Raw genomic sequence first — 115343 nt, forward strand, 5'->3', positions numbered from 1 at the left:
ATCAGCGCTACCGGCATACGAACGGCACCGGCCATCCGCAGACAGCCCCCGCTGCCGACTGAATTCCACGAAAGTCGCCGGGTTGGACATGACGGTGACACCGCCCGCCAACGCCAGGGAGCACTCACCGGACCGCAACGACTGCACCGCCCAGTGCAGCGCCACCAACGACGACGAACACGCCGTGTCCACCGTCACCGCGGGCCCCTCAAGCCCCAGCACATACGCCACCCGACCAGACAGGACTCCGCCGGATTTTCCCGTGGTCAAGTGTCCTTCGAGCTCTCCGGGGATCTGGTCGACCGTCGACGCATAATCGTGGTACATCAATCCAGCGAACACACCGGCACTGGTGCCACGGAGTGAACGTGGGTCCATCCCGGCCGACTCGATCGCTTCCCAGGATGTTTCCAGCAGCAACCGCTGCTGAGGGTCCATCGCCAACGCCTCATGCGGTGAGATGCCGAAAAAGCGCGGATCGAATTCCGCTGCTCCCTCCAGGAAACCTCCCCGCATGGTGTAGCTGGTACCTGCGTGATCGGGGTCCTTGTTGTAGAGAGTGGCTAAGTCCCACCCGCGATCGGTAGGAAATTCCGTGGTGGCATCCTTGCCGGCAGATATCAGATCCCATAGACCCTCGGCCGACCGCACGCCCCCGGGGTAGCGGCATGCCATCCCCACGATGGCGATGTGATCGCCAGCGGATACCTCACCCTCTCGCACGGGGAATTCTTGGAACGAGCGTGATCCGGCCGGAGGTTCCGTGGTCGCTTCATCGCCGAGCAGCGTGAAGAGATGCTCAGCCAAAGCCAGCGGGGTGGGGTGGTCGAAGACCACAGTGTCAGGCAACGAAAGGTTCGTGACGTCATTCAACCGGTTGCACAACTGAACGGCAGCGATTGAGTCGAACCCAGCGTCCTTGAATGACTGATCCACCTCGACCATGTCCGGCTGCAAATAAACGAGCACCTGAGCCACTTGGGCGCGAACCAGGTCGACTAGAGAGTTGAGATCCGGGAAGCGTCGCATGGCGGAGCAGTACTCGGTCGGGCTGGGAAAATTCTCATCCTGATTCACCTGAGCACCTCATCGAAAACATTGATTTCACCCCGACATTGCAGGGCGAGGATATATGCGGTCAAGGTGCGACGAGGCAGTGTGACTGTGATAGAAAGCCGAATTCGCTGAGCGGCCCCCGTCCCACCGCAACTTCGCCTTGACGAGCGCAATCTCCGCAAGGCCGCCGAAATTCGTCTCGAAGCCCAGATGCGCTGCTCGGGGTCGAGCATCGCCTCATCGTGACCGTAAGGCGTGTGCAGGTCGACACTGAGGCAGTGCGCGACGACACAGTCACCCGGCTTCCAGTCCGCCACACCCTCGCCGGTGCGCAGCACGACGCCGGCCAGGTCGGACCCGACTACGTGGTAGGGGAAGTCATGCCGCTTCGCTGCGACGCCGGTCCGCCCGTACCGGGCGAGAACTGGAAGGTGGGGATCGGCTCAAATATGGCGCTCCACACGGTGTTATGGTTTATGGAACTGGCCATCACAGCGACGAACGCCTGAAGAAATTCGCGCAGGTTGGCCTCTCCTCCGAGCTCATAAGTAACTTCACCGATGTCCGCAACACCAGTAACACCCCTGACCGGCCGAGCGCTTGGTGCGGTTCTCGGTGACAGCGGGGGATGTTGTCATATGCGACGCACGCTTTCGTCCGGTCCGAACGCGATGTGGCATCGACCCTAACCTTCCGGACCGAGTGGCGTCGTTGATCTGGAACCGGCTCTAGGAATATCCCCACCCCACAGGTGAACCGCCCCGGATCGGGTCGAGGTCCGCTTTCATGAAGGGTTCGAGCCATGGCACGACCCTCCCGTTACCCGCTTGAGCTCCGCCGTTGTGCGGTGCGTATGGTCGCCGAGGTCCGCGGTGGACGCCCTGTGGGGCGACGCCGACGCCCCGGACCCGCAGCACAGGGACATCGGCAAGCCGCCCCGCATCCGTCAGCGGAGTTCACGTCCTGGCTGCATGAGCTCGGGTCCGGCTCCCTCGAAGGCGTCGAGTGCGTCCTGCTCGGTGTCGGCAACCTCAACTGGGCCCGCCGCGTACCAGCACATCCCCACGTTTATCGACGAGCGGCTCACCGCCGCCGGAGCCACACCGCTGCTGGGACGCGGTGCCGCAGACGCCTCAGGGAACTTCGCGCGGGCGGCCGACCAGTGGACCGGTGACCTATGGGCGGCCCTGCTCGCCCGATACGGCGCCCCCGAGGGCGCGCCACGGCCCGGGCCGAGGCGCTGACGGATACCGGACGTGGAACCGCAGGACCCGTAACCCCAGGACCACGTCGCCGTGCTCGCGGAACACACCGCCTGCCCGCCCGAGCGCCGAGCCCTGAGCGAACTCCCCGGCACCGGCGAACGTCTTCCATGCCGTGGTCACCGAAGCCGGGCGCAGCAACGCGTCATCGCCGATAGGACCCAATGCTGGGAAGTCGGGAAGTCCATCGGCATATGAACCGACCCAAGTCCCCCGAAGACGTGCCGACATCGTCACCACCAGGCTTTCGCTCCGCGCGCGAGCCTGTTGGGCAGCCTTGACACTATCCCGTTGAAAGGTGGCGGCAATGCCGCTGGGCGGCAGGACCGCGTCCGCATACCGTCAAGGGCATTCCCCGCACGGGCCGGAGATACGCATTCCGAAGGAACCCACGCGGCGTCCATCCTGACGAAAGGCTACCCACATGTCCGATGAGAGCAATGGCGCAAGGAAATTCCCCCGGCGCACCATACTGCGGCACAGTGGCACCATCGCTGCGGTGGGGGCGATATCCGCGCTCTCCACCGCGGCGTCCCATCCGGCCGCTGCCGCTCCCGCCAGGGAGCCGAAGTTGCCCTCGACCGTGGCCGGAGTCCGCATCCCCAACAGCGGAGTGTGCAAGGAAGCGGTGAGGCTCGCACGAAGCGTGTGCCCCGAGCCGCTCTTCCATCACGTTATGCGGACGTATGTCTTCGGCTCTCTCCTGTTCGACCGGCGTGGTGTTCACTATGACCAAGAGCTGGTATTCATTGCCGCGATCTTGCATGACCTCGGACTGGTCGAATCGTTCCAGAGCAGGACCGAGCGCTTCGAAGTCGATGGCGCTGACGCCGCACAGCGTTTCCTGGAGGAACGGCAGGTGCCGGCTGAACGCGTGGAACTCGTCTGGGACGCCATTGCCCTGCACACCAGCGCCGGCATCGCGACGCGGAAGAGGCCGGAGATCGCCTTGATATCCGTCGGCTCCGGACTCGATTTCTCAGGAAACGGCCTTCAGCAGATCCCGTCCGACGATCTCGAAGAGGTGCTCACCGCCTTCCCCAGGAAAGGGTTCAAGCAGGATGCGCTCGATCGGATGATCTCGCTGTGCCGCACCAAGCCCGCTGCGGAGCTCATGCATCCCTTCGCCGAGGTCGGCCGCCGTCACATCCCGGACTTCTCGGTGCCCACGGTGGAGGATCTGCTGCTCGCGGCGCCGTTCGAGGAATGATGAGGGACGCGATCCGCGGGTACTGACGGCGGGGTCCAGCTGTTCCATAGATCATGGAACGAATCGTCCGCCATAGCGGAACGATCCTGTCCGCAATACGCGGGAGGCTGGACCCATGACCGACCAGATCTGGAACCCCCTGCTCCGAGACCAGCTCGCCTGGCACTGGACCCATCAGCTGCGTGACCGCCTCGACGGACTCACCGACGACGAGTACTTCCGGGAGCCGGCGCCCGGCTGCTGGAGCGTGCGTCCGCGTGGCACCGGGAGCGCACCGGTGCAGGCCGGGTCCGGCGCGATGACCATCGACTTCGCGATGCCGGAACCCGATCCGCCACCGTTCACGACGATCGCCTGGCGACTCGAGCATGTGATCGTCGGTGTGCTCGCGGTGCGCAGCGCCGCGCACTTCGGCCGCGCGCCCACCGACTACCAGTCGTTCGAGTACGCCGCGACCGCGTCCGCGGCGCTGGCCCAGCTCGACGCGGAGTACGCCACGTGGCTGGCCGGGGTCGAGTCCCTCGGCGAAACCGGCCTCACCCGCCCGTGCGGGGAGGCGGAGGGAGCGTACGCCGACCATCCGATGGCAGAGTTGGTGCTGCATATCAACCGCGAGCTGATCCACCATCTGTCCGAGGTGTGCCTGCTCCGCGACCTCCACCGGCACACCCGGCAACAGACCCGACAGGAGGCGAGCTGAGATGGCCCGCGACGTCCAGATCACTTTCGACTGCGCCGACCCGGCCGGACTGGCCGCGTTCTGGGCTGAGGCCATGAGCTACCGACTTCAGGATCCGCCCGAGGGGTTCGCGTCCTGGGAGGAGGCCCTGGAGGCGATGGGCGTGCCGCCCGAGCGGCGCAACGACGCGTCGGCGTTGCTCGATCCCGAAGGCTCCGGGCCGCGGCTGTTCTTCCAGCGGGTGCCGGAGGGCAAGCAGGCCAAGAACCGTGTGCACCTCGATGTGCGGGCCGCCCCGGGGCTCGTGGGCGACGCGCGGATGGCGGCCCTGGAGGCGGAGGCCGAGCGGCTCGTCGCGCTCGGCGCCACCCGGCTCGAGCGCCATGAGCCCGCTCCCCCGCTCGGCACCGGTCATATCGTGATGGCCGACCCCGAGGGCAATGAGTTCTGCCTCGACTGATCAACCGCGTGGCGGGCCAGCCCACTTGCGTTCACCCCCGTGTTCCGTTCGGGGTCAAGGGACCCTGAACGGGACACGGTTGCCATCTGCGGATGGCTCGCAGGGGCTGGTGAGGATGACGAGTTGCCGGGTCGCTCGGGTCATCGCGACATAGCGGTCGACCGCTCCTTCGATGCCCGTGCCGAACTCCTCCGGGTCGATGAGGACGACGAGGTCGAACTCGAGCCCCTTCGACAGCTCGGGGGTGAGCGAACGGACGCGGGACGTCGCCCGGAAGGTGGGATCGCCGATGACACAGGCGGTCCCCTCGGCATGTGCGGCGAGCCAGGTGTCGAGGATCGCGTCCAGATCCGCAGCGGATCCATGGACGACGGGGACATCGCCGCTGCGGATGGAGGTCGGCACATTGGCGTCCGGGAGCGCGGCCCGGATGACGGGCTCGGCTTCCGCCATGACCTCTTCCGGCGTCCGGTAGTTGATGCTCAGGGAGGCCACGTTGATCCGGTCGAGCCCGATCCGCTCGAGCCGTTCCTGCCATGACTCGGTGAACCCGTGCCGGGCCTGAGCGCGGTCCCCGACGATGGTGAAGCTCCGGGACGGACAGCGGAGCAGCAGCATCTGCCACTCCGCGTCGGTCAGTTCCTGAGCCTCGTCCACGACGATGTGCGCGAACGGACCGGCGAGCAGGTCCGGGTCGGCGCTGGGCAGTTCGGCCTCGTCGACCAGGCTGACCTGGGCGTCCTGGCCGCGCAACATCGTCACCAGCCCTTCGCCGTCGTCGCCGTCGGCCCCGGAGTCGGATGCGGCGTCGATCAGGTTGTCGACGACCTGCGCCATGCGCTCGCGCTGGGCGGCGAGGGCGGCAGCATGCCGGCGCTTGCGCCGTGCCGTCTCCGGGTCGCCGAGCCGCTGCCGTGCCGCGTCCAGGAGCGGCAGGTCGGACACCGTCCAGGCCTGGGGGTCCTTGCGTTGCAGCGTGGAGACGTCATCGGGGTCGAGCCAGGGAGCGCACATCCGTAGATAGGCGGGTACCGACCACAAGTCTCCGACGAGGTCGGCCGCTTCGAGCAGCGGCCATGCGCGGCTGAAGGTGGTGATCAGCTCCTCGTCGTGCAGCAGCGACCTCCGGAAGAGGTCGGGCGAGATGTCACCGTCGTACTTGTCCAGCAGGATGGTGACCAGTTCCGCCCAGATCTGCTCGCGCGCCTCGTTGTGCGGAGTACCTGGGTCCGCCGCCTCGAATGCCTCGGCCCAGTCGTCGGCGCTCAGCCAGATGTCGGACCAGTCGGTCGTGACCGTCATCCCCTTGGCGGGCGGCTCTTCATAGAACCTGACGGCCGTCTCGATCGCCTTCACCATGTCCGCGGACGACTTCAGGAGGGCCGCGTGCGGGTCGTCCTCGAGCGCCGCTCCGGCTCCCTCGGCGACGAGGTCCCGCAGCGTGCAGGTCTGTACGCCCTCTTCGCCGAGGCTGGGCAGGACGTCGGCGACGTAGGCCAGGTAGGGCTGGTGCGGACCGACGAACAGCACACCGCCGCGACGGTGACCGAGGCGAGGGTCGGAGTAGAGCAGGTACGCGGAGCGGTGCAGGGCGACGACGGTCTTCCCCGTACCCGGGCCGCCGTCGACCACAAGAGCGCCGCGGGAGCCCGCCCGGATGATGGCGTCCTGGTCGGTCTGGAGGGTGGCGAGCACGTCCCGCATCCGGGCTGACCGGCTGCTGCCCAGGCTTGCGATGAAGGCGGACTGGTCGTCGAGCGCGGCGTGCCGGTCGAGCCCGTTGGCGGTGAACACCTCGTCCCAGTAGTCGCTGATCCGGCCGCCGGTCCAGCGATACCTGCGGCGGCTCGCCAGCCCCATCGGGTTGGCGTGGGTCGCCGCGAAGAACGGCTCGGCCGCGGGGGAGCGCCAGTCGACCAGCAGCCGGCGCCCGGCGCTGTCGGTGAGGCCGAGTCGTCCGACGTACCGGGGCTCGGGGTCGTCCGCGGTGACGATGCGCCCGAGGCACAGGTCCAGGCCGAAACGGCGCAAGGCGCGCAGCCGGCCGGTCAGCCGGTGGACCTCGGTATCCCGGTCCATCGCTGCCCGGCCCACGCCGCCGGGTGCCTTGAGCACGGCGTCGAGGCGGTCGGACAGTTCGGCGATTGCCTGCTCGAGGCTCTCCGCGATGGCCGCGAAGTGCTTCTCGTCCTCGGCGATCAGTGTCGGGTCGGCCTTGGGAGCGAGGCGGTCGGGAAGGTCGAACGCGCTGGTGGTCAGGGAGGTCATGTCAGCGGCTCCGATCCGGGGTCGCGCCCGCGAGATCCAGCGGCGCGCACATCCGCACCTCGGCGTCAGCGCCTGGCTCAAAGACCGACAACAGCACACGCACTTCGTGAGTCCCCCATTTCCGCAGGTTCGGGCCTTGGCCAGCGATTTTGCGGCAGGGAGGGGGCCTTGCCGCAAGGCCCCCTGTGCGCTATACGTTGAGAGTGGCAAGGAGTGGGGATTCCCCCTTGCCACTCTCGCTCGCTCCGGACGACGGCGCCCCTACGGCCGACTCAGGCAGGCGCGTTGCGGAAGAGGCGGGCGCCGCCGAGCAGACACAGCGCCGCCAGAGCCAGGGTGACGGCCGCGCCGACGGCCACGGTGCCGTTCGCGTAGTGGCCCTGGAACACCTCGCGTATGGGGCGGTCCGCCCACGGCGGATCAGCCCTGCGCGCGTTGGTGGCGGGTGCGCCACAGCCATCCGATGTCGCGGGTGAAGGACCAGCTCAGCAGGGCCAGGGCCAGCAGCACTTCGGCCAGGGCCGCGGTGCGGGGAAGGATCGCGGCCCCGGCCACCAGCAGGGCGATGCCCTGGAGCGCGGCCACCGTCTTACGGGCCGTGCTCGGCGGGAGTTCACCGTGCAGCCAGGGCAGGAACCGGGACGCCACGACGAACGCGTAGCGCATACCGCCGATCAGCAGCACCCAGGGGCCGAGCGAGGTGGCCACATAGACGCTGAGCACCAGGATGAGGAACGCGTCCACTTCCATGTCGAAGCGGGCACCCAGCGGGGACGAGGTGCCGGTGCGGCGGGCCACCTTGCCGTCCACCGCGTCCAGGATCAGGGCCACCGTGGTGAGCGCGACCAGCACCGTGACCCGCGGCGGGCTCTGGAAGGAGTCGGCGACCAGCGCGGTCACCCCGCCGACCAGGGTGGCCCGGGCCAGGGTGACGCGGTTGGCCGCCCCGAACGAGCGCAGCCACGAACGGGACACGGCGCGGTTGAGCACCGCCCAGGTGGCGAGGGCGAAAGCCACCCCGGTCAGCCATCCCGCGGGACCGAGGCCGAGTGCCATGCCGAGCAGGGCGAGCAGGGCGAGCTGTGCTCCCGCACCCGCCGCGGTCTCCTGGCGCAACGGTTTGGTGTTGTACGTGTCATTCAGGGTTGCCACCGTGCACCCTCCGGCTGTGTGGCGGAGTCCATGAGTGCCGCGTACCGTGATCGCGGCTGGTTATCCGTACGTGTGCCGCCGCCCGATTGTTCAGCTGTTCAGCGCGATCCTTCTGGAGGACCTCGATGGAGCGCGTCGCCCGCGCCTTCTGGCTCCGCTCCCCCGGCCACGGCGAAATACGGGAGGTGGCGCTGCCCGCACCCGACGATAGCGAGGTGGTGGTGCGCACCCTGTGCTCCGGTGTGAGCCGGGGTACGGAGACCCTGGTGTTCCGGGGCGGGGTGCCGGAGAACCAGCACACCGCGATGCGGGCGCCGTTTCAGGAGGGCGCGTTTCCGGCGCCGGTGAAGTACGGCTATCTCAATGTGGGTGAGGTGGAGCAAGGGCCCCGGGAGCTGCTGGGGCGCACGGTGTTCTGTCTGTATCCGCATCAGACCCGTTATGTGGTTCCGGCGAACGCGGTGACCGTGGTGCCTGAGAACGTGCCCGCCGCACGGGCGGTGCTGGCCGGGACGGTGGAGACCGCGGTGAACGCCGTGTGGGACGCGGCACCGCTGCTCGGCGACCGGATCGCGGTGGTGGGGGCCGGGATGGTCGGGGCGAGCGTCGCCGCCGTACTGGCCCGTTTTCCGGCGGTACGGGTGCAGCTGGTGGACGCGGATCCGGCGCGCGCCGGTGTCGCGGCGGCGCTCGGGGTGGAGTTCGCGCTGCCGGAGGAGGCGGCGGACGGCTGCGATCTCGTGGTGCATGCCAGCGCCACCGAGGCCGGGCTCGCCCGCTCGCTGGAACTGCTCGCCCCGGAGGGCACCGTGGTGGAGCTGAGCTGGTACGGCGACCGGCGGATCAGTCTGCCGCTGGGTGAGGCGTTCCACTCGCGGCGGCTGACCGTGCGCAGCAGCCAGGTGGGCACGGTGTCGCCGAACCGTGGTCCCCGCCGCGGTTACGCCGAGCGGCTGGCGCTGGCGCTGGAGTTGCTGGCCGATTCCTCCTTCGACGCGCTGGTGAGCGGGGAGTGCGCCTTCGAGGAGCTGCCGGGGGTGTTGCCGAGGCTCGCCTCGGGTGAGCTTCCGGGACTGTGCCACCGTGTGCTGTACGGACCCTGAGGCCGCCGCAAAATCGGTCTGAACACGGGGAACGCATCGGCCGTACTACACGGCGTGCCCCGGCAGACGGGCCCGACGCGCGCACCTGGAGGGTCATCCGTTGTTCAGCATCACCGTCCGCGACCACATCATGATCGCCCACAGCTTCCGCGGTGAGGTCTTCGGACCCGCGCAGCGGTTGCACGGAGCGACGTTCCTCGTGGACGCCACGTTCCGCCGCACCGAGCTGGACGACGACAACATCGTCGTCGACATCGGGCTGGCCACCCGTGAACTCGGGCAGGTGACCGGAGCGCTGAGCTATCGCAATCTCGACGAGGAACCGGACTTCGCGGGCATCAACACCTCCACGGAGTTCCTGGCCAAGGTGATCGCCGACCGGCTGGCCGAGCGGGTGCACGCGGGAGCGCTGGGCGAGGGCGCCCGGGGCCTTGCGGGTCTGACCGTCACGCTGCACGAGTCGCATATCGCCTGGGCGAGTTATGAGCGTGCCCTGTGAGCGGCGGCGAACCGCGGGCGGTGCACATCGTGATGCCCGGCGATGTGCACGATCCCACCGCGCCGAGCGGCGGCAACGTCTACGACCTGCGGGTGTGCCGGGATCTGCCCGGTACCGGCTGGCAGGTGCACGAGCACGCGGTGGCCGGGGCCTGGCCCCAGCCGACCGCCGGGGCCCGCGCCGAACTGGCCCGGACCCTGGCGGAGCTGCCCGACGGCAGTGTGGTCCTCCTCGACGGTCTGGTGGCCTGCGCCGTGCCGTATCTCATCGTTCCCGAGGCGCCGCGGCTGCGGCTGGCGGTGCTGGTGCATCTGCCGCTGGGGGACGAGACCGGGCTGGCCCCGGGCCGGTCGGCGGATCTCCAGGCCCTGGAGGGCCGGACCCTGCGCGCGGTGGGCGCGGTGGTGGCCACCAGCGACTGGGCGGCGCGACGGCTGGTGGAGCTGCACGGGCTCGCCCCGGGGCAGGTGCATGTGGCCGCGCCCGGGGCCGATACGGGGCCGTCGGCGGAGGGCAGCGAGGACGGCACCCGGCTGCTGTGCGTGGCGTCGGTGACCCCGCGCAAGGGACAGCGCCGGCTGATCGAGGCGCTGGCCGGCATCGGCGATCTGCCGTGGGAGTGCACGTTCGTGGGCGGTCTCGACCGCCACCCCGGCTATGTGGACCGGGTGCGGGAGCTGATCGCGCGGGCGGGTCTGGAGGACCGGCTGCGGCTGGCCGGACCGCGCTCCGGCGCGGCGCTGGAGGCCAGTTACGCCGCCGCCGATCTGCTGGTGCTGCCCTCCCACGCCGAGACATACGGCATGGCGGTCACCGAGGCGCTGGCCCGCGGCATTCCGGTGCTCGCCACCGAGGTGGGCGGGGTGCCGGAGGCCGTGGGCAAGGCGCCGGACGGCAGTGTGCCGGGCATGCTCGTCGGTCCGGAGGACCCGGAGGCGCTCACCGCCGCGCTGCGCCGCTGGCTGGGTGAGCCCGCCACACGCCGGCGGCTGCGGGAGGCCGCGCGCGGACGGCGCACCGCCCTGGACGGGTGGGACACAACATCGCGGAGTCTGGCCACGGCGCTGGACCGGCTCCGCCGGGACACCGGGAGGGCCGCGTGACGGCGACCGACACACCGCACTACACCCCCGACTGGCTTCAGTTGCGCGAGGGTGCCGACGCGGCGGCCCGCGCACCGGAGCTGGTGGACTCGCTGCGAGCGCATCTCGCGGCGCGGCCGGGTCCCGACGGTCCGCTGGTGGTGCACGACCTGGGCTGCGGCACCGGGTCGATGGGCCGCTGGCTGGCGCCCCGGCTGCCCGCGCCGCAGCGCTGGGTGCTGCACGACCGGGATCCGCGGCTGCTCCAACGGGCCGTCGAACAGCCGCCGTGCGATGCCCAGGGCACTCCGGTGGCGGTCGGGACGCGGCGCGGCGATCTGGGACGGCTGACCGCCGACGATCTGGCCGGTGCCTCACTGGTGACCGCCTCGGCGCTGCTGGACGTGCTGACGCGCGAGGAGGTGGACCGGCTCGCCGCGCTGTGTGCGGAAGCCGGGTGTCCGGTGCTGCTGGCGCTGTCGGTGGTGGGACGGGTCGAGCTGACTCCGGCCGATCCGCTGGACGACGAGATCCTGGACGCGTTCAACGCCCATCAGCGCCGTGGTGAGCTGCTGGGTCCGGACGCGGTGACGGTGGCCACCGCGGCGTTCGAACGGCAGGGGGCGGTGGTCCGGACGCAGTGCAGCCCGTGGCGGCTGGGCCCGGAGGAGTCCGCGCTGACGGCCGAGTGGCTGCGGGGCTGGGTCGGTGCGGCCAAGGAGCAGCGGCCGGACCTCGGGGCGCGCGCCGAGGCGTATCTGCGGCGCCGTCTGGCGGTGTGCGAGGCGGGCGGGGTGGGGGCGGTGGTGCACCACCGCGATCTGCTGGCGCTGCCCGCAGCGGTGGAGGCGGCGGCATGAGCGGGGCGGTCCGGGCACGGCTCGGCGCGGTGGCCGGTGCGGCCATCCTCACGGTGCTGCTGTGGCGGCTGGGCACGGGCGCGTTTGTGGACGGGCTGCGCAGGATCGACGGGCCGACCCTGCTGGGCGCGCTCGGACTGGGCCTGCTCACGACGGTGTTCAGCGCATGGCGCTGGTGTCTGGTGGCTCGGGGCCTGCGGATCCGGCTGCCGCTGGGCCGGGCCGTGGCGGACTACTACCGCTCGCTGTTCCTCAACGCGGCGCTGCCCGGCGGAGTGCTGGGCGATGTGCACCGCGCCGTACGCCACGGGCGCACCGCCGGTGATGTCGGGCGGGGGGTGCGCGCGGTGGTCCTGGAGCGGGTCGCGGGCCAGGTGGTGCTGATCGCGGTGGGGATGGTGCTGCTGCTGGCGCATCCGGCCGTGGCGCTGGAGCAGACCCGCCGGGTGGCCGCGGCCCCGGGCGCCGTACCGGTCCTGGCCGTGGTGGCCGCGGGTCTGGTGGCGCTGGTGGTGCGGTCGCGGCGGCGCGGAGCGGCCGCCCCCTCCCGGGGGCGGCGGGCGCTCCGCGGCGCGCTGGCCGAGGCGCGCCGCGGGCTGCTGGCCCGCGGCAGCTGGCCGGGGGTGGCGGTGGCCTCGGCGGTGGTGCTGACCGGGCATGTGGCCATGTTCCTGCTGGCGGCGCGAGCCGCGGGGTCAACCGCGCCGGTCGCCGTGCTGGTGCCGCTGCTGGTGCTGGCCCTGATCGCGATGGCGCTGCCGCTGAACGTCGGCGGCTGGGGACCCCGGGAGGGTGTCACCGCCTGGGCCTTCGGCGCGGCGGGCCTCGGCGCGGGCCAGGGGCTGTCGGTCGCCGTGGTGTACGGAGTGCTCACCTTCGCGGCGAGCCTGCCCGGTATCGCGGTGCTCATCGGGCAGTGGATCGCCGGACTGCGGCATCCCCAGGTCGAGTTCGAAGAGGGTGTCCTCGCCGAGGACACCACGGCGCACGGGCGGTCGGAGCGCGTTCCGCAGTACCGGGGTACCGGCGAACCGGAGTCCGGGGACACCGTCGCCGATCAGGACCGGCGCCACGGTGACGTAGAGCCGGTGCAGCGCCCGCTCGTGCAGAAAGCGGGACACGGTCACCCCGCCGCCCTCGACCAGTATCCGGCCCAGGCCGCGCCGCGCGAGTGCGTCCACCAGGCGGTGGGGGGCGAACGCGTCGCGGTCCGGCAGCGTCAGCACCTCCACGCCGTCCGGGGCGGTCGGACGCTCGCTGTCGGCGGCCACCACCCACAGCGTCGGCGCTGAGCCGTCCGTGAACACCCGGCGAGTGAGGGGAACCCGGCCATGCGGATCGACAACCACACGCACCGGATGGTCACCGGCGCAGGCGCGGACGGTCAGTTGGGGGTCGTCTGCGGCGGCGGTCCCGGCGCCCACCAGCACCGCGTCGGTGAGCGCCCGCAGCCGGTGCAGATGGCGGCGGTCCTCCTCACCGGTGACGTAGTCGGCGTCGCCGGTGCTCGTGGCGATGAAACCGTCCAGGCTCTGGCCGAGCTGGGCCACCGCCAGACGCGGCCCGGCCAGGCACAGCGGGGCGTAGCGCGCGGCCAGCTCCCCGGCTTCCGGCGAAGCGGGCTGCCGCCACCGGTACGTACCGTCCGCGTCCCGGACCAGACCGGCCGCCCCGGCCTGCGCCCCGGTCCGGACCGTGCGCAGCAGATCCCATGCGCGCGCCGCGTCGAGCACGGCGGTGCGGTCCGTCATCGCGTCTCCTCCCGGGCGCCGAGCAAGGAGAGATACTCATCGAAGGAATCGACAAGACCGGCGAGAAGTTCCTTTCCCTTTTCGGCGGACGCCAGGGAGGGGCGGCCTATGACCCCGGACTCCGTATAGGCGGACATACCGAGGGTGAGCAGATGCTTCCGGTCATCCGCTATCCAGTCCGCCTTTTCCTGGCCGGGCCGGACGAGTTCCGGGCGGACCCGCAAGAGGATGGAAGTCTCCACTTCTCCCGCATGCATATCGCTGTTGGACGGCGTCTGCACTCCGGCCCGTTCTCGTGCGGCTGTCCAGTCGGCCGAGCCCGGGAAAAGTGCCATACGCATACCGGTGCCCACGGATTCCTGAACCACGTTCCGCAGCACATAATTCCCGCCGTGTCCGTTGACCACGGCGAGAGCGTGGACACCGGAAGCCCGCAGCGAATCGGCGATGTCCCGGACGACGGCGTGCAGCGTGGCGGCGGAAATGCTGACCGTGCCCGGCCAGCCGGCGTGCTCGTGCGAACAGGAGACGGTGATCGGGGGAAGCGCGAGCACCGGGTGGGCCGCGGCGATCTCACTGGCGATGGCGCAGGCCACGACCGTGTCGGTGATCAAGGGAAGCCCGGCGCCGTGCTGTTCGAAACTCCCGACGGGCAGGACGGCGACCCGGGCTCCCCGGGCCCTGACGTCCTCCGTCGTATCCACCGGCAGAAGATCCGGGACCTGTGGTCGCGTTCCGGAACTGCTCATGTTTTTCGGGCCTTTCGTTCGTCCACCGGGGCAACGTGTTGACACGTGCTCGCCATTTTCACCTACACCGCAGGCAGTTTGCCAGATAGGATCGGGACATGACAGTAAGTGATAGCGTGGTCGACTCCAGTGCTCGCACCGCGGGTGCCAAGCGCGTGGCGAATCTCCAACTGTCCACCGTGTACGGTGAATTCCGCGCGGTCGGCTACCTCGACCTCAATCGCGGGGATGAACAAATAGCCCTGGTATACGGTGATGTCGAGGGTGCGGACGTCCTTACCCGGCTGCATTCGGAGTGCCTGACCGGAGATGCCTTCGGCTCCAAGCACTGCGAGTGCGGAGATCAGCTCTCCGCCGCGCTGAACACCATCACCCGCGAGGGCCGCGGCATTCTGATCTACCTCCGGGGCCATGAGGGCCGGGGCATCGGACTGCTCTCCAAGTTGCAGGCGATGCAGCTCCAGGCGGAGGGCATGGACACCGTCGAGGCCAATCTCGCCCTCGGGCTGCCCGCCGACGCCCGCGACTACCAGGTGGCGGCGGAGATGCTGCACGACCTCCAGGTGCGGTCGGTGCGGCTGCTGTCCAACAACCCGCTCAAGCGGGAGGCGCTGCTGCGGCACGGCATCGACGTCAGTGAGCAGGTGCCGCTGCTGACCCCGCCGCGCGAGGAGAACATCACCTATCTGCGCACCAAGCGGGACCGGATGGACCACTACCTGCCGCATCTGGAGGTCGCGGCCGACCGCTCGTGAGGGCGGCCGGCCGGACCGGTGGTGGCCCAGGCCCTGTCCGGTGGGTCTTATCGGGCCCGCGACGCCTGGCACCGCACCTCGCCGCGTTGTCGGAGTCGCCCGAGTACGCCCAGTACGAGGGCGATCCTCCGCCTTGCGATCCTCCCCCAGCTACCGCTGGGAGGTGCCCCCTCACCAGACGCCGCGGGCTGATCCTCAAAGACCCACCGGACAGGGCCTAACGCACCCGCGGGCGGGGCGGGAATCCGGCGGCGCGGTAGCAGGCGTCGACCAGGGTCATGGTGGCCAGGGCGTCGTCCGCGTCGAGCGGCGGCGGAGTGCCGTGCCGTACGGCGTCGGCGAACGCCTCCAGCTGATAGGTGTACGAGGAGCGGCGGCCGAGTTCCTCGGTCCGCTCCCCCGCCCGGGTGCGCACCACGACGCGGTCGTCCAGATGCGGCTGGACGAAGTTCAGCGCGGTGGCCTCGCCGAGCGTGCCGGTGATCCGGCAGCTCATCCGCCACTCGCCTGCGGCCATATGGCATCGGGCGAGGCCGGTGGCGCCGCCGGGGAAGGCAAGTTCGGCGTCGACCCATTCGTCGACGTCCTCGGCGCCCGGCCGCTCCGCGCCCCGGGCGGCCACCAGCCGGGGCGCGCCACCGGCCCAGGGGGCGAGCACCCGCTGTGCGTGCAGGCTGTAGCAGCCCAGGTCCATCAGGGCGCCACCGGCCAGCGACAGCGACCAGCGCGGATCGCCGTCGGGCGGCGCGGGCATCGCCATGATGGTCTCGACATGCCGGAGCTCACCGAGTTCACCGGAGTCCAGCAACGTGTGCAGCCGCCGCGTGACCGGGTGGAACAGGTAGTGGAAACCCTCCATGAAGACGGTGCCCGCGGTGGCGGCGGCATCGCGGATCTCGGCGGCCTCCTCAGCGTTGCACGCCGAGGGCTTCTCGGTGAGCACATGCTTGCCCGCCGCGAGGGCGGCCAGGTTCCAGGGGCCGTGCAGACCGTTGGCGAGCGGGTTGTAGACGATGTCGACCTCGGGGTCGGCCACCAGCTCGGCGTAGCCGTCCACCACACGTTCCACCCCGTGCTCGGCGGCGAACCGCTCGGCGCGGCCGCGGTCGCGGGCGGCCACGGCCACCAGCCGGTGGCCGGTGGCGCGGGCCGGGGCGACGACGGCCAGCGCGGAGATACGGGCCGCGCCCAGCACGCCGATGCGCAGGGGTGCGGTGGATCCCGTCATCCGTGCCGGACCTCCTCGAGCGTCACCGCGCGGCGCTCGCGCAGCGACAGGGTGCACGCCTCGGCGATCCAGCCCGCCTCCAGGGCGTCCTCCACGGTGCACGGCGAGGGCCGCTGCCCCGCGACGACCTCGGTGAACGCGGTGAGTTCGGCGCGGTAGGCGGCGGCGAAGCGGTCCATGAAGAAGTCGTGCGGCACCCCGGCGGGGAAGGTCGCGCCGGGCTCGACCGAGCGCAGCGGCAGCTTGTCCTCAAGACCCACGGCGATGCTGTCCTGGAAGCCGTGCAGCTCCATACGGACGTCGTAACCGCGGGCGTTGTGACGGCTGTTGGAGACCAGCGCGAGGGTGCCGTCGTCCAGGGTGAGGACGGCGGCGGTGGTGTCGGCGTCGCCCGCTTCGGCGATGTAGGAGGCGCCACGGTTGCTGCCCCGTACGTACACCTCGGTCACCTCGTGGCCGGTGACCCAGCGGATGATGTCGAAGTCATGGACCGAGCAGTCGCGGAAGATGCCACCGGAGGCGGCGATGTACGCGGGCGGGGGCGGCGCGGGGTCCAGGGTGGTGGACCGCACGGTGTGCAGCGGGCCCAGCTCACCGCTCGCCACCGCGGCGCGGGCGGCGGCGAACCCGGTGTCGAAGCGGCGGTTGTAGCCGATCTGGATCGGCACCCCGCTGTCCTTCACCGCCTGCCGCACCTCGACGCCCTCCTTCATGGTCCCGGCGACGGGCTTTTCGCAGAACACCGGGACACCCGCCCGGACGGCGGCCTGGATCAGGCCGGGGTGGGCGTCGGTGGCGGCGGCGATGACCACACCGTCCACCCCGGCGGCGAGGACGGCTTCGGGTGAGTCGGCCACGGTGGCGCCGAGCCGTGCGGCGAGGGCCGAGGTGTCCGCGTAGGGGTCGGTGACGACGAGGGATTCCACGGCGTCCAGTCCGCCCAGGGTCTCGGCGTGGAAGGCGCCGATCCGGCCGAGTCCCATGATGCCGATGCGCATGGCTCGCTTCTCCTTCGTGGTGGTTCTGTGAGGTGGGGTGATGAGAGGGCGTCAGTCGAGCGCGCCGACGACGTTCTGGTCCCAGTCGATGACCGAGCCGGTGACCACACCGCTGCGGTCGGAGAGCAGCAGTACCGCGAAGTCGGCGATCTCGTCGGGCTGGCCCAGCTTGCCCATGGGCAGCGCCCGCGCGGCCTCCTCGCGCCAGTCGTCGCCCGCGCCGTGGAAGGTGCGCTGGGTGACGTCCTCGCCCTCGGTGGCGGTCCAGCCGATGTTCAGGCCGTTGATCCGGATGCGGTCCCAGCGGTGGGCGTGGGCGGCGTTGCGGGTGAGTCCGGCGAGTCCGGCCTTGGCGGTGGAGTACGCGGCGAGATGGGGCGGGCCGCCGTGGGCACAGTTGGAGATGACGTTGACGATGGTGCCGGGGGCCTTGCGCTCGACCATGTCCGCCACCGCGGCCTGCATGGCGAAGAACGGGGCGCGCAGATTGATCGCCATATGGGCGTCGAAGAGCTCCGGGGTGGTGTTCAGCAGCGAGCCGCGCGAGGTGAGCCCGGCGGAGTTGACCAGGCAGTCGATCCGGCCGTAGGCCGCCACCACCTTCTCCACCACACCCTTCGCCTCGGTGGCGTCGGACAGATCGGCGCGGAGGAAGGTGGCGGTGGCGCCGTCCGCGGTCAGTTCGGCCACCAGCTCCTCACCGGGGCCGGGGCGCCGTCCGCTGACGGCCACCTGGGCCCCCTCGCGGGCGGCCGCGCGGGCGATGGCCGCGCCGACGCCCTGGCTTCCGCCGTTGACCAGCAGGACCTTGTTCTCCAGGAGTCCCATGATGTGTTTCCTTGTCTCAGCTGTGTTGTCTCAGCCGTGGCGGCGGTCGGCGGCGCCCCGCAGGGCCTCGCCGAGCGCCTCCGACGTCCAGTTCCGGTCCAGGGCGCGGCGCAGCAGGTCCGCCTGGGTGGGTGGGGCGAGTCCGTCGACCGGCGGGTCCCGGTCGAGGTCGGTGGGGAAGGGGTAGCCGTCGGCGCAGGCGGCGATCACGGTGTGCAGCCACTCCGGCGTGGCGCCGTGCGCCTTGCGGTCGCGCAGCACCGGGAAGACGGCCTCTGTCATGGCCCGGCGGTCCACGGTTTCCATGGCGCGGCCGAAGGCGGAGGAGATCTGGAGCAGATTGGCCATCCGCCGCACCCCGGTGGTGCGGTTGGCGCCCGCGGCGTGGAAGAGCGCCGGGTTGAAGAACACGGCGTCGCCCTGGGTGAGCGGCAGCTGGATGTGGTGGTGTTCGAAGTACTCCTGGAAGCGCGGCAGCCGCCAGGCCAGATAACCGGGCTCGAAGGTCTGCGAGTACGGCAGGTAGAGCGTGGGTCCGGATGCCACGGGCATGTCGCCGTGGGCGACCGCGCCCTGGAGGGTGAGCGCCGGGGAGAGCCGGTGGACATGGGCGGGGTAGCCCGCCGCGGTGGCGTTGGACAGGAAGCCGAGGTGGTAGTCGCGGTGCGCGGTCTGTGCCGGGCCACCGGGATTGACCACGTTGATCTGTGAGGTGATCTGGTAGCCGGGGCCGAGCCACGCGGTGGACACCAGGGCGACGATGTCGTTGGCGTAGTAGTCGGCGAATGCCTCGGGGTCGCGGACGGCCATCTTCTCCAGGGCGTTCCACACCCGGTCATTGGTGCCCGGCGCGGCGAAGTGGTCTCCGGCGGCGGTCCCGGCCGCGCGCTGCTCGTCGATCAGGGCGTGGAACACCCCGGTGGCGCGGTCCATCACCGCGACGTCGGGGAAGGCGCGGCGGAACACGACCACACCGGCGCCGTCGGCGAGCGCGTGGACCAGTTCGGCCTGGACGGCGCGGCGGCCGTCCGGGGTGGCGGCGACGGTGCGCAGCCGGTCGCTGTCGTAGACCGGCACACCGTGCTCGATGCCGGAGGCATACGGACAGGTGGCCGGGTCGGTGGTGCGCTCGACCAGGACCCGGAAGGCGTCGAGATCGCAGTCCGCCTCGGACAGCCAGGTCCGGGCGGCCGCGGGGATCGCGGACATCGGCGTCCTTTCGGGGGTGGCGCGGCGGCGGTGCGATGTCATTCTTGTGACACCCGCACCCCTCGGGCAATCGGCAGAAGCCCATCAAAAACCCCTCAAGGAGCCGCCGTGCCGTCCCATCCGTTTCCGCTCCGGGAGATCGCCCGCCAGGCCGGGCTGAGCGAGGCCACCGTCGACCGGGTGATGAACCACCGGGGCGGGGTGCGGGAGAGCACCGCACGCGAGGTGCACCAGGCCATCACCGATCTGCACCGGCAGCGGGACCAGGTCCGGCTGGGCGGGCGTACCTTCATGATCGACATAGTGATGCAGGCGCCCGAGCGCTTCTCCACGGCCGTGCGGACGGCGCTGGAGGCCGAGCTGCCGTCGCTGCACCCGGCCGTGCTGCGCTCGCGTTTCCACTTCCGTGAGACGGGGCCGGTCGGCCGGCTGACCGCCACACTGGACCGGATCGCGAAGAAACGGCAGTCGCAGGGGGTGCTCCTCAAGGCCCCCGACGTCCCCGAGGTCACGGCGGCGGTCGCCCGGCTCGCCGAGGCCGGGATTCCCGTGGTCACCCTGGTGACGGACCTGCCGACCAGCGGGCGGATCGCCTATGTCGGTATCGACAACCGCGCGGCGGGCGCCACCGCCGCGTATCTCATCGGGCAGTGGCTGGGCGACCGCCCCGGCCATGTGCTCACCAGCCTCAGCAGAGGTTTCTTCCGCAATGAGGAGGAGCGCGAGATGGGGTTCCGGGGTGCCATGCGGGCACTGCGTCCGCAGCGCACCGTGGTGGAGATCTCCGAGGGCGACGGGCTGGACGCCGCCACCCAGCGCGAGCTGGCGCTCAACGCCCTCGCCCGGGATCCGGAGATCCGCGCCGTGTACTCGATCGGCGGCGGCAACATCGCCACGCTGGAGGCGTTCGAGGCGGCCGGGCGGGAGTGCGCGGTGTTCATCGCCCATGACCTCGACCACGACAACACCCGGCTGCTGCGGGAGGGGCGGCTCTCCGCGGTGCTCCACCACGATCTGCGGCAGGACATGCGCTACGCGTGCCGTCTGGTGATGCGGGCCCATGGCGCGCTGCCCGCGGACACCGCGCCGCTTCCGCCGTCCGCGATCCAGGTCGTCACCCCGTACAACATGCCGCCGGGAGAACCGCTGCCGGACGCGTCGCGCTGAGCGCCGAGGAACAACCGGCCGGACACATCGGTCATTCGACACCGCCGGAGACCGCCACCGCCGTTTCCACGCCCTCCAGATGGGCTTCGCACACCGCGAGGGCGGCGGCCATGATGGACAGCTGCGGATTGACCTCGGGACAGCTGGGCAGCACCGAGCCATCGGCGACCAGCACCCCCCGCACCCCGCGCAGCCGTCCCGCGGGGTCGGCGGGTGTCGCTTGCGGATCGGCGCCCGCCGCGGCCGTACCGGTGGGGTGGAACGCCGACAGATGCAGCTGACGCGCACTCACCTTGGCCATTGCGGCGTCGAGTTCGGTGAGGCTGTGCACCCTGGGCGTGGCCGGGATACCGGTGAGCACCTCCTCCGCGCCCGCCGCGAGGAGGAGTTCGCCCATGGCACGTACCGCCCGCACCAGTCGGTCCGCGTCGCGGCGGTCCAGACCGTAGCGGAGCAGGGTGCGGTTCCGGCCCAGCACCCGGCCGGACGGCCGGTCCGCGATCATGGCGCCGAAGGTGGCGAGCCGGTCGGAGGTCTCCAGTTCGCGGCGGAGCTCGCCACCGAGGCCCGGGAGGACGAAGGAGCCCATGCCCGGCGGGGTGGCGGTGGCCTCGATCAGGATGCCGTCGGAGTGGTGTTCCTCCACCCCGACGCTCTGGAGCACCCCTTCCCACGCGGTGACGGGCTGGTCGAACCGCCCGGCCACACTGGTCGCCGGATGCACACTGAGGTTGCGGCCGAGCATCGGATGGCCGCCGAGTCCGGAGCGGCGCAGCAGCGGGGGTGTCTCCAGGGCGCCCGCGGCGACGACCACGAGCGGGGCGAGGATCTCGAACGTATCGCCGTCCTCCCGCCGCACCTGGACCCCGGCGGCGCGCGGTCCGCCGGGGCGGTCGCGTTCGACGAGGATCCGCCGCACCCGGGCGCCGGTGACGATCCGGGCTCCGTGGGCGCAGGCGTCGGGCAGCACGGACAGCTGCACACTCTGCTTGGCGCCGGTCGGACAGCCCACGACGCACTGGCAGGAGCCCTTGCAGCCGGGGGCGTTGCGGCGCAGTGGCGACGCCTGCCAGCCCAGCCGTTCGGCGCCGATGAGGGCGAGCAGCCCGTTGTTGCCGAGTACCTCCACCGGCTGGGTGGCCACCCGGACGGTCTTCTCGGCCTCGTCCAGCGCCGTGTCGAAGCGGTCGGCGAGCTCGAAGCCGAAGGTGCGGCGCCACCGGTCGAGCACATGGTCCGGAGTGCGGTAGCAGGTGCCGGAGTTGACGACGGTGGTGCCGCCGACGGCCCGTCCGACCGGCAGCAGCAGGGGCGGGTTGCCGACGGCCACGGTGGCGCCGCCGTCCCGGTACAGCTCGGTGAACCGGTCCAGCGGGGTGCGTTTCCCGAAGGAGTCGGTGGAGTGGTGGTGGCCCTCCTCCAGGACCACCACGCGCAGTCCGAAGCGGGCGAGGGTGCGGGCGGCCATGGCGCCGCCGGCGCCCGAGCCGATCACCACGGCGTCGGTGGTGGTACGGGCGGGCCAGGCGTCGGCGGGGGTGCAGTCGAGCGGGGGGTCCTGGCGCGGGAGGGCCGTGCCCGGCCGGTGGCCGCCGTGGTCGAGCATGCGCTCGGTTCCGGCGGCGAGCAGGACCGGGACCTTGAGCACGTCGAGCAGCGGGAGCAGCGCGGACCGGGCGCCGAGCGAGTCGAGCAGCCGCTCCCGTTCGGCCGGGCCGAGGGCGGTGAGCCGACGGCCCGTGGTGGCGAGGGCGTAGGCGTCGAGCGCGGCGGCGGCGGTGCGCACTCCGGCGCGGGCGGGCAGCGGCATCGCGGCGAGCACGGTCTCCAGCCGCCGGGGCACCCTGCCTGGCCACGGGGTGGCGCCGTCGTCCGCAAGCAGGGCGGCGACGAGGCCGTCGAGGCTGCCGCGGGTGTGCGGGGCGCGCAGGCGGGTGGCGGCGCCGCAGAAGGCGCTGCGGGGGGTGTCGGGGCTCATCGGCCGCCCACCTCCGCGTGCGCGGTGCCGTCCAGGGTCCAGACGGCTTCGGTGCGCCACTTGCCCCACCACCGTTCGAGCAGGATGTGGGCGTCGGCGCGCTCGCTGTTGCGGCAGACCGCCGGGGAGCCGTCGGGGTCGGCGTAGTCCAGGGCCAGGGTCCGTTCCGCGGGCTGGGTGACCTCGACGCGGATCCGGCGCAGCCCGGCGCGTCCGGTCACCGTCCAGCTGGGCAGGCCGACATCGGCGCGGAACCGCCCGAGCCCGGCCCAGCCCACCGCGGTGCGCTCGGCCCGCCGGGGCCAGGTGCGGCCGCGGTGGCGCAGCCGCAGGAAGACCAGCGGTGGCAGCCGCCGCAGTCCGGGGCGGGTGGAGACGGCGGCGACGATCTCCAGAACGCCGTCGTCGCCCAGGTCGGCGTGGAGCCATGCCCAGCGGTGGGCGTTGCCGTGTCCGTAGATCCGGGCCGAGGCGCCCGGCGCGCCGTCGAGGGTGAGGGTGGTGTCCTGGTAGGCGAAGGTCCCGGTGTAGCGGGCGCGGGCGGCCGGGAGGACCTGGGCGGCGGGCAGCAGGGGGCGCCGCCAGGACCAGCGGGGGAAGGTGTACAGCGGTGCGTCGGTGGGCTGTTCGGCCAGCCGCCAGCTGAACTCCCCTGCATTTCCGCTGAGTTGACCGGGAACGGCCTGGACGCCGTCACCGCGGAATCCCTCGGCGGGGCGGGTCCACGGGGTGGGGCCGAAGCGGGTGTGGCGCACCGGGCCGTCCTGGGGGAAGGCGGCGGCCCAGCCGTGGGCGAAGGGCGGGGATCCGTCGGCGGGGGCGACGAGTTCATGGTGCAGCCACAGCCCGGTGCCGGTGGCCGGGTCGGTGGCGGTGGTGTACCAGACCTCGGTACGGCCGGGGGTGCCGTTCCAGCGGGGGGCCACCAGCGGGGTGCCGTCTTCGCGGCGCGGGAAGCGGAAGCCGGCCAGGAACGGCAGGAGTTGGGTGGCCAGGGGAAACCGTACGGTGCCGGTGCCCACGGCCGTGCCGTCCTCGTACAGGGTGTACGGCAGCACGGTCATGGAGGCGAGCGGGCGGCGCGGACTGATGGACTTCCAGCCGTCGAGGGTGAACCGGTGGCCGTCGGCGGTGAAGCCGATGCGGTAGCGGATCCGGCGCCTGGCGAGCGGGGAGATCTCCAGTGTGCCGACGGCCTCGGGGTCGTCGACCCATCCGGCGATACGTATGCGCCCGGTCAGCCGGGCCGGTGTGGTGCCGAGGGGGTGCGGCACCCGGTCGGCCGCGGCGTGCAGATCGAGGCGGACCGGACGGTCGCGGTCCTCGCCGTCGAGGCGGATCCGGCCGAGCATGGTTTCGCGGAAGGTGGTGCCCCGGCCGGACGGGCGGGAGTGTTCCGGTGTGCGGGCGGCTTCGGCTCCGGGCGGGCCGGTGCGCTCCGGGGTGGTCGTACGCGTGCTCATCGGGATTCCTCCGCGGATACCCCGGCCTTCAGGCCGGGGAGGGAACGGACTCCTGCGGAGCGGGGCAGGGAAAGCCGAGTCGCCGTCAGGGCGATTCGGCGTGTGCCGACCAGCGGCCGACACCCCTCAATCACACAGGAATTGATAGAATGTGAGGCATGACGCCGCAGGTGAAGCGGGCGTTCAAGTACCGCTTCTGTCCCACGGACGAGCAGGCGGCGGAGCTGTCGCGTACGTTCGGCTGCGTCCGTCTCGTCTACAACCGGGCGCTGGAGGAGCGCACCCGTGCCTGGTACGGCGAGCAGCGCCGCGTCTCCTACGTCCAGTCCTCCGCCGCGCTGACGGAGTGGAAGAAGACCGAGGAACTCGCCTTCCTGAACGAGGTGTCCTCCGTTCCGCTCCAGCAGGCGTTGCGCCACCTTCAGACGGCGTTCGGGAACTTCTTCGCCAAGCGGGCCAAGTACCCCCGGTACAAGAGCCGGAAGAAGTCCCGCGCGAGCGCGGAGTACACCCGCTCCGCCTTCACGTGGCGTGACGGGCGACTGACGTTGGCGAAGATGACGGCGCCGCTGGACATTCGCTGGTCGCGCCCACTCCCGGAGGGGGCGGAGCCGACCACGGTGACCGTCTCCCGTGACGCTGCCGGGCGCTGGTTCGTATCCCTGTTGTGCGAGGACACCATCGCCCCTGCCCCGGCCACGGACGCGGCGGTCGGTATCGACGCCGGGATCACGTCGCTGGTGACCCTGTCCACCGGGGAGAAGATCACCAACCCCAGGTACGAGCGCCGCGACCGGACCCGACTCGCCAAGGCCCAGCGCGAGCTGTCCCGCAAGGCCAAGGGCTCGAACAACCGGGAGAAGGCCCGCCGGAAGGTTGCCAGGGTCCACGCTCGGATCGCCGACCGCCGCCGGGACCTCCTGCACAAACTCACCACTCGGCTCGTCCGTGAGAACCAAACGGTCGTGATCGAGGACCTCACCGTCCGCAACCTGCTGAAGAACCACACCCTGGCGCGTGCGATCTCGGATGCGTCGTGGACGGAACTGCGCTCCATGCTGGAGTACAAGTGCGCCTGGTACGGGCGCGAACTCGTGGTGATCGACCGCTGGTTCCCCAACTCGAAGCTGTGCGGGGCCTGCGGCACGGTCCGCGAGCAGCTGCCGCTGAACGTCCGCGAGTGGACGTGCGACTGCGGCACCGTGCATGACCGTGACATGAACGCGGCACGCAACATCCTGGCCGCCGGGCTGGCGGCGTCTGCCTGTGGAGACGGTGTAAGACCTCAACGGGAGTCCTCCCGGACGGGGCGGTCGTCGGTGAAGCAGGAACCCCAGCGGGTGACCGCTGGAATCCCCCGCCTTTAGGCGGGGGAGGAAGTCAAGCGAGGCCCTCCAGCATGATGCGTTCGGTGGCGGTCAGATACGCCTCGGCGGCCCGGTGGGCGGCGCGCTGGTTGCCCCGGACCACGGCCTCGACCACCGGTGCCAGCCGGGCGCGGGCGGCGGGCGGGTCGGTGAAGGGCCCGGCCAGGGCAGTGCGTACGGGCAGATAGGCGTTGAAGAGGGTGTTGGTGAGCAGGGCGTAGACGCGGTTGCCGGTGGCGCGGGCGAGCGCCCGGTGCACCTCGACGTCGGCGAGCTGCACCGCGTCGGTGTCCTCCGCCTCGCCCACCGCGGCCAGCAGGGTGCGCAGTTCGGCCTTCTGCCCGTCGGTGGCGCGGGCGGCGGCCCGTTCGGCGATCAACGCGCCCACGGAGCGCCGCACTTCGAAGATCTCGCCGATCCAGTCGGGGCTGTGCCGCACCAGCATGGGCAGCAGATCGGCGCCACCGAGCCGGGCATAGTCGCGCACCCGGGTGCCCACGCCGTGCCGGGTCTCCAGCAGTCCGGCCTGGATCAGACGGCCGAAGGCGTGCTTGAGGGTGGTGCGGGTGACCCCGTAGCCCTCGGCCAGTTCGCGCTCCGGCGGGAGCAGGGTGCCCGCCGGGTGGCGGCCGGTGAAGATGTCCTCCCGCAGACGGTTCTCGAGGACGTCGACGATGGTTTCGCGGGGCAGTGCCTCCACGTTCATCCTCCCCCAGTGGCTCAGTGGATGAGCCACATGGAATCACCGGGCACAGATGGCGTCAAGACGCGGGGCGACCACCACCGGACGGGCGATCAGTGCACATATGTCCGATACTGGGCAGAGCTGCGTGACATCCCGGCTGGACGACGACCAAGGACTGGACCATGGACGTGGAGATCACGCTGCGGGTGGACGGCACCGAGCACCGGCTCATCGTCGACACCCGTACCACGCTGCTGGACGCCCTGCGCGAACGACTGGGGAACACCAGCCCCAAGAAGGGCTGCGACCACGGACAGTGTGGCGCCTGCACCCTGCTGATCGACGGCCGGCGGGCGTTGAGCTGTCTCGCGCTCGCCGTGGCCCACCAGGGCGCGGACCTCGTCACCGCGGCAGGGCTGGCCGATGGCGACGGCGGCGGTCTGCATCCGCTCCAGCGGTCGTTCATCGCCCATGACGCCTTCCAGTGCGGCTACTGCACCCCCGGCCAGATCGTCTCGGCCGCCGGGATGCTGGCCGAGGCGGAGGCGGGCTGGCCGAGCGCGGTCAGCAAGGACCCCGGCGCCACCGATGTGGTGCTGGACGACGAGGAGATCGCCGAGCGCATGAGCGGCAACCTGTGCCGCTGCGCCGCGTACGCCAACATCGTCCCGGCCATCGCGGAGGTGGCACACCGATGAAACCCTTCCGCTACGAACGCGCCGACGACGTGTCCTCCGCGGTCACCGCCGTGGCCGAGGAGCCGGATGCGGCCTTCCTGGCCGGGGGCACCAATCTGGTGGACCTCATGCGCCTGGAAGTTGCCACCCCCGAGGTGCTCATCGACGTACGGCGGCTGACCTCCGACCGGATCGAGGAACTGCCCGACGGGGCCCTGCGCATCGGGGCCGCCGTCCCCAACAGCGATCTGGCCGCCGACCACCGCGTCCGGCGGCGCTATCCGATGCTCTCCCAGGCCATCCTGTCGGGCGCCTCGGGGCAGCTGCGCAACCTCGCCACCACCGGCGGCAATCTGCTCCAGCGCACCCGCTGCGCGTACTTCCAGAACGTCACCACGCCGTGCAACAAACGTCAGCCGGGATCGGGCTGTTCGGCGCTGGAGGGCTATCAGCGCGATCTGGCGATCCTGGGCTCCTCCCCCGCCTGTGTGGCCACCCATCCCTCGGACATGGCGGTGGCGCTGGCCGCGCTGGACGCGGTGGTCACCGTGCGCGGGCCGGGCGCGGAGCGGCGGATCCCGGTGACCGAGCTGCACCGGCTGCCGGGAGACGCCCCCGAGCGGGACACCGTGCTGGAGCGCGGTGAGCTGATCACCGGGGTCGAACTGCCCCCGCCGCCCCATCTGACCGCCTCCCGCTACCGCAAGGTGCGCGACCGGGCGTCGTTCGCCTTCGCACTGGTCTCGGTGGCCGCAGCGCTGGACGTGGCCGACGGCACCGTACGGGACGTGCGGATCGCGCTCGGCGGAGTGGCGCACAAGCCGTGGCGGGCCACCGCCGCCGAGACGGCGCTGCGCGGCGCGCCCGCCACCCGGGAGAGCTTCCGGGGCGCGGCGGCGGCCGAACTGGCCCCGGCGCGCCCGCTGCCGGGCAACGCGTTCAAGGTGCCGCTCGCCCGCAACACCATCGTCAGTGTGCTGCTCGAACTGGTTCAGGAGAGACGATGAGCGACGTCCGCGCCCGGCCCCACGCCATCGGCAGCCCGCTGGACCGGATCGACGGCGCGCAGAAGGTCACCGGCACCGCCACCTACGCCTTCGAATGGCCCGTCGAGCACGCCGTGTATCTCCACCCCCTCCAGTCCACGATCGCCGCCGGGCGGATCACCGCGGTGGACACGGAGGCGGCCGAGGCCGAACCCGGGGTGCTGGCCGTGCTCACCCATCTCAACGCGCCCTCGCTGACCCGGCCCGACGACCCCGAGCTCGCGGTGCTCCAGACCGACGAGGTGGCCTGGCGCGGCCAGTTCACCGGTGCCGTGGTGGCGGAGACCCTGGAGGCCGCGCGCGCCGCCGCGGGTCTGGTCCGGTTCGCCTACGCGCCGCGGGAGCACGATGTGGTGCTCCGCGCGGACCGCGACGATCTCCAGAAGCCGGTGCACGCCGCCGTGTTCGGCATGGAGGCGGGCGAACTCCAGGACGGCTCGCCCGCCGACAGCATGCTGGGGGACGTGGCCAGGGCGCTGGATTCGGCCCAGGTCCGGCTGGACGCCACCTACGCCACGCCGATGTACCACAACAACCCGATGGAGCCGCACACCGCCGTGGTCAGCTGGGACGACGGCGCGCTGACGGTGTACTGCTCCACCCAGGGCTCGTCGTTCAGCCGGACCCTGATCGCCGGGGTGCTGGGGCTGCCACCGGAACGGGTCCGGGTGATCTCCCCGCATGTCGGGGGCGGTTTCGGCTCGAAGGTCTTCCCTCACTCGTACGCCGTGCTGGCCGCGATGGCCGCCCGCACCGTACGCCGTCCGGTGAAGTTCGCGCTGACCCGCCAGCAGATGTTCGCGCTCGTCGGCTATCGCCCGGCCTCGATCCAGCGGATCCGGCTCGGCGCCGACGGCGACGGCCACCTCACCGCCGTCTCCCATGAGGTGGCCGAACAGACCGCCAAGGCCAAGGGGTACGCGGACCAGGTGGCGGTGTGCACCCGGATGATGTACGCCGCCCCGAACCGGCGCACCACCCACCGGCTGGCGCCCCTGGACATCCCGGTGCCCACCATCATGCGGGCGCCGGGCGAGGGGCAGGGGATGTTCGCGCTGGAGTCGGCCATGGACGAGATGGCCCTCGCCTGCGGAATGGACCCGGTGGAGTTCCGGATCCGCAACGAGCCGGAGGTCCACCCGGAGTCCGGGCTGCCGTTCTCCAGCCGCCATCTGGTGGCCTGTCTGCGCGAGGGCGCCCGCCGGGCCGGATGGGAGCGGCGCGATCCCACCCCCCGCGCGCGCCGGGACGGGCGCTGGCTGCTGGGCAGCGGGGTGGCGGCCTCGACGTATCCCTCGCCCCGGCTGCCCGGGAGCAGCGCCAGCATCGGGGTCACCCCCGACGGCCACCACCGGGTGCTGATCGCCGCCGCGGACCTGGGCACCGGCGCCTGGACCGCGCTCACCCAGATCGCGGCGGACGCGCTGGAGGTCCCGGTCGAGCAGGTGGAGGTGCGCATCGGGGACACCGCGCTGCCGCCCGCGTCGGTCGCCGGGTTCTCCTCCGGTATCAGCAGCTGGGGCAGTGCGATCTGCGCGGCGGCGATGCGGCTGCGCGAGGTTCTGGAGTCCGACCACGGCGGCACGGTCCCGGCACAGGGCCTGGAGGTCACCGCGGACATGCCCGCCAACCCTGACGAGGACCGCTACGCCATGCACAGCTTCGGCGCGCAGTTCGCCGAGGTGCGGGTGGACCAGGACACCGGTGAGGTGCGGGTGGCCCGGCTGCTGGGGATGTTCGACGTGGGCCGGGTCATCAACCCCAAGACCGTCCGCTCCCAGCTGATCGGCGGGATGACGCAGGGGATGTCGATGGCGCTGTACGAACACAGCGTGCTCGACCCGAGGTTCGGACATGTGGTCAACCACGACTTCGCGCAGTACCACATCGCCGCCAACGCCGATGTGCATGCGGTGGAGGCGCACTGGGTGCACGAACGGGATCCGCACACCAACGCGATGGGCGCCAAGGGCGCGGGCGAGGTGGGCATCGTCGGCACGGCCGCGGCCATCGCCAACGCGGTGTACCACGCGACCGGCATCCGGGTCCGCGAACTGCCCATCACCCTCGACAAGCTGCTGTTCTGACCAACTCCGCGCGGCACGGCAGCAGTTCTGCCCTCGGCTACGGCGATTGCGCTAGGGTCTGATAGCCGCACAGACCCAGGGGGCGCGCGTGCCGGAGACGGAAGAGAGTACGACGACCGACGGTCCGGCACCGGAAGCCGGGGACGATCCGGCAGCGGAGGCCGGGCAGGACGGCGGGCTGGAGCGCGCCGTTGCGGAGTTCACCACCGCGCTGGCGCGTCAGCAGGATCTCGCCGACCGGCGCGAGGAGATCATCACCCGGCTGCACACCGAGCTCCAGGAGCTGCGCCGCGGTGAGCTGGACGCCGCCCTCGATCTCGTACGCCACGGTCTGATCCGGCTGCACGACCGCATCCTGCGGCAGGCCGAGCAGATCGACGCCCCGCTGGGCACCGCCGAACTGCGGGCGCTGCTGCGGGCGCTGGCCGACGAGGCGGCCGACACCCTCGTGGGCACCGGCACCGAGGCGTACGCCCCGGAGGAGGGCGAGCCGTTCGACAGCGCGCGCCACCGGCCGGTGGGGCGCGCCGAGGCCGCCTCCGAGGAGGCGGACCGCACCGTGGCGCGGGTGGTGGCGGCCGGATTCGTCCAGGGCGAGCGGGTGGTGCGCAAGGCCGAGGTCGTGGTGGCGCGCTGGGAGCGGCCCGGCGGTACACCGCCGTCCGCGGGGTAGTGATCGGGGCAGGGAAGGACAGCGGAGGGGGCACAGATGGCCGTCTACGGCATCGACCTGGGAACCACCTATTCCTGTATCGCCTGTGTGGACGATGTGGGCAGACCCACCGTGCTGCGGAATCTGGAGGGTTCGGACACCACGCCCTCGGTCGTGTACTTCGAGAGCGGGGACGGCACCGTGGTGGGCCAGTCGGCCAAGGACGCCGCCGTAGTGGACCCGGACGCCGTGGTGCAGCTGATCAAGCGGGACATGGGCGAGGCGGTGTCCCGGGAGTTCCACGGCCGGTCGTTCACCCCGGAGGAGATCTCCGCCCGCATCCTGCGCAAACTCGCAGACGACGCACAGGTCAGCGGTGGCCATGAGGTGCGGGACGTGGTGATCACGGTGCCCGCGTACTTCGGGATCGCCGAGCGCGACGCCACCCGCAAGGCGGGCGAGATCGCCGGGCTGCGGGTGCTGGACGTGGTGGCCGAGCCCATCGCGGCCGCCCTCGACTACGGCGCGCTGGGCGCGGGCGCGGACGGCGGCGACCGCGCGATCCTGGTGTACGACCTGGGCGGCGGCACCTTCGACACCACGGTGCTGACACTGCGCGGCACCGAGCTGAAGGTGGTGTGCACCGACGGCGCCAAGGAGCTCGGCGGATCCGACTGGGACGACCGGCTGGTGCTCCACTTGGTGGACGCCTTCCGGACCAGGTTCCCCGACGCGGGCGATCCGCTGGCCGATCCGCAGACCGAGACCCAGTTGCGCAAGGACGCCGAGGAGGCCAAGAAGGCGCTCTCGTTCCGGGGAAGCTATACGGTCCGGGTGATGCACCAGGGGCTGGTGGAACCGGTCGAGCTGACCCAGGAGCTGATCGAGGAGCTGACCCGGGATCTGCTGGACCGCACCGTCGACCTCACCCGGCGCACCGTGGAGCTGGCCCGGGAGCGCGGTGTGGCGCGCTTCGACGACGTCCTGCTGGTGGGCGGGGCCACCAAGATGCCCGCCGTGGCCCGGCGGCTGCGCGAGGAGTTCGGCTTCGACGCCAGACTGCACAACCCGGATCTCGCGGTGGCCCGCGGCGCCTCGCTGTACGCCCTGGACCGCGCGCTGTACGTGATCAACAGCGGGGAGGTGTCCGCCGAGGAGGCGCCCCAGGTGCCGGACACCGGCCGGATCACCCACCAGCCGTACACGATCTCCACCGTCGCCTCGCGCGGCTACGGCATCCAGGTGTGGGACCTGGACCTGGAGCGGGAGTACGTGACCCATCTGGTGCACGCGAACGACACGTTGCCGGTCGCGGTGGTGCAGGACTTCTACACCATCCGCGCCGGGCAGCGAAAGGTGCACATCAAGGTGATGGAGCAGGCCGGGTCGGTCGAGTCGGACGAGCTGGGTCACAACACGGTGGTCGCCGACGGCGAGTTGGACATCCCGCCGGACAAGCCCGAGCGCTGGCCCATCCAGTGCGAGTTCAGCCTGGACACCTCGGGGCTGCTCACGGTGGCGGCCACCGAGCGGGAGACCGGTGAGCGGCTCACCCTCACGGTGCGGATCGGCCAGATGACCGAGGAGGCGGTCGCGGAGGCCAGGATTTCGCTCACCAAGGAGCGGATCGCCTGAACCGGCCGCCGACGGACCGCCGCGGGGGTGAGACATGGCATTCGACGAGGCGCGCTACCGCCGTGAGGTGCTGGACCACGGGCTGCCGCTGAAGGACGATCTGCGCTGGCGCTACCAGCTGGACGAGCCGCTGACCGCCGCCGCGGTCGCCGAGGCGGTGAAGGAGGTCCGGGCGTGCTGGCGGCGCGGCCGGTCCCGGCTGAAGTACCGGCCGGTGATCGAGGCACTGGAGGCCGGACACCCGGTCCACCAGCGGGTGTTCGACGCCGCCGCGGCGGGCGATCTGGAACCGCTGCGGACCGCGCTGGCCGAGCAGGACCGCCGCGAGGGCGACGGACGACGCCGGCTGCGGGACGCCCTGGAAGAGGCCGCGGACGGACTGGGCCTGATCGCGCCCGCCACCGTCGAGGAGGTGGCCGCGGCCCACGGGGTGACCGGGGCCCGGGTGCACGAGGCGCTGCGGGAGGTACGGATCGAGGTCAGGGAGCCGGACGCGCTGCCCGCCGCCGCCCCGCTCCCCGCGTATCTGCGCTGCGCCCGGCAGTTGGGGCTGCTGCGGCTGCGCCATCTCGCCGACTTCCTGGCCGCGGACGGGCCCGGCGGGCGGGTGTCCGCCCCGCTGGAGCCCTTCACCCAGCCCCCGCCCGGTGAACGGGCGCTGGACGAGGCGGCGGTCCGCTGGGCGCGGCTGCCGCACAGCGCGGCCCAGACCGCCGCCCATGGGGTGGTCGCCGCGCTGCGGCAGGTGCTGCGCGAGCGCGGTCCGGAGGGCCTTGGCGCGGTGCTGGCGTACGAACTGGCCGCCTCGGTACGGGAGCACCGGGCGGCCCGCGCCGGGGCCGCCACCCTGCTCGCCCACGCCGTCGGGGAGCTGTCGGTCGCCGAGGCCGACGCCCGGCGGCTGGTCTTCGCCGTGCTCCACGAACGCTCGGGGGACCCGGTCACCGGGCGGCTGCGCCGACTGGCCGCCGACGGGCAACTCGCCCAGGCCGCCGCCGTCCTGGACCGGTTCCCGGACGGGGCGCTGCCCGAGGAGGCGGGGGCGCTGGCCGCGCATGTCCGGGAGCGGCTGGCCGAGGCGCTGCGGCTGCGCGACCGGGCCGCCGGGCTGCGCGCCGGTGATCCGGACCGCGGCTGGGAGCTGCTGGACGAGGCCGAGCTGATCGCCGCGGATCTGCCCGGCGCGGACGCGCTGCGCCGTACGCTGCCCGCCCGTCCGGTGCCGCGGTGCGTGGCGGTCTCCGACGACGCGGGGGTGCTGGTGGAGTGGGAACCCACCCCGTCGACCGCCGGGGAGCCGGAGTACATGGTGGTACGGCGGGTGGGCCGCCCGCCGCGCTCCGCGCTCGACGGCACCGTACTGCGGCCGGACTCCCCCGGCGCCACCTCGCTGCGCGACACCTTCGCCCCCGACGGCACGGCGCTGTTCGTGGGCCGTCCGCTCTACTACGGCGTGGCGGTGCGGCGCGGCGCGGAGCCCGGCACCCCGCCGTCCGCGCTCGCCGTCTGCGGACCGGTCTACCACCGGCCCGAAGTGGCGGGCGTGACGCTGCGGGTGGGCGACGCCACGGTCACCGGTGCCTGGCGGTGTCCGGCCGGGGCGGAGTCGGTGGAAGTGACCCGCGACGGGGGCGGCGGGCGCGGGGTCCGGGTGACCGCCCGCCGGGACGGCTTCACCGACAGCGGACTCACCAACGGCGCCGTACACCGCTATCGCATCGCCGTGGTCTACCGCGGCCCGGACGGCTCCCGGACCGTCACCGAGGGCGTCCGGCTCTCGGCCACCCCGGTCTCTCCGCCACAGCCGGTGACCGCGCTGCGGGTGGAGCCGGTGGCGGACGATCCGGCGGCGCTGGTGGCCCGGTTCCCCGCGCCGCGCGGCGGGGACGCGGCGCTGTATCTGCTGGACGGCGCGGTGCCCTGGCCCGCCGGGACCCGGCTGCCGATGTCCGGGCTGCGGCCCGCCGCACGGCCGTTGACCGCCTCGCCGGTCCCCGGCGGCTTACGGTTCCGGGTCCCGGCGCGCAGCGCCACGGTGCTCGCGGTCACCGTGGCCGGGGACGAGGCGGTGACCGGCCCGCACCGGCGGGTCGACGTGCTGCCCGGTATCGGCCGGATCGAGGCGCGGCGGCTCGGTGGCGAGGTGTCCGTGGCGTTCGACTGGCCCGCGCACGGGGTGGACGCGGCCGAGGTGTCCTGGACGGTGGACGGTTCCCCGGCGGGCCGCAGGACCGTCACCCGCGCCGCGTATCTGCACGAGGCGGGGGCGCGGATCCCGGTGGCGGACGGTGCGGCGGTGGAGATCGAGGTGCGGGCGGTGGCGTCCGGTGCGGGGCCGCGCGTGGGCGGCGCCCCCTCGCTCACCTCGCTGCCCGCGCGGGTCGAGGTCGGCTATCGGCTGACCCGGTCGGGGCTGCCCGGACGGCGCACCCTGCGCGCGGTGTTCACCGCCCGCGCCACGGTCCGCGCCGAACGGCTGCTGCTGGTGCGGGCGTACGGCGAGAGCTGGCCGCTGGCGCCGGGGGACGGCGAGACGCTCGGCGAGCTGACGGAGGTCGAACTGCCCGCCGGGCGGCCGGTGGAGCTGGCCGTGCCCGCGCCCGGCGGGAAGGGGCCCGGCGGGCGGGGCTACTGGCTGCGCTGCTTCGCCGTCGGCGACGGAGTGCTGCTGCGCGATCCGCCGACGAGCGAACTCCGCGTGGGACGAGGGAGACAACGGTGAAGCGGCTGAAGCGGGTGAGCGACCGATGAGGTTCAGGGGCAGCGGGACCGGGGGACGCCGCTGGGTGTGTCCGCACTGCTTCCGGCGCCTGGGCCGCGACGGCTTCGGCTTCGTCTGCGCGACGGGCGGCCGGGAGTGCGCCGACGACAAGCGGCTGGCCGCGGCGAATCCGCTGGACCGCCGCGCGACCTGCGGCACCTGCGGACATCTCACCACCCGACGCCGGTGCCACGCCTGCGGCGACCGGCTGCCGGAGGGCTATCTGGAGTCGCCCGGACGGATCGTGGCCCTCGCCGGGCCGGTCAGCTCCGGCAAGAGCACGTATATCGCGGTGCTGGTGCACGAGTTGCTGCACCGCCTCGGCGATGAGCTGCGCACCTCGCTGGTGCCGTGCGACGACCGCACCACCGACGACTACCGGGAGCGCTACGAGCGCCATCTGTACGACGCCCACCGGACCGTGCCCAAGACCCAGGAGCGGGACGGCGGCCGCCCCCTGGTGTACCGGCTCGGCCGCACTCGCCGCGGCGCGTTCGGCACCAGCCGGGACACCTCGCTCACCCTGGTCTTCCTGGACACCGCGGGGGAACACTTCGGCTCCCGCGACCGGATGGAGACCCAGCTGCGCTATCTCGCCGAGGCGGACGCGGTGGTGGTGCTGGTCGACCCACAGGACCTGGCCGGGTCCGGGACGCCCGGCTCGGCCACGGGCGGCGCGGTCCGCACCGCCGAGCAGACCGCCGGACCGTCGGCGGACGTGCTCACCCGGGTGCTGCGCCACCTCGGCGAGGTGCACGGCCCCGGTGGCGGGCGGAAGGTGCCGATCCCGGTCGCGGTGGCGCTGACCAAGCTGGATCTGCTCTGGTCCGAGCTGCCCGACAACTCCCCGCTGCACCGCACCCGTACCCCCGGCCCGGTCTTCGACGCGGACGACCGCGCCGCCGTGCACACCGAGCTGCGGGCGCTGCTGGCCGGGTGGCGGGAGAGCCAGCTCGACCTGCGTCTTGACCAGTCCTGCGCCGACTACCAGCTGTTCGCCATGTCGATGCTCGGCTCCGCACCGCGCGGGGCCGATCTGGGACTCGGCGGGGTGCGGCCGCACCGGGTGGAGGATCCGCTGATGTGGCTGCTGCACCGGTTCGCCATGCTCGACCGGGGAAAGGTGTGAGACGCCGTGGCCGGACAGGCGCACTACTCCTCCGCCCCTCCCGGTGCCGGTGACCGGCAGGGAGGTTTCCGCTTCACCGCGGTGTCCGCGGACCTCTCCCGGGCCACGCTGGAGGGCCTGCGCCCGCTCATGGCGTACACCCCACCGCCGGGCGCGGTGGCCGAACCGGCCTCCCACCCCGTGGCGTTTGCGTACGACCGGCTCGGTGAGACCCGCGCGGTGACCCGCATCCGCAGTGTCGGCCAGGACTACACGGGCCGCTGGGGCAACTACTTCTGCCACTCCGTCCTCGCCACGCCCGAGGAGCTGACCGGGCTGCGCCCGGTGGAGCTGTGGGGCGCCCCGCTGTGGGCCGAGGCCCCGGCCGCCGACGACGGCCGCCCGCTGCCGGGCATCGGTGAACTGCCCCTGGGCAGTACGGTCGGCCCCGACCGGGTCCGGCGGCTGCTCCACGGGACCGGCGCGGCGGGCGGGCGGCTGCTGGAACGCCTCCTCGCGGCGGTGCTGAGCGCCCTGGAGCGGACACCGTCGGACGCCGAGGCGGACGCACCCGGGCCGGTGGTGCTGGTCTCCTCCTCCGGCGACCGCGTACTGGACTGGCTCACCGCCGTCTCCTACGCCCTCCCGGCCCCGCTGGCCGCCGAGTTGACGTTCATCACCTACACCGACCGGCCGTACGACGACCACCGGCTGCTGGTGGGCACCGTCCCGGAGGTGTGGGAGCGCTGCGGCGGTGAGCGTTGTGGCGGCGAGCACGGTGTCTTCCACCTCGATCCGCCACTGACGGATGGCCCTGTCTCCGGGGACACATCGCACGGTACGGCCGCCGGGCTGCTCGCCCGCGCCTGGGCGGAGGACGACCTCGATGTGTTCGACACCGTCGCCGACCTCTGGTCCGCGGCGCCCGCGGACCGGGCTTCCCGGCTCACCACGGTGTGCGCCCTGGTGGCGCTCGCCCGCGGCACCTGGGACGCGGCGCGCGCCCCACGGCCGGAGCGGGACGCGCTCGACGCACTGCTCGGCTCCTTCGCGGAGCACCCCGACCGCTTACCGCCGGAGGTGCACCGGTCCCTGGCGTCCGGTCCGGCCGGTCTGGACGCGCCGCTCGCCGCCCGGCTGCTCACCGTCTCCCCCGCCTTCCGGGACACCGCCCGCCACACCCTCGAACAGGCCCTGCTGACCGGTGCGTTCCCGGAAACGGCTCCGATTCCGGCAGCGGACGGCGCGGTGTCCGCGCTCGTACGCTTCGTGGACGGTGTGATACGGCTGCGGCTGGCCGAGGCGGACGTCGCACCGGAGGCCGTACGGGACGGCGCGGAGCAGTGGCTGACGGCCCGCCCCGAGCCGTTCGGCGACGCCCTCGCCGCACTGCTGCCGCCGGATCCCCGGCCCGCACAGCCGCCGACGGTGCCGCCCCGCCCGGCGGCACCACCGGGCGCCACCCTCGCCGACGCCTACCGCAGGGCGGTACTGGCCGGGGTGCTGCGGGCGTTGGAGGGCTCCACGGCGCTGCGGGAAGCGGCCCTCAGCCCCGAGGTGTGCGCGGCGCTGACCCGGCGCCCGCCCGATCCCCTGGGGATGGCCGAGGGCGGCGAGCCATGGGCGCAGGCGCCACGCACCGCGGTACGGGTGTGGCGGACGGGGACCGGGGCGCACCCCGCGCGGCGGCATGAGGCCGCGCTGCGGGTGCTGCGGCTGTACAAACAGGGGCTGCTCGGCGAGGAGGAGACCTGCGCGGCCGTCCGCGAACTGGCCGTCCCCGCACCCGCGGAACCGCCGCCCGAGCCCGTGGAGCCACCTGAGGACAGCTCCCCCGGACGTCTGCTGCGGCGTGTGCTGTGGCGGAGCGAGGGGTGAGCCGGTGCCGCTGTTCCTCCTGCCCGTGCAGGCCATCGCGGTGGCCGGGGTGCTGTTCCTCAATCTGCCCGCGCTGTTCCTGCTCCTGCTGGGGCGTCATCTGGTGCTCCTGTGGGGGACGCTGGGGCGCCCGGTGTACGGGCGGACCGGCGGGCTGTTCGCCATCGGGGTGCCCTTCCGACGGCTCTCCCTGACCGGTTCACGAGTGCTGCCCGCCGCCCGCTCCGCGCAAGCGCCGAGTACCCACCGCCCCGGTGGCGACGCGGACGAGCCCGCGTACCGGGCGTATCTCCACGGCCCGGCCCCTCGCGATCTTCTACGGCTGTACCGGGCCACCTGGGAGGACTGGCGGAAGGTGCTCCCGGCGGCCCGTGCGGGCGCCCGGACGACGTACGTCAGGACCGAGGGCGAGCCCGACCGGACCCGCACGGCCTGGGTCGGGCTCGGCTACCCGGTCTTTCTGCTCGGCATCCCGCCGGTCGTGCTGATCGCCGCCGTGCTGTGTCTGCCGGCGGCGGTGGTCCAGTTCGTGGTGTGGGCGGTGGCGTCCGTCCTCCGGACGGTGCTGTGGTGGGCGCCCCTCGCGGCCGTGGACCGGATCGGACGGTGGTGGCGCGACCGGGGCGCGGTGTGCCCGCATCTGGAGTGCGGACGGCGGGTGGCGCTGCCGGTGCACCGCTGTCCGGCCTGCGGCGCGGGCCATCGGCGGCTGGTGCCGAACCGGTACGGGGCGCTGCGCCATGTGTGCCGCTGCGGGGCCCGGCTGCCCGCCTCGCCGGTGTTCGGGGCGCGCCGGCTGGAGACGTCCTGTCCGTCCTGCGCCCGGCCGCTGCCGCGCCGCTCGGGTCGGGACCGGGCGCGGACGCGGACCGTGGTGCTGGCCGGAGGCCCCGACTCCGGTCAGAGCGTGGTGCGTTACCGTGCGCTGGCGCAGACCCGGGAGCGGGTGGAGGCGCTCGGCGGCGTCCTGCGCCCCGACCCGGTCGCGACCCACGCCACCACGCTGACCGGGCTGCGCGGGGCCAACGCTCCGCTGGTCGTCTACGATCCGCCCGGCTCGGCGTTCACCCGCCAGGAGTCGGTGGACACGCTGGAGTGTCTGCGGCGCGCCGACGGACTGGTCCTCGTGGTCGACGCGCTGGCGCTGCCGTCGGTACGGCGTTCGCTGGGCGAGGGGGAGCGGGAGGCCGTCGGCAGGGTGCCGGTCTCACCGCAGGACCCTTCGCACACCGTGGAACGTGTGCTGCATGTCGTCGCCGCGCTCCCGGCCCGGCGGCGGCCCCGGCGGATCGCCGTGGTGCTGACGAAGTCCCAGGCGGTGCGGCGGACCCGGATCGGCACCGATCTGCCGGAGGCGGCGGGGCCGGGCGATGCGGTCCGCGGCTGGCTGGAGCGTTCGGGCGGCGGCAATCTGGTGCGTACGGTCGAGCGGTTCGGTGGCCGGGTCCGGTATCGGACCGATGGCGACCCAACGGCGGAGAGCTCCGACGACGCCGCCGCGACCCCACTGGGCGAACTGCTGCTGTGGGCCGCCGGGATACGGGTCGCGCGCCGCCGCCTTCCCCGCCCCGCCGTTCGCCGTCGCCGTACCGCCGCCGAGCGGCTGGCGCTGCGGGAGCGGCGGGCGCGTGCGGCGGAGTGGCGGTGGCGGCGGATCCGGTACGCCGTGCCCGGGGCCGTACGACGGCCGCTGGCGGCGTTGCTGGCCGCCGGTGAGCGGCGCGGCAGGACGCGCCGCACCCTCCTCGAGAGCGCCCGCCACTCCGCCCGGCGGCGGGCCGACGGCTGGGTGCCCGGGGGGCGCGAGGGCGCGGCGGCCGGGGGCACGCGGACGGCGCGCGGCGGGCTGGTGACGGCGCATCTGGCGGGGCTGCTGGCGTTGCCACTGGCGCTGTCGCTGCTGGTGGCGGGGGCGCTGCCGCCGACGTGGTGCTTCGGGCTGCCGGAGGAGTACGACGCCTGGCGGCATCCTCTGACGGATTCGGTCCATGATGTCGACCTGGCCGCGTACACCCCGGGCGCGGACTGGCCCCGGGCGCTGGCGACCTACTCCGCCCCGGGCACCTCCCCGGCGATGGCGCGGGACGGTCACGACGGGGATGTGTGGTCGACCAAGGGCAGTCCCAACGCCGAGGACCAGTGGGTGCTGCACTTCGGAACGCCGGTGCGGATCAGCCGCGTTGACGAGGAGTGGCGGAACACCGGCCCGGTCAGCCTGGTCGACTACCGCGTCGGGACGCGCTGGGTCAGTCCGCCGCGCGGCAGCCGGCGGTTCGATCTGGACGATGACCATCCGGGCCGGCTCAACAAGCTGTCGATGGTTCTGAAACGTCCGGTCGAGGTGACGGCGGTGCGGGTGTGGGTGCTGCATCCGCGCCGCGGCGGCAACGACCGGCTGCGGACGGTGCGGGTGTGGGGGCCGTCGTCGTCGATCGTCCGGCTGCGCCCGTCGTCCGACGGTGAGCGGCTGCGCGTGGAGAACGCCGCGGCCCGCGAACTGGCCGTGGACGTCCGCCCTCCCGTGCTGCCCACCGGCTGGCGGGCGGTTCCGGTGGGCCGTGCGCCGCGCGAGGTCGGGCCGCACGGCACGGTCGGCGCCCGCTGGACGATCGAGCCGCCCGAGAACGGGGCGGTGGCGCGGCGGGGCGGTCCGGTGGCATACGCCGTGCGGATCACGGAGGACGGCCGCACCGTGACCGCCTGGTGCCGCGGGGTGCTGACGGCGGCGGGGAAGAAGAACCCGGCGAAGGACGCGGATGCGAGGTATCGGGTGGTGCCAACGACATGTTGATCACGGTGAGTTCACGCATAGGATCGCCTCCGTGACGAGCGAACCCGAACGTTGCGAGCCTTCCGAACGGTCCCGGCGGTCCGAGCGCTCCGAGCGGCAGGCGCTGGCCGCGCTCTGCGCGGCGCTGCCCCGGCTCCGGGCCATGCTGCGAGGCCCGGCCTCGCGGGCCCGGCGGGCGGCGGTGGAACAGGTGGTGCTGGCGGCGCGGCGTGGTGAGCCGGTCGGCGAACTCCTGGCCGGGCTGGGCATGGACAGCACCGCGCCGCTGCCGGCGGGCCCGTCCCGCACCACACTGCCGACGCCCGTGGAGGAGGACCGGCCCGCACAGGTGACCGGCGTGTACCTGTGCCCGCTGGGCACCTGCCCGCGCGCGGAGGAACGTACGGCCTCCTCGGGGCTGCCCGCGTGCGGTATCCATGACCAGGCCCTGCGCTTCGTCGCCGACCGGTGAGCGCGCGCCATGGTGAGCGGGTTCCTCTCCGAGTTCGGCCGGAAGGTCGCGGAGCGCTGGGCGACCCAGGTGATCCTGCCGGGGCTGTTGTTCACCTCCGCCCTGGCGGTGGCGTCGGCGCTGGGCCAGCGGCGGTGGTCGGACACCGGGCTGCTGTGGCGCACGCTCGGCGAGTTCGCGGCGGTGGGCGGGGCGAACCAGCAGGCCGCGGGGTCGGCGCGGACCGTGATGCTGGTGATCGGGGTGGTGGCGGTGTCGGTGGCGGTCGCGCTGGTGGCGCGGGCGCTGGGCGGGCCGGTGGCGTCGCTGCTGTCCGGGCGCTGGCCGTTCTTCGTACGCCCGCTGGCCCGGCGGCTGACGGCCCGGCGCATCGCGGCCTGGCGGCGGCACGACGCGGCGTACGAGGCGGCCCGGGAGGCGGGTGAGGACGCGCACCGGCTGGGTGAACTGGCCGCGCTGCGCAACGCGGTGGCGCTCACCGAGCCCCGTCGGCCCACCTGGACCGGGGACCGGCTGGCGGCTCCGGCCACCCGGGTGCGGGACCAGTACGCGCTGGATCTGACCGCCGCCTGGCCCCGGCTGTGGTTACTGCTGCCGGACACCACCCGGCAGCCGCTGACCGACAGCAGACAGGGCTTCGACGAGGCGGGCGCGCTGGGCGGCTGGGCGGTGCTGTACGGGGCGCTGGGGGTGCTGTGGTGGCCGTCCGCGGTGGTGGGCCTGGGCGCGGCGGTGGTCTGCCGGCGGCGGGCGCGGGAGACGGCCGAGGCATACGCGGAGCTGGTGGAGGCCGCGGTGGATGTGCATCTGGACGAACTGCTGGACCGGTTCGACGAGGAGCTCCGGCCGATCCGGCCGGGCCGCGGGGCGGCGGTCACCGAGCGGTTCCGCAAGGGCATATGAACCACGGGTGTTCCGGACCGCGGCGGCCCGCGGCCGTCGAAGGGGGAACGATGCGTGACCGGCTTCTCGCCGCCGTGCAGTCCCGGCTGGACTTGGCGGTCCGTAGCGGCGATCTCTCGGGGGCGCACGCACCGCAGGCCGGGGAGGAGGCCGACGCACTGCTGGCGTTCCTGGCCACCCCGCGGGGTGTGGACGCGCAGGTGCTGTACACGGCGGGGCTGTTGCACTGGTTCCGCTCCGCCCTGCCCGAGGAGGAGGGCCGGGAGTCCTGGGCGCTGGCGGTGGTTCTGCTGATGCCGTTCTACATGAGCCAGGTGGAGGCGCTCCCGGACGCGGTGCGCGCCTCGTTCACCCGGGGACTCTCCCCATCGGTGCGGCCCGCCGGGCAAGAGCTGGTCCGTGCGCATGCGGAGGCCATGGGCAATCTGGGCATGCTGCTGGTGATGCGGCTGGTGCGGCAGCGTGAGCGGCAGGCCGGGCGGGTGGGGGCACGGCTGCTGCGGGACGCGGAGCGGGCGCTGCCGCCGGGCCATCCGTCCCGTCCCCTGGTGCTGTGCAACCTCGGCTACGCGCTGGTGCTGAACGACCTGCTGGCGCACCAGGGCGAGGATCCGCCCCCGATGCCGGAGCTGGAGACGGCGATCGCGCTGCTGCGCGAGGCGTTCGCCACCACTCCGCGCGCCCACCTCAACCACGCGCGCTGCGCCAACGGGCTGGCCCTGGCCCTGCGTTGCCAGGCGATGCTGACCCGGGACCGGCCGCTGCTGGGCGAGTCGGTCGAGCTGCTGCGGACGGCGGTGGCCACCGCCACCGAGGTGGACGAGAACCTTCCGCAGATGCACGCGGACCTCGGGGCCGGACTGCTGATGTGGGCGGAGTCCGGGGCGGAGCGCCCCGGCGATGTGGACACGGCCCTCCTCGACGAGGCCATCGCACAGCTGGAGCAGGCGGTGGCCGGACTGCCGGACGGCAGCGAGGAACAGGCCCGTGCGATGGAGGGGTTCATGCGGGCGACCATGCTGCGCGCCCCCAGCCGGGTCTGGGAGAAGCACGATCCGCAGACCCGGAAGCATCTGGAGGTGATGGACGGCCTTGTCTCGTCGATGGTCCCCCGCCAAGGTTCCGACGGCGCCGAGGACTCCGGCAACAGCCGCCATCCGATGGCGGTCGTCGCCAAGCTGCTGGGCATGGTGTCCGGCGGTGGCGACAGCCGCAGCGCACAGCTGATGGACTTCGCGACGACCCTGATGCGCTACCCCGACGAGGCGGGGATGGCGGAGGTGCACATCAAGGCGATGGAGACGCTGGAGGCGCAGTTCAGCCATCTGCCCCCGGGCGAGCGCGAGGAGGCGCTGCGGGAGTATCTGGAGGGGGCCGAGGAGACCCCGTCGCCGGCCTTCGGGCCCGCGGACACCACCGATCTCGACGCGCTGCTGGAGATCCATGAGCGGGTGCTGCGGGAGGTGCCGGAGGACCACCGGGACCGGGTCCTGCTGGCGTTCAGCCGCCACGCGCTGCTGCTGGTACGGCACCAGTACGGCGGCGAGGAGATGTCGCGTGACGCTTGGGTGGCGGGGCTGGCCGAGCTGGCGCCGATGATGACGGAGGCGGAGGGCGGGCTCCCGGCGATGATGGCCCGGATGGGTCTGGATCCCGACCACATGGAGTCGTTCGTGATGCTGGCCTACGCCCAGCAGTCGCCCTTCGAGGCGCTGGCCCGCACCGGGGACGCCATCCGGCAGGGACGGCGGCGGCTGGCCACCCTGCCGGTGGACGACCCGGCGTACGCGCAGGCCCAGAAGGCCCTGGCCCATGCGCTGTTCGACCACTATCAGCTCGACCACGACGAGACGGTCTACCAGGAGGCGTCCGAGCTGGCTCGCCGGGTGCTGGACACCCTGCCCGCCGCCGATCCGTATCTGCCGTTCCTGCTGATGCCATGGGGCTCCGCGGTGTCCAGCCGGTTGCAGCACAGCGCGCTCACCCAGGGGGCTCGGGCGGCGGAGGGCGATCAGCCGAGCAGCGGTGTCGCCCGGCTGGCCTCCAACTCCGCTGCCGACGCCCTGGGTTACCGGGACGCGCCCGGCGCCCTGGAGGCGCTGGAGGACGGCCGGGCCCACCTGCTGTCCAATGCGCTCAACGCCCGGCGGGAGCTGGACCACTTGCGCCGGACCGACGCCGCTCTCGCCGCACGCCTGGTGGAGCTGCGCGAGCGGGTGCAGGCCCTCCAGGCACGGGGGGCCTACGGGCGGCTGCCGCGCCAGGAGGACATGGCCGAGTACCGGGATCTCGCCGGGCAGTGGAAGGAGTTGATGGACCGGTTGCTGGAGCTGCCCGGTTTCGAGCGCTTTCTGCTGCCGCTGCCGCTGGGGCTGCCGGATCTGCTCCCGGCCGCCGCCGAGGGTCCGGTGGTCAGTGTGAACGTCAACCCGCGCCGCTGTGATGCCCTGGTGCTGCGCCCGGACGGGCTGGTGCCGGTCGCGCTGCCCGAGCTGCGCGCCGGGGAGCTGATCGAGCAGGCGGACGCGTTCCACGAGGCGATCGCGGTGCTCACGCACGGCGGGGACGGGCTGCTGACCGGCCAGGCTCGGCAGGTGGTCGGGGAGACACTGGGCTGGCTGTGGGACGTCCTGGCCGAACCCGTGCTGGACGCCCTGGGGTTGACCGGCCCCCCGCCACCGGGCGGGCCCTGGCCCCGGCTGTGGTGGTCGCCGACCGGACCGCTCAACTCCCTGCCGCTGCACGCCGCGGGCCATCACAGCCGGCCCGGGGACTCGGTGCTGGACCGGGCGGTCTCGTCGTACACCCCGACCCTGCGCGCCCTGCTGCACAGCCGTGCCCAGGCGGTGGCGGCGCGGCGCGCCACGCTGGCGGTCGCGATGCCCACGACGCCCGGCCACGCCCCGCTGCCGCGCACGGTGGACGAGGCGGGCGCCCTCACCGCGCGGATGGCGGGCGCGGTGCCGCTGGTGGGGTCCGCGGCCACCCGGGAGGCGGTGCTCGCGGCGCTGCCCGGGGCGGCGGTGGCACACTTCGCCTGTCATGCGGGCAGTGATCCGGCCAATCCGGCCGCCGGCCATCTGCTGCTCCACGACGGGCCGTTGAGCCTGACCGCCATCAGCGCGCTGCAACTGGACGGGGCGGAGCTGGCGTATCTCTCGGCGTGCGGCACGGCGCGCGGCGGCGCCCGGCTGGCGGACGAGGCGATCCATGTGGCCTCCGCCTTCCAGCTGGCCGGGTACGCGCAGGCGGTCGCGACCCTGTGGGAGATCGGCGACGAGGTGGCGGCCGAGGTGGCCGCCGGTTTCCACGGTGCGCTGGACGGCGCGCTGGACGCCCCGGACCGGCTGCCCGGGGCGCTGGCCCTGCATACGGTGACCCGGCGGATGCGGGAGGCGCGGCCCGGTGAGCCATGGAGCTGGGCGGCTTTGCTGCACGCCGGAGCGTAGCGGCGGGGCGCGCGGACCCGGGCCGGACCGGGTGGGCCACTGTCGATCCGACACCGATCCGATCGGATATTTCGTCTTTCATCTACCTATAACCGGGAACATGGAGGAGAGAGCACAACGCGGGCATGCGCTGGACAGCCCCGCGCGCCCGCGGCCGGAGGTGAGCGCATGGCCGGGCAGATCCCCCTGGACGAGGCCGCTGCCGCCCGACTGCGTCTGATCGTCAAGGCCGGTGCGGAGCTGCACGGCGCCGAGCGGCTGAGCTTTCTGCTCGAGCATGCGGTGACGGAGTCCGGCGGTCTGGGCGGCATGGTGCATCTGCGCGGCCCGGACCGCCGGGAGCTGCTGCTCACGGCGGCACACGGGCTGGTGCGCACGGTCGCCGGGGGCTGGGCGGAGATCGCCGCCGACGGCACCACCGCCCCGGCCCGAGCGGTGGTCCGCGGCCGTCCGGTGTGGGCGGCCGCCCGGCCCGGTGAGAACGGCAGCGGCACCGTGCTGCCCGCCGGGACGGGACTGCTGGCGGTGCCGCTGATCGGGGCGGACGGCGCGGTGGCCGGTGCGCTGTCGGTGCTGACGGCCGCCGCCGAGGAGCCCGCCGCGGAGCGCAGGGCGGCCGTCGAGGAGCTCGCCGGGTGGACCGGGCCACGGCTGCCGGACCCGCGGGAGCATCCGCCCGAGCCGTGGCACGGGGACCCCGCCGAGCACCGGATCGCCCGGGATTCGGTCAGCCGGGCGCTGTGGCACATGAGCGACGCGTTCTTCGCGGTCGACGCCCAGTGGCGGATCACCTTCGTCAATGTGGAGGCGGAGCGGCTGCTCGGCGCCTCGCACGCACTGCTGGGCCGGACCCTGTGGGAGACCTTCACCCGGCTGGGCATCGACACCGTCGTGCCGGGTCTCCCGGCGCGCTACCGCCGGGCCGCCGAGGGCGGCGCCCCGGCCGGGTTCGAGGTGCGCTGGCCCACCAACCAGCGCTGGTACTACATGCGACTGGTCCCGGTGCCGGACGGGCTCGCGGTCTACGCGGCCGACATCACCGAGAGCCGGGCGCGGGAGGAGGAGCGCGCCGCCACCGAGCGCGCCGCGGCCGAGCGCAGTGCCCGGATCGGCGAGCTGACCGGCGCACTGGCCCAGGCACTGACGATGCGGGATGTGGTGAAGGCGGTCGCCGACCGGGTGCTGCCGCCGTTCGGGGCCTCGGGGTTCGTCGTCCACCTCATCGCGGGAGACGTGGTCCAAGTGGCGGGAGGGGTGGGCTATCCGCAGACGTTCCTGGAGGCGATGGACGGATCCCCGATCGGCGACGAGCTCTCGCCGATCTGGGAGGTGTGTCACACCCGGGCGCCGATCTTCATCGACTCGGTCGACGAGTTCAACCGGCGCTACCCCACCCAGGCCAACCGCCCGCTCGCGGCCCGCAAGGCGGCCTGGGCCTTTCTGCCGCTGGTCGTCTCCGGCCGGGACATCGGGTGTTCGGTGATCTCCTTCGCCGAACCGCGCCATCTCAACGGTGAGGAGCGCGCCCTGCTCAGCGCGCTCAGCGGGCTGATGGCGCAGGCCATCGAGCGGGCCCGGCTGTACGACAGGGAGCACACCCGGGCCAAGGAGCTCCAGCGCGGGCTGCTGCCGCGCACCCTGCCACCGGCCCACGCGGTCACCACCGCCGCCCGTTATCTGCCCGCGAGCGAAGGTGTCGAGGTCGGTGGCGACTGGTACGACGTGATTCCGCTGTCCGGCGCCCGGGTGGCGCTGGTGATCGGCGATGTGATGGGCCACGGGCTGTCCGAGGCGGCCACCATGGGGCGGCTGCGCACGGCCGTGCACACGCTCGCGGATCTGGAGTTTCCGCCCGCCGAGCTGCTCACCCGGCTCAACGACCTGGTGAGCGACCTCGGGGACAGTTTCTACGCCACCTGTCTGTACGCGGTGTACGACCCGGTCACCGCCACCTGCGCCTATGCCCGGGCCGGGCATCCGCCACCGGCCGTGGTCCGCCCCGGGGAGCCGGTGCGGTTCCCCGGCCACGCCCCGGATCCACCGCTGGGCGCGGCCCGGCCGCCGTTCGAGACCACCGAGGTCTCGCTGCCCGAGGGCAGTCTGCTGGTGCTGTTCACCGACGGTCTGGTGGAGTCGGCCGCGCGGGACATGGACCAGGGGATGGAGCATCTGGCGCGGACCCTGACCGCCGCCGTCTCCGGCCCGGACTCAGGCCCGGACTCCGGCCCGGGGGCGCGGCACGTCCGGCGGGACCGGGTGCGCGGCGACAGCGCGTCGCTGGAGCGGCTGTGCGACGAGGTACTGGCCACGCTGGTGCCGGAGCAGGGCACGGCGGACGACGCGGCGCTGCTGATCGCGCGTACCCACGCCATCGCCCCGGAGGACATCGCCGGCTGGCCGCTCCCACCGGGGCCGGTCGCCGCGAGCGAGGCGCGCGACCATGTCCGGGAGCAGCTGCGGCGCTGGGGTCTTGCGCCGCTGACCAGCACCGCTGAGCTGCTGGTCAGTGAGCTGGTGGCGAATGCGATCCGGCACGGCAGAGGTCCGGTGGAGCTGCGGCTGCTGCGTGGCGAGGGGCTGATCTGCGAAGTGTCCGACGGCAGTCTGACCACCCCGCGGATCCGCCATGCCTCGGCGACCGACGAGGGCGGGCGCGGTCTCCAGCTGGTCTCGGCCCTCTCCCATCGCTGGGGCACCCGCTACACGGCGGCGGGCAAATGCATCTGGACCGAGCAGCGGGTGCCGTGACACCCGCGGGAGCTCAGACCGCGCGGCGGACCGGACCGATGTCGTCGAGGTGCTCCTCGACCCAGCCGCGCAGTTGCCCCAGCGGTTCGGAGACACTGCGCCCGAGCGCGGTCAGCTCGTACTCGACATGCGGCGGGACGGCCGGATAGACGGTGCGGTCCACGAAGCCGCCGTCCTCCAGCCGGCGCAGCGTCTGGGTGAGCACCTTGGGGCTCACCCCCTGCAACCGCCGCTGGAGCACTCCGAACCGCTGCGGCCCGTCCTCCATCGCGCCGATCGCCAGCGCGGACCACTTGTTGGCGAGCAGGTCGAGCACCTCGCGGCAGGGGCACTGGGCAGCGTAGACATCATGCAGATCATGACGGCCCGAGTCACAGGTGGTGGCCATGGGAACGCTCCTGACGCAGCACTGACGTGGATACTTCCCAAACGATAGCAGTAGCCCTTGCAGGTAACTACGGTCCGCTGGGTAGCTTCGGGTCCCTGTTCACGACGTCGCTCACGACGTCCGAGATGTCCGTTGATCCCCGAGGAGGACCCGTGTCCGCATCACCTTCCATGCGTGCCATCAGCCAGGACGAGTTCGGCGGCCCGGAGGTGCTGCATCGGGTGGAGGTGCCCCGGCCCGAACCACTGCCCACCGAAGTGCTGGTGCGCGTCGTGGCCACGGGGGTGAACCCGGTGGACCACAAGACCCGGGCCGGCGGCGGTATGGCCGGGGTCCTCGGCGATCCGCCGTTCATCCTCGGCTGGGACGTCTCCGGTGTGGTCGAGGAGACCGGCTTCGGAGTGCACACCCTGTCGCCGGGGGACGAGGTGTACGGCATGCCGTGGTTCCCGCGGGCCGCCGGCGGCTATGCCGAGTACGTCACCGCCCCGTCCCGGCAGTTCGCCCGCAAGCCGAAGAGCCTGGGCCATGAGCAGGCCGCCGCGGTGCCACTGGCCGCGCTGACCGCGTGGCAGATCCTCACCGACACCGCCGGTGTGCGGTCCGGTGAGCGGGTGCTGATCCACGCGGCGGCGGGCGGTGTCGGCCACTTCGCGGTCCAGTTCGCCAAGCATCTGGGCGCCCATGTGATCGGCACCGCACGCGCCGCCAAGCACGACTGGCTGCGCGGGCTGGGCGCCGATGAGCTGGTCGACTACACCGCCGCGCGGTTCGAGGAGGCGGTGCGCGAGGTCGATGTGGTCGTCGACCTGATCGGTGACGGCGTCGACAGCACCAGCACCCGTTCGCTGGAGACGCTGCGCCCCGGCGGCCGGATCGTGGCGGTGCCCTCGGGGGTCTCCCCCGAGCTGATCGAGCGCGCCGAAGCCCGCGGCTTCCGCGCCTTCCCGTACCTGGTGGAGCCGGACGGCTCCGCGCTCACCCGGATCGCCGGGCTGATCGACGCCGGTGCGGTGGCCGTCGAGGTCGAGGACGTCCTGCCGCTGGAGCGGGCCGCCGACGCGCACCGGCGGCTGGAGGAGGGCCGCACCCGCGGCAAGCTGGTGCTGCGGGTGGCGGACTGACACTCCTGCCCCGGGCACGGACGGAGGCCCGGCTCGGCTGGGGGGAGATTGCCGGACCTCCGCCGTCGGACGTTCCGTCAAGGGGCGAGGAACGCCACGGGAACCGCCTTCCTTGTCGGCCGGGAAGCGGTTCCGACCCCTGTCTATCCGCACGTCGCGCATCCCGGCAATGATCACTTCAGGAAGTTGCCAGGCCGCCGCCGACCGCGGCCGGGGGTGCCGGGGATGGCCTCAAACGGCCCAGGCCCCCCGCGCCGCCGCCGCGCGGGCAAAGCCGGTGAAGTCCCGGGGCGCACGGCCCAGGGCCTGCTGGACCCCGTCGGCCAGATGGGCGTTGCGCCCGTCCAGCAGGGTGGCGAACAGCTCGGTCAGAAACGCCACCAGCTCCCCCGGCAGCCCGTGTTCCGCCAGCGCCGCCCCGTACTCCTCGGCGGAGACGGGCACATAGCGCACCGCGCGGCCGGTGGCGGCCGTGAGCTCCGCCGCCGCCTCGGCGAAGGTCAGCAGCCGGCCCCCGGTGACCTCGTAGACCCGGCCCGCATGGCCATCCCGGGTCAGGGCCACGGCCGCGACCTCGGCGATGTCCTCGGCGTCCACGAACGGCTCCTTGACGTCCCCGGCCGGAAAGACGATCTCTCCGCCGAGCACCCCGTCCCTCAGTACGCCCTCGTCGAAGTTCTGGAAGAACCAACTCGCCCGGATGACGGTCCACTCGGCACCGGGCACCGCCACCGCCCGCTCGGCGGGCAGCGCCGCGTCCTCGCCGCGGGCCGACAGCAGCACCAGCCGCCGTACCCCGCCCGCGACGGCCTCCTCGGCGAAGGCCCGGATGACGGCGGCGGCCCCCGGGGCGCCGATGTCCGGGTAGTAGGCGAGGTAGGCGGCGGCCGCACCGCGCAGCGCGGGTGCCCAGGTGGCGCGGTCCTCCCAGTCGAAGCGCACCTCGCCGGAGCGGGAGCCGATCCGCACCGGCACTCCGGAGCGGCTCAGCGCCCGCGCCACCCGGCGGCCGGTCTTACCGGTGCCGCCGAGTACCAGCACGGGCCCGCTGACGGCCGCGGTGCTCTGCGTCTCATCGCTCTGCGTCTCATCGCTCTGCAGGTCGCTGCTCTGTGTCATACGGACAGTCAACTGCCGCCACGTGAGACGGACCATGGCTCTCAAGCTCAACTCCATACGTCAACGTCTACGCTTGCGGCCATGGACGCACTGGCGAGTCTGCTCGACGGACCACGGGCCCGGGGGGCCTTTCTGCTCCGGGCGGTGATGGAGCCGCCCTGGTCCGTGCGGATCGAGGACCGCGCCCCGCTGTGTGTGATGACCATGGCGCGCGGCGAGGCATGGGTGGTGCCGGAGACCGGGTCGGCGCTGCGGCTGCGCCCCGGTGACGTGGCGATCGCGCGCGGCCCGGACCCGTACACGGTCGCCGACGATCCGGCCACCGCACCGCAGGCGTGGATCCTGCCCGGTGAGGTGTGCCGTACGGCCGAGGGCGAGGACCTGGCCGAGACGATGGCGCTCGGCGTCCGTACCTGGGGCAACAGCCCGGACGGCTCGACCACCATGCTCATCGGCAGCTATCTGCTGGAGGGGGAGATCAGCGGGCGGCTGCCGGCCGCGCTGCCCCCGCTGCTGGTGGTGCCCGGGGAGCAGTGGGACTGCCCGCTGATGCCCTGGCTGGCGGAGGAGATCGTCAAGGATGAGCCGGGGCAGGAGGCGGTCCTGGACCGGCTGCTCGACCTGCTGCTGATCTCGGTGCTGCGGGCCTGGTTCTCCCGGCCTGAGGCCGAGACCCCGGCCTGGTACCGGGCGTTGGGCGATCCGGTGGTAGGCCCCGCGCTGCGGCTGTTGCAGAACCATCCGGCATACCCGTGGACGGTGGCCGGGCTCGCCGCCAGGACGGGCATCTCCCGCGCCGCGCTCGCCCGCCGCTTCACCACGCTGGTGGGCGAGCCGCCGATGGCGTATCTGACCGGGTGGCGGCTGGCGCTCGCCGCCGATCTGCTGCGGGAGCCGGACGCCACCCTCGGCTCGGTGGCCCGGCAGGTCGGCTACGGCAGCGCCTTCGCGCTCAGCGCCGCCTTCAAACGCGAACGGGGCGTCAGCCCGCGGGAGCACCGCGCTCTCCACGCTGCGGCATCCGCAGGCTGATCGGCGGCACCCGCAGACAGCCGTCCGGGCCGCAGGTGGTGGTGCGGTCGTAGAGGTCCATCAGCCGCCGTGCGCACCGGGCGATGTCATAGCGGTCGACCACGTCCGGCACCGGGAACCGCCGCGGGCCCGCCGCGGCGAGTTCCCGCAGGCCCTCGGTCAGGTCGGCCGCGCCGGGGCCGATCCGGCGGGCACCGGGCGCCGCGCCCTCGGGGAGTTCGTCCAGCGCCGGACAGACGGTGTGCAGCACCGGCAGCCCGGCGGCCAGCGCCTCCAGGGCGGCGAGGCCGAACGCCTCCTCGGCGGACGGCGAGACCAGCACATCCATGGCGGACAGCAGCCCGGGCAACCCCGCGGGCCGGTCGTCGGCCGGGGCCACCGCCCCGTCGCGCTCGCCCAGCAGCCGGACCCGTCCGGCCACCCCGAGCCGGGCCGCCAGGTCCTCCAGGGCGGCCCGCTCCGGGCCCTCGCCGACCAGCAGCAGCCGGGCGCCGGGCAGCTCGGCGACGGCCCGCAGCGCGGTGTCGAAGCGCTTGCCCGCGACCAGCCGCCCCACCCCGCCCACCACAAAGGCCCGTTCGGGGATGCCGAGACGGGCGCGGGCGGCGGTGCGGGCGGCGGACGCGAAGCGGAAGTGGCGGGCGTCGATCCCGTTGGGCACCAGATGGATGCGCTGGTTGGGCACACCCCACTCGCGCAGCCGGTCGGCGACGGCGGCCGAGACCGCGACGGTCGCCGCGCCCAGCCGCTCGGTTGCCAGATAGCGGGTGCGGACGGCGGCGGTCAGCGGCCGGCCGTCGATCTGCCGCTCCCCCAGGGCGTGCTCGGTGGCGATCACCGCCCGGACCCCCGCCAGCCGGGCGGCGGTCCGGCCCAGCACACAGGCCCGGTACAGATGGGTGTGCACCACGTCGTAGCCGCCGGAGCGGATGGTGCGCACCAGCGAGGGCAGGGCACTCCATCCGGGCTCACCCCCGCCCGTGGGCAGATGGGTGACGGGAGTGCCGTCCGCGCGGATGCCGTGGGCGGTGGCACCGGGGCCGGTGAGGGCGACGACGTCACAGCGCACCGGCAAGTGGCGCAGCAGCAGCCTCAGTTGCTGCTCCGCGCCACCCGCGCCGAGGCGGGAGATGATGTGCAGAACTCTCATCGGACGGCCGCGCCCCATCCTCCGTATTCCGCGGACTCCATTCCCGGCCGACCCTGCCAGACAGCGAAATGTAAATCACGTAAGACGCGCGCTGATGGGCCGTCGGAGTGGATGTCTTTCGCACCGTCAACGGGGCACGCCGAAAATACGATGTCCACAGTTCCGCTCCATGGGATTGTTACCTTCTCATCTCGCGCGATGACATGAAGAATGTGGTGCGTCCGGGTCATCGCGGCGCGTTCCCTTCCACAGAGCCCCCGCGGGAGTGCCCAGATGCCTGCACAGATCCCCGTCAGACGTAAGCGTCATCAGGCCGGTGCGCCCGCCGCCGCGCATCGTGCGCACCCCGCACCCCCCGCCGCGCGCACCGCTTCCGGCACCGCGCACCACGGCCCCGCCGCGGTGTACGAGTACAAGCGCTACAGCGAGCTGGCGGGTCCGCTGACGGAAGCCCGTGCCGACCGCCCCTACCGGGTGCGCACCCGCAGTCTGCTGGCCCAGGAGCCGCACCGGTTCCGGGCGGCCCTGCTGCTGTGCGCGGCGCCGGTGTGCTCGGCGCTGCTGCTGCTGTGGCTGCTGCGTCCGGACCACTGGGTGGAGCGCGAGTATGTGACGGTGTGGGAGACCGCGGCGGATACGGTCATGCTGATCTCGATCGCGCTGATCGAGAGCTTCCGGCTGTTCACGGTGATCTCCAACGCCCATGCCACGCTGGTGGCCCGCGACCCGGTGCCGGTGGTCGCCGAGCCCGGCACCAAGGTGGCGTTCCTGACCAGCTTCGTCCCCGGCAAGGAGCCGCTGGCGATGGTCCGGGCGACGCTCGAGGGTGCGGTGCGCATCCGTCACACCGGACCGGTGGACGTCTGGCTGCTCGACGAGGGGGACGACCCGGAAGTCAAGGAGCTGTGCGCACGGCTGGGCGTGCACCACTTCTCCCGCAAGGGAATCGAGAAATGGAATCAGCCGAAGGGGAGTTTCCGGGCGAAGACAAAGCACGGGAATTACAACGCCTGGCTCGACGCGCACGGCGACGATTATGAATTCATGGCGTGCGTGGACACCGACCATGTTCCGCTGCCCAACTTCCTGGAGCGCATGCTCGGTTACTTCCGCGATCCCGATGTCGCGTTCGTCGTCGGTCCGCAGGTCTACGGCAACTACGACAACGGGGTCACCAAGGCCGCGGAAAGCCAGCAGTTCCTGTTCCACGCGCTGATCCAGCGGGCCGGGAACGCCTACGGCGGCCCGATGTTCGTGGGGACCAACAACGCCGTACGGATCAGCGCGCTGCGCGGCATCGGCGGGCTGTACGACTCGATCACCGAGGACATGGCCACCGGCTTCGCCATCCACTGCCACCGCAACCCCGTGACGCGGAAGAAGTGGCGCTCGGTCTACACCCCGGACGTGCTGGCGGTCGGCGAGGGCCCGAGCACCTGGACCGACTTCTTCACCCAGCAACTGCGGTGGAGCCGGGGTACCTATGAGACCGTGCTCAAGCAGTTCTGGAAGGGCTCGTTCTCACTTCCGCCGGGCAAGCTGCTCAACTACGCACTGATGATCACGTACTACCCGATGACCGCGCTCAACTGGGTGCTCTCCGCGCTGTCCTGCGCCCTGTTCCTGATGCTGGGCGCCTCCGGGGTGCACATCCCCGCCGAGATCTGGATGATGCTCTACAGCGACGCGGCGATGCTCCAGATCGGGCTGTACATCTGGAACCGCCGCCACAACGTCTCCCCGCACGAGCCGGAGGGCTCCGGCGGACTGGCCGGAATGCTGCTGTCCGCGCTGTCCGCCCCGATCTACGCCAAGTCGCTGTGCGACGCGGTGCTGCGCCGCAGAAGCACGTTCGTGGTCACGCCCAAGGGGGACTCCTCCAGCCCGGACCGGCTGTCCACCTTCCGGATCCATCTGCTGTGGGCGGGGGTCTTCGGCTCCTCGCTGACCGCCTCGTTCTTCCTGGGCCATGAGCACGCGGCGATGCGGACCTGGGCCTCGCTGGCCCTGGCGCTGTGCCTGGCGCCGGTGGTGATCTGGTACGGCGGGGTGCTGCGCGGCCGGCGCGGGCGGCCCGCGGCCCCGGCGGTGCCCACCGCGCGGTCGGACAGCCCGTGTGCGCCCGCCAAGGTGAGCATCGTGAAGGACGGGCCGCGGGACACCGCACCGGACACGGCGGCGGAGGACAAGGAGGCGGCGGTCTGCGCGCTCTGACCGCACCGCCAACGCCCGGCTCCCACAAGGGAGTCGGGCGCTTCTCATGGGCGCGGCTCGTCGACGGACTCGGGAGACGTGGGACGCTCGGAACTCTCGGGACGCCACAGCGGATGTTCCCGGGCCGCCCACTCCGGGTCCACCCGCCCGGTGCGCATCCCGCGCCGGGCCTCGGGGTCGGCGAGCGCCTTCCCGATGTGCCCGAGCAGCACAAGGCCGAGGAAGAGCGCCAGCCAGTCATGGACGAAGGTGGCGCTGGTGCGCCACATCAGCGGGGCCAGACCGGTGAACCACATCAGCACCCCGGTGCCGGTCATCACCAGCACCGCACCGGTCAGATACGCCGCCCACAGCTTCTGCCCGGCGTTGAACTTGCCCGCCGGACGCTCCTGCGGCCTGCGGTCGCGCCGGAGCGCGGCACGCAGCCAGCGGCGGTCATGCGGTCCGAACCGGTTGAGGCGGCCCAGGTCGGCACGGAAGGCCCGGGAGGCCAGACCGAGCAGCACCGGGGCCGGGGTAAGGATGCCGGACCAGGTGTGGACGGTGACGACCAGCACCCGGCGGCCCACCAGTTCGGCCAGTTGGGGGAGGTACAGACAGGCCGCGCTGAGCACACACAGGCCCATCAGGACGGCGGTGGTGCGGTGGATCCAGCGCTCGGCCGGGGTGAAGCGGAGCAGCCGCGGCCGGGCGGCGGTCCCGGCGGCGGTCTCCGCCGCGGTGTCAGACGGTGGGGGCATCGTCGCGTCCGTTCGACCGGCCGACCCAGGCGTCCACGTCATAGCCCCGGCGCTCCCAGTAGCCGGGCACCACCTCGTCGGTGAGGGTGATGCCGGAGAGCCACTTCGCCGACTTGTAGAAGTACATCGGCGCCACATACAGCCGCACCGGGCCGCCGTGGGAGTGGCCGAGCGGCTTGTCCCGCATCCGCAGGGCCACCAGGACGTCCTTCCGGCGCGCCTGGTCGAGGGTCAGGCTCTCGCAGTACGCGCCGTCGAAGCAGGTGAAGCGGACCGCGGTGGCCTGCCGCCGGACCCCGGCCGCGTCGAGCAGATCCGAAAGGCGCACCCCTTCGAACGGGGTCTGCCGCACCCGCCAGCCGGTGACGCACTGGACGTCGCGGACCACCCGGGCTTGCGGCAGTGCGCGCAGATCGTCCAGCCGGTAGCGGGTGGGCCGGTCCACCAGCCCGCCGACGGTGAGCCGGTAGTTCCCCGCGTCCTTGTGCGGTACGGAGGAGGTGACGGAGTAGTAGCGGAACCCGCCGCCGTTGGGCAGGTAACCGGTGACGCCGGTGGGGTCGTTCTCCGCCACCGCCCCGAGGGCGGTCTCCAGCCGCGCCTGGAGCCAGGGCGCGGCGGCCATCGCGCCCGCGCCCAGCCCGACCATGCCGAGCACGAGGCGGCGGCCGACGGGGGCGCCGGTGCGGTCGGCGTCGCCCGCGCGGTCGGCGTCGGCGTCGGCGTCGCCGGTGTTGGGGTCCATGCCCTCGATGAGAGCACCGGACCCGGCCCGGCGCCATCTCCTGCGCGGATTCGTCAGACTTCCGTCAGATTTCGCAGGACTGCCGTCAGACTTCGCACATCCGCCGGATCTCGTGGCCCCTGCGCCCCCGGGCGGGTGTCACCCCACCGCCGTGGCCGCCGCCCGGCCCGCGGTGCGCCCGGAGAACAGACAGCCGCCGAGGAAGGTGCCCTCCAGCGCGCGGTAGCCGTGCACTCCCCCGCCGCCGAAGCCCGCCACCTCACCCGCCGCGTAGACACCGGGCAGCGGCTCACCGCCCTCGGTCAGCACCCGCGAGCACAGATCCGTCTCCAATCCGCCGAGCGTCTTACGGGTCAGGATGTTCAGCCGTACGGCGATCAGCGGGCCCGCCTCGGGGTCGAGCAGCCGGTGCGGTGCCGCGGTGCGGATGACCCGGTCGACGAGATAGCGGCGGGCCCCGCGCACCGCGGTGACCTGGAGGTCCTTGGTGTAGGGGTGGGCGATCTCACGGTCCCGGGCGGTGATCTCGCGGTGTAGCTCCGCCTCGTCGATCAGCGGTTCCTTCGTCAGCTCGTTCATCCGGCGCACCAGCGCGGTCAGCGAGCGTTCGACCACGAAGTCGGCTCCATGGTCCATGAACGCCTGGACCGGGCCCGGGGCCCCGCCCCCGGCGCGGCCGAACACCCCGCGGACGCTCTTGCCCGTCAGATCCGGGTTCTGCTCGGAGCCGGAGAGGGTGAACTCCTTCTCGATGATCTTCCTGGTGAGGACGAACCAGGTGTGGTCATGGCCGGTGCGCATGATGTGCTCAAGCGTGCCGAGGGTGTCGAAGCCGGGGAAGAGCGGCACCGGGAGCCGTTTGCCGCGGGCATCCAGCCACAGCGGGGAGGGGCCGGAGAGGATCCTGATGCCGTGCCGGGGCCAGATCGGGTTCCAGTTCTCGATGCCCTCGGTGTAGTGCCACATCCGGTCGCGGTTGATGATCCGGCCGCCCGCGGACTCGGTGACGCCGAGCATCTTGCCGTCCACATGCGCCGGGACGCCGGAGATCATGCGCTCGGGCGGACTGCCCAGCCGCTCGGGCCAGTTCTCCCGCACCAGGTCGTGGTTGCCGCCGATGCCGCCGGAGGTGATGATCACCGCTTGGGCGCGCAGCTCGAAGGCGCCGGTGACCTCCCGGCTGCTGGCGGTGCCGCGCTCGGTGTCGCTGGGCTCCAGGATGTCGCCGGTGACCGTGTCGACGGCGCCCGCGCTGCGCGCGAGTCCGGTGACCCGGTGCCGGAAGCGCAGATCGACCAGACCGCGGGCGGCCGCGGCTCGCACCCGCCGCTCGAAGGGGGCGACCACCCCCGGGCCGGTGCCCCAGGTGATGTGGAAGCGGGGTACGGAGTTGCCGTGCCCCGTGGCGTCGTAGCCGCCGCGCTCGGCCCAGCCGACGAGCGGGAACAGCCGCAACCCCTGGGCGTGCAGCCAGGACCGCTTCTCTCCGGCCGCGAAGTCCACGTACGCCTCGGCCCAGCGGCGCGGCCAGTGGTCCTCCTCGCGGTCGAACCCGGCCGTGCCCAGCCAGTCCTGCCAGGCCAGTTCCCGGCTGTCGCGGATGCGCAGCCGCCGCTGCTCGGGCGAGTCGACGAGGAAGAGGCCGCCGAAGGACCAGTGGGCCTGGCCGCCGAGGGACTGTTCGGGCTCCTGGTCGAGCAGGATCACCTTCCGGCCCGCGTCGGCCAGTTCCGCGGTGGCCGCGAGCCCCGCGAGCCCCGCACCGACCACGATCACATCCGCGTCGTACGCCATGGTGGTGTTCCGTTCTGGTCGGCCCGCCGGCGGTGTCGTCGCTGCGATCCTCCCTACCGGCCGGTATGCCGTCAACCCGCCGTTGGGAGCGCTTTCCGGCCCGCCAACTCCCGGATGACACCGTCTTGTACAACAAAGCGTGACAATCGTTCACCGAGATTGGACAGTATTCGGCCAACGCGGCATCATCAACGCCTATGGCTGACCGCCCCGTTGAGCACTCAGGGCCGCCGCACCCGGCGGAACGTCGCGTGGTGAATCCGACCCTTGTCACCCCCGGACCGCAGCCCGTCGAAGCGGCCGGGCCCGGCGCCGACGATGTGCCCCAGGTACTCCGGGGCGAGGTGGTCGGCCCCCGGCACGCCCGCCGCCGTCCGGTGGACAACCGGCGCAAGGCCGCGGCCGGGGCCATCCTGCTGTCGGCGACCGGCGCCGCCACCGCGCTCTTCCTGCTCATGGGCAAGGACGCCCGGCCGCCCACCGCCGCGCCGGACACCTCCTCGTCCGCCCCCGACCGGCCCGACGCGCACACCTCCTCGCTCGGTGAGTCGGCGGTCGGCGACGCCCCGCTGCGCGGCTCGCGTGCGGAGCGGCCCGCACCGGCCGCGGCGGACCGGGCCGACGCGGCGCCGTCCGACGCATCGGCGCACGAGCCCGGCTCCTCCTCCGGACCGAGGCACTCCGCCGCGTCCCGGCAGGACCTGCCGGGACGCGGGTCCGGCCACTCCGGCGACTGGCAGGACGGTGCGGAGCAGCTGCGCCGCTGGGCGCGCGCCTACGCCGAGCAGCACAACGGCGAACACCAAGGCCAGGGCCACGGCAAGCACCGGTACGACGACGGCGGCGGCGGAAACGGCCAGGGCAACGGGTATGGGAACGGCCAGGGCGAGCCGGGCCGCTGGGGCGGTGGCCACGGGCGCTGACCGCCCACGATCTGCTTGTATGGCGACATGCCTGATCAAGAGCCGCTGCCCCCCGACGGGCCGCTGTCCGCCGACGAGCTGCTGGACATCGTGGACGAGCGGGACCGCGTGGTGGGCCAGGCCCGGCGCGCCGACGCCATGGCCAACCGGCTGCGCCACCGCTGTGTCTTCGTACTGGCGCGGGACGCCCGGGGCCGGATCTTCGTCCACCGGCGCACCCCGCAGAAGATCGTCTTCCCGTCGCACTACGACATGTTCGTCGGCGGGGTGGTCGGCGCGGGCGAGAACTATGACGACGCGGCGCTGCGCGAGGCGCGGGAGGAGCTGGGCGTCACCGAACTGCCCGCGCCCGAACCGCTGTTCTCCTTCCTCTACGAGACGCCCGAGCACACCTGGTGGAGCCGGGTCTACCAGGTGCGCTGCGAGCGGCCCGTCACGCCGCAGGCGGAGGAGATCGCCTGGCACGCCTTTCTCACCGAGGAGGAGCTGACCCGCCGGCTGCCGGAGTGGGAGTGGGTCCCGGACGGGGTGGAGGCGTACCGGCGGCTGCTGGAGCTGCGCCGCGAGGGGCTCGTCCGGTGACCGGCCCCCGCCCGCCGAGGAGCGGGCTCGCGGCGGTACGCCTCTGGTTCGCCCCCGAACGCCTCCGCGAGGAGGGCCATACCCCCGACTACCGCTTCTCGCTCGCCAACGAGCGCACCTTTCTGGCCTGGCTGCGGACGGCGATGGCGCTGGTGGGCGGCGGTTTCGCGGTCGACCAGTTCCTGACGGACACCACCCGCCCGCTGCGGCTGGCGCTGTCCCTGGTCCTGCTCGCGGGCGGCGCGCTGTGCGCCCTGCGGGCGATCAACCACTGGATCCGCTGTGAACGCGCCATGCGTCGCGGCGAGGATCTGCCCAGCTCACGTTTTCCGGTGGCGCTGGCGCTGGCCGTCGGGGTGGTCGCGCTGGGCATGGTGCTGGTGGTCGCCTTCGGCTGGGGTGTGTGAGCCGGTGCCGGAGGGGAAAGGACCGGTCGGGAACGGAACGCGGGACCCGGGGCTCCAGCCGGAGCGCACCCGGCTGGCCTGGCGGCGTACGACGCTCGCCTGCGCGGTGGCCGCCTCGCTCGCCGGACGCCAGACCCTGGCCTCCGGCATCGGTCCGATCCCCCTGCTCGGCCTGGCCCTGACCGTCCTGGCCTGGCTGACCTTCCTGGGCCTGGCACACCGCCGCATCCGGACCCTGTACGTACCACGGCCGCCCGCACTGTCCCCGCGGGCGGCCGTGGTCGCGGTCGCCTGCGTCCTGGCGATGGCCGTCTTCGGCTCGGCGACCCTCCACTGAGCACTGCTGTCGTACGACTGGGCGCGTACGACGGCGGGCGCCCAGGGCGCGTACGCGGGCCCGCACCCTGGGGCCCATGCCCCGACCCCACAGGACGCCCCCGCACACCGGGATCCCGCACACGGGGCGAGCGGGGCCCGGGCCCGCCGGAGCGGTGCGTCCGCCCCGCGCGGGGACGATGGGGCGACCCCGAACGCCCGAGCGCGGGGCCCCGCTCCGCCGTCGGCGACGGCTACACGGCCCTGCCGCCCGGCAAACCCGTGCGGCGCGCCGGCGATGTGACCGTCGGCGGTGCGCCGGCGGCCGGGCCCGTGGTGCGGTTCGGGTGCACCCCGAAGGGGCGCGGGGCTGTGTCGATGTGCGGCTCCGCCGCGTGGGCGACCAGCCCACGACGCAGCCGCAGACGCATGACTGCACCTCGCGGCACTTCCCGCGGAGCGCTCAGGCCCTGTCCTGCCGATCTTCGCGGGCCCGCGACGCCTGGCACCGCGCCTCGCTGCGTTGTCGGGATCTTCCGAGTACGCCCAGTACGAGGACGACCCTCCGCCTTGCGATCCACGGCACCAGACGCCGCGGGCTGATCCACGAAGATCGACAGGACCGGACCTAGTCGATCGTGACGGCGATCTTGCCTCGGGTGTGGCCCTCGGCGCTGAGGCGCTGGGCCTCTGCCGTTCTCGGGAGGGGGAGGACGGCGGCGAGTTCCACGCCGAGGGCGCCACGTTCGGCGAGGTCGGTCAGGTCCTGGAGATCGTTGGGGTCGGGGCGGACGAAGACATAGCGGCCGCCGAGGGCCAGCACCTCCGGGTCGGCGATCGAGGCGAGCCGTCCGCCGCGGGCCAGGAGTTCCGCGGAGGCGGTGAGCGCCTGGCCGCCGACCAGGTCCAGCGCCGCGTCCACCCCGCGCGGCACCAGCTCCCGCACCCGGTCGGCGAGCCCGTCCCCGTAGACGACGGGATCCGCGCCCAGCGCGCGCAGATAGTCGTGGTTGCGCTCGCTCGCCGTGCCGATGACCCGCGCGCCCATGTGCCGCGCGAGCTGGACCGCCATCGAGCCGACCCCGCCCGCGGCCGCGTGCACCAGGACGGTGTCGCCCTCGGTGACCCGCAGCGCCCCGGTCAGGGCCTGGTACGCCGTCAGCCCGGCCAGCGGGATGCACGCGGCCTGGGCGAAGGACAGATTGCGGGGTTTGCGGGCGAGTGTGCGCAGGGGCGCTGCCACGTACTCGGCGAAGGTGCCCCGGGAGAGGAAGTCCTCCCGGACGTATCCGATCACCTCGTCACCCGGCCGGAACTCGGTCACCGCGGGGCCCGGCCGCTCCACCACTCCGGCGACGTCCCAGCCGGGAATGACCGGGAAGACGGCGTCCAGGACCGGGTCCAGGTATCCGGCCTGGGCCTTCCAGTCGACGGGGTTCACGGCGGCGGCCCGGACCCGGATCAGCACGGAGTCGGGGCCGACCTTGGGGTCGGGGACCTCGCCGTAGTCGAGGACCTCGGGGCCGCCGTAGCGGCGGTAGGTGATGGCCTTCATGGTGGCGCTCCTTGCGGTTTCCCTGAGGTGGCCCTGTGGTGCTCGTGCGCAGTGCGTCAGCGGTGTTTCAGCCGTGCCGTAGGGTGCGGGGCCGTACGCCACGACCGCGTCGCGGTGGCTTCCCTTCGACGCTCCTTCTCCCGCCGCCTCCGCGCAAACCGGCGCCCATCGCCGTACCGCACTGGACTACATACCGACTGGTCGGCATCATGGTCCGCATCATGGTCGGAACCGTTCGCCCGTTCTCCCCCGGAGGAAGAGATTCGATGAACGCAGGCAACCCCCCAGGGCTCGACCTCGAGCGGCTCCGCGCCCATCTCGACCGCGAGCGGGCGGGGCTGGTGCACGGGCCGCTGAGTGCCGAGCTGATCGAAGGAGGCCGGTCGAATCTCACCTACACCGTCTCCGACGGCGTCTCCCGCTGGGTGGTCCGCCGCCCGCCGCTGGGCCATGTGCTGGCCACCGCGCACGACATGGGGCGCGAGCACCGGGTGATCAGCGCGCTGCACCCGACCCGTGTTCCGGTGCCGGAGCCGGTGCTGCTGTGCGAGGACGCGTCGGTCATCGGATCGCCGTTCTACGTCATGGAGTTCGTCGACGGCACCCCGTACCGCACCGCCGAGCAGCTCACCGCGATCGGCCCGGAGCGCACCCGGGGCGTGGTGCTGTCCCTGGTGGACACGCTCGTGGCGCTGCACTCGGTGGACCCGGCCGAGGTGGGGCTCGGGGACTTCGGGCGGCCGGCGGGCTTCCTGGAGCGGCAGCTGCGCCGCTGGGGCAAGCAGCTGACCGCCTCGCGCAGCCGCGACCTGCCCGGGATCGACGAGCTGCACACCCGGCTCGGCAAGGCGCTCCCCGTATCCCCCGCGCCCACCGTGGTGCACGGCGACTACCGGCTGGACAACGTCCTGGTCGGTGCCGACGACCGGATCAAGGCGATTCTCGACTGGGAGATGTCCACCCTCGGTGATCCGCTGACCGACCTCGGTCTGATCGTGATGTACAGCAGCCATCCGGCCCTCCCCGGCTCCGTGATCTCCAGCACCTCGGGCGCCCCGGGCCACCCGGGCACCGACGAACTGGTGCGGCGGTACGCCGAGGGCTCGGGGCGGGACGTCAGCGGCGTCGCCTGGTACACCGCCTTCGCCTACTTCAAGCTGGCGGTCATCCTCGAGGGCATCCACTACCGCTTCACCCTCGGACAGACCGTCGGCGCGGGCTTCGACCGTATCGGCGACATCGTCCCGGGCTTCATCGACCACGGCCTGACCACCCTCCAGGAGAGCTGAGACGTCATGGACTTCGCATTCGACGCCCGTACCGAAGAGCTCCGGGCCAAGCTGCTCGCCTTCATGGCCGAGCATGTCCACCCGGCCGAGGCGGTCGCCGAGGAGCAGCGTGCCGCGCTCGCGTCCCCCTGGGACACCCCGCCCGTCGTCGAGGAGCTGAAGGCCGAGGCTCGCAAGCAGGGTCTGTGGAATCTCTTCCTGCCCGACACGGAGTACGGGGCCGGGCTGACCAATCTCCAGTACGCCCCGCTCGCGGAGATCACCGGTCACAGCCCCCAACTGGCGCCCACCGCCCTGAACTGCGCCGCCCCGGACACCGGCAATATGGAGGTGCTGGCCCAGTTCGGCAGTGAGCGCCAGCGCGAGCAGTGGCTGGAGCCACTGCTCGCGGGCGAGATCCGGTCGGCGTTCGCGATGACCGAGCCGGAGGTCGCCTCGTCGGACGCGACCAACATCGAGACCCGGATCGAGCGCGACGGCGACGACTACGTCATCAGCGGCCGCAAGTGGTACATCTCCGGGGCGATGAACCCGGCCTGCAAGATCTTCATCGTGATGGGCAAGACCGATCCGGAGGGCGCCGATGTGCGCCGCCAGCAGTCGATGGTGCTGGTGCCGAGGGACACCCCAGGGGTCGAGGTCCGGCGCGCGATGCGGGTCTACGGCTATGAGGACCACTACCACGGCGGCCATGCCGAGGTGGTCTTCGACCGCGTCCGGGTCCCGGCGTCCCACCTCATCGGTGAGGAGGGCGGCGGGTTCGCCATCGCCCAGGCCCGGCTCGGCCCCGGCCGTATCCACCACTGCATGCGGCTGATCGGGATGGCCGAGCGCGGTATCGAGCTGATGTGCCGCCGGGCCCTGACCCGTACCGCCTTCGGGACCACGCTGGCCCGGCAGGGCCAGGTCCACGAGTGGATCGCGGACGCGCGGGTGGCGGTGGAGCAGCTGCGGCTGCTGGTGCTGAAGACGGCCTGGCTGATGGACACGGTCGGCAACCGCGAGGCCCACACCGAGATCCAGGCCATCAAGATCGCCACTCCGCGCACGGTGGTGGACATCCTGGACCGGGCGGTGCAGCTGCACGGCGCGGGCGGGGTCAGCCAGGACTTCCCGCTGGCCGAGCTGTGGGCGGCGGCGCGGACGCTGCGGCTCGCGGACGGCCCGGACGAGGTGCACCAGCGGTCGCTGGCCCGGCGTGAGCTGAAGAAGTACCGGTAGCGCACAGACGGGTGGGGCGCCCGTTCATCGAACGGGCGCCCCCACCGCCGTACGGCGGCTCAGGGCCGCAGCGCGCGCAGCAGCAGATCCGCCAGATGGTCGGCGACCTGCTGGGGGCTGAGGGCTCCGCCGGGGCGGTACCAGGTGCCCAGATGGTGGACGGAGCCGAAGTGGTAGTCCACCACCAGGTCGGCCGGGGTGTCCGAGCTGAACACCCCGGACTGCTGGCCCTCCTCGATCAGGGCGCGGAACCGCTCGTGGTAGCGGCGGCGCTCGGCACGCACCTGCTTGTGCTTCTCCGGGCTGAGGTGGTGCATGGACCGGAAGAAGATGGTGGCGTCGTCGAGGTTCTCGATGGTGGTGACCACCACGTCGGCCGCCGCGTCCCGCAGCCGCTGCTCCACCGGGGCGTCCGCGTCCGCGAAGGCGTCCAGCCGCTCCTGCTGGAGCCGCAGCACCCGGCCGTAGATCTCGTGGAGCAGATCGTCCTTGGAGCCGAAGTAGTGGTAGAGCGCGCCCTTGGTGACGCCCGCCGCCTCGACGATCTCCTGGACGGACGTCCGGTCGAAGCCCTGCTCCGCGAAGAGGCGGGTGGCAGCGGCCAGCAGCCGCTGCGGCACCGGCTGTCCGTCACTGTCCGTCGTCCTGGCCATCGTCGCCACCCCGATCTCTCTTATCCTCGCAGTTCCCGTCGGAGGATCTTGCCACTCGTCGTCTTCGGCAGCTCGGGCAGGATGTCCACCTCACGGGGGTACTTGTACGCCGCGAGCCGTTCCGCACAGTAGGCGGACAGCTCCTGCGGTGTGGCGGCGGCCCCCGGCCGCAGGCTCACATACGCCTTGACGGTCTCCCCCCGGTACGCGTCGGGCTTGCCCACGACGGCAGCCTCGCGCACGGCGGGGTGAGTGTAGAGCACGTCCTCGACCTCGCGCGGCCACACCTTGAAGCCGGATGCGCTGATCATGTCCTTCTTGCGGTCCACGACGAAGAGCCAGCCGTCGGCGTTCATGAAGCCGATGTCGCCGGTGCGCAGTTCGCCGTCGGGGAGGGCGGCCGCGGTCGCCTCGGGGCGGCGCCAGTAGCCGGGCACCACCATGGGGCCGCGCACGACGATCTCGCCGGGTTCGCCGAAGGGCAGGTCGTTGCCCTCGTCATCCACGATACGGACGACGGTGTCCGCACCGGGGACCCCGACGGCGAGGGTTCCGGAGACCGGGTCGACCGGGGCCCGGACGCCGGGCGGGACACTGGCGCACGGCGCGGTGCACTCGGTGAGCCCGTAGCCGTTGTGCAGATACGGACCCAGGGTGGACTGGAACCGTTCGACCAGCGCGGGCGGCAGCGGAGCGCCGCCGGAGGAGATGATCCGGAAGGACGAGAAGTGGTCGCGAGTGGCCTGGGGATGGGCCATCAGCGCCATGAAGGCGGTGGAGGGGCCGACGGTGTAGCGGGGGCGGTGCTCGGCGAAGGCGTCGAGGACCACACCGGTTTCGAAGCGGTGGGCGAGCGCGAGGGTTCCGGCACCGGAGATACAGGCGCAGAGCTGGCAGACCATACCGGTGATGTGGAACAGCGGTGCCATCGCGAAGATCGTCGAGCCCGGGGGCAGCTCATGCAGGCGGTGCTGCCGGTCGGCGTTGTAGGCGATGTTGCCATGGGTGTTGATCGCACCCTTGGGGGTGCCGCTGGTCCCGGAGGTGTAGCTGATCAGCGCGGTGTCATCGCGGCCCGGGGCGGGCACGGCCGGGGGGCGGGCGCCCTCGCGCGCGACCGCGAGCAGGTCCCGGGTGTCCTCGGGCACGGGTATCCGCCCGTCGCGCAGCGCCCGCTCATCGTCGCGCGACTGGAGGTCATGGGCGTCGGCGGTCAGCCCGATGCGCACCGGGGAGGCGGCGGCGGTCTCCCGGACGTAACTCTCCCAGGCGTGGCGGGAGCAGACCAGGGCGGTCACCTCGGCGTCCGTCAGCACATGCCGCAGTTCGGCCCCTTTGTACATGGGGTTGACCGGTACCACAGCACCGCCCGCCTTCCAGGCTCCGAGCAGCGCCAGGACGAACTGCGGGGTGTTCTGGAGCATGATCGCGAGCCGGTCGCCGGGGCGGAAGCCGTGTCCGGCGAGATGCCCCGCGACACCGTCGGAGAGTTCGTCGGCCTCCCGGTAGCTCAGCCGCCCGTCGAAGTAGACGAGCGCCGGATGGTCGGGGGCGGTGCGCACGGCGTCGCGGAAGGCGTGCAACACGCTCGGCCGTGGGGTGAAGGGTTCGCGCTGTTTCGGGGTGAGCTGGGACAGCCAGGGCTGGTCTTGGTACGTGGTCATGGGGAAGCGGCCCCTGTCGTGAATGAGGGTGGTGGTGCGGAGAGGGGTGGGGACGTAACGGAGCGAAAGATTCCGTGGGGACGGAACAGAAAGGCAAGGAAAGGGAGATAACGGAATGGGCAGAACGGGACGAGGCGGTACGGGAACGGCTCAGCCGACGGGCTGACCGGCCGCACGCTGCTCCTCGAGCGTGCGCTGCACCCGGTTGATGCCGTCGAGCCACCGGTCGGTGTCGGTGGCCCGAGCAGCGTAATAGCGGCCCACTTCGGGGTGCGGAAGGACCAGGAACCGCTCGTCGGCAATGCCCTTCAGCACGGCGTCGGCGACCTCCTCCGGCTCGATCGCGGTGGGTGCCAGCACCAGATCACCCGCGTCACCGGTGGCGTCCAGCATGTCGGTGCGCACGCCCTGCGGGCAGACGGCGTGGACGGAGATCCCGCGATGGCGGTAGGTGGCCGAAAGCCATTCGGCGAAGGAGAGCGCGGCGTGCTTGGTGACGCTGTACGGCGCCGAGCCCACCATGGTGAGCAGCCCGGCCGCGGACACGGTGGCCACGAACCGCCCGCTGCCCCGCTCCAGCCATTCGGGCAGCAGCGCCCGGGCCGCCCGGACATGGGCCATCACATTGACGTCCCAGGACCGCTCCCACAGCAGGTCATCGGCCTCGGGACCACCGGAGTGACCCACCCCGGCGTTGGCACAGAAGATGTCGATGGTTCCGCCGAGCGCCTCGCGCGCCTCGGGCACCACGCCGGAGGCGTCGCCGGGGACGGCGATCCCGCCGATCTCCCCGGCCACGGACGCGGCCTTGGCGGCGTCGAGGTCGTTCACCACCACCCGGGCGCCCTCGGCGGCGAACCGGCGGGCCAGCGCGGCGCCGATGCCTCCGCCCGCTCCGGTGACAACAACACGGGCTCCACGCACGGTATCCACGATCGCAACGCCCCTTCGGATCAGCTCAACAGGCTCGACAGGCTCGGCCGCATCGACAGACTAACCAGTCGGTATGTTGAACGGAAGAGGCGCCACCGCCATCAAACCGATGTCATGGAACGATCCCGCCACGGCCGGTCGAGCCGGGCGGAAACCCTCTACACCCCTACAGCCCGGTCTTTTCCGGCCGGTCCTTGCGCATCACCCGGCGCCACCGGGCGTTCTCCCCGGCGAGCGCGCCCCACAGGACGTTCAGTGGATGGACCTCGTCCTGGGCGGCCCGCTCCCCGGCGCGGACGAACACCCCGACCAGCACCTCCAGCTCCGGCCCGATGTCGTCCTCCAGCTCCAGCGTCCGCAGCCCGGCACCGGCCTGGAGCCGTCCGTCGGCGACCGCGTCCCCGATCCCCTGGGTGACCAGCACACAGCCGCGCAGCACCCCCGAGGCCAGCAGCTCCAGCCCGTACTGCACGGTGTCGATCTCCGCCGCGATATGCAGCTCCTGGCGGTAACGCCCGCCGAACCAGCCGCGCAGAAAGCCGGGTATCAGCCCGTCGGCCGAGACCGCGAGCGGCAGCTCCGGCAGCCGCCCCACCGGCATCGAGGGCCCCGGCAGCTCCTCCGGTCCAAGATTGGTGACCAGCGACAGACCGCTGCGCCGCCACTCCATCACCTCGAAGCCGTCGAGCCGCCCGTCGTGGCCCGCGCGGGTCAGCACACTGCCGCAGACCAGATCCAGCTCCTTGGAGTCCAGCCGCTCCAGCAGATCGCGGGTGCGGACGTGCTCGACCTTGAGCTCGACCCCCCGGCGGTCGAAGTCCCCGGTCACCAACTCCACCGCGTTCAGCAGGAATCCGAGGGTGTAGCGGGTCGAGCCGACGACAAGACGGCTGCCGAGCCGGCGACGGCAGTCGTGCACCTCCTCCTGCCAGTCCTTCAGCGTGCCGCGCGCGAGGTCGACCAGGCTCTCCCCGGTCGGGGTGAAGAGCACGTTCTGGCTCCGTCCCCGCTTCAGCACCAGCGGCTCCCCGCACAGCGTCCCGAAGTTCCGGTTCAGGGTGTCGAGTTGTTTCTGCACACTGGACTGCTCCCGCCCCAGCAGCCGGGCGGCGCCCAGCGCGGTGCCCGCCTCGTGAACCGCGAGCAGTGTGCGGAGCTGGTCCATGGTGGTGTCCAGCAGTGCCGCGGGAAACCGCCACCGATCGCTGAGGGGCATTCCGGCCTTCCGGTGAGAGCATTCCGTCGCGCACTGACCGTTCTGTTCTTGCAGCATAGTGCAGCGCGATCCGGCGAACTGATCTTGAGAACAGCGGTGCTGTTCCCCGGATTTGTCGCCAGGAATGCAACCGGTCTGTCGTTGCCGGAAGCCAAAACCGCTCTCTACGAGAGCGCGTCCTGGCGGGACCAGCACAACAGCCGGCAGAGCACTCAATCCTCCCTCGATGAAGGACGGCATTCCGGGTAAGGCGAACGGCTGGCGGATTGATCGACGCACGCCGTAGGCGTGTCGTATGGCCCCCGGACGGGGCGGTTGGGACGATTGCACGCGGATCGGACCAGCCGAGGGGAACAGCCATGACGGGGATGACAGTGCGGCCGTACTGGGAGCTGAGATTCGACGCGGAGGGGGATGTCGACACCCGGCAGCGTGACCGGCTGACCGAACAGGTGGCGCAGCAGCGCATCACCGATCTGGTGGTGTTCGCCCATGGGTGGAACAACGACCGCGCGACGGCCACCGCGCTCTACGAACACTTTTTCGCGCCCTTTCCCGGTCTGCTGGGAGAGGCCGAAGCGGTGCGGCTCGGCTATGCCGGGGTGATCTGGCCGTCGATGCGGTTCACCGACGAGGCGGTGCCCGCGTTTCCGCCGACGGCGGCGGCCGAGGCGGAGCCCGGGCTCGACGAGGGGACGCGCGCGGCGCTGGAGGCGGTCTTCCCCGGGCGGGGGCAGATGGTGGCGCGGCTGGCCCAGTTGCTGGCCGAGCGGCCCGAACAGGACTCGGCGCTGGACGAGTTCACGGTGCTGGTGCGCGGTCTGGCCCGGGTGCCCGAGGGGTCCGGCGCGGCGGTGTACGCACCGGATGTGGACGGGGACGAGGTCCCCGCGATGCTCGAGGAGGGCCCCGCGTACTGCGAGCTGTTCGCCACCGCGCTGGCCGGGGCCGAGGAGCGCGGCTCCGGGCTGCTCGGAGGCGGGCTCGGCGGGCTGTGGGACGGGGCGCGGGAGCTGCTGCGGCAGACCACGTACTACGCCATGAAGCGGCGGGCGGGCACGGTCGGGCGGCACGGTCTGGGCCCGGTGCTCGGCGAGGTGGCGGCCGCGCGGCCCGGGACGCGGATCCATCTGGTGGGCCACAGCTTCGGCGGACGCCTGGTGTCGTATGCGCTGGGCGGGCTGCCGGGGAGCACCTCGGTGGCGTCGCTGACCCTGCTCCAGGGGGCCTTCTCGCACTACGCGTTCGCCGAGCGGCTGCCACACGCCACCGACCGCGGCGGTGCGCTGCGGGCCGACCGGGGGCGGGTGCGCGGCCCGCTGGTGTCCTGCCACTCGCGGCATGACTCCGCACTGGGCGTGCTGTATCCGCTGGCGTCGCAGGCGGCGCGGGACGATGCCGCCCTGCTGGGGGGCGGCGACGCCCGCTGGGGGGCGATGGGCCACAGCGGGATCCAGGCCGTGGCCGGCTGCGCCCGGCTGGATCTGGCCGAGGCGCTGAAGGGGCCGTTCCCGGAGGACGGCTGTGTGAGCGTGGACGTGTCCTCCGTCGTACGCCACGGCGGGCCGCCCGCGGGAGCGCACAGCGACATCTGCCATGAGGAGCTGGCGCGGGTGGTGCTCGCCGCCGGGCGGATCGCCGGACGCTGAAAGCGCCCCCGGGCCGTGCGGCCCGGGGGCGGTGGATCAGCGGTTCCGGTGGTTCAGCGGTGCTTCCAGCGGTGTTTCAGCGGTGTGCGGGGAACTCCACGACCTGCTGGTAGGTGGGGCGGTTCTGCCAGCTGATGGTGTCGTGGCCGATACCGCCGACCGCCCGGTGGATGATCGCGTCGGCGCACCACTGTTCGCCCGCCTTGCAACTGGCGTCACCGGGATACACCTCGGTGGCGGGCTTGGCGGCGGCCTGCTTGAGCGTGGTCAGCAGGGCGTCGCGGCAGGACGTGAGGTCACCGCCGCCGCAGTAGGACGCGGCCAGCGGGCCCTTCACATCCTCGCCGAGCAGCTTCCGCAGGTCCTTGTCGACATAGGACCACCAGCCGTACTGGAAGGAGGATCCGGCGTGCGAACCCGTGGGGCCGTGGCCCGCCGACGGCGATTCGTCGATGGGCAGATTGGCCTTCAGGGCGTCGTAGAGCTCGCTGCCCAGACCGGGTTTGAACGCGGACTCCACCAGCAGCGGCCACCACGCGTCCATGATCCGCACGGCGTCCGGGTGGCCGTAGGTGTGCGACCCGGCACTGGTCTCCTTGCGCTGCGCGCCCGCGCTGCGCCAGGACTCCAGCTGCTCTACGGCCGTGGCCGCCTTCGGATCGTCGATGGGCTTGGACCGCACCACCTTCAGCAGTTCGGGCAGCACGTCCTCACCGCGCAGATCGGTGACGGCGGCCTCGGCCATGGCGCGGGTGAGCGCGGCGCGGGTGACGCCGCCCTTCTCGACCAGCGCGCGGACCCGGTCCTCGAGCAGGTTGCCGCGGTGCACCGAGCCGTTGCCGAACCCGGACACGGCGTAGTCCTTGGCCAGCTTGTTGTTCCAGCTGATGTAGTAGTCCTGGTCGATGGACTGGGGATGTTCGGCGGGCGGGGTGTAGGCGGCGGTGTTGTCGGACGGCTTGAAGTCCCGCCACTCATAGGCCGGTTCGGCCGTCACCGGCAGCGAGGAGTCGATGTCCTCGGCGCGCGCGGGGTTCAGTCCGCTGTTGTAGTACGCGGTCTGCTTGGAGTCGGCATAGAACCAGTTGAAGGTGTAGTTGATGTTCTGGGCCGCGGTCTGGAAGGACTTCGGATCCTTCACATGGCCGGGGTCGTTGAGCATCTGGAAGCCGATGATGGAGTCGGCCTCGTGCCGGTAGGTGGCGCGCAGCGAGGTGTAGGCGACGGGTTTGCCGCCGATGGTGGCGCGATGGGTCACCAGGCCGTATGTGGTGCGGTAGACCTGGAGCCGGTAGGAGCCCGCGGCGGTGGAGTCCGCCACGGTGGGCTTCCAGGCGTTGCGCCGCTCCAGCTTCTCCATCGGCAGGCAGTCACCGTGGTAGCGGTAGTACGTGGCGTCCTTGGTGGGGGTGCCGCCGTCCGGGGAGCACAATTCGACCGCGTAGGTGTCGGTGATGTCCTGGCCGGAGGTGGTGGCGCTCCACGCGTAGTCCTGGCCGCGGCCGAGCTGGACATACATCCCGACGCCCGCGAACGAGGCGCCGCGCGCGCTGATCCCGGGGCCCTGGAGCTCCTGGAGCATCAGCAGCTGCGGGGCGAAGTAGCCGGTCTGGGGGCCGAAGACGGCCACGGGGTGGCCGCTGGCGGTGTACTTCCCGGAGACCACGAGCGCGTTGGACATGCCCTTCTTGCGGCTGAACAGATCGCGGGGCAGTACGCCGTTGTCATAGATGCCGCGCAGCTTCTCCAGGGAGCGCGTCGGTGCCTTCACCTTGACGCGGTCCTTGGTGGTTGCGCCGCCCTCGCGGTCGTAGACGAGCTGTTCGGGGGTGACGGAGCCGCGGTCGGGCATGGCCGTGCCCTTGGCGTCGGCCGGTTTCCCGCCGTACGGGAAGCTCTTGCCGTCGTGGAGGGTCTGCACCGCCTCGGGGTCGTTGCGCTGCCGGAAGGACTCCCACACCTTGGTGCCCTCGGCGAGACCGTACTTCTGCTGGGCGGCGAGCAGCGAGAGCGCGCCCTGCACCTCACCGCCGCCGCCGTTGCCGAAGAGGGCGCCGACGACGGAGGCGAGGGCTATCAGATCGGTGAGCTTGAACGGCTGGATCTCACCGGCGTTGGTGATCGCGTCGATATGGCCGGTGAGCACGTACTCACCGGGGAAGTAGCGGCCGTCCTTGGCCTTCTTGGCATAGGCGTTGATGCCGTCGACATACGACTGGGCGTCGGCCAGCGCCTGCTTTCCGCGCTCTCCGCCATGGGCCAGGATGAAGTCGATCTGGGCCTGGTAGTCCTCCTCCTTGTAGGGCGCCTGGCGGAAGAAGTCCTGTTCCAGACCCTGGTTGGCGGGGGCGCCACCGGCGAACGAGGTGAGTTCGCCGCGACCGACGTGGCGGAAGAGGTCCATCAGCCACAGCCGGTCCTGGGCGGCCGCGTATCCGGCGCCGAACTCGGTGCCCTCGCGGGTGGTGCCCTGGATGTGGGGGACCCCGGTCTTCTTGTCCCGGGTGATGGTGACGTCGTCACGGGGCTTGGTCACGGACGCCACCTGGTCGGCGGGGACACCGAAGGAGGAGTCGTTGAAGAAGCTGGTCAGCTTGTCGTCGGTGAGGGTGGGATAGGCGCCGGCCAGATCGTTGTACGGGCCGAGCTGATCGGTGCTGTGCTCGGGGTGGGTGCCGAACACCTTGTTGCCGAGGATCTCCACCAGGGTCGCGTTGCCGTTGGCCCCGGGCGGGAGGATGTCGGCGCACTGGCCCTGGCAGTAGTCGGTGGCCGCCGCGGGGGCTGCGGGGGCCGCCTGAGCCGGTTGCGGCAGTGGTGCCGCAAGCGCGGCGCCGAGGCCGAGCACGGCGGCCGCGGCTATCACGGTTCTGGTGAGCCTGCCGGTTTTGGGTCGCATACTCACTCCTCCCGGTTGCTGATGCGACGGAGGTTACCGGCGGTACGGCCCGGCTGGAAGGTGAGCGACCGTCAACTTAACCGTGCATTCACGGTCATTGAGGGCACGGATCGGCCTATTCGGCAACTTCCGGGGAATCCGATGGATCCGGATCGCGCTCCGTTACGTCCATTCCACAACGAGTCGGGTCCGCGATTGCGGAGGTGGTAAGAAGTGGCCGGTTTCAGAGCACTCGCACGAGAGGTGCGCAATCCACACAGACACATCACCGCCCGGCGCACCTCGCTGCGCAAATGCCTCGAACGGTTCGCGCCGTACGGGCACCGGGCGACCTGGCACCATCTGTGCACCAGGACGGGGATCGTCCCGGAGGACCGGGAGCCCGAACCACTGCGCCTGATCACGGCCCTCGAGGAACTCGAGGAGGCCCGCACCCTCTGGCTCGCGTACGAGGCGGACTTCGCCGCCCGGCGCCGCGAGGAGAAACACATCGGCATCCGCCGGCCCAGCGCCGTCGACGACTGGCATCTGCACACCTGGGGCGGATGCGACATCATGCCCTGCGAGAGCCCCTCGACCCACCCCGAAGGTCCGCTCCCCGATGTGCTGCGCCGGCTGATATCGGCGATGCAGTCGGGACCCGGCTCCTCCTGCCCGGTCTGCGGACAGGAGCGCCTGGCCTGGCGTGAGGACCTCGACCGCTACCCCTCGGCCGGGCCGGTCTGCGGGGACTGCGGCATCGCGGTGCCGGTCCCGCTGCTGACCACCGAGGCGCTGTCGGCCACGCGGCGCGCCCGGTGCGAGAGCAGCCGGTACGCGACCGTATGACACCCGGCCGCCCCGGACCGCCCTGAGGCGCACTCGCCGGGGCCCGCTCTGGTCACGGGCCCCGGCGCAGGCGCGCCATACCGTCCGGGCACCGGTGGGCCGACCGGGCCGCCGGTGGAGGGAAGCGCGCCGCAGTGCGCTGGAGTGCGTTGACACGGCGAAGGTCACCCGAGCATGCTGAGCAAGCGCTTAGTGAGCTGCCCCGGGAGGCATCAGCATGGCAGAGCCCAGGATCTTCACCTCGACCGATGAGCTGCGGTCCGCGATCGGCGAGGAACTCGGCCCCAGCGACTGGCTGGAGATCGACCAGAAGCGGATCGACCTGTTCGCCGACGCGACCGACGACCACCAGTGGATTCATGTGGATGCCGAGAAGGCGGCCCAGGGGCCGTTCGGCACAACGATCGCGCACGGCTATCTCACGCTGTCGCTGCTGCCCGCGTTCACCCCGCAGCTGATGCGGGTCGAGGGGGTGCGGATGGGCATCAACTACGGCGTGAACAAGGTCCGTTTCCCCTCCCCCGTCCCGGTCGGCTCCCGGCTGCGGGCCACCGCCCGGATCGCGGAACTCACCGAGGTGACCGACGGTGTCCAGCTGACGCTGGTGGTCACCCTCGAGCGGGAGGGCGGAGCCAAACCGGTGTGCGTGGCGGAGAGCGTCGTCCGCTACTACCCCTGACCGGCCCGCCGGGCTAGCGGCCTTGCGCTCCCACCATCCGCAGGACGAGTCCGGCGTACAGCTCGCCGACCTCGTCCGGGGTGCTGCGGCCCTGGGCGTTGAACCAGCGGGCGACGTCGATGCACAGGGACAGCACCGCCACCGTGGCACCGCGGACGTCCGGTACGTCGAACTCCCCCGTCCGCACGCCGTCCTCGAGGATCGCGCGCACCGCGCCGTCCGTCGCCTTGCGGATGGCGATGACCTCGGCGTGGTGCTCCTCGCCCAGCGCGCCCAGCTCGTACTGGACCACCCGCGCCGTCGTATGGTGCTCGGCGTGCCAGCGGACGAAGGCGCGTACGGCATGGCTGAGCCGCTCGGCGGGGGTGCCGCCGGAGTCCCGGGCATCCTCCACGATCTCCAGGGCGCGCTGATGGCCGACCTTGCTGATCTGGTAGAGCAGCTCTTCCTTGGTCTTGTAGTGGATATAGAGGGCGGCCGGGCTCATCCCGGCGCGGCCCGCGATGTCGCGGGTGGTGGTGGCGTGGTAGCCGCGCTCCGCGAAGGCGTGCACGGCGGCGGTCACCAGCCGCCGGGCCGCGTCCGGGGTGATGTCCCCCCATACCTCGGCCCTGCCCTCGTCCTTCTTCGGCTCCGCGTTCATGGCGGACACCCTACACGGAGAGTGAGCAAGCGCTTAGAGGGCGGCGAACCGGAGTCCGGCGCAGCCCCGCTCAGAAGGCCGAGACCCCGGTGAGGGCACGGCCGATCAGCAGCTTCTGGATCTGGCTGGTGCCCTCGTAGAGGGTCATCACCCGGGCGTCCCGCAGCAGTTTGCCCACCGGGTACTCATCGGTGTACCCGTAACCGCCGAAGACCTGGAGTGCGTTGCCGGCGCAGCGCACCGCCGCCTCGCTCGCGTAGAGCTTGGCCACCGAGGACTCGGCGGTGAACGGCAGTCCCCGGTCGATATGGTCCGCCACCCGCCAGGTCAGCAGCCGTGCCGCGTCGACATCCACCGCGATGTCCGAGATCAGCTCCTGGACCAGTTGGTGATGGGCGATGGTCCGGCCGAACTGCTCGCGCTCGCCCGCGTACCGCACCGCCGCGTCCAGCGCCGCCTGGGCGATGCCGACGCAACCGGCGGCGACCGACATCCGCCCCTTGGCCAGGGCGGACATGGCGACCGAGAACCCCTTGCCCTCGGGGGCCATGCGCGCCGAGGCGGGCACCCGGACGTCCTCCAGGACCAGTTCGGCGGTGGCCTGGCCGCGCAGTCCCAGCTTGCCGTGGATCTCACGGCGAAGGAGGCCCGGGGCGTCGGTGGGTACCAGGAAGGCGCTGATCCCCCGGTGGCCGGGCTCGGATCCGGTACGGGCGAAGAGCAGCACCACATCGGCCCAGGTGCCGTTGGTGATGAAGGTCTTGGTGCCACTGATCACGTAAGCGTCGCCGTCCCGGACCGCCCGGGTGGTCAGCCGGGCCGCGTCCGAACCGGTGCCGGGTTCGGTGAGCCCGAAGCAGCCCACCGCCTCGCCCGAGCACAGCCGCGGCAGCCAATGGCGCTTCTGCTCCTCGCTCCCCCACGCGGCCACCGACTTGGCGACCAGGCCGAGCGAGACGGAGACGATGCCGCGCACCGAGGAGTCACCGCGCCCCAACTCCTCGGTGACCAGGACATAGCCGAGGTGGTCACCGCCGCTGCCGCCGTAGTTCTCGGGGACGGTGAGACCCAGGAAGCCGAGCGCGCCCAGTTTGCCCACGATCGCCCGGTCCACCCCCTCGGCGCGGTCCCACTCGGCGGCGTACGGAGCGACCTCGCGTTCCACGAAGTCCCTGGCCAGTCGACGCATCGCGGTCTGCTCCTCGGTGAGCGCGAGATCCATGGGCCACCCTTCCCGAGAGCATGGACGACGGAGCGTTAATTAGCACTGCTAGTTTTAGCTGCGAAGCCTCTACTATGGGGCCCATGGCCCGCCCCCGCAAGCCCCTCCTCAGCCGCGAGCGCATCGTCGCCGTCGCCCTCGCCCTGGTGGACTCCGAAGGACTCGCGGCGGTCTCCACCCGGCGGCTGGCCGCCGAACTCGGGGTCAGCGGACCGTCCTTGTACAACCACTTCACGACCAAGGACGAGATCCTGGACGCGGTCGCCGACACGGTCATCACCCAGGTCGACATCTCGATGTTCGACGGCGGCGAGGACTGGCGTACGGCGCTGCTGGACTGGGGCCGCTCCTACCGCGCGGCGCTCACCGCGCACCCCAACATCGTGCCGTTCCTCGCCCAGGGGCCCGGCCGCCGACCGGCCGGGCTGCGGATGGCGGACGCGGTCTTCGGCGGCATGGTGAAGGCGGGCTGGCCACCCGCGCATGCCACCCGGATCGGCGCCCTGATGCGCTATTTCGTCGCCGGATCGGCGCTGGGCTCCTTCGCCCGCGGCTTCGTCGACGACGCGGGCGCCTACGACCCGGCCGACTATCCGCATCTGGGCCAGGCGCATCTGCTGGCCGGACACCAGGAGCGGGTGGACGAGGGCGCGTTCGAGACGGGGCTGCGGGCGCTGGTGGCCGGGCTGGACCGGCTCTACGGAGAAAATGCCAGGTGAGCAAGGGCATGGGCTGACTACGATCGGCCCCATGTCGCAGTCACTGGTCCAAGTCAACTACACCAAGTACGACGGCACTCTGCACTGGAATCTGCGGATGCGCAGACTGGGCGAGGACGAACACGGCGTCTGGCTTGGCCTGCCCGGCGGCTCGGTGATGCGCAAGGGCCACGGCCCCGACGTCCCCATCACCTGCGCCCATGTGGTCCTCTTCCCGCGCGGGGCCTGGTGGACCGCGGCCTTCAACGCCGCACCGCGCGAGACCGAGGTGTACGTCGACATCACCAGCCCTCCCGAGTGGGTCTCCCCGGACGAGGTCACCATGGTCGACCTGGACCTCGACGTGGTGCGCAAGCGGACGGACGGGAACACACGGCTGGTGGACCAGGACGAGTTCGCCGAACACCAGGTGCGCTTCGGCTATCCGGCCGAGGTCGTCGCGGAGGCCGAGGCGGCCGGGCAGTGGCTGCTGGAGGCCGTCACCCGAGGCACCCGGCCGTTCGGGGCCGAGCGCGAGCGCTGGCTGGACATGGTCGACGGCGCTCCGGCCTGAGGACCACTGAGCGCCGGCCACGGCACGGCGCCCGGCCACGGCACGGCGCCCGTCAGAACACCACGAGGGCCCGTCCGCCACGTCCGCCGAGCATCGCGTCGAACGCCGCCGGGATCCCGTCGAGGTCGATCCGGCCGGTCACCATCGCCGACAGATCGAGGCGGCCCTCGCGTACATGCTCGGCGAGCACCGGCAGATCGCGCGCCGGGTCGCTGTTGCCGTAGACACAGCCCGAGAGCGTCCGGCCGAAGTAGAACAGCTCCAGGGCGGAGAAGGTCACCTGCTGGTCCTTGCCGCCGATCCCGACGACGGTGGTCCGGCCGCCGCGCCGGGTGGCGGACCAGGCGGTGCGGATGGTCTCCGCGCGGCCGACGCACTCGATGGCCACATCCGCGCCGTGGCCGCCGGTGAGGGAACGGATCCGCTTGGCGGTGTCCTCACCGGACAGCAGGAACTCGGTGGCGCCCGAAGCACGGGCCAGCTCCTCCTTCTCCGGGGAGACATCCACCGCGACGACCGTGCCCGCGCCCGCGATCCGCGCCGCCTGGAGCACCGCGAGCCCCACCCCGCCGACGCCGAACACGGCCACCGACTCCCCGGGGCGTACCGCGGCGCTGTGGTGCACCGCGCCGTAGCCGGTGAGCACCGCACAGCCGAGCAGCGCGGCGTCGGCCAGCGGCACCCCGTCGGGCAGCGGGAGGACGGCGTGCGCGGGCACCACCGTCTCCTCGGCGAACGCGGCGGTGCCAAGACCCGGGTACAGCTCGTCGCCGCCGTCGGCGAGCTTGGCGTACGGCACGGTGGCGGCGGCGCCCGCGCCCGCGCACAGCCAGGGCTCGCCGAGCCCGCAGTGGTGGCACTCCCCGCAGGACGGGGCCCAGTTGAGGACGACCCGGTCACCGGGGGCGACCGCGGTGACGCCCTCCCCCACGGCGCTGACGGTGCCCGAGCCCTCATGGCCGAGGACGGCCGGAACGGGCTGGCGCAGGGTGCCGTTGGACAGCGACAGATCGGAGTGGCACACCCCGGCCGCCGCCAGCCGCACCCGTACCTGGCCCGGACCGGGGTCCGGGAGGTCGATCTCGGCAAGCCGGAGCGGGGCGCCGACGGCGGGGAGGACGGCGGCTCGGGTCATGGACGGGCTCCTCGGGGTGGTCGTCGGCTCGTGCGTTTTCCGGCGGCTTCGTACGTATCACGGACGGCGGCGTGAGCGCTGTGGCGGAGGTCCCGGGGTCGCGGGGTCCCGGGTCAGAACTGGAGCGACTTGGTCTGGAGGTACTCCGCCAGCCCGTGGGAGCCCAGTTCCCGCCCCACACCCGACTGTTTGTAGCCGCCGAAGGGGGCGAGCGGGTTGAAGCGGCCGCCGTTGATGTCCACCTGTCCGGTGTCCATCCGGCGGGCGAAGGCCACCGCCGCGGCGTCGTCGGCCGCCCAGACCGCGCCCGCCAGCCCGTAGACCGTGCCGTTGGCGATCCGCAGCGCCTCGTCCTCGTCCTGGTAGCGGTTGACTTCTCGCCCTCCTGAAGGAGGGAGATTCTTACGGCTCGCGCCGTGAGGTTTTCTGCTTCATCGCCGACTGCCCGCCCGGAGTGCTCCGTTGAGGTCTTACACCGGCTCCACAGACTGTCACCGCCAGCCCGGCGGCCAGAATGTTCTTCGCCGCGTTCACGTCCCGGTCGTGGGTCGCTCCGCAGTCACACGTCCATGTCCGGACGGTGAGGGGCATCTTGCTCCGGATGGTACCGCAGGCGGAGCACAGCTTGGAGGAGGGGAACCAGCGGTCGATGACGACCAGGTTCCGCCCGTACCACTGGGCTTTGTACTCCAGCATCATCCGCATGTCGGTCCACGCCGCGTCGGAGATGGAGCGGGCCAGGGTGTGGTTCTTGACCATGTTGCGTACGGTCAGGTCCTCGATCACGAGCGTTTGGTTTTCGCGCACGAGTCGAGTGGTGAGCTGGTGGAGGAAGTCACGGCGTCGGTCCGCGATCCGGGCATGGACTTTGGCTACCTTGATTCGGGCCTTGGCCCGGTTCGCAGATCCCTTGGCCTTGCGGGACAAGTTCCGCTGGGCCTTGGCGAGCCGGGCCCGGTCACGGCGTTCGTGCTTGGGGTTGGTGATCTTCTCTCCGGTGGAGAGCGTCACCAGCGACGTGATTCCGGCGTCGATGCCGACGGCTGCCGTGGTGGCGGGCATCGGGACCGGGATGTCGTCACACAGCATGGATACGAACCAGCGGCCGGACGCGTCCCGCGACACGGTCACGGTGGACGGCCGCGCACCCTCGGGCAGGGGCCGGGACCACACGATGTCCAGGGGCTCCAGCATCTTCGCCAGCGTCAGCTTCCCGTCCCGGTAACGGAATGCGGAAGACGTGTACTCGGCGCTGGCGCAGGACTTCCGCTTCGACTTGAAGCGCGGGTACTTGGCGCGCCTGGCGAAGAAGTTGGTGAACGCGCCCTGCAAGTGCCGGAGCGTTTGTTGAAGCGGAACGCTGGACACCTCGGAGAGGTAGGCCAGTTCCTCGGTCTTCTTCCACGCGGTCAGCATCGCGGAGGTGGCGTTGTAGTTGACCCGCTCCTGTCGGACCGACCATGCCTCGGTACGGGCCTGGAGCGCCATGTTATAGACCTTCCGCACGCATCCGAAGGTGCGTGACAGCTCCGCTGTCTGCGCATCCGTCGGGTAGAAGCGGTACTTGAAAGCCCGCTTCACGTGAGTGATCACATCTCACAAACTACCACAACAACTTGTGACTATCTGCGGGAAGTTGGATGGTGGACAGGGATCCGCCCTGGCGGCGAATCCCCTTTCCCTGCCCTGCTCCGCAGGAGTCCGTTTCCTCTCCGCCCTGAAGGGCGGAGTATCCACGGAGGAATCGGGTGACTCCGCACCGGCCCGGGAGGAGAGTCCCTCCTCCCGGGAGCGCCCGGGCCCGACGGGTGGTGCCACCGGTCGCCCGCAAAAAAGATCCAGCGGCAGTGGCGTCCGGTCAGCGCACCGTCGCGTTACGGCATCGGGTTGGTCGGCGGTCCGGCGCAGCGTGCCGGGTAGCCGGGATGCAGAAAGAGCGCGGGAAACGAGCGGGGGCCGTGGCGGCGGTCGAGCCAGGCCGACAGTCCGGTGAGGGAGCCGGACAGCATTGCCCGCAGTACGGCAGTGTGCAGGTCTGCGGCCTCTTCGCGGCCGACGTCGGCGAGGAACCGGCCGTAGCGAGCGTTGACCGACGCCTGATACTTGCCCATCGACTCCAGAAAGCTCGCTGCGGGCTCGGTGGGGGCGGGGGAGGCGCGGGGTACGGGCCGGCAGAGAGCGGCAGTGTCGGCGGTCGTGAGGATGCCGGTCACGTCGCGGAACACGTAGGCGGCCATGCCCTCCGGGCGAGCGATGCCCAAGCGACGGGCAGTAAGTCGGGTGATGGTGCGCGCCTCGCGATCACAGGCGCCCTCCATGACGACGCCGAGGTTGCGCGTGGTCGGTGAGCCGACGAGGTCAGGCGCCGAGTAGGTGCGCCCGTCGTAGCGGCGGAAGTTCACGCCGTACTGCGTCCGGACGATCTCGTCGCTCCTGAGCCGGTAGCTACGGAACGAGCCGTAGTGGAGGCAGTTATGCGCGTATGCCCGCAGCAGATCGAGCGCCGCTAACTCCGAGTCCGCCGGTAGCCCGGACGCCAGCGGGCCGGAGACAGTGATCAGCGCGCGCATCTGCAGATGCCGGTAGCCCTGGTTCGGGTGGTGAAATCCGCCGTACGCCCCCTCCCGCTCGGAGCGGATACCGACCATGACGCGATCGAGCGGCAGCGTCCGGCTCAGCCCTATAGTCGCGTACCGGGCGCGCAGCAGCGCGAGTCCTTCACAGAACGGGCGGGTCTCCAGCCCAGCCGCGCGCCAGGCGCTCAAAACCTGGGGCAGCGGCCGGAACGTCACCTGCGGGTGCTGGCCGGTGAGGCTGTCCGGCGTGCTGCGTAGCTCGGCCAGTTTGGCGGCGAGCACGACAGCGTCGGTGTCGCCCGACAGGAGCTCATTGGGTGCCAGCAGGCGAGGGATGCCGGTCAGTCGTCGGGCGTTTGCCCCAGAATGAGTGCTCGGTGTGACTCTTGGATACCGTCCGGCAGGTTGTCTGGGGAGAACCATCGTGCCTCCAGGATCTCGAACGAGTCGATCTTGAGATCACCGCCGACCAAAGCCGCTTCGTAGGCCACTTCGATCCGTAGTTTGTAACCGCTCTTGAGGTGGATGAGTGGGCCGGCCTTCACTTCAAGGCCGGTTTCCTCGCGCACCTCGCGGACGACGGTTGCGCCGAATTCCTCGCCTTTGATGGCGTATCCGGTCGGCAGCCCCCATTGGCGGCCCTCCGGCCACATGCGATGCCGCAGGAGCAGGACCAGCCCCCCCCCCCCCGTCGTCTCGGACGACGCCGGTCACGCCGACCATGAATTTCGCGTGCGCGATCCAGAGGACCCGCCATTGCATCGGGCCTCGGATGATGCGCCACAGTCGTGCGATCAGTCGTTTCACGTTGTGCCTCTTTCAGGAGTGTTGGTCCACGGGCGCGGCCGGGCCGGCCACTCTCGCTGCTGGGCCCGGGGACTGTCCAACGCCGCTGATCGTGGCCGTGACACGGCTACGGGCCCGGGGAGCCGGCGATCGCAAGCGGAACGACCGTTGCGACGCACAGACAGACCCACAGCAGCACCGCTAATCGCTGCCTCACCTGCTGCTGCCCTTCACGCGGCATCGAGGGCACTGACACGGGGGATAGGTACTCGTCATGAGCGGCGCCTCGCGTCCGCTGCCGGACAGAACGGCTACACGGCCCCGCTCTCGTACGACTTGGCCGGTCTTCCTGTCGACCTCGTACACACGCATCGTCATCCCCATTGGACCTGTCCTATCCGCAGCTCAGAACCGGTGTTGCAGTGGTGCAGGACCAGTGCACCGGTTCAGGCAGCGTGGTGGGCAACGAAAGACCGGACGTTTGGGCGGACGTTTTCGCCTTCGGTGGAGGGGCCAAGTCACTACTGTGAAAGGGAAACCGCAGTCGCACGGATGGCGGACAGGGTCGTGAGCAGACTGGCGCAATTACGACGCGCGGCCGGATACACACAAGAATCGTTCGTGACAGCTTTCGCCCAAGAAGCTGCCCGCTTGAGCGTCGCGGCGTCGGTCAGCGTCAGGCAAGCACGCCGCTGGGAGCGTGAGACACCCCCACCCTTGCCGCATCCGAGCCAGCAGACCGTGTTGGAAGCAATGTTCGGCCTTCCCCTCGCCGAGATGGGGTTCGAGGTCCCTCGGCATCGGGTGACGGTTTCCGCGCCGATAGGCGACGCTGGAGAGGTGAAGCGGAGGACGTTCGTCGCGGATGCCGGGGTCCTCGCTGCGGCGGCCCTCGTTCCCACTCGGCCGGGGCAACGGGTCGGCGCCGCCGAGGTCGCCGAACTACGCGCGAGGCTCGATGGCCTCTATCAGACAGACCACACTGCGGGCAGCGTGCCCGCCCTGACTCAGGCTCGCCGCATCGAGGACGAGCTCACGGGCGCCCTGGGATCGGCTTCGTACACGAGCCGGGTTGGCCGCGAACTACAGACCATGCTCGCCGAGCTGCGCGGTCACCGAGCTTGGTACGGCTACGACGGCGGGCGTATCCATCAGGGTCGTGCCGCCTGTATGGAAGCCCTCGCGGCAGCGCAGCTCGTCGACAACCCACTGCTACAGGTCTCTGTGCTGGAGACGCTTGTACTCCTTGCGATCAAGGCGGAGCGGGCGTGGGAAGCCGCGAGCGCGGTCGAGAACGCCTATCGGCTCGCCACACATGCGGGGGCAGGCCACACCGTGCACTTGGTGATCTCGCTCCGAGACGCCAACGTGGCCACCCACACGGGCGACCTGTCCGGAGCGCGGCGCGCTCTGAGTCGAGCCGTCAGTCATCAGGGGCGGGCCGACACGGACGCCGAGGTGCCGAAGTGGGCCCAGTTCGTCGGGCCGTTCGAGGTCGACTACGCCACTGCTGACATGTACGTCCGAGCGGAGCAGCCCAAACGCGCGGTGCCGTTTCTGCGCGCCGCTGTACGTGGCATCGGCGGCGACCTCGCCCGCAACAGTGCGTCCTACCGCGTCAAGCTCGCCGACGCGCTACTCGCTGCCCAGGAGGTCGACGAAGCGTGCACGGAGATGAGCGCCGTTCTCGACTCTTGCGGCGGCATCTCCTCTCCGCGGCTGCTCGGAAAGATCCGGGAGTTCCAGCGGGCCGCTGACAGGATCGACAGTGCCGCGGCCCGCGAGTGCGGCGAGCGCATCCGTGAGACCGTCCGAGGGGGCACGACATGACGCAAGGAACCATCACCGTAGAGTGCATGGACGGGTCGGCCGCAGTGCAGGCCGAGGACGCCTTCAGGCTGATCTATGCCGAAGCGTTCGCGGAACCGCCCTACAACGAGACCGCGGACGATGTCGCGGCCACCTTCCGCCGCTTCCGTTCCCAGACCCGCAAGGCCACTTTCCGCGCCGCCCTGGCCCGTACCGATAACGGCGAGCCGGTCGGCATGGCGTACGGCTATCCGCTCGGACCCCATACGGGCTGGTGGGACCAATTGACCAAGCCCGTGCCCGACGACGTGCGGCGCGAAGACGGACACCGCACCTTCGGGCTCATGGAACTTGCCGTGCGCCGGCCGTGGCGCGGGCAGACCACCGCACGCCGACTGCACGAGACGCTTCTCGCAGGCATCGAGGCCGAACGGGTGCTGCTCAATGTCCACCCGGACAGCAAGGCGGCGTGTGCCGCGTATCGCGCGTGGGGGTATCACAAGATCGGCGAAGCACGGCCGTGGGAGGGCGCGGACCTCCATGACGTGATGTTGCTCGACCTGCGCTGAGCACTCGGCAGGCGCCTCCGCTCGTGGGGCGGTGGCGCACGGTCGCTCTGCGCGCGGGATGGGGTGAAACCGATAGGCGCGCCCGAAAGGCTTACCGACCGGAGGAGCTGGGGGATTCCCGGTCCCGGCGGGTGGCCTCCCCCTCCGGTCCGGGGACGCCACCGGCCGGGCCGGTGGCGTCCCCGGACCGGCCATCGCACAGCGGCCGTACCGCGATCGCGGACGAGACCAGCAGCAGTCCGCCCAGCATCACGAACGGGGCGGCCGTGCCCGCGAGTCCGGCCAGCAGACCGGCGGAGGCGGGTGCCGCGACCTGGCCCAGGCGGTTGCCCGTCAGGCGCAGCGCCAGCGCGGTGCTGCCGGCTCCGTCGGGGGCGGCCTGGACGACGGTGGTCATCGACAGCGGCTGTCCGACGCCGAGGCAGAAGCCGAGCCCGGCCAGCAGCACACCGAGCGCCCAGGCGGGCAGTGGCAGGGCGATACCCGCGCACAGCAGCGCGGCGCCCAGACAGCTGGTGGCCATCAGGACGGTGCGCCCCAGCAGCCGGATCATCGGGGTGATGGCCAGTCGGCAGCCGATGGTGGCCGCGGCGCGCAGGCTCAGCAGCAGGCCGACCACGGAGGGTGAGATCCCGCGTTGTTCGCCGACGACCGGCAGATAGGCGGTGAGGATGTCGGTCGCGGAGAGCACGGCGAGGCTGATGAAGATGCCCGAGGCGACCCCGCGGGTGGTGAGGATGGCGCGCACCGGCACCCGTCGCGCCTCCCCCGCGGGCGCGGCCTCCGGCCGGGCGTCCCGGCCCCGGTGCTCGATACGCCACAGCGCGGTGACCGAACAGGCCGCCACGGCCGCGGAGAGCGCCAGCGCGACGGCGCTGGTGCGGGCCATAGCCCCGTCGTGGCCGGAGACCACCAGACCGGCCGCGACGGGCCCGATGAGCTGGCCGAGGGAGGCGCCGATGGTGAAGTGGCCGAAGTTGCGGTCCTGTTCGTCCGGGGCGCTCTGCCGGGCCACGATGGACTGGGCACCGATCACGAACGCGAGATGGCCGAGGCCCATCACCCCGCTCCACGCGGCCATCCCCGGCAGCGACCCGGCCGTCGCGCTGCATACGCAGCCGATGGCGATCAGCGCGACACCGGCGGGCAGCAGCGGGGCGCACCGCCCGTGGTCGGTGCGGCGTCCCAGCGGTACGGCGGCGAACAGCGGCAGCAGGGCGTAGATCCCGGCGATCACCCCCACCGCGCGGGCGTCGGCGCCCAGCGCCAGGGCCCGGTAGGAGACGGCGGGCCGAGCCATGCTCACCGCCGCCTGCGCGAAGGAGAAGGCGATGACCAGGCGCAGCAGCCAGCCCCTGCCGGGCCGTTGAGGCATCCTGTGCACGGATCAGATGATGCCGAAGGCCAGCCCGGCGGCCAGTATCACCAGGGAGGTGAGCGCCGCCCACTTCACGGTGAAGCGGGTGTGGTCGCCGAACTCGACCTTGGCCATGCCGACGAGGACGTAGACGGCGGGGACCAACGGGCTGGACATGTGCAGGGCCTGTCCGACGAGCGAGGCGCGGGCGATCTCCAGGGTGGAGACCCCGTGGGCGGCTCCGGCCTCGGAGAGGATCGGCAGGATGCCGAAGTAGAAGCCGTCGTTGGACATGAAGTAGGTCAGCGGGATGGACAGCACACCGGTGACGATGGCCATGTGCGGGCCCATGGCGTCGGGCACGCCGTCGACGAGCCAGCGGGCCATGTGGTCGACCATGCCGGTGCCGGTGAGGACGCCGGTGAAGACGGCGGCGGCGAAGACCATGCCCGAGACGTTGACGACGTTCTCGGCGTGGGCGGCGACCCGGGCCTTCTGGTCGTTCATATGGGGGAAGTTGACGGTGAGGGCGATGGCGGCGCCGAGCAGGAAGAGCACCGGGATCGGCATCGTCTCCATGACCATCATGGTCAGCAGGCCGAGGGTGAGCGCGGCGTTGAACCAGTAGAGCTTGGGCCGCAGGGTGGGGCGGTGCGGGTCGAGCCCCTGGAATTCGCCCCCGTCTCCCTCCGCGGCCTCGTCGGCCGCCTCCGCCGCCTCGGCGTCGGTACCGTCACCCGAGCCACCGGTGGTCGTGGCGGGAGTGCGGGCGGCGGCCTCGGAGCCGCCCTTCTTCTTCCCGGCGCCCGCGCCCACGAGCACCTGCTCGGACTCCTCCGCCGTGGTCTCGTCGAGCGTCAGCAGCCCCAGCCGCCTGCGCTCGCGCAGCCCGAAGGCGTAGGCGAGGGCGAAGACGAAGAGCAGTCCGACGGCGAGGGCGGGGATCATCGGGACGAAGATGTCGCTGGCGTCGACCTTGAGCGCGGCGGCGGCGCGGGCGGTGGGGCCGCCCCAGGGCAGGGTGTTCATCACGCCGTTGGCCATCGCGGCAACGCCGGTCATCACCACCAGGCTCATCTTCAGCCGTCGGTAGAGCGGCACCATCGCCGACACGGTGATCATGAAGGTGGTGGAGCCGTCGCCGTCGAGCGAGACGATCGCAGCCAGCAAGGCGGTGCCGACGACCACCCGCATCGGATCCGCCTTGCAGAACCGCAGGATGACCCGGACGATCGGATCGAAGAGTCCGACGTCGATCATCACCCCGAAGTAGATGATGGCGAACATCAGCATCGCGGCCGTGGGCGCAAGGTCACCGATGCCGTCGATGACGTAGTCCCCGAGATGCGCCCCCTTCCCGACGAGGACGCAGAACAGCGCCGGGATGAGCACCAGAGCACCCATCGGGGACATCTTCTTCATCATGATCAGCACGAGGAATGTCGCGATCATGACGAATCCGAGGACTGTCAGCATGGTGGCTACCTCACGTTCGCCGGTGAACTCCCCCAGATGTGGCGGTCGAGGCGACGTTAGGTGGCCCAACTTTGCGTTAACAAGGTCTTGACGTGTGAGCAATAAGCGCAAAACCCCTGGTCAGTCCGGTAGCACCGGAGTGGGCTCGGTGAGCGGGGCCAGCTGCACCGGGCAGCCGTTCAGCACCGCGGTGCCCGACAGCGGATCCAGCCGTGAGCCGTCGATGAGCTGGTTGGCGTTGACCCCGGCATGGTCCCCGGCCACCGACATCCGGGTGCCGGGACGGCCGTGACCCCAGCCGTGCGGCAGGCTCACCACTCCGGTGCGCACCGCGTCCGTCACCTCCACCGGCACCTCGAGCTCCCCGCCGTCGCCCTTGACCCGGGCCAGGCCGCCGTCGGCCAGGCCCAGCCGGGCGGCGTCCTCGGGGTGCACCTGAAGGGTGCAGCGGTTGCTGCCGCCCACCAGCGTGGGGACGTTGTGCATCCAGCTGTTGTTGGAGCGCAGATGGCGGCGGCCGATGAGGACAAGCCCGGTGGGCCGGTCGGCCAGCGCGCGGCGCAGCCGGTCCACATCGCGCACGATCGGCTCCGGGCACAGCTCCACCGTGCCGCTGCGGGTCCTCAGCAGGGCGGGCAGCCGCGGGCGCAGCGGGCCGAGGTCGATACCGTGCGGCCGGTCGAGCAGTGCCCGAAGGGTCAGCCCGTCGGGGTCGGCGCCGAAGCCGTCGCCGTACGGGCCCAGCCGCAGCATCATGTCCAGCCGCCGTTCGGGGCCGCTGCCACCGGTGAGCTGTGCGGTCAGCTCGGCGGTCTCGCGTCCGTGCACCGGCGACCCGGGGTCGGCCACCGCCTTGCCGAGCGCGGCCTCGATCGCCATGGCGTCCACCGTCGCCGGGTCGGCGCCGCCGTGTCCGCTCGCGCACAGCACCAGCCGGGCCAGGATGTCGCTCTCGCTCATCCGGTCCGGATCGAGGGGGACCGCGGGGCGGGAGTAGCGGACCTGGTTGCGCACGGCCAGGTAGTTGAAGGTGAAGTCGAAGTGCGGGCTCTGGCTGGGCGGGGGCGGCGGCAGCACCACATGGGCGTGGCGCGCGGTCTCGTTGAGGTACGGATCGACGCTGACCATGAAGTCCAGCCCGGCCAGCGCCCGTTCCAGCCGGTCGCCGTCGGGGGCGGACAGCACGGGGTTGGCGGCGATCGTCAGCAGCGCCCGGATCCGCCCCTCCCCCGGGGTCTCGATCTCCTCGGCGAGGGCGACGGACGGCAGTTCGCCCTTGGCCTCGGGATGGCCGCTGACCCGGCTGTGCCAGCGGCCCAGCGCAAACCCCTTGCCGGGGCGCGGTGTTCGCTCCCGGCGCGCGGTGGCGGCGAGCGGGAACATCATGCCGCCGGGGCGGTCCAGGTTCCCGGTGAGCGCGTTGAGGACGTCGACCAGCCAGCTGGTGAGGGTGCCGAACTCCACGGTGGTGGAGCCCATCCGGCCGTACACCACACCCTTGGGCGCCGCGGCCAGCTCCCGGGCGAGGGTGCGGATCTCCTCGGCGGGTACGTCACAGGCGGCGGCCACCGCCTCCGGCGGGAAGTCCGCGGCCAGCCGCCGGACCTCGGCCACCCCGGTGAGATGCGCGCCCAGCTCCCCCGTCGCCACCAGGTCCTCGTCGAACAGCACCCGCACCATGGCGAAGAGCAGCAGGGCGTCGGTACCGGGACGTATCGCCACATGCTGATCGGCCATCCTGGCGGTACGGGTACGCCGGGGGTCGACCACGATCAGCTTGCCGCCGCGCCGCCGCAGCGCCCGCAGGCGGCCCGGGAAGTCGGGGGCGGTACACAGACTGCCGTTGGAATCCATCGGGTTGGCGCCGATCACCAGCAGATGGTCGGTGCGGTCCAGATCGGGCACCGGCAGTGCGTTGGCGTCCCCGTAGAGCAGTCCGCTGGAGACGTGCTTGGGCATCTGGTCGAGGGTGCTGGCGGTGAAGACGTTGGGGGTGCCGAGCGCGCCGAGCAGCAGCGAGGGGTAGAGCCCCCCGGCCACGGTGTGGACGTTGGGGTTGCCGAGCACCGCGCCCGCCGAACGCCCTCCGTGCTCACGCAGAACCGGCCACAGCCCGTCGTCGACAGCGGCGAACGCCTCGTCCCAGTCCGCCTCCTGGAGCCGTCCGCCGCGCCGGACCAGTGGCCTTCGCAGCCGGTCGGGATCGGCGTCCAGCTCCCCGAAGGCCGCGCCCTTGGGGCAGATGAAGCCGCGGCTGAAGACATCCTCGTCATCGCCGCGCGCCCGGGTGACCCTGCCGTTCTCGATGGTCAGGGTCAGCCCGCAGGTGGCCTCGCAGAGCGGGCAGATACGCAGGGCGGTACGGCTCATGGCTCACTCCCGTTTATCGAGGGGCTCGGTTCGCCTCCGAATGGGGCACCGCACACCGGTGCCCCCGGCCAGGATCCCTCACCATACCGACTGGTACGCATGCCCGGGAGGCGCCGGAGTGAACTCCTTCCCTCCACGGGACGGCGCGCCTCCGACGGGGCCGTGGCTCAGTCCAGGATGCGTGCCAGATAGGCGCGCAGCAGCTCCTTGGTCTCCGCCACGATCGCCGGATCCCCCTCCGGGTCCATCCGGAACGCCAGCCGCAGCAGGGCGTCGGCAGCCTCGACCGCGAGCAGGAAGGCGATCCGCAGCCGCTCCCCGGCCTCGCCCTCACCGTCGACCCCCTCGGCCCCCTCACTGCGCAGCCGGTCGGCGAGCAGCGTCCGCAGCCGGTCCGCCACGAGGTGGTTGGGCTGGTCCGCCACCCCGGTGGCCGGAACCGGCATCCCGAACTCGATGAGCGCGAAGCCGGGTGCTCCGCGCTTCATCGCCAGGTACTCGTCGACGACCACATCCATCGCCTCGCGCCAGCCGGAGTCGGGTCCGGACTCCGCCAGGCGCCGGGTGATGCGTTCGGCGTACTCGTCGAGATTGCGGTGGGCCAGGGCGTCGGCCATGGCCCGCTTGTTGGAGAAGAAGCGGTAGACCGAGCCAATGGGGACATTGGCGCGCTCGGCCACCGCGCGGGTGCTCAGCTGCTCATAGCTGATCTCGTCGAGCAGTTCGGCGCAGGCATCGAGGATCCGGCCGAGGCGCTCGGCGCTGCGGCGCTGAACCGGATTGCGGCGTAGGGGCGGTATGGGCACGCCACCATCCTGCCCGATCATTGACGGACCCCGTCTTCGATTCCTATCGTCTGACATAGGAATCGTTGGGTGGCGAGGTCGAGCTTCGGGAGCGCACGATGGACGACAGCACGGGGATCGAGCAGGCGCGGAAGACCGCCGAAGGGCTGGTCCACTCCTCCGGATTCGGCAATGAGCACAGCAGTGAGGCCGTGCCCGGGGCCCTGCCCATCGGGCGCAACTCCCCCCAGCGCGCCCCGCTGGGGCTCTACGCGGAGCAGCTGAGCGGCACCGCCTTCACCGAACCGCGCGCCCACAACCGCCGCTCCTGGCTGTACCGCATCCGCCCCTCGGCGGCCCATCCGCCGTTCGTACGGATCGACAACGGCGCGCTGCGCGGCGCCCCGTTCACCGAGACCGTGCCGGACCCCAACCGGCTGCGCTGGGACCCGCTGCCGGAGCCGCCCGCGGGCACCGACTTCCTGTCCGGGCTGTGGACCCTCGGCGGCAACGGGGACGCCACGCAGCGCACGGGCATCGCCATCCACCTCTACGCGGCCAACGCGTCCATGACCGACCGGGTGTTCAGCGACGCCGACGGCGAACTGCTGATCGTCCCCGAGCGCGGCGGGCTGCTGCTGCGCACCGAGTTCGGGCTGCTGCGCGCCGAGCCGGGGCATATGGCGCTGATCCCGCGCGGGGTGCGGTTCCGGGTGGAGCTGCTCGACCCGAGCGCGCGCGGCTATGTCTGCGAGAACTACGGCCGTCCGTTCGTCCTCCCCGACCTCGGCCCGATCGGCGCCAACGGGCTGGCCAACCCGCGGGACTTCCTGGCCCCGGTGGCGGCGTACGAGGACGTCGAGCGGCCGGTGCAGGTGGTCAACAAGTTCTGCGGCAATCTGTGGGCCGCGACCTACGACCACTCCCCGCTGGACGTCGTCGCCTGGCACGGCAACCACGTGCCGTACGTCTACGATCTGCGCCGCTTCAATGTCCTGGGCAGCATCAGCTACGACCACCCGGATCCGTCCATCTTCACCGTGCTGACCTCGCCGTCGGACACCCCGGGCCTCGCGGGCGTGGACTTCGTGGTCTTCGCGCCGCGCTGGCTGGTGGGAGAGGACACCTTCCGGCCGCCGTACTTCCACCGCAATGTGATGAGCGAGTACATGGGGCTGATCGAGGGCGCGTACGACGCCAAGACCGCAGGTCCCGGGGGCTTTGTGCCCGGCGGCGGCTCCCTGCACAACATGATGTCGGCGCACGGCCCGGACCACGAGACCTTCGAGCGCGCCAGCGCGGCCGAGCTGGCGCCGCGCAAGGTGGACGACGGGCTGGCCTTCATGTTCGAGACGCGCTGGCCGGTCACCGCCACCTCGCAGGCGATGGCGGCGGACCACCTCCAGACGGGCTACGACGACGTATGGCAGGGTCTGGAGCGCCACTTCCGCCCATGACGGCGGCCCCCCGCCCCTCTCCCCCGCCCAGGAACATGACCGTGACCGGTGACCGCGACCCCGTGACCACCTTCGCCCCAGACTCCGTGGCCCTGAACCGCAAGCTGCCCCTGTGGTACCAGGTCTCGCAGTCGCTGCGCGCCTCCATACTCGGCCGCGGGCCGCACGACCCGCTGCGGCTGCCGACCGAGGACCGGCTCGCCGAGCACTACGGCGTCAGCGTGCTCACCATGCGGCAGGCGCTGAAGGAGCTGGAGACGGAGGGGCTCATCAGCCGCCACCGGCGCCGCGGCACCTTCATCGAGCCGAGCGCACGGCGCGGTTCCCCGGTACGGCTGCTGGGTTCGGTGGACGCGATCGTGGCCCAGCAGTCCGGTGAGCGGACCACGGTGCTGGACCACGGTCCGGCGGCGGTCCCCGCGGAACTGGCCGAGTACTTCCCCGGCCTGGACGAGGCGGCCGGATACCGGCGGCTGCGCCGCGACGGGCGGAGCGGCGAGCCGACCAACTGGGCCGAGAACCTGGTCCGTCCCGAGCTCGCCGACCGCATCGACCTCGCCGATCTGGAGCGCTGGCCGATGACGAAGGTACTGCGGGACGTGGTCGGGGTGCGCATCAGCCGGATCACCGACACCGTCGAGGCCCGCCTCGCGGACCCGGAGACCTCCCGCCTCCTCCAGGTCCCCCTGCTCAGCCCGATCCTGCACTACACCGGGGTGACCTACGACGAGGGCGGGCGGGTGGTGGACGTGGCGCGGATCCACTACCGGGGGGACCGGTTCTCGTTCTCGGTCACCCTCGAGGCGGAGTGACTGCCGTCGGCCGAGTGGTTCGTCACGCGCCCGCGCCCCGACTCCGGAGGACTGCGTCCCGCCGGCCGGCGCGGCGAACGGACGGACACACGCCGCGACCCGCAACGCCCGCGGGCTACGTCCCGCCTCCGCGGCACACGGACCCCACAACGGACAAGCGCGGCCACGCGCACCCCTGCGCCACGAGTGACCGCCGTCGGCCAACCGCTCGCCGTAGCCGACAACGGGCGGTGGTGGCCGCACGCGGGCAGCGGTGGTGCGGGGTGGCATGGATACCATGCCGGGCGTGGGAGAACGGGACGCACCGCTGCTGGGGGACCTCATGCCGTGGTCCGTGGGGCCGCTGCGGCTCGGCCGGGCGTGGGTGATGGCACCCGACGCCGCCTCGCTCACCGCGCGGTGGGAGCGGCTGGTGGCCACCGAGGACGAAGCGGAGCGCGGCGCGCTGTTCCGGCCGTCCCGGGCGCGGACCCTGCACACCTCCGTGGCCCAACTGCCCGGTCAGCGCACCTCCACCGCCCGGCTGGTACGGGCCGACGGGCCGTGCCCCGAGCCGGTGCGGGTCGCGTACGGGCCGTTCGACCAGCAGTGGCTCATACCCGACCACCGGCTGATCGACGCCGCCCGCCCCGAGCTGTGGCGGGTTGCCGACGACCGGCAGATCCATGTCGTCGAAGCGGCGGCCGGGCCCGATCCCGACCCGGTGGTCACCTTCTCCGCGCCGCTGCCGGACGGCTGCTCCGCGGCGGGCCGCCCAGGCCGGATCCGCCCGCTCTACCGGCGTCCCGGCGGCCGGGAGCCCAATGTCGCGCCCGGACTGCTGGCGCATCTCGGCGCCCGGCTGGGCCGGCCCGTCTCCGCCGAGGATCTGCTCGCCTGGACCGCCGCCGCCGCGCACTCCACGCCGTGCGCCGTTCCGCTGACGGCCGACCCAGAGGTGTGGGCCCAGGGCGTGGAGCTGGGACGCCGTGCGCTGTGGCTCCATACGCGCGGGGCGCGCAGTGGTGAACGCCCGCGTATGCCCGGCGGCCAGCGCCCGTACGTACGCACCGCGCTTCCGGCGCGCGGTCTGCCGCACTCCCTGGACTACGACCCGGAGGCGGGCGCGCTGCTTCTGGGCGAGGGCCGGATCTCCCCGGTGCCGCGGGGCGCGTGGGAGTTCCACGCGCATGGGGTGCGGGTGCTGGAGAGCTGGTTCGAGCGGCGTACGGCCCGGGGCGAGCCGGGCACGCTGGAGGCGGTCGTGCCGGGGGCCTGGCCGTCCGCCTGGACCTCCGAACTGCTGGAACTGATCACTGTGCTGGCACTGCTCGCCGAACTCCGCCCGCAGCTCCGCGCTCTGGCCACCCGGCTGATGAACGGCCCGCTGATCGCCGCGGCGGAGCTGCGCGAGGCGGGCGTGCTGCCGGTGCCCGCCGCGGCCCGCCGCCCGGCCTCGGTGCTGGACCACCACGAGGAGGGCCCGGAGGGCCAGTTCGCCCTGTTGTGACGCCCGTTTCGGGCCCGGCGTCGGCAGGACGTCCCGGTCACACCGTCGGCCCCCGGGCCGCGCGCCGCCGCGCCTCGCCACGGCATGTGACCACAAACCACAGGTCCGCGACCGAGGCCACGCGCAGAACGCGGCGCCACGCACCCGGGCATGCGGCAGCCCGCCGCCCCCGTCCCCGAGTCCCGCTCCCGCATGAAGCCCCGCCCCGGGCCATCGCGCTCAGGCTCGCGGGCCGGGCTACGTCCGCGGCCCCGGCCGCGTAGGCCGGGCGGGCCCCGGGGTGAAGACCCCGGGAATCAGCACGCGGCGGCGTACCCGGCCAGCACGCGGCCCAGGAGCCGGTCGAAGGTTTCGTCCGGGTCACCGGCGGCGGGGGCGGCGGTGAAGGTGCGGGAGAGGTGGGGGTAGTCGCCGCCGGCGAGGATCCGTGCGAGATAGGCGGTCTGGGCCGCCTGCCGCTGCTCGGCCGTATGCGCCGAGTCCTTCCGCTGCCGGGCGGTGGCCAGCTCGGAGGAGACGTAGGAGATCACCGCCCCGTTGACCATCCCGATCAGCTCGATCTTGAGGCCGTCGTCGAGGCCCGAGCCCTCCAGCGCGGCCAGGCAGAACTCCATGTACCGCAGCCCGTTGGGGCCCAGGGCGGCGGTGGGCAGGACCGCTGCGGGCAGCCAGGGGTGACGGTGCATCAGGGTGCGGCCCTGGCGGGCCAGGGCGAGGATGTCGGCCTGCCAGTCCCCCGACGGCTTCTCGGGCAGCTCGTACTCGCCGGAGACCCGGTCCACCATCAGATCGACCAGGTCCTCCTTCCGCGGCACATAGTTGTAGAGGGACATCGTGCCGCAGCCGACGGCCGCCGCCACCCGGCGCATCGACACCGCGTCCATCCCCGCCTCGTCCGCGATCCGCACCGCGGCCTCGGCGATGTCGTCACGGGTGTACGCGGGGCGCGGGCCGCGGCCGGTGCGCTCGGGGAGCGCCCAGATCACATCCGGTCCGCCCGCGCGGCCACTGGCTGCCATTGATCATCACCTCGCCCACCATCCTAGTTACGTACATCGTACGTAGTGAGCTACAGTGAGCGGTATGGAAACTACGTACGCTGTACTTAGTGAAGGGCTGTGCAAACGCTATGGCGAGGTGCACGCCCTGCGCGGGCTCGATCTGGCCGTCCCGCCCGGCACCGTCTGCGGTCTGCTCGGCCCCAATGGCGCGGGCAAGACCACCGCGGTACGCATCCTGACCACCCTGAGCACCCCGGACTCCGGCACCGCGTATGTCGCGGGCCACGACGTCGTACGGGACCCCGGCGCGGTGCGTCGGCGGATCGCCGTCACCGGCCAGTACGCCTCGGTGGACGGGGATCTGACGGGCCGGGAGAATCTGCGGCTGTTCGCCCGGCTCCAGCGGCTGCGCGGGGCCGCCGCCGGGAAGCGCGCGGACGCGCTGCTGGAGCGCTTCGAGCTGACGGAGGCGGCCGACCGCCCCTCCCGCACCTACTCCGGCGGGATGCGCCGCCGGCTGGACCTCGCCGCCTGTCTGCTCACCGAACCGGCCGTCCTCTTCCTCGACGAGCCGACGACCGGTCTGGACCCGCGCAGCCGGGGCGCGATCTGGGACAGCGTCCGGGCACTGGCGGGAGCGGGCACCACCGTGCTGCTGACCACCCAGTATCTGGAGGAGGCCGACCGGCTGGCCGACGACATCGTGGTGATCGACCAGGGCGGGACCCTTGCCACCGGCACGCCCGAGGAGCTCAAGACCACGGTCGGCCAGCGGATCGAGGTCGTGGTCGCGGACGCGGAGGCCGTCCCCGGCGCGGGCCTGGTCCTCGGCAACCTCACCGGTACGACGCCGGAGCTCGACACCGAACACCGCACCGTCGGCGCGGCGTCGGGCGACCCCGCGCTCACCCTGCCCCGGGTGGTCCGGGAGCTGGACGCGGCCGGGGTGCCGCTGGTGGACGCCTCGGTACGGCGCCCCACCCTGGACGAGGTCTTCCTCCGGCTCACCCACCGCACCACCGACTCCACGACCGCCATCCCCGAGGAGGCTTCCGTATGAGCGACACCACGCTTCGCTGGGCCGCGCGGGACACCGCGGCCATGCTGGACCGTCAGCTGACCCGGCTGCGGCACGCCCCGGCGCTGTTCACCATCACCCTGGTCGCACCGCTGATGATGCTGGTGCTCTTCGGCTATGTCTTCGGCAGCGCGATCCAGGTGCCGGGTTCGGGCGACTACCGCGAGTATCTGGTGCCGGGACTGTTCGTCTCGGTCGCGACGGGCGGCATCCTCACCGGGATGATCGGCACCGCGCAGGACATGCAGCGCGGGGTCATGGACCGCTTCCGCACCCTGCCGATGAGCCGCGCCGCCGTACCGCTGGGCCAGGCCGCCTCGGAGGTGCTGATCGCCGCCGTGGGGCTGGTACCGCTGGCGCTGCTGGGGCTCGCCGTGGGGTGGCGGGTGCAGGGTGGAGTGGGCGCCGCGCTCGGGGCGTTCGGACTTCTGCTGCTGTTCCGCCTGGCCACCGCCTGGATCGGGCAGTACCTGGGGATGGTGGTGGGCACCGAGGAGGCCGCGGGCCAGCTCTCCAGCCTCACCTTCTCGCTGCCGATGGTGTCCAACACCTATGTGCCGACCGACGGAATGCCCGGCTGGCTGCGCTTCGTCGCCGACTGGAACCCGATCAGCGCGGTGGTGGCCGCCTGCCGTGATCTGTTCGGGAACGCGGCGGCGGACCCGGACGCGGCCTGGCCGCTCGCCCACCCGGTGGCGGCGTCGATCGGCTGGTCGCTGCTGTTGGTGGCGGTGTTCATGCCGCTCACCGTCCGCCGCTACACACGTGGCGGACGGTGAACCGGAGCCTCATCCTTCGTCGGCGTCCCGGAACGGCCCGGGTGTGCGGTGCCTCACAGCACCGCCACACCGGCTGGAGCGGGCCGGGGTGTCCCCGTGCCTGCCCGGGATGCCGACGACAAACCTCGGAACCGGCGGACCGGGCGGGTCAGCCGTGACTGCCGAAGAGCGAGCGGCGCAACCGGCGCAGCGGCGCGAACAGCGAGACCCGCGCACTGCGGCTGTTCTTCGCGCGCACATGGTCGCGCGCGGTCAGCTCCTGCATCAGCACCGTCGCACCCTCGGCCTCCCGCTGCGGGACGGCAGGGCCGCCCATCACCGCGAGATGGCGTTCGAGGCGCGCGCTGGACGCACCGCTCCCGCAGTTGATCGCAGGCACTCGTGGCCTGCTCCGTACCGTTATCTGCTCCATGACACTCCCCACCCGTACGAGGGCACCCGCCCCGGGCAGAGTAACCCTACCTCCCCGAGCCGTCACCCGCGCATCCCATGTTCCGGATTCACCACCGCGTCAAGGGTGTTGACGCTAACTGTCACACGCGGACAAATTGTCGGACGGACCAAGCCATCCGCCCGTCGGCACCGAACTGCTGCTTGAAGGAATGCCCCGACAAGCGTGCGAAGGACCGACAGGATGACCGCATTCACCAGGAGCTTGGCCGCGCTGGTCAGCTGCGCACTGGCCGCGGGCGGGCTCGCGGCCGCCGGTGTGGCCGCGCTCCGACCGGAGACGGCCCAGGCGTCCAGCCACCGGGAAGCGCCGCTGATCTCCGGTCAGCCGCAGTACGACACCACGGACGTGTACGGGTTCGTCAGCCCCGACAAGCCCGATACGACCACCATGGTGGTCAACATGCTGCCGTTCGAGGATCCGGCGGGCGGACCGAACTTCTACAAGTTCGCCCATGACGCCCGCTACGACCTGCATGTGGACAACAACGGGGACGGCCAGGGCGATCTGCTCTTCCGGTGGACCTTCAAGGACCACCTGCGCAACGGGGACACCTTCCTCTATAACACCGGCCCGGTGACCTCCCTCGAGGACCCGGACCTCAACTTCTTCCAGACCTATGACATCGAGCTGATCCAACTGAAGGACCAGCACGCCGTCTCCCGCAAGAAGATCGCCAAGAACCAGCTGGTCGCCCCGTCCAACGTCGGCAAGGCGTCCATGCCCAAGTACCAGGACCTGCGCGACCAGGCGGTCTATCAGCTGCCCGGCGGCGGCTCGACCTTCGCGGGCCAGGCCGACGACCCGTTCTTCCTCGATCTGCGCGTCTTCGACCTGCTGTACGGCGGCGACATGTCCGAGGTGGGGCAGGACAGCCTGAAGGGCTACAACGTCCAGAGCCTCGCCCTCCAGCTGCCCACCAAGATGCTGACCGAGTCCGAGCAGCAGCCGGTGATCGGCATGTGGTCCACCACCCACCGCAAGACGGCGAACGGGGACTGGGCACAGGTCTCCCGGCTGGGCAGCCCGCTGGTCAACGAGGTGGTCATCCCACGCAAGGACAAGGACAAGTTCAATGCCTCGTCCCCCTGGGACGACGCGCAGTTCCTGAAGTCCGTCCAGGACCCGGAGCTGGCCCGGCTGGTGGAGCAGATCTACAAGATCAAGGCGCCACCGACGCCCCGTGACGACCTGGTGCAGGTCTTCCTCACCGGAGTGCCCAAGCTGAACCAGCCGCCGAATGTGCGCCCCGCGGAGATGCTCCGGCTCAACACCTCCATCAAGCCGACCGCCAGTCCCAAGCGCCTTGGTGTGCTCGACGGTGACAACGCCGGATTCCCCAACGGCCGGCGGCTGACCGACGATGTGCTGGACATCTCGCTCCAGGCCGTGGAGGGCGAACTCGTCGGCAAGAAGAACGACCTGGGCGACGCGGTGGACGAGAACGACCAGAAGTTCGGCGGATCGTTCCCGTATCTGGCAGTGCCCAACTCCGGTTCGGACGCCACCGCGACCAAGAAGAGCGCCGGGGAGTCGCTGCTCAACGGCGGTGACGGCGTCGGCTCGTCCTCGGACGACACCATGCTGCTGGCCGGGTCCGCGGCGGGCGGTGGCGGGGCCGTACTGCTGCTGGCCCTCGGATACGCCTGGTGGCGCTCGCACCGCCGCCCGGCCCGGGTCCGCAGGCACTGACCGGTCCACGCGAGACCGGACCATCCCACGGGCGCGGCCCCGCACCTCCCGCGCGGCGGCCGCGCCCACCCTCCCTCCCCCGTTCCCGGCGTACGTTCCGGCGAAAGGCAACAGTCACCATGGCTCTTCGGCCCCTCCTCCCCCACACGCCCCGCACCGCCGCGGTCGTGTGCGCGCTCGCGGTGGGTCTGACCGCCGCCTCGGTCGTGATCGACGGGCCGGGCGGATCCGATGACGGGCCCGCCGCGGCCCGCGACGCACGGCCCGCCGCGGCCCGGCTCGAGCAGATCACCGCGGACGGCCTCGCCGGCCGGATCAGCGCGTTGCAGCGGCATCTGCGCGCCGAGCCGAAGGACGCGGTGGGCTGGGCCCAACTCGGCTCCGCATATGTGGAGCAAGCCCGCGGCACCGGCGACCCCACCCGCTATCCGCAGGCGCAGAAGGCGTTCGCCCGGTCCCTGACCGCCCAGCCGCGCGACAACGACACCGCGCTCGCCGGGCGCGCCTCGCTCGCCGCCGCCCGCCATGACTTCAAGGGCGCACTGCGCGACGCCGACAAGGCACTGAAGGTGAACGCCTACAGCCAGGCCGCGATGGCGGTCCGCGTGGACGCCCTCGTCGAACTCGGCCGCTACCAGGACGCGTACAAGGCCGCGGAGCACGCCGACGCCACCCGCCCCGGCATCCCCGTCTTCACCCGGCTCGCCTATGTCCTGGAGCTGCGCGGTGAACCGGCGAAGGCACGGACGGTGCTGCTGCGCGCCAAGGACTCCGCGACCTCGCCCAGCGACATCGCCTACGTCTCCACCGCGCTCGGTCAACTCGCCTGGGGCCAGGGCCGGTACACCACCGCCCGCGACGCCTACGACACCGCGCTGCGGGCCGTCCCCGGCTATCTGCCCGCGCTGGAGGGGCGGGGCCGCACCGCGGCGGCCGACGGGCGGCTCGACGCCGGGATCCGCGATCTGAAGAAGGTCGTCCAGCGCTATCCGCTGCCCGCGGAGCTGGCGGCCCTCGGCGAGGCGTACGAGGCGCGCGGCGACCGTACGCAGGGGCGCCGCCAGTACGCCGTGGTGGACACCTGGATCACCCTGGCGAAGGCCAACGGCGTGGCGACCGACCTCGACAGCGCGCTGGTCGCCGCCGATCACGGCGACGCCAAGGAGGCGTTGAAGGCGGCCCGCGCCGAATGGGACCGGCGGCGGACGGTGCACACCGCCGACGCCCTCGCCTGGGCCCTGCACCGCACCGGCGAGGACACGAAGGCCCTGGGCTACGCCGAGCGCGCCGCCGAACCGGGCTATCGCAACGCGGCGTTCCTCTACCACCGGGGCATGATCGAGAAGTCGCTGGGCGAGAAGGCCGCCGCCCGCCGCCACCTCCGCGCCGCGCTCGACCTCAACCCCGGCTTCTCCCCCACCGCCTCCCGTACGGCGAAGGCGGCGCTGAAGCAGTTGGGCGGTGCCCGATGAGCTTCCGGTTCCGGTTCCGCGTGCGCCGCCTGATGGCCGCCGCGGGCGTGCTGACGGGCGCCGCGGCGCTGGTCGTGCTGCCCGCGGGCAGCGCCTCCGCGCATCCGCTCGGCAACTTCACGGTCAACCGCTACGACGGGCTGGTCGTCGCCCCCGGACAGCTGCGGGTGGACCATGTCGAGGACCTGGCCGAGATCCCCTCCTCACAGGCGAGGCCGGAGATCGACCGCGATGGCGACGGTTCCCTCGCGGCACGCGAGGTGAACGCATGGGCGGCGCGCCGGTGCGCAAGCGCCGCACGCGGGGCGCAACTGACCATCGACGGGCGCGCGGTGCCGGTGCGCGCCGCCCACAGCACCGGTCACACCCGACGGGGCCAGGCGGGGCTGCCGACCCTGCGTGTCGAATGCCGGCTGACGGCCGCACTGGCGCGCGGGGAGCGGACGGCCGTCTCGTACCGTCCGAAGGACATCGGAACCGGCCCCGGCTGGCGGGAGATGACCGCCCAGGGCGACCGGATGACGCTCTCCGGCGCCGGTGTGCCGGAGGACTCCGCCTCCCGGCGGCTGACCGGCTACCCCGGGGACCAGCTCTCCTCACCGCCCGACCAGCGCTCGGTCACCCTGCGGGCACGCCCCGGCGGCCCGGCGCTCGCCGCCTCGCCCGACGACGAGGAGGAGGCGAAGGGGGTGGCCTCGGGGATGCTGCCGCGCGGTGTCGACCGCTGGACCGAGGCGCTGACCTCGATGGTGGCGCGCCATGACATCACCTTCGGCTTCGCGCTCACCGCGTTCGCCACCGCCGTGCTGCTCGGCGCGATGCACGCGATGGCCCCCGGGCACGGCAAGACGATGATGGCGGCGGCCGCCGCGGCGGGCGGGCGCAGCGCGCTGCGCGATGTGGTGGTGCTGGGCGCGTCGGTGACGGTCACCCACACGATGGGGGTGTTCGCGCTGGGACTGATGGTCACGGCGGGGTCGGCGGCGGCGCCCTCGGTGATCTCGTGGCTGGGCATCGCGAGCGGACTGCTGGTCTCGGCGGCCGGGGCCCGGCTGCTGCGCAAGGCGCTGCGCCGCCGACGGCAACTGAGCCATGAGCACCACCATCACGGCCATGAGCACGGCCATACACATGACCACGAGCACAGCCACAGCCACGACCACGGGCACGGGCATACCCACACCCACGACCACGGGGACGGGCACACCCACACCCATGAGCTGCGGCCCACCCTCCGCGGCACCGTGCTGCTCGGTTTCGCCGGGGGTCTGGTCCCCAGCCCCTCCGCCGTCATCGTGCTGGTGGGCGCGGCGGCGCTGGGGCAGGCGTGGTTCGGCTTCCTGCTGGTGCTGGCGTACGGGCTCGGTCTGGCACTGACGCTCACGCTCGCCGGGTTCGCGGTGGTGCGGCTCGGGCACCGGGCCGCGGAGCGGCTGAGCGCCCGCCGCGCGGCGGCCACGGGCCGCGCGCACCGGCTGCTGGGGGCGCTCCACCGCGCCTCCCCGGTGGGCACCGCCGCCGTGGTGCTGGCGCTCGGATGCGGATTGGTGCTCAGGGGGGCCGCAACTACGCTCGGTTGAGGTACATTCACCCCGAGTTGCTGGCTTGGGGGGAGGGCTCGGCATGAGTGACGAGGCGAGTGAGCCGAAGGGGCGCGACCCTGACGAAAGGGAGAGCGCGCGGAGGCCCCGAGGAACGGGGGGTCGAGCACGGTCGACCGTCGGCAGGGGCTTTGGCGCCCCGGAGGCGAACCGAGCCCTGGACGACGCTGCGGGGCGGCGGGGCGAGCGGGTGGCCGGGGGGCGTTACCGCCTTCTGGACGCGTTGGGCCGCGGCGGGATGGGCATCGTGTGGCGGGCGTACGACGAGGCGCTGGGCCGCGAGGTCGCCATCAAGGAGGTCCATGCCCCGGCCGGGCTCGGCGACCGTGACATCGGGCGGCTCTACGCCCGGCTGGAGCGTGAGGGCCGGGCCGCCGCGCGGGTCTCGCACCGCAATGTGGTCACGGTGTACGACGTGGCGCTGGAGGGCGGCCGCCCCTGGATCGTGATGGAGCTGGTGCGCGGTCTGTCCCTGTCGGACGTCCTGGACGCGGAGGGCCATCTGCCGCCCGCGCGGGCGGCGTTCATCGGCGCCGAGGTGCTGACCGCACTGCGGGCGGCCCATGGGGTCGGGGTGCTGCACCGGGACGTCAAACCCGGCAACGTACTGATCGCCAACGACGGCCGGGTGGTGCTCACCGACTTCGGTATCGCGGTGGTGGAGGGCGATTCGGCGCTGACGCTGACCGGGGAACTGGTGGGCTCGGCGGAGTACCTCGCGCCGGAGCGCGCCCTCGGTGAGCCGCCGGGTCCCGCCACCGATCTGTGGTCCCTGGGCGTGCTGCTGTACGCGGCGGTCGAGGGCGTCTCGCCGTTCCGCCAGGACACCCCGCTGAGCACCCTGCGCGCGGTGGTGGACGCGTCGCTCCCGGAGCCGCGCCGGGCCGGACCGCTCGCCCCCGTTCTGGAGGGGCTGCTGCACAAGGATCCACGGCTGCGGCTTACGGCGGCCGAGGCCGAGCGGATGCTGCGGCTGGTGGCGGCGGGCGGTGCGCCACGGGCGTCGTCGGCCCCGGTGCCCGCCCCCGTACCCGCGCCCGTACCGTCGGCGGATGTCGCCTCGGACGGACCGGGCACCGCGCCATTCGACCCCACCCCTGCCCCTCCGGCCCCTCCCCCGCCCGACGACGGGCAGCCGTCGGGCCATCGGCCCCGCCGCGCGGTGGCCGCGCTGGCGGCGGGGGCGCTGCTGGCCGCGCTGGCAGTGGGCGGAGTGACCTGGGCACTGCTCGACGACGATGAGGACGGCAACGCCCCGCGCGGTGGGGCCGGTTCGCACACCGCCACCCCCACCGCAGGGGGCGCGGACCACCCCACGTCCGACACCACCGCGGGTGGCGGCGATTCGGACTCCCGCCCGGCGGACGGCACCTCGTCCTCGAAGCGGCCGTCCCTCACCATCACCATCGTCGTGACGGCGGCGCGCGGCGGCTACCAAGGAGCATGCCCGCCACCGCAGGACGAGGCGCCGTCCTTCACCGCGACCGTCACGGTGAACCGCGCGCCCACGACCGTGGAGTACCGCTGGTTCACCGGAAGCGGCGAGGTGTCCGATCCGGGCTGGAAGAAGCTGGAGTTCACCGGCGGCGCGGCGGGGTCGCCCTCGTCCCGGACGGTGCGCCATACGGAGGCGGCGCCCGGAGCCCGCAAGGACTGGATCGCCGTGGAGGCCAGGAGCCCGAAGGCGGTCGTCTCCAAGAAGGTGTCGTTCACCGTGTTGTGCGAGGAGGCTCCGACGGACGGAGCCTCCTCTTCGGCTTCCTCATCGCCCTCGTCCGAGGGCGGTTGAGATCAGGCGGCCGCGGAGAACGCGGGGAGGTACCCGCCGGACTGTCCGGCGGCGTTGGGGTGGTACGAGTCGTCGATGGGCCAGGTGACGCTGTTCAGCCAGGCACTGCCGGAGCAGATCTCATGGCCGGTGAAGCGGCTGGTGACATCGGCGAAGGTGAAGCCGTGGTCGGCGGCGCGCTTGGCGGTGATGGAGTTGAGCAGGTCGGCCGCCCCGTTGATGGCGGCGCGCTCGTTCTCGGACAGACCCAGGAGGCAGGAGCCGTTCAGCTTGTAGAAGCGCGGGTAGCCGAGGACAACGACGTGGGCGGAGGGGGACTTGGCACTGATCGCGTTGTAGACCTGGTCGAGCCTGCCGGGCAGGGTGCTCTGGGCGAAGGCGCGAGCGCTGGCGATCTTGTTGAGGCATGCGCTCTCGCCGGGGAGCACACAGGTGGTCATGACGTCGGCGAACCCGGCGTCATTGCCCCCGATGCTGACGCTGACGAGTCCGGTGCCGGAGTTGAGCGGCCCGAGCTGGCTGTTGAGGACGTCGGCGGTCTTGGCGCCCGAGCATGCGGTGAAGTTGAAGCTGGAGGGGGAGTGGGAGGCGGCCCAGAGCGCGGGGTACGCCTTGGTGCTGCGCTTGCAGCCGCCGCTGGAGCTGTCGTAGCTGCCCGCGCCGACGCCGGATGAGTAGGAGTCACCCAGCGCCACATAGGCGGGACCCGCGCTGTTCTCGGTGGCGTGAGCGGTGCCGGCCCCGGTGAGGGCGAGGACGGCGCCTACGGCGAGCGCTCCGACGGCAGCCGTGAGTCTGGACAGTTTCATTCGATCTCCCTAGCAGGGTCGCTGCTGTGCCGATGTGAGGCGCGATCACCCCGGAAGGGGGCAAACGCGTTCGAAACCGTCAGTCACGCCGCCGTCCGCACCGACGACATGACATGGCTATGTCATCCCGTCGAACGGACCCATCCATGCGCGCAGTTGGCAAAATCTTGCGGTTCACCGGGGTCGTTGACCCCGGGCGCCCCCAGGCGCACACCGGGGCGCACACGACATTGACGCCCGGCATCCGGCGCTTCGGGGGGGGGCAAAGTCGCCAATGCAGACCATCACTGACGACATGCCGACGGCGAGCAGCGTGCCGGTCCGCCACCGCCTCGCGCCCGTCAACCCGGCCCGTTTCCTACTTGACGCCCCACAAAGGGTGAAAGTATCCGTGAACGCCCCCATTCCGGTGGGCTTCTTCGGAACCGCTCGCCAAACGGCCACAAACCCCGGTGCGTGGACGCCCCTCGTGCTGGATCATGGGGCGGGTGCGCTGACCGACGCACCGACCCGCGTATCCAGGAGGCAGGCCCTGCCCGCGACACCCGCCGAACAGTCCCTCCCGATCCGGCTGAACGTCGATGACAGCGACTCGCCGTCGGATGTTGTCGACGCGCTCTTCCTCGGGCGCTTCGCCACCGGTGAGCAGCCGTACGCCCGCAGCCACTCCGTGGACCGCGTCAAGTCCGGGGTGAGCCTGCTGCCGCCCTCGGCCACCGTGCTGCGCGCGGCCCGTGACGACGACCGCAGCGCGACGCTCGCCGAGGGCGACGGCTGGACACTGCTGGTGTCCCGGTGGAACCGGGGCGCGGACGTGACCGTGACCGCCGTCGAGGACGCGCTCGCCGAGAAGGTGCTGCGCCAGGCGGTCGACGGCGCGGAGGACGAACCGGAACCCCAGCCGGAGAACGTGTCGATGGGCTTCTGGTACGTCTCCCCGCGGCGTGGTCCGCACCGCACCACCCGTCAGATCGCCGCCGGGACCTGGGAGGAGATCCGCGGCAACTACACCGCTCCGGTCGCCGAGGCGATGGACGGGCTGATGAAGATCACCCCCGATGACATCGCCGGACGACTTCTGCTGCTGCACGGCCCGCCCGGCACCGGCAAGACCTCGGCGCTGCGCACCCTGGCCCGCTCCTGGCGGGACTGGTGCCAGGTGGACTGCGTACTGGACCCGGAGCGGCTGTTCACCGACGTCGGCTATCTGATGGACATCGCGATCGGCGAGGACGACGGCTCGGCCAAGGGCCGCTGGCGGCTTCTGCTGCTGGAGGACTGCGACGAGCTGATCCGCGGCGAGGCCAAGCACACCGCGGGCCAGGCGCTGTCCCGGCTGCTGAACCTGACGGACGGTCTGCTCGGCCAGGGGCGCAATGTGCTGGTCGGGGTGACCACCAACGAGGATCTGGAGCGGCTGCACCCGGCCGTGGTCCGCCCCGGCCGCTGTCTGGCCCGGATCGAGGTCGGAAAGCTGACCCGCGCGGAGGCGCTCAGCTGGCTCGGCGGCGAGGCCGACGGCCGGGAGGACACCGTCGGGCGGGACGGCGCCACCCTGGCCGAGCTGTTCGCGCTGCGCCGCGGCACCCGGCCCGCGTCAGTGCCCGTCCAGCCGGGCGACGCGGACGCGGGGCTGTATCTGTGAGCCGTCGGTCCCGGCCTTACCCGTACAGCTCCCGCAGCCGTACGGACAGGCAGGTCACACAGCCCTCCATCTTCTCGAACTCGCTGATGTCCACCGGCACCGGCTCATAGCCGAGGTCGGCGAAGAGCTCGGCGCTGCGCGGCGCGCTCTTCGCCATCAGCAGCCGCCCGCCGCCGAGCAGCACCACATGGGCGCCGGACTCCTCGGGGACGGGCAGGAAGCGGGGGAACGCGGCGGGGTCGTCGACCAGCGGCGGATAGCCGATGACGGTCCCGTCGGGGAGGGCGGTGACCGCCGACTTCAGATGGAGCACCCGGCTGACCGGTACGGCCACCACCCGGGCCCCCAGGGGCTCGAAGACGGCGCGCAACTGCCGTACGCCCTCGCCGTTGGTGCGTCCGCCGCGCCCCACATACAGCGTGTCGCCGATCTTGAGGATGTCGCCACCGTCCAGCGTTCCGGGCTCGCGGACCCGGTTCAGGGAACAGCCGAGGGCGGTCACGGTCTCCTCGGCGGCGGCCGTCTCCGGCCTGCGGGACCCGGCGCCGGGGCGGGCGATCAGCGCGACGTTCTTGTGGACGACCATGGTGTCCTCGATGAACACCCCGTCCGGGCAGTCGTCGAGCGGGGGCACCTCCACCGTCTCCCAGCCGTGCGCGCGCAAGCAGGCGACGTAGTCCTCCCACTGCCGCAGGGCGAGCTCCGGGTCGACGGGCTTGCGGTCGATATGGGTGACCAGTCCGTCGGCGAGGCGCGGGCTGGGGCGGCGGACGAGGGCTTTCCGGCTGGCCATGGGGTGGGGCTCCTTGTCGGGGCGGGGAAGTGGTCATGTCGAGGCCGGGGTCGGGCCCGGGGGCCCGGGGGTTCGGGCCCGGGGGTTCGGGACGCCGGGGGTTCAGGACGCGTCGTACGCGGCCCGCAGCGCGTCCTCGACGGCGGCGAGCGCGTCCGCGCGGTCCAGGCCGAGGCGTTGCGCCCGCTGGACGTAGGCCGAGGCGGCCTCGGCCGCCTGGCGCCGGGCCGCGTCGCCCGCCGCCGCCACGAAGGAGCCGTGACGGCCCCGGGTCTCGATCACCCCGTCGGACTCCAGCGCCCGGTACGCCTTGGCGACCGTGTTCGCCGCAAGCCCCAGCTCCTCGGCGAAGCCACGCACGGTGGGCAGTTTGTAGCCCACGGGCAGCGCGCCGGAGCGGGCCTGTTCGGCGATCTGGGCGCGGATCTGCTCGAAGGGGGCGGTCGCCGCGTCCGGGTCGACGGTGATCTGCAAGGCCACTCGGGGCTCCTCGGCGTGTGGGCGGGGGGATGGTCCGGCGGGTGTGTCCTCACCATTGTGTGATGTCGTGGTGTGACGTCGTACCGGTGTCCGGAAATCGTGCGGCACGCCGGGCGGGGACACCGTAGCCTGCGACACCATGACCATGATCGTGCGCGATTTCCGTCCCGCCGACGCGGAGGCCGTGGCCGCGGCGCGCCGCTCCGCCTTCCCCTATCTGGTGACCACGGCGGAGACCGTGACCTGGGAAGTGGCCGGTGCGCCCGCCGAACGGCAGTACCGGCTGCTGGTCGCCGAGGTCGACGGCCAGGTGGTGGGCTCGTCCGAGATCGGTGTCTTCCACGAGAGCGAGGAACCGGGGCTGGCCTTCGCCAACACCTCGGTGCGGACGGACACGCTGGGCCGGGGCGTGGGTTCGGCGCTGGTGACCGCGGCGGAGGAGTGGCTCGCCGGGCTCGGGGCCGCCAAGATCTTCGCCTGGACGGTGGAGGCCCCGCACGCGGTGACGTTCGCCGAGCGCCGCGGCTACCGGCGCGGGCGTTCCTCCCGGGTCCAGCGGCTGGACCTCACCACGGCCGCCCTGCCGCCGCTGGACCCGCACGGGCTGCCGGACGGGGTGGAACTGCGGACGGCGGCGGACTTCCTCAATGATCCGCGTCCGCTGTACGAGGCGGACGTCGAGTGCACCGAGGACGAACCGGACGACGTGCCCGCCGGGCGACTGCCGTACGACCAGTGGATCACCCTGACCTGGGAACACCCCTCCCTGGACCGCGAGCTGACCACGGTGGCCGTGGTGGACGGGACCGTCGCCGCGTACAGCGTGGCGCATACGGACGGCCGTGGCAGCTACTGGTCGGGGATGACCGGTACGCTCCGCGCCTTCCGAGGCCGGGGGCTGGCGAAGCTGGCCAAGAACGACGCGCTGCACCGCGCGCGAGCGGCTGGCTGTCGCGAGGCCTTCACCGGGAACGACGGCGACAACCAGCCGATGTTGGCGATCAACAAGTGGTTCGGCTACGAGCCCGCGGTCACGGAGTGGCGCTATGTCCGGGAGCTGGCGGCGTAACGGGGGATGACATCGGCAGGGGCATGAGCCGGTCGGGACCCGCGGGATCGAACCCGATGGTGTCGCCCGGCTCGTGCCAGTGCAGAACGAACCGCTCGCCCGCCCGGTACGCCTCCAGGCCCGCGCGGCAGTACGCCACCATGTCGTCCGGCAGCGCGCCCAGCGGGAACCAGCCGAGCTCCGAGCACTTGTCCGGTTCGCGGTTGACCGGCTCATGGCCCGCCGCCCCCGGCCCCGCCTCGGCGTCCGCCTCGAAGAACCAGCCGGTGCGGGGCGCGCCCGCGGGGGACTTGTGCTGCATGACCAGCGCGACCCGGACCTCGTCGGGGGCGAGGACGATCCCGGTCTCCTCCTCCGCCTCGCGGATCAGCGCGGCCCGTACGTCCTCGCCGTCCTCGACATGGCCGGACGGGGCATGCAGCAGCCCGTCGGCATAGCCGGTGCCGGAGCGGCGGCCGAGCAGCACCTCCCCGCCACGGCGCAGGATCAGATGGACATCGACGATCTCGGTGTGACGGGCGGGGCTGGCGGGGCGGGCGAGGTCGGCGACGAGGACATAGCGCTCGTCCCGCACCTCCCGGCCCCACAGCGCCGCGTCCGGGCCGAGCTGCTCCAGCTGGGTGCGGACCGCCAACGGCGCAACCATCCGGGTCAGTTCGGCCGACTCGAGACCGACCGGCTCGGACTCCCCCCAGCGGCCTTCGACCAGCACCAGCCGTCCACCGGGCCGCAGCAGCCGCGCCCAGTGCCGGAGCACCGCCTCGGGCCGGGGCAGCAGCCACAGCAGATGGCGCACCAGCAGGACGTCGAAGGCCCCCTCCCCCACCGGCGGCGCCGCCGCGTCGCCGACGAGCACGGTGGCGCCGGTCCCGGCCAGCTTGGCGCGGGCGCGCTCGGCCATGGGCGCCGACCGGTCGACGCCGGTCACCCGGTGGCCGTCCTCGGCCAGCAGCAGTGCGAGAGAGCCCGTACCGCAGCCGAGGTCGAGGACGTCGAGCGGCCGGCTGGGCGGTCGTTCGGGAAGCCAGTCGCGCAGTCGCGCAGCCCACGCGGCCCTTACGTCCGGATCGCGCAGTCCGTGGTCCGGCTCGTGGTCGAAGTCCGCCGCGGCGGCGTCCCAGTAGGCGGTGGTGGTGTCCTCGGCTCCCATACGAGCGATGGTGCCAGCCGCCACTGACAGCCCGGGATCACCGGGGCGTTGACGGCGGCAGCAGGGACGGCCGCAGCAGAAGGGTGAGGAAGCCGAGGGTGCCCCGGTAGCCCTTCAGCCAGGCGTCGCGGTGCTCGACGGCGGCCCGGTGGGCCGGTACGGCGCCGGGGTCCTCGAGGTGGTCCAGTGCCCACCGCTCCAGTGCGCCGGTCCAGCTCCACTCGTAGTCGTCCCACTCCTGGAGCGTGCTGATGTGGCCGTGGACCGGTGTCCAGCCGTCGGCGACAACGCGGTCCACGGTGGTCGCCAGGTCGGCGTAGTCCTCCGGTACGGCGTCGAGCGCGCCGAGGGTCGGGGTGTCGGGCTCGCGCTCCCAGAAGCCGTCGCCGATCAACACCCGCCCGCCGGGGGCGAGATGGCGCCGGGCCGCGGCAAGGGTGGGCAGCAGACCGCCGAAGGCATGGGCGGCGCCGACGCTGAGGACCACCTCGAAGCGGTGCGGCGCGGTGAACGCGGTGGCGTCGCCCTCGTGCAGCACCAGCCGGTCCCCGACCCCGCGGTCCCGGCTCTCCTCGCGCCCCAGGGCGAGCGCCGCCCCGTCGGTGTCCACGCCCTCGGCCACCGCATCCGGCCGCAGGGCGAGGATCCGCTGAAGCCAGGTGGCTCGTCCGCAGCCGAGGTCCAGCACCCGTGCCCCTTCGGGTACGGCCCGCTCCAGCAGCCGTTCGACCGTCGTGTCGGCGAGCGGTGCGGCGATGGGGTGGTCGGCGTGCGCGAGCCGGGAGATCCGTTGTCGGTCCATCGGGGCAGCCTCGCAGCCGTCCCCGGCCCACGCATCCGCATTTCCCGGGCGTGCCGCCGACCACCCCGCGGTGGCTACTCCGCGGCGGTGTACGGCCGGTCGCGGCGGGCGTCGTGGAGGACCTCGGCCCACCAGTGCAACTCGTCGAGCATGGCCTTTGCCGCGCCGTTCGGACCCTCCGGGTCCAGCAGCGCGCCGTCGGGGCCGAACAGCTCGTAGTAGCGCGGGAACGTCACATGGTGGCGGATCGTGTGCGCCCGCACCTCGGCGAAGACATGGCGCAGCTGCTCCGCCGCGAGGAGGCCACCACTGCTCCCGCCGCTGTAGCCGACGAAGCCCACCGGTTTGGCCACCCACTCGGCGTAGTGCCAGTCGATGGCGACCTTCACGGAAGCGGGGAAGCTGTTGTTGTACTCCGGTATCACCATGACCACCGCGTCGGCCTCCGCGATACGGCGGGTGAGCTCCTCCATCCCGGCCGGGCGCGGCGGTTCGGGGTCGAAGGCGGGCGGTGTGGCGGGGAGGGTCAGGGGGAGGGGAATATCGGCCAGGTCGACGAGGTGGACCGCGAACCGGCCGTCCTCCTCGGCCCGTTCGGCGAACCACTTCGCCACCACCGGGCCGAACCGGCCCTCCCGGACACTGCCGGTGATCACTGCGAGATTGAGGGATTCGCTGGGCATGGTCGCGCTCCTTGCATGTGAGGCAGGTGGACGGCTCCAACCTGCCGGGAGCGGCGGGCACCAGGAAGGCCGCGCTGAGACTGGTAGTGACAGGGCCACCCACCGGACAAGCCCCGGCTGTTACGTTCGGCGGTATGAGCGACAACGAGCTCGGGCTGTTCCTCCGCACGCGCCGTGAGGCCGTCACACCGGCCGATGTGGGGCTGCCCACGGGGCCGCGCCGGCGGACACCGGGGCTGCGCCGGGCCGAACTGGCCACGCTCGCGGGGGTCAGCATCGAGTATGTGACCCGGCTGGAGCAGGGGCGGGACCGGCACCCGTCCGCGCCCGTGCTCTCCGCCCTGGCCGACGCGCTGCGGCTGACGCCGAGTGAGCGCATCCATCTGCACCGGCTCACCAAGGGGGGCGAGGGCGGCTTCAGTTGCACGGGCGGCACACCGCCCGGCCGTACGGTGCGGCCCACCGTGCGGGCGCTCCTCGACCGGCTGGAACCCGCCCCCGCCGTACTGCTCAACCGGCTGAGCGAGGCCCTCGCCTGGACGGACGGTTACGACCGGCTGGCCCGGCCCATCGGTCTGCTGGACCCCTGCGACGGCGGCCCGCCCAACCTCACCCACTTCGTCTTCGCGGACAGCCGGGCGCGCACCGCCTTCCCCGACTGGGACCGGGTCGCCGACGACCACGTCGCCGCCCTCAAAAATGGTCCCTTCCGCGCGGACCGGCATATCGCCACGCTCGCCGACCAGTTGACCATCACCGCCGGGGCCGCCTTCACCGAGCGGGTACGGACCCTGCCCGGCCTGCCGCGGCCAAACGGTGTGCTGCGGCTGGTCCACCCCGAGGAGGGCGAACTGCGCCTGGCCTTCGAGACGCTGGAGCTGCCCGCCGACGACGAGCAGCTCCTGATGGTCCACCTCCCCGCCGACGCGGCGGCGTCCGCCGCGCTCGACCGCTTGGCCGGACGCCGGTCCGGCGCCCTGCGCGCGGTCTCCGGCTGAGCGGGAGGGAACCCCCGATCCGTCTGCGGGTTCCGGCCCCTGGGCCAGGAACCCGCAGACGGCAGGCGGTCAGGCCGTAGCGGGCTGGACGGGGGGTGTGTGCAGATGTCCGGCGCGGGCGAGGGCGGTGAGTGCCGTCGCGCATCCGGCGCCAGTGGCCACCAGCACGGTCCACACCAGCCAGGGACTGTCGGTGTGGGCGGCATCCCATAGCGCACCCAGAGCGAGGTTGCCCAGCGTGATGCCGAGGCCGGAGACGGTGTTGTAGAGGCCGTAGTGAGTGGCGACCAGGTTGTTCCCGGACAGGGCGACCACGGTGTCCATCTCGAAGGGGTAGACCACTGCCCCGGCGGCGGCGAGGAGCGCGACCGATACGGCAAGGGCCGCCAGCACCCCGGCCGCGGACCCGGCGGGCACCACGGCCAGGGGCACGAACGCCGCGCCCATCGCGGCCAGGCCGACCGCCAGTGCCTGGTGCGGGGCGAAGCGCCGCTTGGCCCAGCCGGTCAGCCGCAGCTGCCCGGCCACCGCCACCGCGGCCGAGACCACGAACAAGCCGCTCGTCGCCTTTGTGCCGTCTGCGCCGAGAGCGGCATCGGCGGCCAGCGGCAGCGCCAGGTAGACCTGGAAAGTCAGCACGTAGGAACCGGTCATCGCCGCGGAGAACAGCAGGAACGGCCGGTTGGAGATGACCTGCCGCCACTGCCCCCACACCGAGAGTCCGCCCGTACCCCCGGCCGCTGTCGGATGCGGGCCGGTGCCGTGACGGGCGGGCAGCGCGCGGGCCTGGAGCACACTCAGGGCGGCGAAGACCGCGGCGGCCACCGTACACACAACACGGAAGTCGGCGGCCAGCAGCGCCAGCCCGACCACCGGGCCGAGCAGCATCCCGGCCTGGTAGTAGACGTTGAACGTGGCGAACGCGTCCACCCGTCGCTCGCCGGCCTCGGCGGCGAGGTAGGCGCGTACCGCGGGGTTGAACAGGGCACCGGCGAACCCGGTCGCGGCCGACGCGGCGATCAGTGCGGGGAGGCTGTCGACCCAGCCCAGCAGGGCGAACCCACCGGTGCGCAGCAGGCAGCCCGCCAGAATCGGGGCTTTGTAGCCGAGGCGGTCGGCGATGGTGCCGCCGATGAGGAACATGCCCTGCTGGGAGAGGTTGCGCACGCCGAGCACCAGGCCGACCGTCCATGCCGCCAGGCCCAGGTCCCCCGAGAGGTGGGCGGCGAGGTAGGGCATGAGCATGTAGAAGGCCAGGTTGATGGCGAACTGGTTCACCATCAGCAGCCGTGCGGCAGGGCTGAAGGAACGCGTCTGGGACAGGAGCTTGCTCATCGGCCCGCCCCCGCCACACTCGGGTTTCCCGCGCCGGTGTCCGTGCCGGTGGCGGGGCGCGGGTTGGTGACGGTGCGGCAGCGGGTCCAGCGGGTGACCACCGCCTGACCGGCGTGGGTGATCTCGTCCGGCTCGTCGGCCGGTTCGTGGCCGAGCAGCCGGTGGGTGCGGCAGTAGTCGTCGTCGAAGACGGTGGAGACGTAGCGGTGCGGGCCGTCGGGGAAGACGGCTGCGATGCGGTCCTCGGCCGGGGATGTACGGGTGATGAAGCGGGCGACCAGGGCGACCGCGCCCACGCTCCAGCCGCCGGTGGCATACCGGGTGCGGGCCAGGGCGCGGGCGGCCCACACGGCCTCGGGGGCTGCCACCCAGTGCACCTCGTCGAACATCTCGTACGCGATGTTCTGCGGGTAGATGGATGAGCCCAGGCCGCGCATCAGCCGGACCCCGGCGGGCTGCCCGAAGATGGTCGAGGCGCAGGTGTCCACGCCCACCACCCGCAGCGCGGGGAAGAACGTGCGCAGGACGCGGCCGATGCCCGCGGAGTGGCCGCCGGTGCCGACCGAGACGACCAAGGTGTCGATCCGGCCGAGCTGGGCGACCAGTTCGTGGGCGAGAGACCGGTAGGCGGCCACGTTGTCGGGGTTGTGGTACTGATCCGGACACCACGCGTCCGGGTGTGCGGTCAGCAGCTCGGCCACCTTCTCCCGGCGGGCCTGCTGCCAACCCCCTTCCGGGTGCGGGGTGGTGACGGTGTGGACCTCGGCGCCATAGGCGCGCAGCAGCCCGGTGACCTGTGCTTCCATCCCGGGGTCGGTGACCAGCGAGACGGGATGGCCGAAGG

At 72.2% G+C, this 115343-nt stretch carries 94 protein-coding genes and 5 pseudogenes (1 of these 99 running past the window's edge); 53 read left to right on the top strand and 46 right to left on the bottom strand.

Going from position 1 to position 115343, the window contains the following annotated elements:
• On the bottom strand, positions 1–1077 hold a 1077-nt coding region (locus JK363_RS24125), incomplete at its 3' end, for an acyl carrier protein (RefSeq protein ID WP_307821848.1).
• Between the two features lie 135 nt (positions 1078–1212).
• Positions 1213–1564, bottom strand: a pseudogene (locus tag JK363_RS42680) (alcohol dehydrogenase catalytic domain-containing protein); the annotation flags it as partial.
• A 463-nt stretch (positions 1565–2027) separates the two neighbouring features.
• Between JK363_RS42680 and JK363_RS24135 the strand changes: the two are divergent.
• The 4 genes from JK363_RS24135 (at position 2028) to JK363_RS24150 (ending at position 4667) form a co-directional block, all read left to right on the top strand.
• Positions 2028–2300, top strand: a complete 273-nt coding sequence (locus tag JK363_RS24135; RefSeq protein WP_201877219.1) for a hypothetical protein — start codon at positions 2028–2030, stop codon at positions 2298–2300.
• Between the two features lie 442 nt (positions 2301–2742).
• On the top strand, positions 2743–3528 hold the full coding sequence (locus tag JK363_RS24140) for an HD domain-containing protein (RefSeq protein WP_201877220.1): 786 nt from the start codon (positions 2743–2745) through the stop codon (positions 3526–3528).
• Between the two features lie 115 nt (positions 3529–3643).
• Entirely contained in the window at positions 3644–4228 is a 585-nt protein-coding gene (locus JK363_RS24145) for a DinB family protein (RefSeq protein WP_201877221.1), read from the top strand.
• Position 4229: 1 nt separating this feature from the next.
• Positions 4230–4667, top strand: a complete 438-nt coding sequence (locus tag JK363_RS24150; protein WP_201877222.1) for a VOC family protein — start codon at positions 4230–4232, stop codon at positions 4665–4667.
• A 54-nt stretch (positions 4668–4721) separates the two neighbouring features.
• Here the strand turns inward: JK363_RS24150 and helR are convergent, their stop codons facing one another.
• Entirely contained in the window at positions 4722–6935 is a 2214-nt protein-coding gene (helR, locus tag JK363_RS24155) for an RNA polymerase recycling motor ATPase HelR (RefSeq protein WP_201877224.1), read from the bottom strand.
• A 420-nt stretch (positions 6936–7355) separates the two neighbouring features.
• Complete coding sequence (locus tag JK363_RS24165) at positions 7356–8087, bottom strand: CDP-alcohol phosphatidyltransferase family protein (protein WP_201877225.1); 732 nt, start codon at positions 8085–8087, stop codon at positions 7356–7358.
• 125 nt (positions 8088–8212) lie between these two features.
• On the opposite strand from JK363_RS24165, the gene JK363_RS24170 reads away from it, so the two are divergent.
• From JK363_RS24170 to JK363_RS24190, 5 genes and pseudogenes are all read left to right on the top strand, one after another.
• Complete coding sequence (locus JK363_RS24170) at positions 8213–9190, top strand: zinc-dependent alcohol dehydrogenase (RefSeq protein WP_201877226.1); 978 nt, start codon at positions 8213–8215, stop codon at positions 9188–9190.
• 100 nt (positions 9191–9290) lie between these two features.
• Positions 9291–9689, top strand: a complete 399-nt coding sequence (locus JK363_RS24175; protein ID WP_201877227.1) for a 6-pyruvoyl trahydropterin synthase family protein — start codon at positions 9291–9293, stop codon at positions 9687–9689.
• 32 nt (positions 9690–9721) lie between these two features.
• A complete protein-coding gene (locus tag JK363_RS24180; protein WP_201877426.1) occupies positions 9722–10792 on the top strand; it encodes a glycosyltransferase family 4 protein in 1071 nt (356 codons plus the stop codon).
• On the top strand, positions 10720–11631 hold the full coding sequence (locus JK363_RS24185) for a class I SAM-dependent methyltransferase (RefSeq protein WP_307821849.1): 912 nt from the start codon (positions 10720–10722) through the stop codon (positions 11629–11631). Before JK363_RS24180 ends, JK363_RS24185 begins: the two co-directional genes overlap by 73 nt.
• A pseudogene (locus JK363_RS24190) lies at positions 11628–12458 on the top strand (lysylphosphatidylglycerol synthase transmembrane domain-containing protein); the annotation flags it as partial. The gene JK363_RS24185 and the pseudogene JK363_RS24190, both read left to right, overlap by 4 nt.
• A gap of 276 nt (positions 12459–12734) precedes the next feature.
• Here JK363_RS24190 and JK363_RS42685 read toward each other — a convergent pair.
• Both JK363_RS42685 and JK363_RS24195 read right to left on the bottom strand, forming a co-directional pair.
• Positions 12735–13382 (bottom strand): annotated as a pseudogene (locus JK363_RS42685) (RibD family protein); the annotation flags it as partial.
• A complete protein-coding gene (locus JK363_RS24195) occupies positions 13379–14131 on the bottom strand; it encodes a creatininase family protein (protein ID WP_201877230.1) in 753 nt (250 codons plus the stop codon). The pseudogene JK363_RS42685 and the gene JK363_RS24195, both read right to left, overlap by 4 nt.
• Positions 14132–14229: 98 nt before the next feature.
• Between JK363_RS24195 and ribA the strand changes: the two genes are divergently transcribed.
• Positions 14230–14886 (top strand): GTP cyclohydrolase II, encoded by a 657-nt coding sequence (gene ribA, locus JK363_RS24200; RefSeq protein ID WP_201877232.1) that lies wholly within the window; start codon positions 14230–14232, stop codon positions 14884–14886.
• A 217-nt stretch (positions 14887–15103) separates the two neighbouring features.
• On the opposite strand, the gene JK363_RS24205 is transcribed toward ribA, so the two are convergent.
• From JK363_RS24205 to JK363_RS24220, 4 genes are read right to left on the bottom strand one after another with little or no spacing between them, the layout of a single operon-like run.
• A complete protein-coding gene (locus JK363_RS24205) occupies positions 15104–16114 on the bottom strand; it encodes a Gfo/Idh/MocA family protein (protein WP_201877235.1) in 1011 nt (336 codons plus the stop codon).
• Positions 16111–17112, bottom strand: coding sequence for a Gfo/Idh/MocA family protein (locus JK363_RS24210; protein WP_201877236.1), 1002 nt, complete (start codon positions 17110–17112; stop codon positions 16111–16113). Before JK363_RS24210 ends, JK363_RS24205 begins: the two co-directional genes overlap by 4 nt.
• 51 nt (positions 17113–17163) lie before the next feature.
• The gene (locus JK363_RS24215) at positions 17164–17940 is read right to left on the bottom strand and encodes an SDR family oxidoreductase (protein WP_201877237.1); all 777 of its coding nucleotides are present in this window, start codon (positions 17938–17940) and stop codon (positions 17164–17166) included.
• A gap of 30 nt (positions 17941–17970) precedes the next feature.
• Positions 17971–19149: a phytanoyl-CoA dioxygenase family protein gene (locus JK363_RS24220; RefSeq protein WP_201877238.1), complete on the bottom strand. Its 1179-nt coding sequence runs from the start codon at positions 19147–19149 to the stop codon at positions 17971–17973.
• 108 nt (positions 19150–19257) lie between these two features.
• On the opposite strand from JK363_RS24220, the gene JK363_RS24225 reads away from it, so the two are divergent.
• Entirely contained in the window at positions 19258–20316 is a 1059-nt protein-coding gene (locus tag JK363_RS24225) for a LacI family DNA-binding transcriptional regulator (protein WP_201877239.1), read from the top strand.
• Positions 20317–20347: 31 nt separating this feature from the next.
• On the opposite strand, the gene JK363_RS24230 is transcribed toward JK363_RS24225, so the two are convergent.
• Positions 20348–22294, bottom strand: coding sequence for a GMC family oxidoreductase (locus tag JK363_RS24230; RefSeq protein WP_201877240.1), 1947 nt, complete (start codon positions 22292–22294; stop codon positions 20348–20350).
• Positions 22291–23757, bottom strand: a complete 1467-nt coding sequence (locus JK363_RS24235; protein WP_236076064.1) for a tocopherol cyclase family protein — start codon at positions 23755–23757, stop codon at positions 22291–22293. Before JK363_RS24235 ends, JK363_RS24230 begins: the two co-directional genes overlap by 4 nt.
• Before the next feature lie 158 nt (positions 23758–23915).
• Between JK363_RS24235 and JK363_RS24240 the strand changes: the two genes are divergently transcribed.
• Positions 23916–25124, top strand: a complete 1209-nt coding sequence (locus JK363_RS24240) for an RNA-guided endonuclease InsQ/TnpB family protein (RefSeq protein WP_201877242.1) — start codon at positions 23916–23918, stop codon at positions 25122–25124.
• Positions 25125–25137: 13 nt separating this feature from the next.
• On the opposite strand, the gene JK363_RS24245 is transcribed toward JK363_RS24240, so the two are convergent.
• Positions 25138–25830, bottom strand: a complete 693-nt coding sequence (locus JK363_RS24245; protein WP_215911241.1) for a FadR/GntR family transcriptional regulator — start codon at positions 25828–25830, stop codon at positions 25138–25140.
• Between the two features lie 161 nt (positions 25831–25991).
• On the opposite strand from JK363_RS24245, the gene JK363_RS24250 reads away from it, so the two are divergent.
• From JK363_RS24250 to JK363_RS24310, 13 genes are all read left to right on the top strand, one after another.
• Positions 25992–26507 carry a 2Fe-2S iron-sulfur cluster-binding protein gene (locus JK363_RS24250; protein ID WP_201877245.1) on the top strand — a complete coding sequence of 172 codons (516 nt, stop codon included), beginning with the start codon at positions 25992–25994 and terminating at the stop codon, positions 26505–26507.
• Entirely contained in the window at positions 26504–27493 is a 990-nt protein-coding gene (locus JK363_RS24255; protein WP_201877246.1) for an FAD binding domain-containing protein, read from the top strand. The genes JK363_RS24250 and JK363_RS24255 overlap by 4 nt, the downstream gene beginning before the upstream one ends.
• A complete protein-coding gene (locus JK363_RS24260) occupies positions 27490–29619 on the top strand; it encodes a xanthine dehydrogenase family protein molybdopterin-binding subunit (protein ID WP_201877247.1) in 2130 nt (709 codons plus the stop codon). The genes JK363_RS24255 and JK363_RS24260 overlap by 4 nt, the downstream gene beginning before the upstream one ends.
• An 88-nt stretch (positions 29620–29707) precedes the next feature.
• Positions 29708–30292 (top strand): nucleotide exchange factor GrpE, encoded by a 585-nt coding sequence (locus tag JK363_RS24265; RefSeq protein WP_307821850.1) that lies wholly within the window; start codon positions 29708–29710, stop codon positions 30290–30292.
• Positions 30293–30328: 36 nt separating this feature from the next.
• Entirely contained in the window at positions 30329–31906 is a 1578-nt protein-coding gene (locus JK363_RS24270) for an Hsp70 family protein (RefSeq protein WP_201877248.1), read from the top strand.
• A 34-nt stretch (positions 31907–31940) separates the two neighbouring features.
• Complete coding sequence (locus JK363_RS24275) at positions 31941–34628, top strand: hypothetical protein (RefSeq protein ID WP_201877249.1); 2688 nt, start codon at positions 31941–31943, stop codon at positions 34626–34628.
• Positions 34629–34653: 25 nt separating this feature from the next.
• On the top strand, positions 34654–35796 hold the full coding sequence (locus tag JK363_RS24280) for a TRAFAC clade GTPase domain-containing protein (RefSeq protein WP_215911242.1): 1143 nt from the start codon (positions 34654–34656) through the stop codon (positions 35794–35796).
• A 6-nt stretch (positions 35797–35802) separates the two neighbouring features.
• Positions 35803–37653 carry a GAP1-N2 domain-containing protein gene (locus JK363_RS24285; RefSeq protein ID WP_201877251.1) on the top strand — a complete coding sequence of 617 codons (1851 nt, stop codon included), beginning with the start codon at positions 35803–35805 and terminating at the stop codon, positions 37651–37653.
• 4 nt (positions 37654–37657) lie between these two features.
• Positions 37658–40444, top strand: coding sequence for a hypothetical protein (locus JK363_RS24290; RefSeq protein WP_201877253.1), 2787 nt, complete (start codon positions 37658–37660; stop codon positions 40442–40444).
• Positions 40445–40475: 31 nt separating this feature from the next.
• Entirely contained in the window at positions 40476–40895 is a 420-nt protein-coding gene (locus tag JK363_RS24295; RefSeq protein WP_201877255.1) for a hypothetical protein, read from the top strand.
• Positions 40896–40904: 9 nt separating this feature from the next.
• Positions 40905–41798, top strand: a complete 894-nt coding sequence (locus JK363_RS24300; RefSeq protein ID WP_201877257.1) for a hypothetical protein — start codon at positions 40905–40907, stop codon at positions 41796–41798.
• Positions 41799–41848: 50 nt separating this feature from the next.
• Positions 41849–45247, top strand: coding sequence for a CHAT domain-containing protein (locus JK363_RS24305; protein ID WP_201877258.1), 3399 nt, complete (start codon positions 41849–41851; stop codon positions 45245–45247).
• A 168-nt stretch (positions 45248–45415) separates the two neighbouring features.
• Positions 45416–47995, top strand: coding sequence for an ATP-binding SpoIIE family protein phosphatase (locus tag JK363_RS24310; protein WP_201877259.1), 2580 nt, complete (start codon positions 45416–45418; stop codon positions 47993–47995).
• A 13-nt stretch (positions 47996–48008) separates the two neighbouring features.
• Here the strand turns inward: JK363_RS24310 and JK363_RS24315 are convergent, their stop codons facing one another.
• Positions 48009–48383, bottom strand: coding sequence for a winged helix-turn-helix transcriptional regulator (locus JK363_RS24315; protein ID WP_201877260.1), 375 nt, complete (start codon positions 48381–48383; stop codon positions 48009–48011).
• Positions 48384–48553: 170 nt separating this feature from the next.
• On the opposite strand from JK363_RS24315, the gene JK363_RS24320 reads away from it, so the two are divergent.
• On the top strand, positions 48554–49507 hold the full coding sequence (locus JK363_RS24320; RefSeq protein ID WP_201877431.1) for an NADP-dependent oxidoreductase: 954 nt from the start codon (positions 48554–48556) through the stop codon (positions 49505–49507).
• Positions 49508–49738: 231 nt separating this feature from the next.
• On the opposite strand, the gene JK363_RS24325 is transcribed toward JK363_RS24320, so the two are convergent.
• On the bottom strand, positions 49739–50626 hold the full coding sequence (locus tag JK363_RS24325; RefSeq protein ID WP_236076066.1) for a Rossmann-fold NAD(P)-binding domain-containing protein: 888 nt from the start codon (positions 50624–50626) through the stop codon (positions 49739–49741).
• An 81-nt stretch (positions 50627–50707) separates the two neighbouring features.
• Here JK363_RS24325 and JK363_RS24330 point away from each other — a divergent pair, with 81 nt between their 5' ends.
• On the top strand, positions 50708–51658 hold the full coding sequence (locus JK363_RS24330; protein WP_201877261.1) for an AraC family transcriptional regulator: 951 nt from the start codon (positions 50708–50710) through the stop codon (positions 51656–51658).
• Here the strand turns inward: JK363_RS24330 and JK363_RS24335 are convergent.
• Positions 51609–52808: a glycosyltransferase gene (locus JK363_RS24335; protein ID WP_201877262.1), complete on the bottom strand. Its 1200-nt coding sequence runs from the start codon at positions 52806–52808 to the stop codon at positions 51609–51611. The two genes, JK363_RS24330 and JK363_RS24335, sit on opposite strands and share 50 nt — an antisense overlap.
• A gap of 273 nt (positions 52809–53081) precedes the next feature.
• On the opposite strand from JK363_RS24335, the gene JK363_RS24340 reads away from it, so the two are divergent.
• Entirely contained in the window at positions 53082–55022 is a 1941-nt protein-coding gene (locus JK363_RS24340; protein ID WP_201877264.1) for a glycosyltransferase family 2 protein, read from the top strand.
• Positions 55023–55066: 44 nt separating this feature from the next.
• Here JK363_RS24340 and JK363_RS24345 read toward each other — a convergent pair whose 3' ends face one another.
• From JK363_RS24345 to JK363_RS24355, 3 genes are all read right to left on the bottom strand, one after another.
• Positions 55067–55762, bottom strand: coding sequence for a cytochrome b/b6 domain-containing protein (locus JK363_RS24345; protein ID WP_236076067.1), 696 nt, complete (start codon positions 55760–55762; stop codon positions 55067–55069).
• The gene (locus tag JK363_RS24350) at positions 55746–56507 is read right to left on the bottom strand and encodes a molybdopterin-dependent oxidoreductase (RefSeq protein ID WP_201877268.1); all 762 of its coding nucleotides are present in this window, start codon (positions 56505–56507) and stop codon (positions 55746–55748) included. The genes JK363_RS24345 and JK363_RS24350 overlap by 17 nt, the downstream gene beginning before the upstream one ends.
• A 138-nt stretch (positions 56508–56645) precedes the next feature.
• The gene (locus tag JK363_RS24355; RefSeq protein ID WP_201877270.1) at positions 56646–58301 is read right to left on the bottom strand and encodes an FAD-binding dehydrogenase; all 1656 of its coding nucleotides are present in this window, start codon (positions 58299–58301) and stop codon (positions 56646–56648) included.
• A gap of 254 nt (positions 58302–58555) precedes the next feature.
• On the opposite strand from JK363_RS24355, the gene JK363_RS24360 reads away from it, so the two are divergent.
• The 4 genes from JK363_RS24360 to JK363_RS24375 are packed head-to-tail and all read left to right on the top strand — an operon-like array spanning position 58556 to position 60550.
• On the top strand, positions 58556–59224 hold the full coding sequence (locus JK363_RS24360; protein ID WP_201877272.1) for a hypothetical protein: 669 nt from the start codon (positions 58556–58558) through the stop codon (positions 59222–59224).
• Positions 59225–59251: 27 nt separating this feature from the next.
• Positions 59252–59806, top strand: coding sequence for an NUDIX hydrolase (locus tag JK363_RS24365; protein WP_201877274.1), 555 nt, complete (start codon positions 59252–59254; stop codon positions 59804–59806).
• On the top strand, positions 59803–60213 hold the full coding sequence (locus JK363_RS24370) for a YidH family protein (protein ID WP_201877275.1): 411 nt from the start codon (positions 59803–59805) through the stop codon (positions 60211–60213). The genes JK363_RS24365 and JK363_RS24370 overlap by 4 nt, the downstream gene beginning before the upstream one ends.
• 4 nt (positions 60214–60217) lie before the next feature.
• Complete coding sequence (locus tag JK363_RS24375; protein ID WP_201877276.1) at positions 60218–60550, top strand: DUF202 domain-containing protein; 333 nt, start codon at positions 60218–60220, stop codon at positions 60548–60550.
• Between the two features lie 606 nt (positions 60551–61156).
• Here the strand turns inward: JK363_RS24375 and JK363_RS24380 are convergent.
• The gene (locus JK363_RS24380; RefSeq protein ID WP_201877277.1) at positions 61157–62083 is read right to left on the bottom strand and encodes an NADP-dependent oxidoreductase; all 927 of its coding nucleotides are present in this window, start codon (positions 62081–62083) and stop codon (positions 61157–61159) included.
• A 266-nt stretch (positions 62084–62349) separates the two neighbouring features.
• Between JK363_RS24380 and JK363_RS24385 the strand changes: the two genes are divergently transcribed.
• Complete coding sequence (locus tag JK363_RS24385; RefSeq protein WP_201877278.1) at positions 62350–63372, top strand: phosphotransferase family protein; 1023 nt, start codon at positions 62350–62352, stop codon at positions 63370–63372.
• A 6-nt stretch (positions 63373–63378) separates the two neighbouring features.
• Positions 63379–64593 carry an acyl-CoA dehydrogenase family protein gene (locus tag JK363_RS24390; protein WP_201877279.1) on the top strand — a complete coding sequence of 405 codons (1215 nt, stop codon included), beginning with the start codon at positions 63379–63381 and terminating at the stop codon, positions 64591–64593.
• Between the two features lie 59 nt (positions 64594–64652).
• On the opposite strand, the gene JK363_RS24395 is transcribed toward JK363_RS24390, so the two are convergent.
• The 4 genes from JK363_RS24395 to JK363_RS24410 form a co-directional block, all read right to left on the bottom strand.
• Positions 64653–65246, bottom strand: coding sequence for a TetR/AcrR family transcriptional regulator (locus JK363_RS24395; protein ID WP_201877280.1), 594 nt, complete (start codon positions 65244–65246; stop codon positions 64653–64655).
• Positions 65247–65266: 20 nt separating this feature from the next.
• Positions 65267–66910 (bottom strand): class I adenylate-forming enzyme family protein, encoded by a 1644-nt coding sequence (locus JK363_RS24400; protein WP_201877282.1) that lies wholly within the window; start codon positions 66908–66910, stop codon positions 65267–65269.
• A 150-nt stretch (positions 66911–67060) separates the two neighbouring features.
• Complete coding sequence (locus tag JK363_RS24405) at positions 67061–67843, bottom strand: SDR family oxidoreductase (RefSeq protein ID WP_201877284.1); 783 nt, start codon at positions 67841–67843, stop codon at positions 67061–67063.
• A 166-nt stretch (positions 67844–68009) separates the two neighbouring features.
• Entirely contained in the window at positions 68010–69059 is a 1050-nt protein-coding gene (locus tag JK363_RS24410) for a LysR family transcriptional regulator (protein WP_201877286.1), read from the bottom strand.
• 359 nt (positions 69060–69418) lie between these two features.
• Here JK363_RS24410 and JK363_RS24415 point away from each other — a divergent pair, with 359 nt between their 5' ends.
• Complete coding sequence (locus tag JK363_RS24415; protein WP_201877288.1) at positions 69419–70708, top strand: lipase family protein; 1290 nt, start codon at positions 69419–69421, stop codon at positions 70706–70708.
• A 76-nt stretch (positions 70709–70784) separates the two neighbouring features.
• On the opposite strand, the gene JK363_RS24420 is transcribed toward JK363_RS24415, so the two are convergent.
• Complete coding sequence (locus JK363_RS24420) at positions 70785–73607, bottom strand: penicillin acylase family protein (protein WP_201877290.1); 2823 nt, start codon at positions 73605–73607, stop codon at positions 70785–70787.
• Positions 73608–73820: 213 nt separating this feature from the next.
• Here JK363_RS24420 and JK363_RS24425 point away from each other — a divergent pair, with 213 nt between their 5' ends.
• Both JK363_RS24425 and JK363_RS24430 read left to right on the top strand, forming a co-directional pair.
• Complete coding sequence (locus tag JK363_RS24425) at positions 73821–74435, top strand: hypothetical protein (RefSeq protein WP_201877292.1); 615 nt, start codon at positions 73821–73823, stop codon at positions 74433–74435.
• 217 nt (positions 74436–74652) lie between these two features.
• Positions 74653–75114, top strand: a complete 462-nt coding sequence (locus tag JK363_RS24430; RefSeq protein WP_201877294.1) for a MaoC family dehydratase — start codon at positions 74653–74655, stop codon at positions 75112–75114.
• A 13-nt stretch (positions 75115–75127) separates the two neighbouring features.
• Here the strand turns inward: JK363_RS24430 and JK363_RS24435 are convergent, their stop codons facing one another.
• Entirely contained in the window at positions 75128–75757 is a 630-nt protein-coding gene (locus JK363_RS24435; RefSeq protein WP_201877296.1) for a TetR/AcrR family transcriptional regulator, read from the bottom strand.
• Between the two features lie 70 nt (positions 75758–75827).
• The gene (locus tag JK363_RS24440) at positions 75828–76979 is read right to left on the bottom strand and encodes an acyl-CoA dehydrogenase family protein (RefSeq protein WP_201877298.1); all 1152 of its coding nucleotides are present in this window, start codon (positions 76977–76979) and stop codon (positions 75828–75830) included.
• Between the two features lie 83 nt (positions 76980–77062).
• Here JK363_RS24440 and JK363_RS24445 point away from each other — a divergent pair, with 83 nt between their 5' ends.
• Together JK363_RS24445 and JK363_RS24450 are read left to right on the top strand one after the other, a co-directional pair.
• Positions 77063–77698, top strand: coding sequence for a TetR/AcrR family transcriptional regulator (locus tag JK363_RS24445; protein ID WP_201877300.1), 636 nt, complete (start codon positions 77063–77065; stop codon positions 77696–77698).
• A gap of 31 nt (positions 77699–77729) precedes the next feature.
• Positions 77730–78251, top strand: coding sequence for a DUF402 domain-containing protein (locus tag JK363_RS24450; RefSeq protein WP_201877301.1), 522 nt, complete (start codon positions 77730–77732; stop codon positions 78249–78251).
• 52 nt (positions 78252–78303) lie between these two features.
• On the opposite strand, the gene JK363_RS24455 is transcribed toward JK363_RS24450, so the two are convergent.
• The 5 genes and pseudogenes from JK363_RS24455 to JK363_RS24475 form a co-directional block, all read right to left on the bottom strand.
• A complete protein-coding gene (locus JK363_RS24455) occupies positions 78304–79386 on the bottom strand; it encodes a Zn-dependent alcohol dehydrogenase (RefSeq protein WP_201877302.1) in 1083 nt (360 codons plus the stop codon).
• 113 nt (positions 79387–79499) lie between these two features.
• Positions 79500–79754, bottom strand: a pseudogene (locus tag JK363_RS24460) (aldehyde dehydrogenase family protein); the annotation flags it as partial.
• 34 nt (positions 79755–79788) lie between these two features.
• A complete protein-coding gene (locus JK363_RS24465) occupies positions 79789–80979 on the bottom strand; it encodes an RNA-guided endonuclease InsQ/TnpB family protein (RefSeq protein ID WP_201877303.1) in 1191 nt (396 codons plus the stop codon).
• A gap of 281 nt (positions 80980–81260) precedes the next feature.
• Positions 81261–82244, bottom strand: a complete 984-nt coding sequence (locus tag JK363_RS24470; protein WP_307821851.1) for a hypothetical protein — start codon at positions 82242–82244, stop codon at positions 81261–81263.
• Between the two features lie 59 nt (positions 82245–82303).
• Positions 82304–82769: pseudogene (locus tag JK363_RS24475) on the bottom strand (NUDIX domain-containing protein).
• A gap of 546 nt (positions 82770–83315) precedes the next feature.
• On the opposite strand from JK363_RS24475, the gene JK363_RS24480 reads away from it, so the two are divergent.
• Positions 83316–84578 (top strand): NsdA family TPR-like regulatory protein, encoded by a 1263-nt coding sequence (locus JK363_RS24480; protein WP_307821852.1) that lies wholly within the window; start codon positions 83316–83318, stop codon positions 84576–84578.
• Positions 84575–85126, top strand: a complete 552-nt coding sequence (locus JK363_RS24485; RefSeq protein WP_201877305.1) for a GNAT family N-acetyltransferase — start codon at positions 84575–84577, stop codon at positions 85124–85126. The genes JK363_RS24480 and JK363_RS24485 overlap by 4 nt, the downstream gene beginning before the upstream one ends.
• Positions 85127–85217: 91 nt before the next feature.
• Here the strand turns inward: JK363_RS24485 and JK363_RS24490 are convergent, their stop codons facing one another.
• From JK363_RS24490 to JK363_RS24505, 4 genes are all read right to left on the bottom strand, one after another.
• Complete coding sequence (locus JK363_RS24490; RefSeq protein ID WP_201877434.1) at positions 85218–86501, bottom strand: MFS transporter; 1284 nt, start codon at positions 86499–86501, stop codon at positions 85218–85220.
• A 12-nt stretch (positions 86502–86513) separates the two neighbouring features.
• A complete protein-coding gene (locus JK363_RS24495) occupies positions 86514–87959 on the bottom strand; it encodes a CitMHS family transporter (RefSeq protein ID WP_201877307.1) in 1446 nt (481 codons plus the stop codon).
• 120 nt (positions 87960–88079) lie between these two features.
• Positions 88080–90329, bottom strand: a complete 2250-nt coding sequence (locus JK363_RS24500) for a molybdopterin oxidoreductase family protein (protein ID WP_201877308.1) — start codon at positions 90327–90329, stop codon at positions 88080–88082.
• Between the two features lie 167 nt (positions 90330–90496).
• Positions 90497–91156 (bottom strand): TetR/AcrR family transcriptional regulator, encoded by a 660-nt coding sequence (locus JK363_RS24505; RefSeq protein WP_201877309.1) that lies wholly within the window; start codon positions 91154–91156, stop codon positions 90497–90499.
• Positions 91157–91233: 77 nt separating this feature from the next.
• On the opposite strand from JK363_RS24505, the gene hmgA reads away from it, so the two are divergent.
• The 3 genes from hmgA (at position 91234) to JK363_RS24520 (ending at position 94872) form a co-directional block, all read left to right on the top strand.
• Positions 91234–92571, top strand: coding sequence for a homogentisate 1,2-dioxygenase (gene hmgA, locus JK363_RS24510; RefSeq protein ID WP_201877310.1), 1338 nt, complete (start codon positions 91234–91236; stop codon positions 92569–92571).
• Between the two features lie 62 nt (positions 92572–92633).
• Positions 92634–93383 (top strand): GntR family transcriptional regulator, encoded by a 750-nt coding sequence (locus JK363_RS24515; protein ID WP_201877435.1) that lies wholly within the window; start codon positions 92634–92636, stop codon positions 93381–93383.
• A gap of 277 nt (positions 93384–93660) precedes the next feature.
• Positions 93661–94872 (top strand): type ISP restriction/modification enzyme, encoded by a 1212-nt coding sequence (locus JK363_RS24520; protein ID WP_201877436.1) that lies wholly within the window; start codon positions 93661–93663, stop codon positions 94870–94872.
• A 296-nt stretch (positions 94873–95168) separates the two neighbouring features.
• Here the strand turns inward: JK363_RS24520 and JK363_RS24525 are convergent, their stop codons facing one another.
• Positions 95169–95891, bottom strand: a complete 723-nt coding sequence (locus tag JK363_RS24525) for a TetR/AcrR family transcriptional regulator (protein ID WP_201877311.1) — start codon at positions 95889–95891, stop codon at positions 95169–95171.
• A 64-nt stretch (positions 95892–95955) separates the two neighbouring features.
• Between JK363_RS24525 and JK363_RS24530 the strand changes: the two genes are divergently transcribed.
• Entirely contained in the window at positions 95956–96933 is a 978-nt protein-coding gene (locus tag JK363_RS24530) for an ATP-binding cassette domain-containing protein (protein WP_201877312.1), read from the top strand.
• Entirely contained in the window at positions 96930–97730 is an 801-nt protein-coding gene (locus JK363_RS24535; protein ID WP_201877313.1) for an ABC transporter permease, read from the top strand. Before JK363_RS24530 ends, JK363_RS24535 begins: the two co-directional genes overlap by 4 nt.
• A 148-nt stretch (positions 97731–97878) precedes the next feature.
• Here JK363_RS24535 and JK363_RS24540 read toward each other — a convergent pair whose 3' ends face one another.
• Positions 97879–98142 (bottom strand): hypothetical protein, encoded by a 264-nt coding sequence (locus tag JK363_RS24540; protein WP_201877315.1) that lies wholly within the window; start codon positions 98140–98142, stop codon positions 97879–97881.
• A gap of 222 nt (positions 98143–98364) precedes the next feature.
• Between JK363_RS24540 and JK363_RS24545 the strand changes: the two genes are divergently transcribed.
• The 4 genes from JK363_RS24545 (at position 98365) to JK363_RS24560 (ending at position 104735) form a co-directional block, all read left to right on the top strand.
• Positions 98365–99873: a DUF4331 domain-containing protein gene (locus tag JK363_RS24545; RefSeq protein ID WP_201877316.1), complete on the top strand. Its 1509-nt coding sequence runs from the start codon at positions 98365–98367 to the stop codon at positions 99871–99873.
• A gap of 119 nt (positions 99874–99992) precedes the next feature.
• Positions 99993–101345 carry a tetratricopeptide repeat protein gene (locus JK363_RS24550; RefSeq protein ID WP_201877317.1) on the top strand — a complete coding sequence of 451 codons (1353 nt, stop codon included), beginning with the start codon at positions 99993–99995 and terminating at the stop codon, positions 101343–101345.
• Complete coding sequence (locus JK363_RS24555; RefSeq protein ID WP_201877318.1) at positions 101342–102925, top strand: nickel transporter; 1584 nt, start codon at positions 101342–101344, stop codon at positions 102923–102925. Before JK363_RS24550 ends, JK363_RS24555 begins: the two co-directional genes overlap by 4 nt.
• A gap of 259 nt (positions 102926–103184) precedes the next feature.
• Positions 103185–104735, top strand: a complete 1551-nt coding sequence (locus JK363_RS24560) for a serine/threonine-protein kinase (protein ID WP_236076077.1) — start codon at positions 103185–103187, stop codon at positions 104733–104735.
• Positions 104736–104737: 2 nt separating this feature from the next.
• Here the strand turns inward: JK363_RS24560 and JK363_RS24565 are convergent, their stop codons facing one another.
• Positions 104738–105544 (bottom strand): SGNH/GDSL hydrolase family protein, encoded by an 807-nt coding sequence (locus tag JK363_RS24565; protein ID WP_201877320.1) that lies wholly within the window; start codon positions 105542–105544, stop codon positions 104738–104740.
• A 532-nt stretch (positions 105545–106076) separates the two neighbouring features.
• On the opposite strand from JK363_RS24565, the gene JK363_RS24570 reads away from it, so the two are divergent.
• The gene (locus JK363_RS24570) at positions 106077–107189 is read left to right on the top strand and encodes a DUF5925 domain-containing protein (RefSeq protein ID WP_201877438.1); all 1113 of its coding nucleotides are present in this window, start codon (positions 106077–106079) and stop codon (positions 107187–107189) included.
• Between the two features lie 16 nt (positions 107190–107205).
• On the opposite strand, the gene ddaH is transcribed toward JK363_RS24570, so the two are convergent.
• On the bottom strand, positions 107206–107982 hold the full coding sequence (ddaH, locus tag JK363_RS24575) for a dimethylargininase (RefSeq protein WP_201877322.1): 777 nt from the start codon (positions 107980–107982) through the stop codon (positions 107206–107208).
• Positions 107983–108084: 102 nt separating this feature from the next.
• Positions 108085–108462, bottom strand: a complete 378-nt coding sequence (locus JK363_RS24580; RefSeq protein ID WP_201877323.1) for a GntR family transcriptional regulator — start codon at positions 108460–108462, stop codon at positions 108085–108087.
• A 139-nt stretch (positions 108463–108601) separates the two neighbouring features.
• Here JK363_RS24580 and JK363_RS24585 point away from each other — a divergent pair, with 139 nt between their 5' ends.
• A complete protein-coding gene (locus tag JK363_RS24585; protein ID WP_201877324.1) occupies positions 108602–109531 on the top strand; it encodes a GNAT family N-acetyltransferase in 930 nt (309 codons plus the stop codon).
• On the opposite strand, the gene JK363_RS24590 is transcribed toward JK363_RS24585, so the two are convergent.
• From JK363_RS24590 to JK363_RS24600, 3 genes are all read right to left on the bottom strand, one after another.
• Positions 109494–110681: a methyltransferase domain-containing protein gene (locus tag JK363_RS24590; RefSeq protein WP_201877325.1), complete on the bottom strand. Its 1188-nt coding sequence runs from the start codon at positions 110679–110681 to the stop codon at positions 109494–109496. The genes JK363_RS24585 and JK363_RS24590 overlap by 38 nt on opposite strands.
• A 37-nt stretch (positions 110682–110718) precedes the next feature.
• Positions 110719–111483: an SAM-dependent methyltransferase gene (locus JK363_RS24595; RefSeq protein ID WP_201877326.1), complete on the bottom strand. Its 765-nt coding sequence runs from the start codon at positions 111481–111483 to the stop codon at positions 110719–110721.
• Between the two features lie 74 nt (positions 111484–111557).
• Positions 111558–112166 (bottom strand): NADPH-dependent FMN reductase, encoded by a 609-nt coding sequence (locus JK363_RS24600; RefSeq protein WP_201877327.1) that lies wholly within the window; start codon positions 112164–112166, stop codon positions 111558–111560.
• Positions 112167–112300: 134 nt separating this feature from the next.
• Between JK363_RS24600 and JK363_RS24605 the strand changes: the two genes are divergently transcribed.
• Positions 112301–113164, top strand: coding sequence for a helix-turn-helix domain-containing protein (locus JK363_RS24605; RefSeq protein WP_201877329.1), 864 nt, complete (start codon positions 112301–112303; stop codon positions 113162–113164).
• Between the two features lie 69 nt (positions 113165–113233).
• Here the strand turns inward: JK363_RS24605 and JK363_RS24610 are convergent, their stop codons facing one another.
• Positions 113234–114499, bottom strand: coding sequence for an MFS transporter (locus tag JK363_RS24610; protein ID WP_201877330.1), 1266 nt, complete (start codon positions 114497–114499; stop codon positions 113234–113236).
• On the bottom strand, positions 114496–115343 hold the 3' portion of the coding sequence (locus JK363_RS24615; RefSeq protein ID WP_201877332.1) for a PLP-dependent cysteine synthase family protein. The gene runs 322 nt beyond the window's last position; 848 of the gene's 1170 nt are visible here — the last part of the coding sequence; the start codon falls outside the window, past its right edge; it ends in the stop codon at positions 114496–114498. Before JK363_RS24615 ends, JK363_RS24610 begins: the two co-directional genes overlap by 4 nt.

The organism is Streptomyces coffeae (genome assembly GCF_016741875.1).
In the GTDB taxonomy this organism is placed as follows: Bacteria; Actinomycetota; Actinomycetes; order Streptomycetales; family Streptomycetaceae; genus Streptomyces; species Streptomyces coffeae.

Bases quoted from the DNA above. Each gene is read 5' to 3' on its own strand.
- JK363_RS24140 (WP_201877220.1), top strand. From the start codon at position 2,743: ATGTCCGATGAGAGCAATGGCGCAAGGAAATTCCCCCGGCGCACCATA.
- JK363_RS24485 (WP_201877305.1), top strand. From the start codon at position 84,575: ATGACGCAAGGAACCATCACCGTAGAGTGCATGGACGGGTCGGCCGCA.
- JK363_RS24530 (WP_201877312.1), top strand. From the start codon at position 95,956: ATGGAAACTACGTACGCTGTACTTAGTGAAGGGCTGTGCAAACGCTAT.
- JK363_RS24245 (WP_215911241.1), bottom strand. From the start codon at position 25,830: ATGAACGTGGAGGCACTGCCCCGCGAAACCATCGTCGACGTCCTCGAG.
- JK363_RS24525 (WP_201877311.1), bottom strand. From the start codon at position 95,891: ATGGCAGCCAGTGGCCGCGCGGGCGGACCGGATGTGATCTGGGCGCTC.
- JK363_RS24315 (WP_201877260.1), bottom strand. From the start codon at position 48,383: ATGGCCACCACCTGTGACTCGGGCCGTCATGATCTGCATGATGTCTAC.
- JK363_RS24250 (WP_201877245.1), top strand. From the start codon at position 25,992: ATGGACGTGGAGATCACGCTGCGGGTGGACGGCACCGAGCACCGGCTC.
- JK363_RS24395 (WP_201877280.1), bottom strand. From the start codon at position 65,246: ATGGCCAGGACGACGGACAGTGACGGACAGCCGGTGCCGCAGCGGCTG.
- JK363_RS24340 (WP_201877264.1), top strand. From the start codon at position 53,082: ATGCCTGCACAGATCCCCGTCAGACGTAAGCGTCATCAGGCCGGTGCG.
- JK363_RS24435 (WP_201877296.1), bottom strand. From the start codon at position 75,757: ATGAACGCGGAGCCGAAGAAGGACGAGGGCAGGGCCGAGGTATGGGGG.
- JK363_RS24495 (WP_201877307.1), bottom strand. From the start codon at position 87,959: ATGCTGACAGTCCTCGGATTCGTCATGATCGCGACATTCCTCGTGCTG.
- JK363_RS24145 (WP_201877221.1), top strand. From the start codon at position 3,644: ATGACCGACCAGATCTGGAACCCCCTGCTCCGAGACCAGCTCGCCTGG.
- JK363_RS24415 (WP_201877288.1), top strand. From the start codon at position 69,419: ATGACGGGGATGACAGTGCGGCCGTACTGGGAGCTGAGATTCGACGCG.
- JK363_RS24605 (WP_201877329.1), top strand. From the start codon at position 112,301: ATGAGCGACAACGAGCTCGGGCTGTTCCTCCGCACGCGCCGTGAGGCC.
- ddaH (WP_201877322.1), bottom strand. From the start codon at position 107,982: ATGGCCAGCCGGAAAGCCCTCGTCCGCCGCCCCAGCCCGCGCCTCGCC.
- JK363_RS24430 (WP_201877294.1), top strand. From the start codon at position 74,653: ATGGCAGAGCCCAGGATCTTCACCTCGACCGATGAGCTGCGGTCCGCG.
- JK363_RS24440 (WP_201877298.1), bottom strand. From the start codon at position 76,979: ATGGATCTCGCGCTCACCGAGGAGCAGACCGCGATGCGTCGACTGGCC.
- JK363_RS24300 (WP_201877257.1), top strand. From the start codon at position 40,905: ATGGTGAGCGGGTTCCTCTCCGAGTTCGGCCGGAAGGTCGCGGAGCGC.
- JK363_RS24610 (WP_201877330.1), bottom strand. From the start codon at position 114,499: ATGAGCAAGCTCCTGTCCCAGACGCGTTCCTTCAGCCCTGCCGCACGG.
- JK363_RS24355 (WP_201877270.1), bottom strand. From the start codon at position 58,301: ATGGCGTACGACGCGGATGTGATCGTGGTCGGTGCGGGGCTCGCGGGG.
- JK363_RS24420 (WP_201877290.1), bottom strand. From the start codon at position 73,607: ATGCGACCCAAAACCGGCAGGCTCACCAGAACCGTGATAGCCGCGGCC.
- JK363_RS24540 (WP_201877315.1), bottom strand. From the start codon at position 98,142: ATGGAGCAGATAACGGTACGGAGCAGGCCACGAGTGCCTGCGATCAAC.
- JK363_RS24365 (WP_201877274.1), top strand. From the start codon at position 59,252: ATGCCTGATCAAGAGCCGCTGCCCCCCGACGGGCCGCTGTCCGCCGAC.
- JK363_RS24490 (WP_201877434.1), bottom strand. From the start codon at position 86,501: ATGCCTCAACGGCCCGGCAGGGGCTGGCTGCTGCGCCTGGTCATCGCC.
- ribA (WP_201877232.1), top strand. From the start codon at position 14,230: ATGACAGTAAGTGATAGCGTGGTCGACTCCAGTGCTCGCACCGCGGGT.
- JK363_RS24230 (WP_201877240.1), bottom strand. From the start codon at position 22,294: ATGAGCCCCGACACCCCCCGCAGCGCCTTCTGCGGCGCCGCCACCCGC.
- JK363_RS24280 (WP_215911242.1), top strand. From the start codon at position 34,654: ATGAGGTTCAGGGGCAGCGGGACCGGGGGACGCCGCTGGGTGTGTCCG.
- JK363_RS24170 (WP_201877226.1), top strand. From the start codon at position 8,213: ATGGAGCGCGTCGCCCGCGCCTTCTGGCTCCGCTCCCCCGGCCACGGC.
- JK363_RS24345 (WP_236076067.1), bottom strand. From the start codon at position 55,762: ATGCCCCCACCGTCTGACACCGCGGCGGAGACCGCCGCCGGGACCGCC.
- JK363_RS24550 (WP_201877317.1), top strand. From the start codon at position 99,993: ATGGCTCTTCGGCCCCTCCTCCCCCACACGCCCCGCACCGCCGCGGTC.
- JK363_RS24505 (WP_201877309.1), bottom strand. From the start codon at position 91,156: ATGATCGGGCAGGATGGTGGCGTGCCCATACCGCCCCTACGCCGCAAT.
- JK363_RS24565 (WP_201877320.1), bottom strand. From the start codon at position 105,544: ATGAAACTGTCCAGACTCACGGCTGCCGTCGGAGCGCTCGCCGTAGGC.
- JK363_RS24520 (WP_201877436.1), top strand. From the start codon at position 93,661: ATGCCGGGCGTGGGAGAACGGGACGCACCGCTGCTGGGGGACCTCATG.
- JK363_RS24215 (WP_201877237.1), bottom strand. From the start codon at position 17,940: ATGGGACTCCTGGAGAACAAGGTCCTGCTGGTCAACGGCGGAAGCCAG.
- JK363_RS24320 (WP_201877431.1), top strand. From the start codon at position 48,554: ATGCGTGCCATCAGCCAGGACGAGTTCGGCGGCCCGGAGGTGCTGCAT.
- JK363_RS24275 (WP_201877249.1), top strand. From the start codon at position 31,941: ATGGCATTCGACGAGGCGCGCTACCGCCGTGAGGTGCTGGACCACGGG.
- JK363_RS24555 (WP_201877318.1), top strand. From the start codon at position 101,342: ATGAGCTTCCGGTTCCGGTTCCGCGTGCGCCGCCTGATGGCCGCCGCG.
- hmgA (WP_201877310.1), top strand. From the start codon at position 91,234: ATGGACGACAGCACGGGGATCGAGCAGGCGCGGAAGACCGCCGAAGGG.
- JK363_RS24400 (WP_201877282.1), bottom strand. From the start codon at position 66,910: ATGACCACGTACCAAGACCAGCCCTGGCTGTCCCAGCTCACCCCGAAA.
- JK363_RS24310 (WP_201877259.1), top strand. From the start codon at position 45,416: ATGGCCGGGCAGATCCCCCTGGACGAGGCCGCTGCCGCCCGACTGCGT.
- JK363_RS24390 (WP_201877279.1), top strand. From the start codon at position 63,379: ATGGACTTCGCATTCGACGCCCGTACCGAAGAGCTCCGGGCCAAGCTG.
- JK363_RS24270 (WP_201877248.1), top strand. From the start codon at position 30,329: ATGGCCGTCTACGGCATCGACCTGGGAACCACCTATTCCTGTATCGCC.
- JK363_RS24255 (WP_201877246.1), top strand. From the start codon at position 26,504: ATGAAACCCTTCCGCTACGAACGCGCCGACGACGTGTCCTCCGCGGTC.
- JK363_RS24590 (WP_201877325.1), bottom strand. From the start codon at position 110,681: ATGGGAGCCGAGGACACCACCACCGCCTACTGGGACGCCGCCGCGGCG.
- JK363_RS24500 (WP_201877308.1), bottom strand. From the start codon at position 90,329: ATGAGCCGTACCGCCCTGCGTATCTGCCCGCTCTGCGAGGCCACCTGC.
- JK363_RS24385 (WP_201877278.1), top strand. From the start codon at position 62,350: ATGAACGCAGGCAACCCCCCAGGGCTCGACCTCGAGCGGCTCCGCGCC.
- JK363_RS24545 (WP_201877316.1), top strand. From the start codon at position 98,365: ATGACCGCATTCACCAGGAGCTTGGCCGCGCTGGTCAGCTGCGCACTG.
- JK363_RS24585 (WP_201877324.1), top strand. From the start codon at position 108,602: ATGACCATGATCGTGCGCGATTTCCGTCCCGCCGACGCGGAGGCCGTG.
- helR (WP_201877224.1), bottom strand. From the start codon at position 6,935: ATGACCTCCCTGACCACCAGCGCGTTCGACCTTCCCGACCGCCTCGCT.
- JK363_RS24180 (WP_201877426.1), top strand. From the start codon at position 9,722: ATGCCCGGCGATGTGCACGATCCCACCGCGCCGAGCGGCGGCAACGTC.
- JK363_RS24135 (WP_201877219.1), top strand. From the start codon at position 2,028: ATGAGCTCGGGTCCGGCTCCCTCGAAGGCGTCGAGTGCGTCCTGCTCG.
- JK363_RS24450 (WP_201877301.1), top strand. From the start codon at position 77,730: ATGTCGCAGTCACTGGTCCAAGTCAACTACACCAAGTACGACGGCACT.
- JK363_RS24595 (WP_201877326.1), bottom strand. From the start codon at position 111,483: ATGGACCGACAACGGATCTCCCGGCTCGCGCACGCCGACCACCCCATC.
- JK363_RS24560 (WP_236076077.1), top strand. From the start codon at position 103,185: ATGGGCATCGTGTGGCGGGCGTACGACGAGGCGCTGGGCCGCGAGGTC.
- JK363_RS24535 (WP_201877313.1), top strand. From the start codon at position 96,930: ATGAGCGACACCACGCTTCGCTGGGCCGCGCGGGACACCGCGGCCATG.
- JK363_RS24195 (WP_201877230.1), bottom strand. From the start codon at position 14,131: ATGAGCAGTTCCGGAACGCGACCACAGGTCCCGGATCTTCTGCCGGTG.
- JK363_RS24210 (WP_201877236.1), bottom strand. From the start codon at position 17,112: ATGCGCATCGGCATCATGGGACTCGGCCGGATCGGCGCCTTCCACGCC.
- JK363_RS24240 (WP_201877242.1), top strand. From the start codon at position 23,916: ATGACGCCGCAGGTGAAGCGGGCGTTCAAGTACCGCTTCTGTCCCACG.
- JK363_RS24455 (WP_201877302.1), bottom strand. From the start codon at position 79,386: ATGACCCGAGCCGCCGTCCTCCCCGCCGTCGGCGCCCCGCTCCGGCTT.
- JK363_RS24445 (WP_201877300.1), top strand. From the start codon at position 77,063: ATGGCCCGCCCCCGCAAGCCCCTCCTCAGCCGCGAGCGCATCGTCGCC.
- JK363_RS24350 (WP_201877268.1), bottom strand. From the start codon at position 56,507: ATGGACCCCAACACCGGCGACGCCGACGCCGACGCCGACCGCGCGGGC.
- JK363_RS24235 (WP_236076064.1), bottom strand. From the start codon at position 23,757: ATGAGCACGCGTACGACCACCCCGGAGCGCACCGGCCCGCCCGGAGCC.
- JK363_RS24330 (WP_201877261.1), top strand. From the start codon at position 50,708: ATGGACGCACTGGCGAGTCTGCTCGACGGACCACGGGCCCGGGGGGCC.
- JK363_RS24150 (WP_201877222.1), top strand. From the start codon at position 4,230: ATGGCCCGCGACGTCCAGATCACTTTCGACTGCGCCGACCCGGCCGGA.
- JK363_RS24325 (WP_236076066.1), bottom strand. From the start codon at position 50,626: ATGACACAGAGCAGCGACCTGCAGAGCGATGAGACGCAGAGCGATGAG.
- JK363_RS24600 (WP_201877327.1), bottom strand. From the start codon at position 112,166: ATGCCCAGCGAATCCCTCAATCTCGCAGTGATCACCGGCAGTGTCCGG.
- JK363_RS24410 (WP_201877286.1), bottom strand. From the start codon at position 69,059: ATGCCCCTCAGCGATCGGTGGCGGTTTCCCGCGGCACTGCTGGACACC.
- JK363_RS24205 (WP_201877235.1), bottom strand. From the start codon at position 16,114: ATGACGGGATCCACCGCACCCCTGCGCATCGGCGTGCTGGGCGCGGCC.
- JK363_RS24380 (WP_201877277.1), bottom strand. From the start codon at position 62,083: ATGAAGGCCATCACCTACCGCCGCTACGGCGGCCCCGAGGTCCTCGAC.
- JK363_RS24335 (WP_201877262.1), bottom strand. From the start codon at position 52,808: ATGAGAGTTCTGCACATCATCTCCCGCCTCGGCGCGGGTGGCGCGGAG.
- JK363_RS24220 (WP_201877238.1), bottom strand. From the start codon at position 19,149: ATGTCCGCGATCCCCGCGGCCGCCCGGACCTGGCTGTCCGAGGCGGAC.
- JK363_RS24260 (WP_201877247.1), top strand. From the start codon at position 27,490: ATGAGCGACGTCCGCGCCCGGCCCCACGCCATCGGCAGCCCGCTGGAC.
- JK363_RS24305 (WP_201877258.1), top strand. From the start codon at position 41,849: ATGCGTGACCGGCTTCTCGCCGCCGTGCAGTCCCGGCTGGACTTGGCG.